The organism is Microbacterium sp. ET2, from assembly GCF_030347395.1.
Lineage (GTDB): Bacteria > Actinomycetota > Actinomycetes > Actinomycetales > Microbacteriaceae > Microbacterium > Microbacterium albipurpureum.
The window spans coordinates 1,074,186-1,187,519 of the sequence record NZ_CP128170.1; the positions used below are offsets into that span (position 1 = coordinate 1,074,186).

The 113,334-nt window shown below is 69.5% G+C and carries 105 protein-coding genes, 2 tRNA genes and 2 pseudogenes (2 of these 109 running past the window's edge); 48 read left to right on the forward strand and 61 right to left on the reverse strand.

Features of this window, described 5'->3' with window-relative positions:
* From QSU92_RS05280 to QSU92_RS05290, 3 genes are all read right to left on the reverse strand, one after another.
* Window positions 1-1,688, reverse strand: the 5' portion of a protein-coding gene (locus tag QSU92_RS05280) for an alpha-keto acid decarboxylase family protein (protein ID WP_289265130.1). 13 nt of this gene lie to the left of the window's left edge; the window shows 1,688 of its 1,701 coding nt (coding positions 1-1,688); its start codon is at window positions 1,686-1,688; its stop codon lies beyond the left edge, outside the window.
* A 166-nt stretch (window positions 1,689-1,854) separates the two neighbouring features.
* Window positions 1,855-2,148: a hypothetical protein gene (locus QSU92_RS05285; RefSeq protein WP_289265131.1), complete on the reverse strand. Its 294-nt coding sequence runs from the start codon at window positions 2,146-2,148 to the stop codon at window positions 1,855-1,857.
* A gap of 24 nt (window positions 2,149-2,172) precedes the next feature.
* On the reverse strand, window positions 2,173-2,331 hold the full coding sequence (locus QSU92_RS05290; RefSeq protein ID WP_289265132.1) for a hypothetical protein: 159 nt from the start codon (window positions 2,329-2,331) through the stop codon (window positions 2,173-2,175).
* A 62-nt stretch (window positions 2,332-2,393) separates the two neighbouring features.
* Between QSU92_RS05290 and QSU92_RS05295 the strand changes: the two genes are divergently transcribed.
* Window positions 2,394-2,663 carry a hypothetical protein gene (locus tag QSU92_RS05295; RefSeq protein WP_289265133.1) on the forward strand — a complete coding sequence of 90 codons (270 nt, stop codon included), beginning with the start codon at window positions 2,394-2,396 and terminating at the stop codon, window positions 2,661-2,663.
* An 18-nt stretch (window positions 2,664-2,681) separates the two neighbouring features.
* Here the strand turns inward: QSU92_RS05295 and QSU92_RS05300 are convergent, their stop codons facing one another.
* The 4 genes from QSU92_RS05300 to QSU92_RS05315 are packed head-to-tail and all read right to left on the reverse strand — an operon-like array spanning window position 2,682 to window position 6,704.
* Window positions 2,682-3,506: a glycosyltransferase family 2 protein gene (locus QSU92_RS05300; protein ID WP_289265134.1), complete on the reverse strand. Its 825-nt coding sequence runs from the start codon at window positions 3,504-3,506 to the stop codon at window positions 2,682-2,684.
* Window positions 3,503-4,507 carry a glycosyltransferase gene (locus QSU92_RS05305; protein ID WP_289265135.1) on the reverse strand — a complete coding sequence of 335 codons (1,005 nt, stop codon included), beginning with the start codon at window positions 4,505-4,507 and terminating at the stop codon, window positions 3,503-3,505. Before QSU92_RS05305 ends, QSU92_RS05300 begins: the two co-directional genes overlap by 4 nt.
* The gene (locus QSU92_RS05310) at window positions 4,504-5,658 is read right to left on the reverse strand and encodes a glycosyltransferase (RefSeq protein WP_289265136.1); all 1,155 of its coding nucleotides are present in this window, start codon (window positions 5,656-5,658) and stop codon (window positions 4,504-4,506) included. Before QSU92_RS05310 ends, QSU92_RS05305 begins: the two co-directional genes overlap by 4 nt.
* Window positions 5,655-6,704, reverse strand: a complete 1,050-nt coding sequence (locus QSU92_RS05315) for a glycosyltransferase (protein WP_289265137.1) — start codon at window positions 6,702-6,704, stop codon at window positions 5,655-5,657. The genes QSU92_RS05310 and QSU92_RS05315 overlap by 4 nt, the downstream gene beginning before the upstream one ends.
* A 167-nt stretch (window positions 6,705-6,871) precedes the next feature.
* On the opposite strand from QSU92_RS05315, the gene QSU92_RS05320 reads away from it, so the two are divergent.
* The 6 genes from QSU92_RS05320 to QSU92_RS05345 all read left to right on the forward strand — a co-directional run bounded on the left by QSU92_RS05320 (window position 6,872) and on the right by QSU92_RS05345 (window position 14,041).
* A complete protein-coding gene (locus QSU92_RS05320; RefSeq protein ID WP_289265138.1) occupies window positions 6,872-7,801 on the forward strand; it encodes a WcbI family polysaccharide biosynthesis putative acetyltransferase in 930 nt (309 codons plus the stop codon).
* 209 nt (window positions 7,802-8,010) lie between these two features.
* A complete protein-coding gene (locus QSU92_RS05325) occupies window positions 8,011-8,862 on the forward strand; it encodes a hypothetical protein (RefSeq protein WP_289265139.1) in 852 nt (283 codons plus the stop codon).
* The gene (locus QSU92_RS05330; RefSeq protein ID WP_289265140.1) at window positions 8,859-10,160 is read left to right on the forward strand and encodes a glycosyltransferase family 2 protein; all 1,302 of its coding nucleotides are present in this window, start codon (window positions 8,859-8,861) and stop codon (window positions 10,158-10,160) included. Before QSU92_RS05325 ends, QSU92_RS05330 begins: the two co-directional genes overlap by 4 nt.
* A gap of 61 nt (window positions 10,161-10,221) precedes the next feature.
* Window positions 10,222-11,121 carry an SDR family oxidoreductase gene (locus tag QSU92_RS05335; protein ID WP_289265141.1) on the forward strand — a complete coding sequence of 300 codons (900 nt, stop codon included), beginning with the start codon at window positions 10,222-10,224 and terminating at the stop codon, window positions 11,119-11,121.
* Window positions 11,118-12,491, forward strand: a complete 1,374-nt coding sequence (locus QSU92_RS05340) for an alpha/beta fold hydrolase (RefSeq protein WP_289265142.1) — start codon at window positions 11,118-11,120, stop codon at window positions 12,489-12,491. Before QSU92_RS05335 ends, QSU92_RS05340 begins: the two co-directional genes overlap by 4 nt.
* A complete protein-coding gene (locus tag QSU92_RS05345; RefSeq protein WP_289265143.1) occupies window positions 12,488-14,041 on the forward strand; it encodes a GMC oxidoreductase in 1,554 nt (517 codons plus the stop codon). Before QSU92_RS05340 ends, QSU92_RS05345 begins: the two co-directional genes overlap by 4 nt.
* A gap of 16 nt (window positions 14,042-14,057) precedes the next feature.
* Here QSU92_RS05345 and QSU92_RS05350 read toward each other — a convergent pair whose 3' ends face one another.
* Window positions 14,058-15,869 (reverse strand): glycoside hydrolase family 15 protein, encoded by a 1,812-nt coding sequence (locus QSU92_RS05350; protein ID WP_289265144.1) that lies wholly within the window; start codon window positions 15,867-15,869, stop codon window positions 14,058-14,060.
* A 137-nt stretch (window positions 15,870-16,006) separates the two neighbouring features.
* Between QSU92_RS05350 and QSU92_RS05355 the strand changes: the two genes are divergently transcribed.
* Window positions 16,007-16,897, forward strand: a complete 891-nt coding sequence (locus tag QSU92_RS05355; RefSeq protein WP_289265145.1) for an SDR family oxidoreductase — start codon at window positions 16,007-16,009, stop codon at window positions 16,895-16,897.
* Here the strand turns inward: QSU92_RS05355 and QSU92_RS05360 are convergent.
* From QSU92_RS05360 to QSU92_RS05375, 4 genes are read right to left on the reverse strand one after another with little or no spacing between them, the layout of a single operon-like run.
* A complete protein-coding gene (locus tag QSU92_RS05360; protein ID WP_289265146.1) occupies window positions 16,872-18,047 on the reverse strand; it encodes a sensor histidine kinase in 1,176 nt (391 codons plus the stop codon). The genes QSU92_RS05355 and QSU92_RS05360 overlap by 26 nt on opposite strands.
* Window positions 18,044-18,844: a response regulator transcription factor gene (locus QSU92_RS05365; RefSeq protein ID WP_289265147.1), complete on the reverse strand. Its 801-nt coding sequence runs from the start codon at window positions 18,842-18,844 to the stop codon at window positions 18,044-18,046. The genes QSU92_RS05360 and QSU92_RS05365 overlap by 4 nt, the downstream gene beginning before the upstream one ends.
* Complete coding sequence (locus QSU92_RS05370) at window positions 18,834-19,574, reverse strand: cytochrome c biogenesis CcdA family protein (RefSeq protein ID WP_289265148.1); 741 nt, start codon at window positions 19,572-19,574, stop codon at window positions 18,834-18,836. The genes QSU92_RS05365 and QSU92_RS05370 overlap by 11 nt, the downstream gene beginning before the upstream one ends.
* A gap of 10 nt (window positions 19,575-19,584) precedes the next feature.
* Entirely contained in the window at window positions 19,585-20,100 is a 516-nt protein-coding gene (locus QSU92_RS05375) for a thioredoxin family protein (protein WP_289265149.1), read from the reverse strand.
* Window positions 20,101-20,219: 119 nt separating this feature from the next.
* On the opposite strand from QSU92_RS05375, the gene QSU92_RS05380 reads away from it, so the two are divergent.
* Window positions 20,220-20,969 (forward strand): maleylpyruvate isomerase N-terminal domain-containing protein, encoded by a 750-nt coding sequence (locus tag QSU92_RS05380; RefSeq protein WP_289265150.1) that lies wholly within the window; start codon window positions 20,220-20,222, stop codon window positions 20,967-20,969.
* 21 nt (window positions 20,970-20,990) lie between these two features.
* On the opposite strand, the gene QSU92_RS05385 is transcribed toward QSU92_RS05380, so the two are convergent.
* Window positions 20,991-21,773 (reverse strand): aldo/keto reductase, encoded by a 783-nt coding sequence (locus QSU92_RS05385; protein WP_289265827.1) that lies wholly within the window; start codon window positions 21,771-21,773, stop codon window positions 20,991-20,993.
* A gap of 244 nt (window positions 21,774-22,017) precedes the next feature.
* The gene (locus QSU92_RS05390) at window positions 22,018-22,578 is read right to left on the reverse strand and encodes a helix-turn-helix domain-containing protein (RefSeq protein ID WP_289265151.1); all 561 of its coding nucleotides are present in this window, start codon (window positions 22,576-22,578) and stop codon (window positions 22,018-22,020) included.
* Between the two features lie 66 nt (window positions 22,579-22,644).
* Here QSU92_RS05390 and QSU92_RS05395 point away from each other — a divergent pair, with 66 nt between their 5' ends.
* A complete protein-coding gene (locus QSU92_RS05395) occupies window positions 22,645-24,183 on the forward strand; it encodes an FAD-dependent oxidoreductase (protein ID WP_289265152.1) in 1,539 nt (512 codons plus the stop codon).
* A gap of 18 nt (window positions 24,184-24,201) precedes the next feature.
* Here QSU92_RS05395 and QSU92_RS05400 read toward each other — a convergent pair whose 3' ends face one another.
* From QSU92_RS05400 to QSU92_RS05415, 4 genes are all read right to left on the reverse strand, one after another.
* The gene (locus tag QSU92_RS05400; protein WP_289265153.1) at window positions 24,202-24,897 is read right to left on the reverse strand and encodes a DUF1345 domain-containing protein; all 696 of its coding nucleotides are present in this window, start codon (window positions 24,895-24,897) and stop codon (window positions 24,202-24,204) included.
* Window positions 24,898-24,930: 33 nt separating this feature from the next.
* A complete protein-coding gene (locus tag QSU92_RS05405; RefSeq protein ID WP_289265154.1) occupies window positions 24,931-25,380 on the reverse strand; it encodes a DUF4260 family protein in 450 nt (149 codons plus the stop codon).
* A gap of 4 nt (window positions 25,381-25,384) precedes the next feature.
* Window positions 25,385-25,945 (reverse strand): small multidrug efflux protein, encoded by a 561-nt coding sequence (locus QSU92_RS05410; RefSeq protein ID WP_289265155.1) that lies wholly within the window; start codon window positions 25,943-25,945, stop codon window positions 25,385-25,387.
* A gap of 96 nt (window positions 25,946-26,041) precedes the next feature.
* A complete protein-coding gene (locus QSU92_RS05415; RefSeq protein ID WP_289265156.1) occupies window positions 26,042-26,752 on the reverse strand; it encodes an alpha/beta fold hydrolase in 711 nt (236 codons plus the stop codon).
* A gap of 305 nt (window positions 26,753-27,057) precedes the next feature.
* On the opposite strand from QSU92_RS05415, the gene QSU92_RS05420 reads away from it, so the two are divergent.
* The 3 genes from QSU92_RS05420 (at window position 27,058) to QSU92_RS05430 (ending at window position 29,544) form a co-directional block, all read left to right on the forward strand.
* Window positions 27,058-27,807, forward strand: coding sequence for a helix-turn-helix domain-containing protein (locus QSU92_RS05420; protein ID WP_289265157.1), 750 nt, complete (start codon window positions 27,058-27,060; stop codon window positions 27,805-27,807).
* 142 nt (window positions 27,808-27,949) lie between these two features.
* Window positions 27,950-28,672, forward strand: coding sequence for a GOLPH3/VPS74 family protein (locus QSU92_RS05425; protein ID WP_289265158.1), 723 nt, complete (start codon window positions 27,950-27,952; stop codon window positions 28,670-28,672).
* Window positions 28,673-28,707: 35 nt separating this feature from the next.
* Window positions 28,708-29,544, forward strand: a complete 837-nt coding sequence (locus tag QSU92_RS05430; RefSeq protein WP_333783449.1) for an alpha/beta fold hydrolase — start codon at window positions 28,708-28,710, stop codon at window positions 29,542-29,544.
* Window positions 29,545-29,635: 91 nt separating this feature from the next.
* Here the strand turns inward: QSU92_RS05430 and QSU92_RS05435 are convergent, their stop codons facing one another.
* On the reverse strand, window positions 29,636-30,478 hold the full coding sequence (locus QSU92_RS05435; RefSeq protein ID WP_289265828.1) for an alpha/beta fold hydrolase: 843 nt from the start codon (window positions 30,476-30,478) through the stop codon (window positions 29,636-29,638).
* A gap of 218 nt (window positions 30,479-30,696) precedes the next feature.
* On the opposite strand from QSU92_RS05435, the gene QSU92_RS05440 reads away from it, so the two are divergent.
* Window positions 30,697-31,470 (forward strand): MerR family transcriptional regulator, encoded by a 774-nt coding sequence (locus tag QSU92_RS05440; RefSeq protein WP_289265160.1) that lies wholly within the window; start codon window positions 30,697-30,699, stop codon window positions 31,468-31,470.
* Between the two features lie 47 nt (window positions 31,471-31,517).
* On the opposite strand, the gene QSU92_RS05445 is transcribed toward QSU92_RS05440, so the two are convergent.
* The 7 genes and pseudogenes from QSU92_RS05445 to QSU92_RS05470 all read right to left on the reverse strand — a co-directional run bounded on the left by QSU92_RS05445 (window position 31,518) and on the right by QSU92_RS05470 (window position 37,494).
* Window positions 31,518-32,438, reverse strand: coding sequence for an AraC family transcriptional regulator (locus QSU92_RS05445; protein WP_289265161.1), 921 nt, complete (start codon window positions 32,436-32,438; stop codon window positions 31,518-31,520).
* Between the two features lie 94 nt (window positions 32,439-32,532).
* A complete protein-coding gene (locus QSU92_RS05450) occupies window positions 32,533-33,078 on the reverse strand; it encodes a VOC family protein (protein WP_289265162.1) in 546 nt (181 codons plus the stop codon).
* A gap of 119 nt (window positions 33,079-33,197) precedes the next feature.
* The gene (locus QSU92_RS17555) at window positions 33,198-33,605 is read right to left on the reverse strand and encodes an STAS domain-containing protein (protein ID WP_422880433.1); all 408 of its coding nucleotides are present in this window, start codon (window positions 33,603-33,605) and stop codon (window positions 33,198-33,200) included.
* Between the two features lie 21 nt (window positions 33,606-33,626).
* Window positions 33,627-34,482 (reverse strand): annotated as a pseudogene (gene glsA, locus QSU92_RS17560) (glutaminase A); the annotation flags it as partial.
* An 82-nt stretch (window positions 34,483-34,564) separates the two neighbouring features.
* Entirely contained in the window at window positions 34,565-35,434 is an 870-nt protein-coding gene (locus QSU92_RS05460; RefSeq protein ID WP_289265163.1) for an ABC transporter permease subunit, read from the reverse strand.
* Window positions 35,431-36,360, reverse strand: coding sequence for an ATP-binding cassette domain-containing protein (locus QSU92_RS05465; RefSeq protein ID WP_289265164.1), 930 nt, complete (start codon window positions 36,358-36,360; stop codon window positions 35,431-35,433). Before QSU92_RS05465 ends, QSU92_RS05460 begins: the two co-directional genes overlap by 4 nt.
* A 75-nt stretch (window positions 36,361-36,435) precedes the next feature.
* Window positions 36,436-37,494 (reverse strand): extracellular catalytic domain type 1 short-chain-length polyhydroxyalkanoate depolymerase, encoded by a 1,059-nt coding sequence (locus QSU92_RS05470; protein ID WP_289265165.1) that lies wholly within the window; start codon window positions 37,492-37,494, stop codon window positions 36,436-36,438.
* A gap of 158 nt (window positions 37,495-37,652) precedes the next feature.
* Here QSU92_RS05470 and QSU92_RS05475 point away from each other — a divergent pair, with 158 nt between their 5' ends.
* Window positions 37,653-37,895 (forward strand): hypothetical protein, encoded by a 243-nt coding sequence (locus QSU92_RS05475; protein WP_289265166.1) that lies wholly within the window; start codon window positions 37,653-37,655, stop codon window positions 37,893-37,895.
* Here QSU92_RS05475 and QSU92_RS05480 read toward each other — a convergent pair.
* The 4 genes from QSU92_RS05480 to QSU92_RS05495 form a co-directional block, all read right to left on the reverse strand.
* Window positions 37,882-39,012: an NAD(P)-binding domain-containing protein gene (locus QSU92_RS05480; RefSeq protein WP_289265167.1), complete on the reverse strand. Its 1,131-nt coding sequence runs from the start codon at window positions 39,010-39,012 to the stop codon at window positions 37,882-37,884. The two genes, QSU92_RS05475 and QSU92_RS05480, sit on opposite strands and share 14 nt — an antisense overlap.
* Window positions 39,013-39,060: 48 nt before the next feature.
* Window positions 39,061-39,306, reverse strand: a complete 246-nt coding sequence (locus QSU92_RS05485; protein ID WP_289265168.1) for a hypothetical protein — start codon at window positions 39,304-39,306, stop codon at window positions 39,061-39,063.
* A 66-nt stretch (window positions 39,307-39,372) separates the two neighbouring features.
* On the reverse strand, window positions 39,373-39,846 hold the full coding sequence (locus tag QSU92_RS05490; RefSeq protein ID WP_289265169.1) for a carboxymuconolactone decarboxylase family protein: 474 nt from the start codon (window positions 39,844-39,846) through the stop codon (window positions 39,373-39,375).
* On the reverse strand, window positions 39,846-40,073 hold the full coding sequence (locus QSU92_RS05495; RefSeq protein WP_289265170.1) for an N-acetyltransferase: 228 nt from the start codon (window positions 40,071-40,073) through the stop codon (window positions 39,846-39,848). The genes QSU92_RS05490 and QSU92_RS05495 overlap by 1 nt, the downstream gene beginning before the upstream one ends.
* Window positions 40,074-40,213: 140 nt before the next feature.
* Here QSU92_RS05495 and QSU92_RS05500 point away from each other — a divergent pair, with 140 nt between their 5' ends.
* The gene (locus QSU92_RS05500; RefSeq protein ID WP_289265171.1) at window positions 40,214-40,975 is read left to right on the forward strand and encodes an SDR family NAD(P)-dependent oxidoreductase; all 762 of its coding nucleotides are present in this window, start codon (window positions 40,214-40,216) and stop codon (window positions 40,973-40,975) included.
* A gap of 61 nt (window positions 40,976-41,036) precedes the next feature.
* On the opposite strand, the gene QSU92_RS05505 is transcribed toward QSU92_RS05500, so the two are convergent.
* Entirely contained in the window at window positions 41,037-43,799 is a 2,763-nt protein-coding gene (locus tag QSU92_RS05505) for a helix-turn-helix transcriptional regulator (protein WP_289265172.1), read from the reverse strand.
* 93 nt (window positions 43,800-43,892) lie between these two features.
* Here QSU92_RS05505 and QSU92_RS05510 point away from each other — a divergent pair, with 93 nt between their 5' ends.
* From QSU92_RS05510 to QSU92_RS05525, 4 genes are all read left to right on the forward strand, one after another.
* A complete protein-coding gene (locus QSU92_RS05510; protein WP_289265174.1) occupies window positions 43,893-44,444 on the forward strand; it encodes a hypothetical protein in 552 nt (183 codons plus the stop codon).
* A gap of 94 nt (window positions 44,445-44,538) precedes the next feature.
* Window positions 44,539-47,295, forward strand: a complete 2,757-nt coding sequence (locus tag QSU92_RS05515) for an ATP-binding protein (RefSeq protein ID WP_289265175.1) — start codon at window positions 44,539-44,541, stop codon at window positions 47,293-47,295.
* Window positions 47,296-47,393: 98 nt separating this feature from the next.
* Window positions 47,394-48,131, forward strand: a complete 738-nt coding sequence (locus QSU92_RS05520) for a flavodoxin family protein (RefSeq protein ID WP_289265176.1) — start codon at window positions 47,394-47,396, stop codon at window positions 48,129-48,131.
* A gap of 273 nt (window positions 48,132-48,404) precedes the next feature.
* Window positions 48,405-49,733, forward strand: coding sequence for an alpha/beta fold hydrolase (locus QSU92_RS05525; RefSeq protein ID WP_289265177.1), 1,329 nt, complete (start codon window positions 48,405-48,407; stop codon window positions 49,731-49,733).
* A gap of 75 nt (window positions 49,734-49,808) precedes the next feature.
* Here the strand turns inward: QSU92_RS05525 and QSU92_RS05530 are convergent, their stop codons facing one another.
* Both QSU92_RS05530 and QSU92_RS05535 read right to left on the reverse strand, forming a co-directional pair.
* Window positions 49,809-50,645 (reverse strand): alpha/beta fold hydrolase, encoded by an 837-nt coding sequence (locus tag QSU92_RS05530; protein ID WP_289265178.1) that lies wholly within the window; start codon window positions 50,643-50,645, stop codon window positions 49,809-49,811.
* 14 nt (window positions 50,646-50,659) lie between these two features.
* Entirely contained in the window at window positions 50,660-51,370 is a 711-nt protein-coding gene (locus tag QSU92_RS05535) for an alpha/beta hydrolase (RefSeq protein WP_289265179.1), read from the reverse strand.
* Between the two features lie 120 nt (window positions 51,371-51,490).
* Between QSU92_RS05535 and QSU92_RS05540 the strand changes: the two genes are divergently transcribed.
* Entirely contained in the window at window positions 51,491-53,713 is a 2,223-nt protein-coding gene (locus QSU92_RS05540; protein WP_289265180.1) for a helix-turn-helix domain-containing protein, read from the forward strand.
* On the opposite strand, the gene QSU92_RS05545 is transcribed toward QSU92_RS05540, so the two are convergent.
* From QSU92_RS05545 to QSU92_RS05555, 3 genes are read right to left on the reverse strand one after another with little or no spacing between them, the layout of a single operon-like run.
* Entirely contained in the window at window positions 53,704-54,423 is a 720-nt protein-coding gene (locus QSU92_RS05545; protein WP_289265181.1) for an NADPH-dependent F420 reductase, read from the reverse strand. The genes QSU92_RS05540 and QSU92_RS05545 overlap by 10 nt on opposite strands.
* Window positions 54,424-54,449: 26 nt before the next feature.
* Complete coding sequence (locus QSU92_RS05550; protein WP_289265182.1) at window positions 54,450-55,535, reverse strand: LLM class flavin-dependent oxidoreductase; 1,086 nt, start codon at window positions 55,533-55,535, stop codon at window positions 54,450-54,452.
* A gap of 21 nt (window positions 55,536-55,556) precedes the next feature.
* Window positions 55,557-56,675 (reverse strand): LLM class flavin-dependent oxidoreductase, encoded by a 1,119-nt coding sequence (locus tag QSU92_RS05555; protein ID WP_289265183.1) that lies wholly within the window; start codon window positions 56,673-56,675, stop codon window positions 55,557-55,559.
* Between the two features lie 85 nt (window positions 56,676-56,760).
* Here QSU92_RS05555 and QSU92_RS05560 point away from each other — a divergent pair, with 85 nt between their 5' ends.
* Entirely contained in the window at window positions 56,761-57,243 is a 483-nt protein-coding gene (locus tag QSU92_RS05560; protein ID WP_289265184.1) for a MarR family winged helix-turn-helix transcriptional regulator, read from the forward strand.
* A 68-nt stretch (window positions 57,244-57,311) separates the two neighbouring features.
* Here QSU92_RS05560 and QSU92_RS05565 read toward each other — a convergent pair whose 3' ends face one another.
* From QSU92_RS05565 to QSU92_RS05575, 3 genes are all read right to left on the reverse strand, one after another.
* Window positions 57,312-57,749: a Rid family hydrolase gene (locus tag QSU92_RS05565; protein WP_289265185.1), complete on the reverse strand. Its 438-nt coding sequence runs from the start codon at window positions 57,747-57,749 to the stop codon at window positions 57,312-57,314.
* Window positions 57,750-57,932: 183 nt separating this feature from the next.
* On the reverse strand, window positions 57,933-58,160 hold the full coding sequence (locus tag QSU92_RS05570) for an RNA-binding S4 domain-containing protein (protein WP_289265186.1): 228 nt from the start codon (window positions 58,158-58,160) through the stop codon (window positions 57,933-57,935).
* A 44-nt stretch (window positions 58,161-58,204) separates the two neighbouring features.
* Window positions 58,205-59,587, reverse strand: coding sequence for an MFS transporter (locus QSU92_RS05575; protein ID WP_289265187.1), 1,383 nt, complete (start codon window positions 59,585-59,587; stop codon window positions 58,205-58,207).
* A 118-nt stretch (window positions 59,588-59,705) separates the two neighbouring features.
* On the opposite strand from QSU92_RS05575, the gene QSU92_RS05580 reads away from it, so the two are divergent.
* The 7 genes from QSU92_RS05580 to QSU92_RS05610 all read left to right on the forward strand — a co-directional run bounded on the left by QSU92_RS05580 (window position 59,706) and on the right by QSU92_RS05610 (window position 68,034).
* Window positions 59,706-61,205: a fumarylacetoacetate hydrolase family protein gene (locus tag QSU92_RS05580; protein WP_289265188.1), complete on the forward strand. Its 1,500-nt coding sequence runs from the start codon at window positions 59,706-59,708 to the stop codon at window positions 61,203-61,205.
* On the forward strand, window positions 61,187-61,888 hold the full coding sequence (locus QSU92_RS05585; protein ID WP_289265189.1) for a GntR family transcriptional regulator: 702 nt from the start codon (window positions 61,187-61,189) through the stop codon (window positions 61,886-61,888). Before QSU92_RS05580 ends, QSU92_RS05585 begins: the two co-directional genes overlap by 19 nt.
* An 18-nt stretch (window positions 61,889-61,906) precedes the next feature.
* Window positions 61,907-63,427 (forward strand): 5-carboxymethyl-2-hydroxymuconate semialdehyde dehydrogenase, encoded by a 1,521-nt coding sequence (hpaE, locus tag QSU92_RS05590; protein ID WP_289265190.1) that lies wholly within the window; start codon window positions 61,907-61,909, stop codon window positions 63,425-63,427.
* A gap of 1 nt (window position 63,428) precedes the next feature.
* A complete protein-coding gene (gene hpaD / locus QSU92_RS05595) occupies window positions 63,429-64,574 on the forward strand; it encodes a 3,4-dihydroxyphenylacetate 2,3-dioxygenase (protein WP_289265191.1) in 1,146 nt (381 codons plus the stop codon).
* An 18-nt stretch (window positions 64,575-64,592) separates the two neighbouring features.
* Window positions 64,593-65,378 carry a 2-keto-4-pentenoate hydratase gene (locus QSU92_RS05600; RefSeq protein ID WP_289265192.1) on the forward strand — a complete coding sequence of 262 codons (786 nt, stop codon included), beginning with the start codon at window positions 64,593-64,595 and terminating at the stop codon, window positions 65,376-65,378.
* Complete coding sequence (locus QSU92_RS05605) at window positions 65,363-66,169, forward strand: HpcH/HpaI aldolase family protein (RefSeq protein ID WP_289265193.1); 807 nt, start codon at window positions 65,363-65,365, stop codon at window positions 66,167-66,169. The genes QSU92_RS05600 and QSU92_RS05605 overlap by 16 nt, the downstream gene beginning before the upstream one ends.
* Before the next feature lie 185 nt (window positions 66,170-66,354).
* Window positions 66,355-68,034: a thiamine pyrophosphate-binding protein gene (locus QSU92_RS05610; RefSeq protein ID WP_289265194.1), complete on the forward strand. Its 1,680-nt coding sequence runs from the start codon at window positions 66,355-66,357 to the stop codon at window positions 68,032-68,034.
* Here the strand turns inward: QSU92_RS05610 and QSU92_RS05615 are convergent, their stop codons facing one another.
* Window positions 68,035-69,423, reverse strand: a complete 1,389-nt coding sequence (locus QSU92_RS05615) for a hypothetical protein (protein WP_289265195.1) — start codon at window positions 69,421-69,423, stop codon at window positions 68,035-68,037. It abuts the gene before it with no gap.
* 208 nt (window positions 69,424-69,631) lie between these two features.
* Between QSU92_RS05615 and QSU92_RS05620 the strand changes: the two genes are divergently transcribed.
* The 3 genes from QSU92_RS05620 (at window position 69,632) to QSU92_RS05630 (ending at window position 73,421) form a co-directional block, all read left to right on the forward strand.
* A complete protein-coding gene (locus QSU92_RS05620) occupies window positions 69,632-71,326 on the forward strand; it encodes a DEAD/DEAH box helicase (protein ID WP_289265829.1) in 1,695 nt (564 codons plus the stop codon).
* Window positions 71,327-71,525: 199 nt separating this feature from the next.
* Window positions 71,526-72,821, forward strand: coding sequence for a DUF4369 domain-containing protein (locus QSU92_RS05625; RefSeq protein WP_289265196.1), 1,296 nt, complete (start codon window positions 71,526-71,528; stop codon window positions 72,819-72,821).
* A 282-nt stretch (window positions 72,822-73,103) separates the two neighbouring features.
* Window positions 73,104-73,421 carry a DUF222 domain-containing protein gene (locus QSU92_RS05630; protein ID WP_289265197.1) on the forward strand — a complete coding sequence of 106 codons (318 nt, stop codon included), beginning with the start codon at window positions 73,104-73,106 and terminating at the stop codon, window positions 73,419-73,421.
* Between the two features lie 9 nt (window positions 73,422-73,430).
* Here the strand turns inward: QSU92_RS05630 and QSU92_RS05635 are convergent.
* The 5 genes from QSU92_RS05635 to serS all read right to left on the reverse strand — a co-directional run bounded on the left by QSU92_RS05635 (window position 73,431) and on the right by serS (window position 77,335).
* Window positions 73,431-73,522 (reverse strand) — tRNA-Ser (locus tag QSU92_RS05635).
* A 71-nt stretch (window positions 73,523-73,593) separates the two neighbouring features.
* A complete protein-coding gene (locus QSU92_RS05640; RefSeq protein ID WP_289265198.1) occupies window positions 73,594-74,898 on the reverse strand; it encodes an LCP family protein in 1,305 nt (434 codons plus the stop codon).
* A 22-nt stretch (window positions 74,899-74,920) separates the two neighbouring features.
* Window positions 74,921-75,005 (reverse strand) — tRNA-Ser (locus QSU92_RS05645).
* Window positions 75,006-75,143: 138 nt separating this feature from the next.
* The gene (locus tag QSU92_RS05650) at window positions 75,144-76,064 is read right to left on the reverse strand and encodes an HAD family hydrolase (RefSeq protein WP_289265199.1); all 921 of its coding nucleotides are present in this window, start codon (window positions 76,062-76,064) and stop codon (window positions 75,144-75,146) included.
* Window positions 76,061-77,335, reverse strand: coding sequence for a serine--tRNA ligase (gene serS / locus QSU92_RS05655; RefSeq protein ID WP_289265200.1), 1,275 nt, complete (start codon window positions 77,333-77,335; stop codon window positions 76,061-76,063). The genes QSU92_RS05650 and serS overlap by 4 nt, the downstream gene beginning before the upstream one ends.
* Window positions 77,336-77,379: 44 nt before the next feature.
* Here serS and QSU92_RS05660 point away from each other — a divergent pair, with 44 nt between their 5' ends.
* The 4 genes and pseudogenes from QSU92_RS05660 (at window position 77,380) to QSU92_RS05675 (ending at window position 82,051) form a co-directional block, all read left to right on the forward strand.
* Window positions 77,380-78,768 carry a diacylglycerol/lipid kinase family protein gene (locus QSU92_RS05660; protein ID WP_289265201.1) on the forward strand — a complete coding sequence of 463 codons (1,389 nt, stop codon included), beginning with the start codon at window positions 77,380-77,382 and terminating at the stop codon, window positions 78,766-78,768.
* Window positions 78,769-78,804: 36 nt separating this feature from the next.
* Window positions 78,805-80,158, forward strand: a pseudogene (locus QSU92_RS05665) (cryptochrome/photolyase family protein).
* A 142-nt stretch (window positions 80,159-80,300) separates the two neighbouring features.
* Window positions 80,301-80,942 carry an NADPH-dependent F420 reductase gene (locus tag QSU92_RS05670; protein WP_289265202.1) on the forward strand — a complete coding sequence of 214 codons (642 nt, stop codon included), beginning with the start codon at window positions 80,301-80,303 and terminating at the stop codon, window positions 80,940-80,942.
* A gap of 17 nt (window positions 80,943-80,959) precedes the next feature.
* The gene (locus QSU92_RS05675) at window positions 80,960-82,051 is read left to right on the forward strand and encodes an LLM class flavin-dependent oxidoreductase (protein ID WP_289265203.1); all 1,092 of its coding nucleotides are present in this window, start codon (window positions 80,960-80,962) and stop codon (window positions 82,049-82,051) included.
* A 116-nt stretch (window positions 82,052-82,167) separates the two neighbouring features.
* Here the strand turns inward: QSU92_RS05675 and QSU92_RS05680 are convergent, their stop codons facing one another.
* Window positions 82,168-84,357, reverse strand: coding sequence for an MMPL family transporter (locus QSU92_RS05680; protein WP_289265204.1), 2,190 nt, complete (start codon window positions 84,355-84,357; stop codon window positions 82,168-82,170).
* 77 nt (window positions 84,358-84,434) lie between these two features.
* Between QSU92_RS05680 and QSU92_RS05685 the strand changes: the two genes are divergently transcribed.
* Complete coding sequence (locus QSU92_RS05685) at window positions 84,435-85,007, forward strand: MarR family winged helix-turn-helix transcriptional regulator (protein WP_289265205.1); 573 nt, start codon at window positions 84,435-84,437, stop codon at window positions 85,005-85,007.
* On the opposite strand, the gene pheA is transcribed toward QSU92_RS05685, so the two are convergent.
* On the reverse strand, window positions 84,935-85,909 hold the full coding sequence (pheA, locus tag QSU92_RS05690; RefSeq protein ID WP_289265206.1) for a prephenate dehydratase: 975 nt from the start codon (window positions 85,907-85,909) through the stop codon (window positions 84,935-84,937). The genes QSU92_RS05685 and pheA overlap by 73 nt on opposite strands.
* Window positions 85,910-85,965: 56 nt before the next feature.
* Complete coding sequence (locus QSU92_RS05695; RefSeq protein ID WP_289265207.1) at window positions 85,966-86,271, reverse strand: Dabb family protein; 306 nt, start codon at window positions 86,269-86,271, stop codon at window positions 85,966-85,968.
* 119 nt (window positions 86,272-86,390) lie between these two features.
* On the opposite strand from QSU92_RS05695, the gene QSU92_RS05700 reads away from it, so the two are divergent.
* The 3 genes from QSU92_RS05700 (at window position 86,391) to QSU92_RS05710 (ending at window position 89,365) form a co-directional block, all read left to right on the forward strand.
* Window positions 86,391-87,029 (forward strand): FMN-binding negative transcriptional regulator, encoded by a 639-nt coding sequence (locus QSU92_RS05700; RefSeq protein WP_289265208.1) that lies wholly within the window; start codon window positions 86,391-86,393, stop codon window positions 87,027-87,029.
* Window positions 87,030-87,075: 46 nt separating this feature from the next.
* The gene (pgm, locus tag QSU92_RS05705) at window positions 87,076-88,716 is read left to right on the forward strand and encodes a phosphoglucomutase (alpha-D-glucose-1,6-bisphosphate-dependent) (protein ID WP_289265209.1); all 1,641 of its coding nucleotides are present in this window, start codon (window positions 87,076-87,078) and stop codon (window positions 88,714-88,716) included.
* Between the two features lie 94 nt (window positions 88,717-88,810).
* Complete coding sequence (locus QSU92_RS05710; protein WP_289265210.1) at window positions 88,811-89,365, forward strand: LacI family DNA-binding transcriptional regulator; 555 nt, start codon at window positions 88,811-88,813, stop codon at window positions 89,363-89,365.
* A 49-nt stretch (window positions 89,366-89,414) separates the two neighbouring features.
* Here the strand turns inward: QSU92_RS05710 and QSU92_RS05715 are convergent, their stop codons facing one another.
* Window positions 89,415-91,481: an alpha/beta hydrolase-fold protein gene (locus QSU92_RS05715; protein ID WP_289265211.1), complete on the reverse strand. Its 2,067-nt coding sequence runs from the start codon at window positions 91,479-91,481 to the stop codon at window positions 89,415-89,417.
* 63 nt (window positions 91,482-91,544) lie between these two features.
* Window positions 91,545-92,162, reverse strand: coding sequence for a hypothetical protein (locus tag QSU92_RS05720; RefSeq protein WP_289265212.1), 618 nt, complete (start codon window positions 92,160-92,162; stop codon window positions 91,545-91,547).
* 270 nt (window positions 92,163-92,432) lie between these two features.
* On the opposite strand from QSU92_RS05720, the gene galE reads away from it, so the two are divergent.
* On the forward strand, window positions 92,433-93,413 hold the full coding sequence (gene galE, locus QSU92_RS05725; protein ID WP_289265213.1) for a UDP-glucose 4-epimerase GalE: 981 nt from the start codon (window positions 92,433-92,435) through the stop codon (window positions 93,411-93,413).
* 5 nt (window positions 93,414-93,418) lie between these two features.
* Here galE and QSU92_RS05730 read toward each other — a convergent pair whose 3' ends face one another.
* Window positions 93,419-94,426, reverse strand: a complete 1,008-nt coding sequence (locus QSU92_RS05730; RefSeq protein WP_289265214.1) for a LacI family DNA-binding transcriptional regulator — start codon at window positions 94,424-94,426, stop codon at window positions 93,419-93,421.
* A gap of 81 nt (window positions 94,427-94,507) precedes the next feature.
* Between QSU92_RS05730 and galT the strand changes: the two genes are divergently transcribed.
* The 3 genes from galT (at window position 94,508) to QSU92_RS05745 (ending at window position 97,856) form a co-directional block, all read left to right on the forward strand.
* Window positions 94,508-95,707: a galactose-1-phosphate uridylyltransferase gene (gene galT, locus QSU92_RS05735; protein WP_289265830.1), complete on the forward strand. Its 1,200-nt coding sequence runs from the start codon at window positions 94,508-94,510 to the stop codon at window positions 95,705-95,707.
* Window positions 95,704-96,909, forward strand: coding sequence for a galactokinase (gene galK / locus QSU92_RS05740; protein WP_422880415.1), 1,206 nt, complete (start codon window positions 95,704-95,706; stop codon window positions 96,907-96,909). Before galT ends, galK begins: the two co-directional genes overlap by 4 nt.
* Window positions 96,910-97,019: 110 nt before the next feature.
* On the forward strand, window positions 97,020-97,856 hold the full coding sequence (locus QSU92_RS05745; RefSeq protein ID WP_289265215.1) for an alpha/beta fold hydrolase: 837 nt from the start codon (window positions 97,020-97,022) through the stop codon (window positions 97,854-97,856).
* Window positions 97,857-97,874: 18 nt separating this feature from the next.
* On the opposite strand, the gene QSU92_RS05750 is transcribed toward QSU92_RS05745, so the two are convergent.
* From QSU92_RS05750 to QSU92_RS05760, 3 genes are read right to left on the reverse strand one after another with little or no spacing between them, the layout of a single operon-like run.
* The gene (locus QSU92_RS05750; RefSeq protein ID WP_289265216.1) at window positions 97,875-98,468 is read right to left on the reverse strand and encodes a TetR/AcrR family transcriptional regulator; all 594 of its coding nucleotides are present in this window, start codon (window positions 98,466-98,468) and stop codon (window positions 97,875-97,877) included.
* 4 nt (window positions 98,469-98,472) lie between these two features.
* Window positions 98,473-99,600 (reverse strand): Gfo/Idh/MocA family protein, encoded by a 1,128-nt coding sequence (locus tag QSU92_RS05755; RefSeq protein ID WP_289265217.1) that lies wholly within the window; start codon window positions 99,598-99,600, stop codon window positions 98,473-98,475.
* Window positions 99,597-100,448, reverse strand: a complete 852-nt coding sequence (locus QSU92_RS05760; RefSeq protein ID WP_289265218.1) for a sugar phosphate isomerase/epimerase family protein — start codon at window positions 100,446-100,448, stop codon at window positions 99,597-99,599. Before QSU92_RS05760 ends, QSU92_RS05755 begins: the two co-directional genes overlap by 4 nt.
* Window positions 100,449-100,564: 116 nt before the next feature.
* On the opposite strand from QSU92_RS05760, the gene QSU92_RS05765 reads away from it, so the two are divergent.
* On the forward strand, window positions 100,565-102,055 hold the full coding sequence (locus QSU92_RS05765; protein ID WP_289265219.1) for a carboxylesterase/lipase family protein: 1,491 nt from the start codon (window positions 100,565-100,567) through the stop codon (window positions 102,053-102,055).
* A gap of 89 nt (window positions 102,056-102,144) precedes the next feature.
* Here the strand turns inward: QSU92_RS05765 and QSU92_RS05770 are convergent, their stop codons facing one another.
* From QSU92_RS05770 to lplAB, 3 genes are read right to left on the reverse strand one after another with little or no spacing between them, the layout of a single operon-like run.
* A complete protein-coding gene (locus QSU92_RS05770) occupies window positions 102,145-103,131 on the reverse strand; it encodes an LLM class F420-dependent oxidoreductase (protein WP_289265220.1) in 987 nt (328 codons plus the stop codon).
* Window positions 103,132-103,141: 10 nt separating this feature from the next.
* Window positions 103,142-104,143 carry a DNA-methyltransferase gene (locus QSU92_RS05775; RefSeq protein ID WP_289265221.1) on the reverse strand — a complete coding sequence of 334 codons (1,002 nt, stop codon included), beginning with the start codon at window positions 104,141-104,143 and terminating at the stop codon, window positions 103,142-103,144.
* Entirely contained in the window at window positions 104,140-105,189 is a 1,050-nt protein-coding gene (lplAB, locus tag QSU92_RS05780) for a lipoate-protein ligase LplAB (protein ID WP_289265222.1), read from the reverse strand. Before lplAB ends, QSU92_RS05775 begins: the two co-directional genes overlap by 4 nt.
* 269 nt (window positions 105,190-105,458) lie before the next feature.
* Between lplAB and QSU92_RS05785 the strand changes: the two genes are divergently transcribed.
* Window positions 105,459-106,964, forward strand: a complete 1,506-nt coding sequence (locus tag QSU92_RS05785; RefSeq protein ID WP_289265223.1) for a DEAD/DEAH box helicase — start codon at window positions 105,459-105,461, stop codon at window positions 106,962-106,964.
* A gap of 202 nt (window positions 106,965-107,166) precedes the next feature.
* Here the strand turns inward: QSU92_RS05785 and QSU92_RS05790 are convergent, their stop codons facing one another.
* Entirely contained in the window at window positions 107,167-108,033 is an 867-nt protein-coding gene (locus tag QSU92_RS05790) for an alpha/beta fold hydrolase (protein ID WP_289265224.1), read from the reverse strand.
* A gap of 246 nt (window positions 108,034-108,279) precedes the next feature.
* On the opposite strand from QSU92_RS05790, the gene QSU92_RS05795 reads away from it, so the two are divergent.
* Together QSU92_RS05795 and QSU92_RS05800 are read left to right on the forward strand one after the other, a co-directional pair.
* Window positions 108,280-108,711, forward strand: coding sequence for a MarR family winged helix-turn-helix transcriptional regulator (locus QSU92_RS05795; protein ID WP_289265225.1), 432 nt, complete (start codon window positions 108,280-108,282; stop codon window positions 108,709-108,711).
* The gene (locus tag QSU92_RS05800; protein ID WP_289265226.1) at window positions 108,708-110,072 is read left to right on the forward strand and encodes an MFS transporter; all 1,365 of its coding nucleotides are present in this window, start codon (window positions 108,708-108,710) and stop codon (window positions 110,070-110,072) included. Before QSU92_RS05795 ends, QSU92_RS05800 begins: the two co-directional genes overlap by 4 nt.
* An 18-nt stretch (window positions 110,073-110,090) precedes the next feature.
* On the opposite strand, the gene QSU92_RS05805 is transcribed toward QSU92_RS05800, so the two are convergent.
* The 3 genes from QSU92_RS05805 to QSU92_RS05815 form a co-directional block, all read right to left on the reverse strand.
* A complete protein-coding gene (locus tag QSU92_RS05805; protein WP_289265227.1) occupies window positions 110,091-111,539 on the reverse strand; it encodes an MFS transporter in 1,449 nt (482 codons plus the stop codon).
* A 272-nt stretch (window positions 111,540-111,811) separates the two neighbouring features.
* The gene (locus tag QSU92_RS05810; RefSeq protein WP_289265228.1) at window positions 111,812-112,126 is read right to left on the reverse strand and encodes a hypothetical protein; all 315 of its coding nucleotides are present in this window, start codon (window positions 112,124-112,126) and stop codon (window positions 111,812-111,814) included.
* 3 nt (window positions 112,127-112,129) lie between these two features.
* Window positions 112,130-113,334, reverse strand: the 3' portion of a protein-coding gene (locus tag QSU92_RS05815; protein WP_289265229.1) for an amidohydrolase. Its footprint extends 34 nt past the window's final position; 1,205 of the gene's 1,239 nt are visible here — the last part of the coding sequence; its start codon lies off the right edge, out of view — the gene reads right to left on this strand; its stop codon occupies window positions 112,130-112,132.

Genomic DNA, 113,334 nt, shown 5'->3' on the forward strand with positions numbered 1-113,334 from the left:
CGGTTGGCCGCAGCGGCCGCGGTGGCGATGGTCCGAAGGACCGGAGGCACGTCCTGTGGCGGCACGACCGCCTGGATCAGCGTGAGTGTCGCGCCGTCTCGCGCCTCGGCGAGCGCCGCGCGCAACGCGTCGGGGGTGTCGACACGGATGCCGCGGGCCGACCCCGCTGCATCCATCGCCTTCATCAGCTGCACCCAGTCCCACGTGCCGATGTCGTTGTACGCCTCGTTCGCCCCGTGGATGACGCGTTCGACGGTGTACCCGGCGTTGTCGACGACGATCACCACGGCCGGGATGCCCCGGCGCAGGAGCGTGCCGAGCTCGGCGACGGTCATCTGGGCGGCACCGTCGCCGATGAGCAGCACGGGGCGTCGGTCGGGCGCGGCGAGCGCCGCGCCGAGCACCGCCGGCAGGGTGTAGCCGATCGAGGCCCAGAGCGGCTGTCCGACGAAGGTGACACCGCCGGGCAGTCGGTGATCGGCCATGCCGTAGAACGAGGTGCCCTGATCGGCGAAGACGATGTCTCCGGGACTGAGGAAGTCGGCGACTTCGCGCCACAGGGCCTCCTGCCCGAGCAGACTGTCGATGTCGTTCGAAGCGGTCTCGGTCGATTGCCCCGGAGCCGCTGAGGCCATCGGACTCCCGCCCACGCCCGCCTTGGTGAGAACCTCGGCGACGATGTCCAACGCGTCGGTCATCGCCAGCGGCGAGAAGATGCGCCCGTCCCACGAGACCGCTTCGCCACCGATCTCGACCGCGCGGGCGGAGTCGATGCGCTGCGAGAAGAAGCCACTGGTCAGGTCGGTGAACTGCACGCCGGCCATGACGAGCAGATCCGCGTCTTCGACGGCGATGCGCACGTGCTCGTCACTGGAGGCGCCCAGGTAGGAGCCGAGGTATCCCGGCGCCGACTCGTCGACGACGCGACGCCCCCAGAGCAGCGTCGCGTGCGGGACGCCGAGGGCGGTCACCCGATGCAGGTGCTGCTCGGCCCCGAGGCGGGAGACGAGGATGTCCGCGAGGAGCGCCACGGTCGACGCCTGCGTCATCCGCTCGGTCAGCCGGGCACGGAAGTCGGCCGCGACGCCCGCGTCGGTGACCCCGGGATGCTCCGCGAGCGGAGCCACGGGCGGGGTGGCGGGTGCCGCCGCGACATCCGCCGGCAGCACGAGGTAGCCGGGAAGGCGGCGGTCACGGGCCTCCATCAGGACGCCGTCGATCTCATCGGCGTACCCCCCGGCGGTGACCGTCGCGTGGGCCGCGGCGATCTCGGCGGTCATCCGCGCGAAGTGCCCGAAGTCGCCGTCACCGAGCGTGTGATGCGTCGCCCGGCCCGCCGCCTGGGTGGCCGTCGTCGGCGCTCCCACCACGTGCACAACGGGGACGTGCTCGGCGCGGCTGCCCGCGAGGGCCGCGATCGCGGACAGCTCGCCGACCCCGAAAGTGGTGCAGAGCGCGCCCAGTCCGTGCAGTCGCGCGTAGCCGTCGGCGGCGTAGCCGGCGCCCAGCTCGTTCGCGCATCCGACCCACTCGATGGCGGGGTGGGCCTGGACGTGGTCGAGGAACGACAGGGTGAAATCACCCGGCACGCCGAACAGGTGCCGAACACCTGCGTCGGCCAGCCGGTCGAGGAGGTAGTCGCCCACGGTGTACACGCCTCCCGGCGTCGTCCCTGCGTGAAGTGCCACGCCCGCCCCCCATCCGCGACCCCGTGCGAGGAGTCGTCGGTGACACGCTAGCGGCGTTCGCCTTCCGGCGCCTGACGGGGCCTGCCGCTGTCCCTAACTCCTGCAGAACGGGCGCGCGGTCGGTCTTACACCCCCGAATCCTCGGGTCTGGCCCGAAACGCAGGAGTCAGGGGCGCGGCAGCTGGAACGGCGTGTTCACGTGCGCGAACGGCCACGCTTCCTCGATCCACCGGGGGACGAAGGCGTCGAGGGCGTCGCGCCACTGGTCAGGTGCATCCTCGGCGATCCACCACGACACCTCCGCGGCAGCGCCGTCGGGGCCGGCCGGCAACGGGTCGATGTAGACGCACCCGAGCAGCCGGGACTCGTCCTGCGTGAGCACGGCGTAGTTGAAGGACACGTGCGCTTCCATGTCGGCGGCGTGGTGGGCGAGGTCGTCCTCGTCCTCCTCGTGCGTCATGGATGCCGGCGGCCATCCCCACGCCTAGCCGTACATCTGCCACAGCATGTCGCGGTTGGCCATGACGGTGACCATGTCGATGTCCACGTCGCTCGCTCGGATCGGGCGGAGGTGCACCCCATCGACGAGCGGCACCGACCTCGGATGCACGAAATCCTGCGGCAGCCACGGCTCTTCGCTCACTGTTCCCCCTCGTGATCGCGGGCCCCAGCGCATCGGCGGCCCGGCTCTGACAGTATCGAGGCATGTCGAACGCCGCCGCACGCACCCGCAACCCCACCGCCTGGGCCGCCTTCTGGGTCGGGCTCGCCGGCCTCGTCCTCATGCCGATCCCGCTCTTCATCGGGCTGATCCTCGGTGGAGGCCTGTCGCTCATCGCCGCGGTCCTCGTCGTCATCGCCCTGCTGAAGGGCCTCGCACGCAGCGGCAGGGGCATCGCGCCCGTGGTGTTCGCGGCGATCTTCGTGCTGCTCACGTGGGGCGGCATCTCGATCGGCGGCGGCACCATCTGGTGACCTGCTGCCCCTGACCCCTCAGACCACCGCGCGTCGAAACCCGCCCGCGTGCTCCTCGACGGCTCCCGCCACGACGAAGGCCTCGATCCAGCCCCGCATCGGCCATTCGCCCCAGGTGCGCGCGAACAGCTCGCCGTTGCGCAGGATGTCGTCCAGGTGTCGCCAGGGGGGTGAACCGGCGGGATGCCACTGGTGGTACGCGTGTGCCCCACCGACCCATCGCAGGCCGACGCCCGAAGCCCGCGCGCGACGCGCGAAATGGGTGTCCTCCGCGCCGTAGCCCTCGTACACCTCGTCGAAGCCGCCGAGACGCCGCCAGGTCATGGCGGTGACGGCGAAGGACAGCGACCAGAAGAGGTCGTACTCATCGGCCGACGCCGGCCGGGTCTCCCCCGGCTCGGGGTTCGGCCGCGCCGGGTGGGGCCGGGTCATCGCGTCGAGCTCGTCCAACCAGCCCGGGCGTTGGGGGCTCGCGAGATAGGTGACCGGTCCGCAGACGATGTCGGACGGTTGTGCGCGGAGGACCTCGACGTACCGGGAAAGCATCTCGGGGCCGGGAAGGCAGTCGACGTCGAGGAAGACCAGCACCTCGGCTCCGTGATCGAGTGCGATGCGGGCGCCCTCGTTCCGCGCGGCCCCCACCCGCACGCCGTGGGATCCGGGCGGCACATGCCCGGCGACGACGCCCGGCGTGATCGAGGCGGGGTCGGCGTCCAGCCCGACGTCGATGCGGAGCACCTCGATCCCCGAGGCCGAGACACCCGACAGGAAGGCCCGTTGGCGGCGCAGATGGTCCTCGCGGTCGCGCGACCACGCGGTGACGACCGCCACGCGCCCGGTCACACCCGCACCTCGTCGATGACCGCGGCCGCACGCGCGGCCGCCCCCGACACCTGCCAGCCGCTCCAGTCCGGCCTGCGACCGGCGGCGCGTTGCACGAGCGCCACGAGCTGTTCGGAACCGGCGGTGCAGGGCGCGACCTCCGCCCATCCCCCGGCGGCGAGGACGCGCCCGGTCTCGCCCTGCTCGTCGAAGGGCCGCTCCTGCGGCACGACGACCGCGCGCGCATTCGCCGCGGCGAGATCGGCGACGCTGTTCTGTCCTGCGGCGCTCACGACCACCTGTGCGCGGGTGATCATCGGCCAGACGTCGTCGGCGCGATCACCGTCCCCGGTTCCGGCGGTCTCGACGCTCCACCCGTCGGCACGGAGGAGGGCGATCGCCTGCCGCAGGGCGGAATCCGCTAGCGTCCGGCCCAGGAACAGCACCCGACGCCCCACCGCCCGGTCCGCTCCTCGCCCGTCGTACCGCGACACCCCGCCGACACGTCGGACTCGATCGTCGAAGCCGGTGAGTCCCTCGGCCGGCATGGTGCCGGCCGCCCACGGTGCGAGGATGCGGTCGGCCATCTCATACGCCATCCGGTGCGGACGGTCCGTCCGGCGGCCCGGCTGCGCGACGACCACCGTCGGAATCCCGAGTAAACGCACGAACGCCGCCACTTCGGCGCTCACGTCGACGACGAAAACCGAAACCTCGATCGCGGCGGCCCAGTCGGCGATGACGGCGAGTCGTGCGCGATGCCCCGGATGCGCGATCGGCGCCCAGTGCAGAGATCCGCGCGCGGTCTCGTCGCCGAAGTGACGCGCGGAGCGACGCGCGCCGTCCGCGGTGACGATGTCATCCGCATCGGAGGGGAGCGTCACCCAGCGCGCGCCGGCCGAGAGTCCCGGCGGCTCGGGCAGCGAGGAGAAGACGGTGACCTCGTCGACGAGGTGCGGAAGAATCGCCTGGAGGCGAGTGGCGTGCCCCCACCCGTGATGATGGACGTACCAGCCGATCACGCCCCGACCGCCGAGCGCACGACGTCCGCCGAGACGTGGGCAGGAACGCCCGAACCGGACGCGGCGACCGACAGGACCCGCTCGATCTCACGGTGACGCTGCTCCAGCGAGTAGCGCGCCGTCGCGGCATCCCGGATCCGACCGCGAGGAAGACCCCACCGCGAGAGCCCGGCGAGCCCCGCGGCGGCGCGCGCGAGCGCGCTGACGTCTCCGGGCGGCACGACGGCCGTGGCGGGCATGCCGGCGAGCACTTCGCCGATGCCGCCGGAGTCGAAGGCGGCGACGGGGGTGCCGGTCATCAGCGCCTCGGCGGCGACGAGCCCGAACGGCTCGTCCCACACCGGAGTCACGAGAGCCACGGCCGACGCACCGATCACCGAGCTCAGTTCCGGGAGGCTCAACGGGCCGAGGTAGTCGATCCCGCCGCCGAGAAGGGGCTCGATCTCCCTGGTGAAGTAGGTGACGTCGCCGATCCGGCCCGCGATCCGCAGGCGCGCCCGAGCCCGAACCGCCGCCCGGATCGCCAGGTGCGGCGCCTTCTCGGGGACGATCCGCCCGAACCACACCCAGTCCCTTCCGCCCGGGCCGAGGCGCCATTGGTCGGCATCGACGCCGTTGGGGAAGACGAACGAGTCGACCCCGGCCTGCGACCAGGCCTGGGCCGTGAACTGACTCACGGCGAGGAAGCGATGGGGCTCCCCGCCGGACAGGCGGCGAGATGATTCGACCATCCCGGGCAGCGGAGGCGTATGCAGCGTCGTCACCACCGGCAGCCCGAGGTCGCGCGACCAGAGGATCGGCTCGCCGTGCAGGCTGTGGTTGTCGACGACGTCGACCGGCAGCATTCCGGTGGCGAGCAGGTGCCGCACCCGGTCGAACGCCTCCACCATCCGGCCCTCATGCCCGCGGGGACTCAGTGAGTCGGAGGCATCCTGCGGCCGGCTCCAGCGCGGACTGGGAAGCCGCAGCTCGGGGTGCGCCCCGAGGAAGTCGGAACCCTCGGCCGCGCAGAGGAACACCGTGTGTCCCTGACGCCGCAGCCACCGCACGCGGTTCCAGACCACCGCCTCCAGGCCCCCCGCGTGCGGCTGGCGAAGCGCGTGCCGTTCCGGCGCGACCACCAGGACCCGCAGGCGCTCGACCCCGCTCATCGCCGCCCCTCCTCGACCAGACGGCCCTGCGCCACCTCTGCGATGGCGCGTCGGTACAGCGCGAGATGCGCGGCGCGGACCTCGTCGCGCTCGTGTCGGCGTGCCCGGTGCCGGGTGTCGCGCGCGGCCGGCTGGTCGGCCGCCTGTCGGGCGACCCGAGAGCGGCGGATCGCGGCGGCGAGCGTCGCAGGGTCGTCGAGGTCGATGACCCGGAAGGACGAGGGATGCTGCGACGCGACGTGACCCACCGCGGTACCCGCGACGGGCACCCCGAGGTCGAAGCAGAGTTCCACCCACCCCGAATGCGTGCCGTGGCGATAGGGCAGGACGAACAGGTCGAGCCCGGTGAGCCACGCTTCGATGTCGGCATCGCTCAGGCGCGCCGTCCGTCGCATGTGCACGGAGGGATGCTGCGCGGCGACCGTTTCCAGACGCGCGGCGAGGTCGACGTCGCGCACGCGCTCGTTCAGGAGGATCTCGATGACCACCGGCGCGTCGCCGCCCTCGAGCGATTTCGCTGCCTCCGCCGCGGCGCGCACCGCGGCGGCGGCGTCGATGTTCGGCCGGAGGTCGCGCAGGTGCATCCCGACGCGCACCGTCTCCCCGCGCGGTGCGCGCGCAGGGCCTTCGCCTGCGTGGCCGGCCAGCAGCGGGTGGGGAATGATCTCGCACTCGCGGCCCCACCGGTGCGCGACCTCGGCGCCGGCACCGGCCGTGAGGGTGATGAGGTGGTCCGCGCCGGGGACGATGATGTCGAGGAGTTCGCCGTATGCGGTCTGATCGCGCAGCTGCGGATTCTCCAGGTCGTGCACGGTGTAGACGACGGGGAGCTCGAGGTCACGAGCAGCCGCGAGCGCCGATCCGAGTTCTGCGGGTGAGAACGACTCCAGACCGAAGTGCACGTGCAGCGCGTCGACGTTCTCGCTGTTGGCTCGCAGCCATGCCGTCGTCAACGCGACGGGCGGCCACCACTGGCCGTCGGGAGCACCGGGCACCGGCGGATCGGGCAGGACGTGGACGAAGCGGCGGTCGGTGATCGCGCCCACGTAGGGATGCGCGGCGGGGATCGAGGCGATGCGGACGAGGCCGGTGTCGGTGCGTATTTCTTCTCTCCCTCCGCCCGTCGAACGCTCCGCGCTACCAGATCCGCGCAGACGTCGCAATGGATACGGGCGAGGGAGGGACGACGTCATCGACAAGCTACGTTCACATCATGAACGGTGCCCCGAATGTGCCCGCCGCCGTTGCGCCGGGAGACCCTTCGGTGATATCGCGCCACCAGCACTACGGCGAGTTCTTCGGACTCTCCGCGCTGCCCGACCGTTTCGGGGTCGTCGTCGGCAACTGCCAGGCCGAATCGCTCCGGATCGTGCTGGATGCCCCGGATCGGCGCTTCGTCCGCGTGCCTCCGGTGCACGAGATGACCGCCGAGGAGGCGACGAAACTCCACGAGATCATCTCCGACGCGGCGTACGTGGTGACCCAGCCCATCCGCACCGACTACCGGGGACTTCCGCTCGGCACCGGTCAGCTCGCGCAGGCGACGTCGGCCGTCACGCTGACCGTGCCGTCGGTCCGCTTCGCAGGGCTTCAGCCCTTTCAGGCCGCGATACGGGTGCCGGGCGTGGACGAGGACCCGCCGATCGTGGCCTACCACGACATCCGCACCCTCGCCGAGGCGGGCGGTATCGCCACGCGCGCTGCGCTCGCACCGGACGACGTCCGCGGCGTCGCGCGGGACTCGCTCGTCGAGCTCCGCGCCCGCGAGGAGCGCATCGACGTGCCGGTCTCCGACCTGTACTACACGCTCACCGCCGAGCACGCCCGGACTGTGAATCATCCCGGCAACGCGATCTGGCTGCCGCTCGGGGCGCGCGTGCTCGAGGCGCTCGGCCTGCAGGGGCCGGTGCACGACCCGGGGCGCCCGCTCCTCGCGTCGGTCCGCAGCCCCCTCCTCCCCGACGTCGTGGAAGCGTGGTCGCTGCCGGAGGAGCCGCGCACCCACTGGCTTGTCGAGGGTCGCCCGGTCGACGACGCCGAGGTGCGCGAGGCCCACCGTCGCTGGTACGCCGGCCACCCGGCCTTCGTCGACGCGGCGCTCACGCGCCTCGCGCCCCTCCTCGCCCGGTGGCGGCGCGCATGAACCGCGAGAATGCATCTGGGCGCCGAGGGTGCGGGGTCTCGCCGCATTCTCGGCGCGCCGTTGCACTCTCGCGGGTGGGGGGGCGGGGGTGAGCGCCGCGCCGGTCCTCGTCGTGCACCCGGGGAACCACGGTGTGGCCGCGTACGGACGCCTGCTCGCCGCGGCCGTCACCGCGCGGCGTACCGGCCCGCGGGCGATCGACGCGGCCGATGAGCCCGAGCCTCCCCGCGGGACGCCCGGTGCACGTGCAGTTCACCGACCGTCTGTGGGCCGACGCGCCCGAGGCGGCCGCCGAGCGCTTCGTCGCGATCGCCGCGCGGCGACCCGTCACGGTCACACTTCACGACGTTCCCCAGCCCTCCGACGGTCCGCGGAACCTCCCTCGGCGCCGGGCCGCGTATGCCGCCGTCGCGGCCACGGCGCGAGCGGTCGCCGTCAACAGCGACCACGAACTCGCCCTGTTGCGCGAGTCGGACATCCGCCCGAGGTCGGTCGTCAGCATCCCCCTCCCCGTCGACATCGAGGGGAGCACCGCGCCCGGGCCGCTCGATGACACCGTCGGTGTGCTTGGCTTCTTCTACCCGGGCAAAGGCCACGATGAGGCGGCCCGGGCGGCGGCGCAGGCGGGCTTGACACGAATGACGGTGCTCGGCCGCGCTTCCGACGGTCACGCCGCCGACCTCGAAGGCTTCGTCCGTCGCGCCGGTACGCTCGGCCTCGACGTCGAGGTGACGGGGTGGCTCGACGACGCCGATCTCGCGGCGCGCGGCCGAAGGGTCGCGGTGCCGGTGGTCGCGCACCGCCACGTGTCGGCGTCGGGATCGCTCGCGACGTGGATCGGCTGGGGCCGGCGCCCCGTCACCGAACGCAACCGCTATGTCGACGAGATGGCACGGCTGCGCCCCGGCACGCTGAGCCCGGTCGATCCCGCCGGACTTGCGGATGCGATCCGCCGCGCGGCGGCGACGCCGGCCGGGACCTGGCACGGCCTCGACCGCGTGCCGTTCTCTTTCGGTGACGTGGCCGAGGCCTACCTGTCGTGGTGGGAGGAGATCGGATGACCGCTCGCGAGCCGTGGGTCGTCGGAAATGCCTGGGACACTCTGGACGGCGTCGTTCCCGATCCGCTCCCCCGGGTCTCGGTGATCGTCGCCCACTTCGATCAACCCGCCGAGCTCGCCCGCACCCTCCATGCCCTCGCCGCGCAGGACTACCCCGCCGGCCTCGTGGAGGTCATCGTGGCCGATGACGGCACCCCCGGCGAGGTCGTCGTTCCCTCCGGCGTCGCGCTGGTGCGGCAGGACGACCGCGGGTTCCGCCTCTCCGCGGCGCGAAACCTCGGCGTGCGGGCGAGCTCAGGTGAGGTGCTCTGCTTCCTCGACGCCGACACGGCGCCGGAATCCGGATACCTGCGGGCCCTCACCCGGCTTCCGGCGCTCCTTCCCGAGGCCGTCACGGTGGGCCGGCGGCGGCACGCCGACTTCAGCGGCATCCGCGCAGACGCCCCGCTGCCTGCGGCAGCCGCCGGGCGCGAGCTGCCCGAGCCCGCGTGGCTTCGCGGCGCGTATGCGCGGACCCACAATCTGCTCGACGCCGACGACCGGTCGTACCGGTTCGTCATCGGCGCGGTCATGGCCTGCTCGCGGCGACTGTACGACGAAATCGGCGGCTTCGATGAGGCGTTCACCGCCTACGGCGGCGAGGACTGGGAGTTCGCGCACCGCGCCTGGCAGGCGGGCGCCGTGCTCGCCCATGTCCCGAGCGCCGTGGCGTGGCACGACGGCCCGGAGTGGTCCGAGCGCGACGGCTCGGACATCCAGGGCGCCAACGCGCAGTCGATCCGCCTCGCCCGCGACATCCCCGTCCGCGGTTCCGCACCGCGCGGACTGCTGCCGGCCGCACCCGACCTCGTCGTGCACATGCCGGGCTCGCCTTCGCCGGCGGCGCTCTTCCTCACGGTGGATTCGGTGCTGGCCGCGTTCCCCCAGGCACGGGTGGTGCTGGACGACGGGGTCGACGCGCCGCTCCCCGACCCGCGGGTGTCGTCGGGGACCCTTCCCGATGCCCGGGTCACCCTCCGCCTCGACCGGCCGATCGTCATCACCGACCCCGTCCGGCTCGCCGATCTCATCGACGGGCTGGCCACCGAAGATCTCGGCACCGTTCACCTCGCCGACGCCGACGGCACGCCTCTCGGAGTGCTGCGCTCCCGCCGCGCGACGAGCCGCGCGGAGCGGTGGGGCACCGAAGGCGCCTTCCGGGTGGCATCCGTCATCGCATCCGGAGTGTCGGCCGTCCGCGCCGATCCTCGGGTCGAGGCGTGGCTCGGCGGATGGGGCGGACCGGACGCCTTCCGCTGACCCAAAACCGGCGTCCGCGCAACCCCGACTTTCCGACACGTCGGCCACCTATCGTGACCGCATGAGCACTCGGGACCAGTACACCTTCGACGACCCGGTCAAGCGCTACGCCCGCGTGGAGCCGCCGCTGCAGCATCAGCCCGAGCCGGGGGTGCAGGCGCGGATGCAGCCCGTGCCCGACCTCGGTGAGAAGACCTACCGAGGTACCGGACGCCTCGTCGGCCGGAAGGCGCTGGTCACCGGCGGCGACTCCGGGATCGGCGGCGCCGTCTCGATCGCATTCGCCCGCGAGGGCGCCGACGTCGCGATCGTGCACCTCCCCGAGGAGGCAGAGGATGCCGCGCACATCCTGCAGCAGATCTCGGATGCCGGAGCGCGGGGCCACGCGATCGTCGCCGACATCGCAGACGCCACCCGCTGCCGCGCGATCATCGACGAGGCGGTCTCCGCGCTCGGGGGCCTGGACATCCTGGTGAACAACGCCGGGCGGCAGATCGCGGTCGACCGGGTCGAAGACCTCAGCGACGAGCAGTTCGAGCTGACGTTCCGCACGAACGTGTTCGCGCCGTTCTGGCTGACGAAGGCGGCGCTCGCCCACCTTCCCGCGGGCTCCAGCATCATCAACACCGCCTCCCTCGAGGCGTACAAGCCGGCGCCCGACCGCCTCGACTACGCCGCGACGAAGGCGGCGATCAACAACCTCTCGAAGGGCCTCGCGCAACAGCTCGCCGAGCGCGGCATCCGCGTGAACGTCGTCGCGCCCGGCCCGGTCTGGACCGCCCTGCAGGTCTCGGACGGCGTCTCTGATGAGCAGATGACGGCGTTCGACGACGAGAACACCTATCAGCGCTCCGGCCAGCCGGCCGAGCTGGCGCCCGCGTACGTCTTCCTCGCCTCGCCCGAGTCGAGCTACGTCTCGGGCGCGACGCTGAACGTCAACGGCGGGATGATCACCCCGTGAGACCCGAAGGCACGGTCTACGTGCTGCCGGGACTCGGACTCTCGGCCGTGGCGGCCGCGCCGCTCGCGGCACATCTCTCTCCCACCCTCGCGGTGGTCGGCATCGACCTGCCGGGGCACGGCGGAAGTCCGGATGCCGCGAACGGCAGCGTCTCCGCCCTCGTCGACGGCGTGATCGCGGCGATCGCGCAGACGGCGAGCGGGGGACCGTGGATCCTGTGCGGCCACAGCATGGGAGGGAAGGTCGCCGCCGCCGTCGCCGAGCGGGTTCTCCGGGGTGACGCGCCCCTGTTCGGTCTGGCGGGGCTGGTTCTCCTCGCCCCGTCGCCGACCACCCCCGAGCCGATGGCCGCCGACAAGCGAGAGCAGATGCTGTCGTGGGTGGTGGACGGGCCGATCTCCGAGGAGCACGCCCGCGCGTTCGTCGCCGACAACGTCGCCGCGCGGTTGCCCGCCGCCGACGAGGCGGCGGCGATCGCGCAGGTGCAGGCGATGTCACCGCTCGCCTGGCGACGCTGGCTCGAAGAGGGCAGCCGGGAAGACATCAGCGCCGACCTGGACATCGCCGCCGTCCCCGCCGTCGTCCTCGCGGGCGAGGAGGACGGCGACCTCGGCGCCGACGCTCAGCCCGCCCTCGTCGCCGGTGTCCTTCCCGACGCGGCGATCACCTCCTTGCCCGACACCGGCCATCTGCTGCTCTTCGAGCGCCCGGCGGAGGTCGCCGCGGCGATCGAAGGACTGTGGGACGCCATCTCGGCGGGCTCGACCCGTGTGGCGGAGAGCTGGGGCCGGCTCATCGCCTCCGAGCGGACCGATGCCGAGACCCGCGGCATCCTCTCCCGGCGCCATCTGGCGGACGACCCCGACGCCGAATCGCAGGTCCTGTCGCGCGCGCAGCTCGTCCTCCTCCGGTCGATCGCGGAGCGCCTGATGCCCCGCGACCTCGACGACCGGTTCGACCTCGGTCGCGTCGTCGACCGCGAACTGGCCGCAGGGCGGGGCGACGGCTGGCGCCCACCCGGTCTTCCCCGCGACTCCGAGGCCTATCGGCGCGGACTCGACGCGCTCGCCGCTGTCTGGCCCGGTGACACCACGAGCCAGGATCACCTGGTCTCCGGCCTCATCGCCGGGCAGGGTTTCGCCGGCTCACCGTGGGACGACGAGACCACCCGGCGGTGGTTCGAAGACATCCGCGCCGACCTCGCGCAGGCGTGGGTGTCGCACCCCGCCACCTCCGCCCGCCTCGGCTTCGACGGCTTCATCACCGCCATCACCTCCCCCGACCCCGGATTCTCCGAGCTCCGCGCCGACCGCCGCGCAGCCTGGGAACCCGACACGCTCGGCACCCTCGCCCCGGAAGACGACGAATGAACCTCACCGACATGCGCACCTACCCCACCGACGAGACCGTCGACGTCGTGGTGGTGGGCACCGGAGCCGGGGGCGGCCCGCTCCTGGCCCGTCTCGCCGCCGCCGGCCTGAGAGTCGTGGCGCTGGAAGCCGGGCCGAACCTCGACCCCGACCAGCTGATCCCCGATGAGGTCGAGGGCCGGCGCGTGAACTGGATGTCGGAGCGGATCAGCGGGGGCGAGGCCCCGACCGCGTTCGGGCCGAACAACAGCGGCCGCGGGGTCGGTGGCGGCACCCTCCACTGGGGAGCGTTCGCCCCGCGCCCCGACGCGCGCGACCTGGCGCTGCGGACCGAATTCGGCGTGGGCGAGGACTGGCCGATCGACCACGACGAGCTCATCCGCTACATCGAGGAGGTGGAGCACACCATCGGGGTCTCGGGTCCCACGCCCTATCCGTGGGACGAGGGACGGACCTACCACTGGCCCGGCACGGAGCGGAATGCTCCCGCCGACCTCGTCGCCCTCGGCTGCGATGCCCTGGGCATCCGCACCGCCACCGCCCCCGCGGCGATCCTCACCCGCGACCACGATCAGCCGCACTACGGCCGGCGCTCGCGGAACCTCAACCTCGGCAGCATCCACCAGGGCGATCGCAGCGACGCCAAGGCGACGACCGCGAACACCTACCTGCCCGCCGCCGTGGCCGCCGGCGCCGAGATCCGCCCCGACAGCACGGTGCACGGCATCGAGCTCGACAGCGCAGGGCGGGTGGCTGCCGTCGTCTACACCCGCGACGGCCGGGAGATGCGGCAGCGGTGCGCGACGCTGGTGCTGGCCGCAGGCGGGATCGAGACGCCGCGCCTCCTCCTCCACACGGGCCTGGCGAATTCCAGTGGAATGGTGGGGCGGAACTTCCTCGCGCACGGCGCGCTGCAGGCGTGGGGCCGCGTCGATGCGCAGGTGCGCGGCTACCGAGGGTATCCGTCGTCTCTCATCAGCGAGGACTTCATCCGACCCGCCGACGCCGGTTTCGCCGGCGGGTATCTGATCCAGAGCCTCGGCGTCATGCCCGTGACGCACGCCACCATGCTCGTGCGGGGCGGCGACCTCTGGGGCCGTGAGCTTATGGACGCCCTCGACGCGTGGCGGTTCTCGATCGGCGTCGGGATCAACGCCGAGTGCCTCCCCGCCGACCGGAATCGGCTGGTCCTCGCGGACGAGCACGACCAGTTCGGTGTGCCCCGCGCCGAGGTCACCTTCACTCCGGGTCCGAACGAGAAAGCCATCGACGATCACGCGTCCGGCACGCTCACCGGCATCCTCGAGGCGGCCGGGGCCCGCGACATCCGTGTGCTCGCCCGTTCGGCGCACACCCTCGGCACGTGCCGGATGAGCACCGACCCGGCGAACGGCGTCGTCGACGCCGACGGCCGCAGCCACGACATCCCGAACCTCTGGGTGTGCGACAACTCGACCTTCCCGAGTGCGCTGTCGGCCAATCCGTGTCTGGCACAGATGGCCCTGTCACTGCGGACGGCTGATCGGATGCTGCGCTCCCGCGCCGCCTGACCGCGAGCCCGCGGGGTCAGAAGCCGTCGAGCTCCTCGTCCGACACGAGCTGACGGATGGTCAGGGCGGCGCTGACGAGTGCGAGGTGGCTGAGGGCCTGCGGGAGATTGCCCCAGAACGCACCGTCATCGGCGGAGATCATCTCGGCGTAGATGCCGACGTCGTTCGCGGCGCCCACGAGCGCATCCATCGCGGCGAGCGCTTCGTCGTGCCGGCCGACGCAGGCGAGCGCGCCGGCCCGCCAGAACGCCGAGGCGACGAATGTGTGCTCCTTGTCGGCCATCCCGGTGTACCGGTAGAGCAGTCCGTCGCCGGCGCCGAGCGCCGCGGTGAGCGCGTCGATCGTCGCCGACATCCTCTCGCCCCGGTCGAAACCGCTCTCGGCGTGAAGGAGCACGGAGGTGTCGAGATCGGTCGAGCCCGGGTACATCACGTAACTGCCGGCATCGTCGGACCAGCCGAACTCGGCCACCCACTGCCGGATGCGCTCGCGCTCGGCGAGCCATCGATCGGCGTTGCCGGGAATCGACCCGCGTTCGGCGAGCCAGGCGGCGTCGTTCAGCGCCTGCCAGCATCCCATCTTCGACGAGACGTAGTGCCGGATCTCGGGGAGCTCCCACATGCCGGAGTCGGGGTTCCGCCACAGGTCGCAGGTGCGATCAGCCATGTCGGCGAGCATGCGTCCGGTCGCGACATCCAGGATGTTGCCGGCATCGACGTACGTCCGGCAGATCGCGAACAGATCTCCGTAGACCCCGAGCTGCAGCTGATCGCGGGCAGGGTTGCCCGAGACGACCGGGCCGATTCCCTTCCACCCGTCGACGTCGAACTCGTCGACACCTGACGTGATCTCGCCGCGGAGGGAGTAGAGGACGTGCAGATCGGGGCCGTTCTCGCGGATGGTGCGCAACAGCCACGAGATCGCCGCGTGCGTCTCCTCCCGCAGGCCGAAGCGCACGAGGGCGTGCGCGGTGTACGCGAGGTCGCGCACCCACGCGAACCGGTAGTCCCAGTTCTTCCCGCCCCGCGGATTCTCCGGCAAAGACGTGGTCGCCGCGGCGGCGATCGCCCCCGTCGGCGAATACACGAGGAGCTTCAGCGCCAGGGCGCTGCGCTGCACGGCGTCCTGCCACGGACCCTCGTACGAGAACTCGCGCGACCACGCGCGCCAGCCGTCGATGGTGCGGTCGACGCTGCGGTCGACGTTCTGGGGCACGGGGAGGTGGAGGGGCTCGCCGTCGGTGGCGACGATGACGATGAGGTGGCGCGAATCGGCCGCCGTGGTGAAGCGGCCGCGCAGCACCGGCCCCGTCACCCCGTCGGGATCGGCGTTCTCGGGGCCGTGCTCACTGCCGACGACGGCGAGTGAGATGCCCCCGACGCGGAGCACTGCGGCGCCCTCGTGCTGCTCGATCCACGGCGCCGCCGTCTGCAGGCGCGAGCCGGGCTGCACCGCCCACTGGAACTCCACACTGCCCTCGACGCCCTCCACCCGGCGTGCCAGCTCGGCCCACGGCAGCCGCCCGGCGACGCCGGTCACCAGCGCATCGGTGACCCGAGCCCGCCCCGTCGGCGTCGTGAAGGTCGTCTGCAGCACGTTCGTCCGCGCGATGTAGCGGCGGCGAACGGCATACTCCCCGACCGGCTCGAGCTCGATGCAGCCGCCCGTGGCATCGTCGAGGATCCGGGCGAAGACCGGTGGTGAGTCGAGGTTCGGCAGCGGCAGCCAGTCGATCTGCCCCCGGAGCCCGACGAGCGCGATCGTGCGGCCGTCGCCGATGGGCGCGTAATCGCGCAGGTCGCTGTGCGAGGGGGATGCGAGGGTCACGCGTTCAGGCTACGAAGGGTCGAGTCACCCGGCGCAGGGTTGCGCCCGGGGGCGACGAGGGGTAGCGCTGTATCGCGGTCTCGGCCCGCGCGCAAGCCCGGGCCCCGGCATCCGTCCCCCCGCCTAGCGTGGCGGGCATGGCGAACATGTACACCCCTCAGGACCCCACGACCCAGTTCCCCCGCCCGCCCTTCCCGCCGCAGCAGCAGAGCGCGCCCGGCGACATCCACAAGATGGACCCCGCGCCCGACCACGGTGAGACGACCTACGTCGGCCTCGGGCGCCTGCCCGGCCGGAGGGCCCTCGTGACCGGAGCCGACTCGGGCATCGGGCGCGCCGTCGCGATCGCCTTCGCCCGCGAGGGCGCCGACGTCGCCCTCAGCTACCTCGCTGAGGAGCAGGCGCAGGCCGAGGAGGTCGCCGCCCTCGTCGAGAAGGAGGGCCGGGTCGCCGTACTCCTGCCGGGTGACCTCCAGGAGGAGAAGACCAACATCGAGGTCGTCGAGAAGGCCGTCGAGGGCCTCGGCGGACTCGACATCCTGGTGATCAACGCCGGCACCATGCCGACGGTCGACAGCATCGACGACTTCGAGACCAAGACGCTCGACCACGTCGTGAAGGCCAACATCTACCCCCTGTTCTGGCTCACCAAGGCCGCGTCGCCTCACCTCGAGCCCGGCGCGTCGATCATCACGACCTCGAGTGTTCAGGGCTTCCAGCCCTCACCCTCGCTCGCCGAGTACGCGGTGTCGAAGGCCGGCATCGCGAACTGGACCCGCGCCCTGTCCCAGCAGCTGATCGAGCGCGGCATCCGGGTGAACGGCGTCGCGCCCGGACCCATCTGGACGCCGCTGCAGCCGGCCTTCGTGCCGAACGAGAAGATCGAGGAGTTCGGGTCCCAGACCCCGATGGGTCGGGCCGGACAGCCGGTCGAGCTCGCCCCGGCGTTCGTCTTCCTCGCCTCGCAGGAGTCCAGCTACGTCGTCGGCGAGACCATCGCCGTCACGGGCGGGATGCCGGTGCACTGACCGCGCTGAGGGGGGCGGCGACCGGGAGAGCGATGACGAACTCGGCGCCGCCACCCCCGGTGTCTTCCAGATCCACGTGACCGCCGTGGGCCTGGACGACGCCCCGGGCGATGGCCAGACCCAGTCCGGCGCCGCCGCCGACATCGAGCGCGTGCGGCGACCGCGCCGCCGTTCCCCGCCAGCCGGCGTCGAAGAGGTGATCCCGGTCCGCATCGGGGATCCCCGGACCGTCGTCGACGACGATCACCCTCGCCCACTCGTCGTCGACGGTGACCCGTACGCGGACATGCCCTCCGTCAGGAGCGTGCTGGAGAGCGTTCGCGACGAGATTGGCGATCGCGCGCCCGAGCTGAAGCGGGTCGGCATCGATCGTCGCGTCGGCATCGACCTCGACGGAGAGGTCTATCTCCGCGGCGTCCGCCACGGCGCGAAGGTCAGCGGCCACGTCGCTGGCCAGGTCACCGAGGGATGTCGGCTGAAGACGGAGCGCAAGGGTGCCCGCGTCGATGCGGGAGATGGCGAAGAGATCGTCGACGAGTCTGTTCACGCGGTCGACCTGTGCGGCGATCTGGTCGAGGTAGCGGTCGGGATCCGGCGCGAGTCCATCCTGCAGCGCCTCCGCCTGGGCACGGATGCCGGCGAGGGGGACGCGGAGATCGTGGGCGATGCGCACCACCAGATCCGATCTCGCGGCCTCCTGACGCTCGACCTCCTCCCGAGCGTCGCGGAGACGGGCGTCCGAATCCGCCATCTCTCGCAGAACGGTGCGGAACTCTCCGACCGGAAGCGTGGATGCGGCGGAAGGCGACACCGCGACGCCCGCTCCGAGGTCGCGGGCTGCGTCGCCCAGCACCCGAGCCGCCCGGCTGATCCGCGCCCCCAGCAGCACCGCCACCGCGATCGCAACGATCCCGCTCGTGACGGCGATGGCGAGTGCGAGCTGCACATCGGTGTCGGAGAGATACATCGCCTGGGCCGCGACCAGCACCCCACCGACGACGGCGGCGACGGCGGCGACGACGACCGTCACCAGATGGATGATGATCCGCGCGCCCGCGATGAGCCGGAGAAGTGTCCAGGCCACCAGGCCGACCACGGCGGCGATTCCGGCCGAGTACGCCACGACGAACAGCAGGTCCAGCGTCGTCATCGCATCTCCGCTCCCCCGGCGCCGGGTGGTCCCTCGTCCGGTGCCGAGGAGTCGTGCAGGTCGAACCGGTACCCGAAACCCCAGACCGTCACGAGCATCGTCGGGTCCGCGGCATCCGATTCGATCTTCTCGCGCAATCGGCGCACGTGCACCGTCACCGTCGAGGGATCACCGTGCGACCAGCCCCAGACCGCCTCGAGCAGGTCTTCCCGCGAGAACACCCGCCCGGGGCGCCGGGCGAGGAAGAGCAGCAGGTCGTACTCCCGCGCTGTGAGAAGCACCTCCTCGCGCTCACGGACGACCGTGCGGGCGGCGGTGTCGATTCGGAGCGGGCCGCGGGTGAGGACCGCCTCGTCGGACGCGCGCGGCGAGCGTTCGACCGCGAGAGCTCGCCGGAGGACTGTGCGGACGCGGAGGGTGAGTTCGCGAGGCGAGAAGGGCTTCGCCAGGTAGTCGTCGACGCCGGCCTCCAGGCCCTCGATGCGATCGTCCTCGGCGTTGAGCGCGGTCAGCATGATGACGGGGACATCCGGGCGGTCGGCGCGCACCCGACGGCACAGTTCGAGCCCGTCGACGCCGGGGAGCATCCGGTCGAGCACGAGGAGGTCGGGGAGAAGCGCCGCCGCGCGATCCAGTGCCGAGAACGCGTCCGGTGCGGTGTGGACGACGAACCCGGCGCGCTCGAGGTAGGCGCGGCTCACCTCCAGCACCGTGGGGTCGTCGTCGACCAGCAGCACGCTGCGACCGACGAGCAGAGCGTCGGTCGCGTCGGGGAACGGCGACGGATCAGCCGGCACCGATCCACTCCTCGAACTGGGCGATGGGGTCGTAGAGGCCGGCATCGAGGATCCACGTCTGCAGCTGCTTGTCGAATCCGGTGATCACCGCGATGCCGACGAGGATGAAGACCGCGCCGATCGTGCGGCGGAACCAGCCGTCGGGCTTGGCCATCCATCCCAACCGCTGCACGACGCGGCGCCCGAGGAGCGCGATGAGCAGCAGCATGCCGGCGAGGCCGAGCGCGTACGCGACGACGTAGGTCACCCCCTCGGCGAACGAGACCGGCAGCACGGCAGCCACGATCAGTGCGTAGGTGGGGCTGCAACTGGAGAAGACAGGGCCGAGCGCGGCGCCGGTGAGGATGTCACCGGAGAAGCTCTGCCGCTGGACGGAATGGTCCAGCGCGGTGTTCGTACGGGCCTGCAGGTTGAGGCGCGTCGAGATCCGGTCCCAGATCGCGGGGAAGAGCAGGTCGAGGCCGAGAAGGATGACGATCGCACCCGAGATGACCTGCCACACCTGCGGCGGGATGCCCAGAAGCGCAGTCGTGGCCTTCAGAGCCAGCGTGAAGGCCACGACGCTGACGGCCAACGACCCCGCGATGACGTACGGCCGCCAGCGGGCACGCCGGGCGTCTCCGCCCCGCACGATCGACCCCCCGACGATGACCGGAAGGAGCGGCAGCACACAGGGTGCGGCCACCGTGAGGATTCCCGCGGCGAGGGCTCCGAGGAGCGAAGCGGTCATGTCATGCAGCTCAGGGAATGGCGGCGATGAGGGAGTCCACCGACGGATCGTCGTAGAGGACGCTCGAGGAGACGGCGTCGCCGGCGTCGTCGACGAACACCACCGTGGTCTGCAGTGTCACTCCGTACTTCTGGCGGAGATCGGTGCGGCCGTCGTAGTCGACCTTGAAAACGGTGAGGCCGTCGGGAGCACCCGCGGCGCGGAGGTCCTCGTCGAGGGCGCGGCACTGCGGGCACCACGACGCGTGGAAGAACAGCGCCTTCGGGCCGGGAGTGGACTCGATCACGCCGTCCGTGTAGTCGAGGTATGCCCCCTCCGGGGCAGCCGCCGGCTCCGAGGGCTCCGGCTCCGACGACTCATCCGCTGCGGTGGTCATCGGGTCGGGGCTCGGTGAGCTCTCCGCCGTCATGGCGGGCGTATCGGTCGGCGACGGCACTGCCGCCTCCTCCGTCCCCGCGCAGCCGGCCAGTGTCAGACCGCCCGCGATCAGGAGCGCCGCCGCTCCGGTGATGTGTGTTCTCCTCATGATCCACCCGTTCCAGCGGACCTTTCTCCGCCTGCGCTCTCACGGTAGCCAGCGCGGTCTCCTCGGCGGAGGGGAAAGTCCTTACGGTTTCGTGACGGACGACGCTGTACGGTCGGGACATGCTCGACGCCGACGTCCACCGCGCAGCCTTCGACCGGGTGAGCGCGGCGTTCTCGACCGAGATCGACCGGCACGACCCTCAGGATGCGATCGCCTGGGCGAGCTGGCCGACGGTCGCCGCGCTGACGGCGCATCTGGGTGGCATCCACCTCTGGGCCGGGGAGATCGTCCGACGCGGCGGACGGGTGGATCGGGCATCTCTGCCCCCGGCACCGGTGAACTCCGATCGCGAGTGGTACGACTCATGTCGCGAGAAGCTGCGTGAGACGTGGGCGGCATCGACCCCCGACACGGCGTGCTGGGTGATCGGCGATCGTCCGGACGGGACCGCCCGGTTCTGGATGCGCCGGATGGTGTACGAAACCACCAAGCACCTGATCGATCTGCGTGCCGCAGGCGGCGACCGCTGGACCGTCGCCCCGGAATTGTCCGCCGCGGAGTACGCCGACGGGATCGACGAGCTCTTCGAGGTCTTCCTGGCTCGAAGCCGTGCGACCCTCGATCCGCTGCCCGCGCCCCTTCACCTCGACGCCACCGACATCGATCGACGGTGGACGCTCACCCCCGACTGGCAGGTTCACGCAGACGAGACCGGCGACGAAGGGACGGTGATCAGCGCCTCCGCAGGCGAGCTGGCGCTGTTCGTCTGGGAACGCGGCGATCCGCTGGACCAGCGCGATCGATACGCGATCGCCGGCGAGTCCGCGGTGGTGCGGGCATACGCTGCGTCTCCTGTCCACCCGGGGTGAGTGAGCCGGTCCGGCGCGGAGTCAGTTGCGATCGTCCGGATCGACACCGGTGCGCTCACCGGTCTCGAGATCGGCGATCGCCCGATGGTCCGCAGAGGTCAGCGAGAATCCGAACAGGTCGAGGTTCTCCCGGATCCGCTCCGGGTGCACGGACTTCGGGATGACGGCGATGTCGTTCTCCAGATGCCAGCGAAGCACGACCTGCGCGGGCGTGACGCCGTGCGCCCGGGCGATCCTCGCCAGCGCCGGTTCGTCGAGCAGGCGGCCTCGGGCCAAGGGCGACCACGCCTGCGTGATGATGCCGAGGTTGGCGTCGTACGCACGCACGCGGTGCTGGGGGAAGCGCGGATGCAGCTCGACCTGGTGCACGGCAGGGATCACGCCGGTCTCGGCGACGATCCGGTCCAGGTGCTCGGGATGGAAGTTGCACACCCCGATCGAGCGGGCACGACCCTCCTCGCGGAGACGGATCAGCGCGCGCCACGCATCCACGTACCGGTCGCGCAGCGGCGCGGGCCAGTGAATGAGATAAAGGTCGACGTAGTCGGTGCCGAGCTTGCCGAGACTGTCCTCGAACGCACGGAGCGTGGAGTCGTAACCGTTGTCCTCGAAACGCACCTTCGTCGCGACGAACACGTCGGCCCGGGGTACGCCGCTCCTGGCGAGCGCCGTCCCGACACCCGCCTCGTTGCCGTACATCGCGGCGGTGTCGATGCCGCGGTACCCCGCTTCGAGGGCGACGTCGACGGCGGCGGCCGCCTCGTCATCGGTCATCTTGTAGACGCCCAGGCCGACCCGCGGCATCCGGTGTCCGTCGTTCAGCGGAACGCGGTGGCCCTCGCCACCTTCGTGGCTGACCGGCGGATCGACGGCGTGTGACGCGGACACAGGCTCATGCTAGCCACCCCGAGGCGCCCGGTCGCGGCGTCGCGGCGCCTCCGAGCTTTCGACTGGGCAAGAAATGTCGTCTACGGGTCCACACAACCGCAGAAATCGACGGGTCGCGGCGAGAGCCGTCGCCCCGGTCGCGCTCGGCAGATGAACGACCTCACGGCTGACGCGGCGCAAGGGTGTGCATCCGCTCGCCGGCGGCGCTGAAGATGCTGAGGACCTCTGCGGGGCCCTCGGCGGTCGCGCTGATGCTGTGCGGCAGTTGTGTGTCGAACTCGGCAGCCTCGCCCTGTTCGATGATGTGCTCGTGGCCGTCGAGGCTCAGTCGGATCCTGCCGCTGAGGACGAAGAGCCACTCATACCCGTCGTGAACGCGCCCCTCGGGCGCCGTCTCGACCGCGGGGTAGGTGATCTTGTAGGCCTGAACGGGCGATCGGTCGAGGGTGAGCGGGGCGATGATCAGGCCATCACGTCGCTCCACAGCCCGACGGACCCGCGGATCTCCCGCCGCGTCGGGAAGCAGATCGTCGATCCGGATGCCGAGCTGCTGCGTCAGCGGAAGGAGCAGCGCGAGGCTCGGCTGCCGCTTGCCGGATTCTAGGCGTGACAGCGTGCTCGTGGACATCCCGGACCGACCCGCGAGCTCGTCGAGCGTGAGTCCGCGATCGCGCCGAGCAGCGCGCAACCGCGGACCAACCTGCGTCAAAGCCGTGCTCATAGGGCAATTTTGCCATTACAGCAAAGAAGTTTGCGCGCCGGCATCCCGAAGCGTGTAGTTGACGACATGACGAATGATTGGGATGCGGTGATCATCGGTGGTGGTGTCGCGGGACTGAGCGCCGCGCAGATGCTGGGTCGTTCTCGTCGGCGTACGCTCGTGATCGACAGCGGCCGACCGCGGAACCGGTTCGCAGCGCATATGCACGGGGTCCTCGGCCAGGACGGGACGGATCCCGTCGCGCTTCTGACAACGGGCAGGGCGGAAGCCGAAGCGTATGGCGTGATGGTTGTGGAGGGCACCGTCTCTGCGGTGACGGATGCCGGCGACAGACTCCACGTTCGGCGCGAGGACGGCTCCGTCGACACTGCGCGAGTCGCGATCATCGCCACCGGAGTCCGCGATGACCTGCCAAAGATCACGGGCCTTGCGGGCGCGTGGGGCGAGACTGTCCTGCACTGCCCCTACTGCCACGGGTGGGAGGTGGCGGGGCGAAGACTCGGCGTGCTGATGACGTCGCCGATGTCGGCGCATCAGGCTCAGCTGGTGCGCCAGCTCTCTGCTGATGTCACCGCGTTCACTGCTCTCGCCGAGCCCCTCGACGACCACGTGCACGCGGCGTTCGTGGCCCGCGGCATCCGGGTCGTCGCCCAGCCTGTACGTCGGGTGGACCGCGTCGGCACCGGACTTGCTCTGACGACCGAGGACGGCATCGAGCACCGAGTCGACGCGCTCTTCACCGGCGGCGCGCCGATGCTGAATCTCGATTTCGCTCACTCGCTCGAGCTCTCCCGGTCGGAGGCACCGGGCTCTCCGCTCATCGCCGACGTGACGGGTGCGACGAGTCATCCCCGCGTGTTCGCTGCCGGCAACGCGGTCTCGCCCTTCGCGAACGTGCCCGTATCGATGGGATCCGGTGCGATGGCGGGAGCCGGCGCCAACGCCCGACTCACCGAAGAGGACGTCGACCTCGCCATCACCGCGCGGGCTGCGGAGCGCAACGCCGGGTGGGAGGAGCGATACGCCGCGCAGGACCGCTTCTGGTCGGGCCGGGTGAACTCCACGGTGGCCGCGATCGCCGGCGAGCTCGAACCCGGCTCTGTGCTCGACGTCGGTTCAGGTGAGGGAGGAGACGTGGTCTGGCTCGCCGAACGGGGATGGCGGGCGACCGGCGTGGATGTCTCCGCCACGGCCGTCCAGCGCGCCACCCGGTTTGCTGCAGACCGAGGAGTGAACGCGACGTTCGTCGTGGGCGACGGCGTCGAGGCGGTTGATGACCGCTTCGACCTCGTACTCGCGAGCTTCCTGCACTCATGGGAGCCGGACTTTCCACGCATCCGCATCCTTCGCGCCGCCGCCGAGCGCGTAGCCCCCGGGGGGCGTCTGCTGGTCGTCTCGCACGCCGGCCCGCCGCCCTGGGCGCCGGAATCCGCCGAGCACGTGCCGAACTTCCGCACACCCGAAGAGGAACTCGCACTCCTCGATCTGGATGACGGCGCGTGGCACACGGAGACCCTCGAGATCCGGCGCCGAGACGTCACGGCACCCGACGGCTCGCAGGCTCACCTGGAGGACGCTGTGCTCATGCTACGACGCGCGGTCTGAATCGGACCGGTTCGGGCATCAGCTCAGCAGGCCACCGAAGAGGAGCGAGACCATCATGGCGACGATCACCGAGTTGAACGTGAACGCGAAGAGGACGTTCACGCGGACGAGCTTCCATGCTCGTCCCGACCGGATGGTCGCCGACACGGTCGCGGCCATGGTCGAAACGAGGATCGCCAGCGTGAGGTAGTCGCTGAACTGCGGGTCGGCGTCGATGGCGAGTTCGATGTGCGGATCGGGCCCCTCGGTATCGGTGGCGAGCCGAAGGTACTCCAGGGCGAAGGAGTACACCATCAGCGCCCACGAGCTCGCGACGGTCAGAAGGCCGAGCAGAATGAAGGCCCAGTCGTCACGGAAGACCGGGTTCTGCGCAACCACGACCGTCAACGCCACCGCGATCACGGCGCCGATCAGTGCCCAATTCGTTGCACCGCCGTACCCGAAGAACCTCACCCACCACCGACGAAGGGACCGGCGCTCGCGTTGCGACGTGGCCTTGAGCGAGCGAGGGCCCAGCCGGACGTAGAGGATGTGGGTCCACAGGAGATAGGTCGCGACGAACACCGGCCACGCGATGAGATAGAAGACGATGAGGATGGTGACGGTGTCGGCACGCGCGCCGTGCTCGTTCTGGAACAGGAAGACGAACACTGCCGACATCCCCGCGACGGCCGAGACCACGGAACTCCAATTCGCCCGCGCAAGGTCGCTCACGTACCGAACGGTCATCGTCTCCGCCCCGCTGGTCTAGATGGACGCTGTCGTGCGACGCGTGTCCTGTGCGATATACGTCCGGCGACGAGCGGAGGCGTCGCGTGAGGCACGTGCAGCGCGTCCGATCGGACCGAGATGCGTATGGGTGAAGTCCTGTTCCTTCAGCCCGTAGCCGAGCGCACGGTCGACGGCGACGTGGAACGCCCAGCACGCGGCGAGGAGCGCGATCCACACCGCGTCGCTTCCGGTGGCGAGGAAGACGGCGAACCAGGCCGCCGCGCCCATCGCGGGACCGGAATAGTTGTGCACGGCGTTGTAGACGATGCCGCCGACCCGCAGGCCCGCCAGATAACCCAGCGCCGAGAGATCGAAGACGAGGAAGGCCGCGAACAGAAGCCACCACGGCTGCTCGAAGGCGAGCATTCCGAGCAGGATCGCCAGCGCGAGGAGCCCGTTCTCGACGCGCTGGATGACGCCGGTCACGTCGTCATCCCCACCCGAGGAGCGTGACGAAGCCGAGCGCCGCGGCCGCGACGAGCCCCGTCCACAGCACGATCGCCACGACCTGCCACAGGATGACCCAGCCTTTCTTGACGCCGGAGGCCACGAAGAAGGCGGCCGTGAGCTGGGTCGGAAGAGCGAACGGTGCAAGGATGCTCGCCCCGGGAACGCCGAACCGCACGAGCCAGGAGCTCAGGCGTTTCCTCCCTTTCGAGCGCCGCGTCGGCTTGCCCTCGTCCGTCGACGCGCCCGCCGAGTCGAGAACGTCGACGGCGACCGCGCCGTCCGCGGCACGTGCTCGCCGGGCCACGACGGAATCACGCACGCGTGAACTGAGGAGCACCACCAGGACGACGCTCAGGATGTTGCCGGCCGCGCCGGCGACGGCGGCGACGACGGGGTTGATGCCGACGATGATGCCGATCGCGGCCGATCCCTCCCCCTCGACATACGGAATCATCCCCAGTCCGGCGACGATGAGAGGCTGCACCAGGTCGGGCAGCCCCCCGACGAAGTCCTGGAGTCCTTCATACGGATTGGAAGCCACGGGATCCCGCTTTCTGCCGGCGACGATGAATGGCCAGCTCGATCCAGTGGAGACCGTGTTCTGGCCACAGTGTCAAGGGACGCGCGCTTCGTCCCGTCACTCGCGGACCGCCGCCACCGCGGCGATGATGACGTCGGCAACCGCGTCCGGCTCGGAAGCGGGGAGCGCATGGGATCCTCCGAACAGCACGCGCCGAATCACGGGGTCGGCCCGCTCCGCCATGAACCGCAACGCCATCTCCGGGATACTGCGATCCGCGTCGCCGTAGAGAAACCAGCTGGGGCGGATCCGCCAGGCCGGAGGGCCGCCCGCCAGGGGCTCCGTGAGCGCGCTCTCGACGATGGGCCGCTGGGTGACGCTCATGGCGGATGCGAGCGGTCCGGGGAGATCTGCCGCGAACTGTTCGGCGTATATCTCGCGAGGAATCATCAGCTCCGTACCCTCTGACATCGCCCGACGTGATAGCCGACGCGCGAGTGGGCTGGCGGGGAACCGCGACATGATGTCGGCCACGCTCTCTCCGTGGTCCGGAGCGAAGGCGGCGACGTACACCAACGCCGAGACACTGTGGTGCCCACCCGCCCGGGTGATGAGCATCCCCGCGTAGTCGTGGGCGACGAGCACGGCGCGCCCTGCCAGGGTGTCGAGGATGTCGCTGAGATAGGCGGCATCGCCCGTGGGTCCGCGCAGCGGATTGGCGACCGCAATGACAGGGACGCCGTCTTCATCGAGGCGCGCGATCACTTCATTCCAGCTGGACGAATCGGTGAATGCCCCGTGAACCAGGACGACAGTCGGCGCGCGCATGACGTTCCCTTCGATCCAGACGTGCTGACGAGCACGCCCTGGTCCGACAGTGGATGTCGTGTGCTCGGCACATGGTCAAGGTCACATAGGTGAGAATCGCCGACGCGAAGCCCTCGGTTCTCCGAGGAAGCTACGTGTATGAAACCAACGAGTCCTGGGCGACCGGGTGATGCACCGCTCGGATACAAGCGCGCCGAACCTGCCCAGCCGCGAATCACGGGTACCGGGACCCGCTCGGTCGGCCTGGCGGCGATCGCCAGCGGGATGCTGCTGCAGGCGCGAGTCGGACGCGCTGGACGGTTGCCGTGACGTGGAGCACTCGCGAGCTGGCTGACCTCGCGGGGACGACGGTGAACACCATCCGCCACTATCACCGGCTCGGCCTGATGAAGGAACCCGTCCGCCGGTACAACGGCTACAAGCAGTACGGCGTGCGCGATCTCGTCCGGTTGCTGAGGATCCGAAGGCTCGCCGAACTCGGTGTGCCGCTCGCACGCATCGCCGAGGTCAGTCGAGGCGGCGACGACGCTCCGCAGTTGTTGCGCGAGATCGACGCCGACCTCGCCGCGGACGTCGAGCGGATCCAGCAGGCCAGGGCAGACATCGCGGTGATCCTGCGCGAAGAGGCACCCGCCGACAGTCCGGCGGGATTCGCCTCGGTAGCCCGCCGCCTGTCAGAACCCGACAGTTCGATCATTCACATCTACAGCCGTCTCTACGACGAGGACGCCATGGCCGACCTTCGCCGCATGGTGGAGACCGACGGGGATGCCGCCGGGGTCGGCCGAGAGATCGACGCACTTCCGGCGGACGCCGATGAGCCCACGCGTCAGCGACTCGCTGAGGGGATCGCCCCCACCATCGCTCAGAACCTCGTCGACTACCCGTGGCTCGGTGACCCGGCCCAGAAGATGTCGAAGAATAGATGGCAGGCCCAGCAGACCTTCGTCGCTGCTGCTGCCGAACTCTACAATCCGGCGCAGCTCGACGTCTTCGCGCGCGCCGGGATCCTCGCGCGAGAGGCGCTGCTCACGCAGACGGCGGATTCGGCGTGACAAGCCCATGCTTCCGCCGGACAGCCCTTGACCCTGTGGCGGGGACACCCTGTGCCATGGGTGTGGCCGCTCACCGGTTCCGAGGTAGCCCTCGCTCCGCCACCCGAGCGTCGGGGAACATCACCGGCCAGAAGGAGACCCCGTGACAGACAGCACGCCGCATCCGCATGAGGAGACGCCGCTCTCGAGTCCGCCCGCCGACCGTTCGTTGGTCGAGGATGTCCTCCTTCTGCTCTTTCAACCGCAATCCCGGACGATCGCCGGAGAGAACATCCTCTTCTACGTCCTCGCCGGCGCCGCAGTGACCGATCTCGCGCTCAGCGGGAGGATCGAGACACGACAGCAACGACTCTTCTCGCGGCCGGTCCACGCCGTCGGTGCGGCAAGACCGACGGACGAGCTCCTCGCTCCGGTCTGGGACCTCGTGGAAGAGAAGCCGCGTGGTGTCCAGACCGTTCTCGCTTCCGTTGGACCGAATCTGCGCCGGCCCACGCTCGAGCGTCTCGTCGAACGCGGCGACTTGCGCGCCGAGCAGTACCGGGCCCTGGGGATTTTCCCCTCGACACGTTACGCGCTCGGGAGTGAGCGTCGGGCGGAGCTTCTGGAGAAGGTTCGCTCGACGCTGATCGATGGCGTTGACCCCGACGAGCGCACGGCGGCGTCGATCGCCCTGCTTTCGGCCAGTGACACGCTGCCGCAGTTCCATGCCGAGATCCCATGGAGTGGCACCGTCTACACCCGGGCGAAGGAATTGGAGCAGGGCGATTGGGGTGCGACGGCGGCTGCGTCCGCGGTGGCCCGCACTGTTGCATCGATCGTCACCAACGCCCTCGTCACGGCGGCCGTCACGGCCGCCCGGACCTGATCGGCCGCGCCGTGCCCGCGACTTTCCATCGCACAGTGCCCCTCGGCGAGCTGGACGTGTTCTACCGGGAGGCGGGTCCGCCTGATGCGCCCGTTCTCCTCCTGCTGCACGGCTACCCCACGAGTTCGCACATGTTCCGACACCTCATCCCCGCCTTGAGCGGTCGGTTCCGGGTCGTGGCACCCGATCACATCGGATTCGGGCGCTCGTCCGCACCCTCCGCGGAAGACTTCGACTACACCTTCGATGCGCTTGCCGACGTCACGCTCGGATTCGTGGACACCCTCGGCCTGACCCGATTCTCTGTGTATACGCAGGACTACGGAGCACCGATCGCCTGGCGCCTCGCGCTGGCGCGACCGGATTCCATCGAGGGTGTGATCTCGCAGAACGGGAACGCCTACGAGGAGGGCTTCGTACCGGAGTTCTGGGCGCCGATCTGGGCATACGGCGACGATCCCTCCCCCGAGAACGAGGCGGCTCTCCGTCCGGCCTTGGGACGGGCCGCTGTCGAATGGCAATACACGCACGGCGTTCCCGAGCCGGAGCGCGTGGATCCGGATGCGTGGGAGCACGACATCCGGCTGCTCGAGCGGCCGGGCGTCGACAGAGCACAGTTGGCTCTCTTCGGTGACTATCGCACCAACCGCGCTCTGTACCCTGCGCTCCAGGGGTGGCTGCGCTCCTCGCAGGTCCCCGTCCTCGCGGTCTGGGGCCGAAACGACGAGATCTTCGATGCCGCAGGCGCGGAGGCCTTCCGCAAAGACGCCGCGCGCGCGCGCATCGAGCTGATCGACGGCGGCCACTTCCTGCTCGAGTCGCACCTTGACGAGGTCGCGCGGCTGATCACAGAGTGGCGCGAGGGCTTCTGAGGGTACGAAGACGCGCGCAAGAACTCGTGTCCACGGCAAGCGAACTGCGGGCGGCGACCGTTGCCCGGTCACCGCCCGCAGTTCGTGCATGTCAGCGTGCGAGGAACTCCCGGAGCGCGGCGTTCACCTCGTCGGCGTGCGTCCAGAGCAGGCCGTGCGGAGCGTCCTCGATCTCGACGTAGTCGGCCTCGGGGAAGGCCGCATGGAAGCGACGGCCCGTGGCATCGATCGGGAGGATGTTGTCCTTCGTGCCGTGCAGGATCATCGACGGCTTGCCGCTGGCGCGCACGGCCTCGATGTCGGCGCGGAAGTCCTCGATCCACGACGGCACCACCGCGTAGGCGGCAACGGGAGCGCTGCCGATCGCGACGTTCCAGCTGGCCGTGACCGCTTCCTGACTGATGCGCGAACCAAGGGTCTCGTCGAGGTTGTAGAAGTCGCGGTAGAACTGGGTGAACCAGGCGTAGCGGTCACTCTCGGCGGCAGCCGCGATGCCGTCGAAGACGTCTTGCGGCACGCCGTCGGGGTTGTCGTCGCGCGCGACGAGGAACGGCTCGATAGACGCCAGGAACGCGAGTTTGGCGACGCGATCGTGCCCGAAGGTCGACACGTATCGCGCAAGCTCCCCGGTGCCCATCGAGAACCCGACGAGCACCACGTCTCGCAGGTCCAGTGTCTCGAGGACTGTGTTGAGGTCGGCCGCGAAGGTGTCGTAGTCGTACCCCGAGCCGACCTTGGACGACTGCCCGAAGCCGCGCCGGTCGTACGTGATGACGCGGTACCCGGCCGCGAGGAGTTCGCGTGTCTGGCGCTCCCAGCTGTGGCCGTTGAGCGGATAGCCGTGGATCAGCACGACCGGCTGTCCCGAACCCTGGTCCTCGTAATACACCTCGATCGGTGTGCTGTTCTCGGTTCCCACCGTGATGCGACCCATCGTCACGCCCTTCTGCCACTTCGTCCAGCCCGGTGCCGGCGAATCTTCACCCATCCGAAACCACGTTGTCGCCACATGGTCAACAGCGGATTCAGGCAGCAGATCAGTCGGCTCCGCCTGGTAGCCCATTCGGGCTGGAGCGTTTGACCTGGTGCTGGGAACATGGCCGTGAATTAGCGAATGGCTCAGAGCGAACGGACGAGTGAAGCGGGTGTCCCATGACGTGGAGCACGCGTGAGCTGGCCATCCTCGCCGGCACGACAGTCAACACGGTGCGCCACTACCACCGCGTCGGCCTCCTCGACCAGCCCGAGCGGATGTCCAACGGGTACAAGCAGTACGGCGTAGCTCATCTCGTCCGATTGCTGCAGATCAGACGCCTCCGCGACCTCGGCGTGCCTCTCGAGCAGATCGAGAAAGTCGGCGGTGCGCAGGAGAGCTCCGCCGACGCCCTCGCGGCGATCGACGCCGATCTCGCGCGGAGCATCGAGCGGCTGCAACGCGCGCGGGCCGAAATCAGAGCCATCCTCCAAGGCTCGTCCGCCACGGATGTCCCCAGCGGTTTCGAGGACGTCGCCCCCCTGCTCTCCCAGCCCGAGCGGGCGCTGATGCTCATCTACTCCCGGCTCTACGACGACGCGGCCATGGCCGACGTCAAGCGGATGCTGGAGACCGAGCGGGATGACGCGAGCGAGGCGTTCAACGATCTAGCCGAGGACGCGGGAGAAGCGGAGCGGCAGGAGCTCGCAGAGAGGTATGCCGTGACGATGGCGCGGACTCTGTCCGATTTCCCGTGGCTGCGAGATCCACGGGCGCACCTCTCCCGCAGCCCTGAGGTCACGAAGAACACGTTCTTGGAGTCGATCGTCGCGCTCTACAACCCCGCACAGCTGGACGTCATCGGTCGCGCCAGCGTCATTGCGCAGCAGATCATCGAGCAATCGGAGGCGGGCGCCGAGGCTACGCCTCCGACGCGCGAAAGCTCAGGGTAGACATCGCACAGCCCAGAGCCCACAGCCCAGAGCCCGACCGGGCGGGTTCACTGCGGCGCGCGGGCAGCCGTTCGGTACTCGCGGGGCGTCTGTCCGCGGCTTCGACGGAAAGCGCGGCTGAACGCGTGCGGTGAGGCATATCCGACGGATCGCCCGATGCTGCCGACCGACTCGTCGGTCTCCCGCAGACGTACCGACGCGATGTGCATCCGCCACGCCGTCACCTGGGCGAGCGGCGAGATCCCCAGCGACGCCTCGAAGTGTCGGTGCAGGGTCGCGCGAGATACGCGAACTGCGGCCGCGAGCGACTCGGTGGTCCAGGCTTGCTCGGGATGCCGACGGACGAGGGCCTGCGCATCGCGGATGACGGGACCGGCGTGCCGTTGAACGTGGCCGCCCTCAGCGCTCGCGACATATCGCTCGGCGGTACGGCTCACGTGGACGAGCAGGAGATCGGCGAGGGTCTCGGTGGCGGAGTCCCGGTGCATCTGCGGATGGGAGAGCTCGGCCTCGAGCGCGCTCAGCGCGGCATCGAGGGCCGGATGCGCCGACGGCTCCAACAACAGGGGCTGAGCTCGGGGGAGGAGGGTGAGGGCATCGTCGTCCGCATCGCCGTCGTAGCGCACCGTGAGCATCCGCGTGTCTGGCGAAGAGTGTCCCAGCCGCATCCGTCGTCCGCCCACCTGCGACCGTCGTCCCGCGACGACATCGCACGGCTGAGCGAAGGCGTCCGGATTGGACGCGAGAGCGTGCGGTGTCCCCGCCGGGAGCCACACGGCGTCGCCCGGCCCGAGTCGGCGCGCGCCTCCCTGCGCGAGCCGGATCCACACCGTGCCATCGAGAACGGCGTGCAGCGCCGGCCGCGCCGGATCCCCCACGACGACACCCCACTCGCCTCCAGCCTCGGCGCGCACACCGACGGCCCGCCGTGAGCGCGCGGGCGCCGGATGCCGGTCTGCGCGCGGCACCGGCCGTCGTGATCCTGATCCCACGTCCACTGTCACCCGGGATGCAACGGCGGCGCGCCTGCCGGGATTCCGCAGGGCGCGCCGCCGCGCGTCATCAGAGCTCGAGGCGGCGGAGCACCTGGGTCCCGTCCCAGCCCACGCTGGCGTCGCGGACCATGCCGAAGAACGCAACGAGGTCGGGGTTCTGCAGGTGGATCTCGATGTGATGACCGACCAGCGCTGACGCGTCGTGGTAGGAGGTGCGCATCGCGCCGAAGCGCGCCTGCATGTAGGAGGGAGCTCCCGCCGCGTCGAGCTGCGCGACGACCGCATCCCAGTCCTCGACAGCCCAGGCGACATGATGGAGAGCCGGCGAGGCGAACCCGGTGAGCGGCTCCTTCACCGACGACGGCAACACGTCGTGCACGACCATGAACTCCACGGCGATGTCGCCGAGCTGGCCGATCGCGCTGGAGTGGTCGTAGACCGCAGGCTCGCCGGTCCCCGTGGTGACCTCGTCGAGCCGCACGTGCTCCGAGAAGAAGAAGGGCCCGGCACCTGTCGCAGCGGCGAACCGAGCGACGGCGGCTTCGAGGTCGTCGACCACGTAGCCGAGGTGATGGACCTGGCCGGCCAGGGGCTTAAGGGGTATGCGGTTCATGCTGATCTCTCTTCCTGAAGCGAAACGGTGCGTGTCACGCTACGGATGCCACCGCGCGCCGGAGCGGCGAAATGGTGCCGCCCGTCTCAACCTCGGTTCCGGGTGTCTCACGACCGGGGTCACGCCGAAACGCGTCCCTCCGCGCCGTCGATCCGCCCGATGACCGTGAAGCGCCGATCAGCGGAGGACCCCGGATCGGCGACGATCCCGTCCGGGTCGACGACGAAGACGTCGTGCCCGTCGAGAGAGAGGCGGCGCGCGACTTCCACCAGCATCCGCCGAGCCACATCGTCGGCCGAGTGGACGGCCGTGAAGTCCAGTGCCACCCGAGGCTCGCCCGGCGCGGTCTCGACGACCTCGCGTACGACGCGCTCCGCGCCCGCGAACCGGATTCCGCCCTGCAACTCGAAGACACGCAGCGCCGCGTCACCGCTGCCCCGCACGTGATTCGAGCGGATGACCGAGCGAGCCGCCGCGGGCACTTCCATGACATGCAGACCCATGTCCTTCGAAAAGCGCTCGAACATGGACACACCGCGCACGCTGTTGCCGTGCGCGTCGAGCCGCGGCGAGAAGGTCGCGATACCGACCTGCCCAGGGAGCGCACCGATCAATCCACCCGCAACCCCGCTCTTGGCCGGTATCCCCACCTGGGTCGCCCAGTCTCCGGCAGCGTCGTACATGCCGCAGGTGGCCATGACGCTGAGCACTTGGCGCACCACGGGAGCCGAGATCACCTGGTCGCCCGTGAGCGGATTGACTCCGGCGTTCGAGAGCGTCGCCGCCATCACCGCCAGATCTCGTGTGGTGACCAGCACCGCGCACTGTCGGACGTACCCCTCGACGACCGCCGTTGGATCCTCTTCCAAGATGTCCTGACTGCGCAGCATGTGGGCGATGGCGAGGTTGCGGTGCGCATGCTCCATCTCGGACACACACGCCGTCGTCGACGTCCAGCCGACGACCAGCAAAGGCGGAGAGACCCCGCACAACGCGAGCAACCCGATCCTCGGCACTCTGGCGATCGCGGCCGGCCAAAGAGTGCACCGTGATCGCCCCGGCGTTGATCATGGGGTTGCGCGGCCGCCCCGATCCCGGTTCGAGGGAGATCTCGTTGAACGCCTCACCCGAGGGCTCGACACCGACCTTGGCGTGGACGGGATCGAACCCGCGATCTGCGAGTGCCAGACCGTACACGAAGGGCTTCGAGATCGACTGGATGGTGAACTCCACGTCCACGTCGCCGGAGCCGTACATCTCTCCGTCGACGGTGGCGAACGCGGCGCTCAACCGATCCGGGTCCGCGGTGGCGAGTTCGGGGATGTACCGCGCGGGTTCCCCGAATGCATCCGATCGCACGCTTCGCAGCACGTCGTCGAGATAGTCCGGCACCACCGACTTCATGCGTGACCCTCCTTTCGGCGCTGCGCCGCCTTCCCTCTTCCCGCTTCGATGCGCCACGGGATCCGGCCACGCGTGAGCGCGTTCACGCGTCGCGACGTTTCAGCAGAATCGCCGACACCGCGAAGAGGATGATGAACCATGCACCCAAGACGACGGCGCCCTGCCAGGGTTCGACGATCCAGCCCTGGGCCGCTTCGGGCCTGTCGAGGGTCACCCAACTCTGCGTCGTCGGATAGGTGAACAGCATGGTGCCGGCCTCCGACGGCAGCACGCCTGCCGCGTTCTGCAGCCAGGTCAGCTGCGACACCCCCGAGAGGAGCCCCACGAGCAGGGGCGCTGCGAGCACCAGTGCGATGGCCACGGCGATGCCGCCTGCACTGTTCCTCAAGATCGCGCCGATCGCGAGAGCGATGAGGCCGACCATCGCGAGATACGCCGCGGCGCCGAGAAGCGCCATCCAATACCGCGCGTCCAGGACGTCGATGTCGATGCCGTTGCTCGAGAAGAGGGCGACCGAGATCGGAACAGCGACGGCGAAGGCGACGGCACTGGCGACGAAGGTGACGATGCCGAACACCAGGGCCTTGGCCACGAGCGCAGGGATGCGTCGCGGCACCGCGGTCAGCGTGGTCCGTATCAGGCCGCTGCCGTATTCGCCGGCGATGACCAGCACACCGAGGACGCTGACCACGAGCGCCGTGAAGTCCGTGCTGACCGTCATGGCATAGACCGCCATGTCCTGAACCGCATCCTGCGACGGCGTTCCATCCATTCCGCTGAAGCTCAGCACGCTGGACAGCTGAGCGCCGAGGCCGGCCGTCAGCATGAGCAGAATCGCATAGCTCCACCAGGTCGAGCGGACGCTGCGGAGCTTGATCCACTCGGCGGCCACCACCCTGTCAAGACGGATGACGCGCTGCGCGGCGTCAGGGGCTGCTGATCTCGTCGTCATCGGCGGTCCTCCGCGGGCGAGAGTTCCGTGCGGTACTCCACATCGTCCTTCGTGAGCGACATGTAGGCGTCTTCGAGCGAACCGGACACCGGCGTGAGTTCGTAGATGACAACCCCCTCGGACGCTGCGACCTCGGCGATCCGCGGGGCTCGTAGCCCCGTGACGGAGAGGAGATCCGTCTCCGCAGTCAGGGCCGCAGTGGCACCCTCGGCCGAAAGCAGACGCTCCAGGCGGGCGGGATCCGAGGTGCGAACGTTCACGGACTCGCCAGCGGCCATGGCCACGATCTCGGCGGTTGGCGCGTCAGCCACGATCCGCCCCCGCCCGAGGATGATGAGGTGGTCGGCCGTCTGAGCCATCTCGCTCATCAGATGGGAGGACAGGAACACGGTACGCCCCTCGGCGGCCAACGCTCGCACATAGTGTCGAACCCACGCCACGCCGTCGGGATCCAGTCCATTGACCGGCTCATCCAGCACGAGTGCCGCCGGATCACCCAGCAGGGCGACGGCAAGACCGAGGCGCTGCCCCATTCCGAGCGAGAACCCCCGGACGGGCTTACGGGCAACCGTGTCCAGTCCCGTGATCCCGATGACCTCGTCCACGCGCCGCGCCGTGATCCCGTGCGTGGCCCCGACAGCGCGCAGGTGCTCGCGGGCGCTGCGGCCCGGATGCACCGCCTTGGCGTCCAGGAGAGCGCCCACTTCGTGCAGGGGTGCACGGTGGTCGGCGTACCGCTTGCCGTTCACCGTCACCGAGCCGGAACTGGGTCGATCCAGACCGACGATCATTCGCATCGTGGTCGACTTCCCGGCGCCGTTGGGACCGAGAAAACCGGTGACGAGTCCGGGACGCACCACGAAGTCGATGTTGTCGACCGCGGCGCGGCCTCCGAACCTCTTTGTCAGCGCATGCGCTGTGATCATGAAGAACCTCCAGCCGTCATCTGACTCCGTGTCCTCGCCACAGGGTCAAATCCAGACCCGAACGCGTCGATCCGATCACCCGTCCCCGACGTCGGCGGCGTCGTGCGATTGCGCGAAGTCCCAGGCGATACGGGTGACGTCGGGCCCTGCCGTATCGGTGAACAGTCCGCTGCCGTCGGGGTGAGACCAGGCGTGCGCGAGTCGGTCGGCGAAGACGTACTCAATGACGACGCGCCCCTCCGGGGTCGTCATGGTGGTGTGCTCGTACGCGTACCGGTCATCCGCCGGCGGATGGACGACGGTCTCGTCGACGAGTCCGAGACTGTCGTTCAGCAGTCCGTCGTCGATCAGGTCGTGCACCGCAAGCCAGTGATCGACGAGCCTCTCGCCGACGAGCGTCGGCACGACATCATCCTCTCCTCCCTGTACGACCAGCATCGGCAGCGGCCGAGCTCGATCGCCCATCTGCGCCCACGCCTGACGCGCCGTCGCTGTCGGCGGGGTGGAATCCGGATCGTCGGGGTCGACCTGATTGAGGCCGTATTCACCTCCGGCGACCGACGTGGCGGTGGCGAACACGTCGGGATAGGTGGCGGCGAGGATGACGGCAGCCCCGGCTCCCGACGACGCGCCGGAGACGTGCACCCTCTCCGGATCCGCGGCATATGTCGCGACGACTTCCCGCGCCACTCCGGCGAGCAGGGCCGGCTCACCCGACCCTCGCACCTGGTTGCGGGGGTCGGCGGAGTTCCAGCAGTTGATCGTGCTCTCGAACGGACGCTGCGTGGGGTAGACGACGATGAAGCCTTCCCGGTCGGCGAGGGTGTTGAACTGCGTGGTCTCCTTCATCGAATTCCAGCCGAAGCCGGTCATGCCGCAGCCGTGCAGCGCCATCATCACCGGTAAGTCGGTCGAGCCGTCGTGCTGCGGGGGCACGTGCACCTGATAGAGCTGGCTGACACCGTCGGGCGACACGTAGACGTGGTTGTGGTCGCGATCGCCGCTCCACCAGGGCAGGCCGAACTGGAACACCAGCGTTAGCGCGGCGACCGAGACCCCGAGAGCCGCGACGACCGCACCGACGATCCAGGGCCATCGACGCCGGCGGCCTGCAGTGCGAACTGAGCTCTTCATGATCGGGTTCCCTTCGGCCGTCGCCTCTTCCGCCATCGATTGAAGACCGTGGCCCGACAACACGGTCAAGCCCGCTGCGGGAGGGGGAGCCACGGGTTGACCCTGTTCCCACCACATGACGTCCACTGGTGCGACACCTCGCGTCATGAAGGAGACAGATGAAGACCTACTACGCGGGAGCCATCCTTCTCGGCCTCGGTTATGCGATGCTCGTCGGCGTAGTGCTGATCTGGGACCCGACAGCACCGGATGCCAACATCGGTGCCGGGATCCTGGCGACCGTCGGGGTCCCGTGCGGCGCGCTCGGCGGCGCGCTGATCCTCGCCAACGCCGCGTTGCGGATCTGGGAGCGCACTCAGAGACGGAAGGCGCCCGCCGAGTCGATCTCTAAGCAGGGGTGAGCCGGCTCGAGAACCCTTCGGCTGACGCCGACAAATACTGCTGGACGGCGACGACGGCGTCACGCCCGGCGCGATTGGCCCCCACCGTTGATTGCGACGGCCCGAATCCGATCAGGTGCACTCGGGGGTCTCGAGCAGCTTGCGTGCCGTGCACCTGAATGCCGCCCTGCGCATTTCGCAACCCGAGCGGGTCGAGGTGCGCGAGGTCGGCCTTGAAACCGGTGGCCCACACGATCGCGTCGAGCTCGGTGAAGGCACCATCTGCCTCCCATACCCCGGCGGGCGCGATCGAGGAGAACATCGGGCGCGCGTCCAGCACCCCGCGGTCTCGAGCAGCGCGCGCGTAGGACGTCCACCCCAGACCGGTGTAGGAGACGACACTGCCCGTCGGGCGACCCGCTTCGACGTCGGCGACGACCTTCGCGATCGTGGCGCGTCCGGTCGTCTCAGCCTCGAACTCGGTGTCCAGCCACTGCGGTGGCCGCCGGGTGTACCAGAAGGTCTCGGCCACGCGCGAGACCTCTTCGAGATGCTGAACGGCGGAAATTCCCGCGCCGACGACCGCCACCCGTTGCCCGGCGAAGTGCTCGTATCCCGTGTACTCACGGGTGTGCAGCTGACGTCCTCGGAAGCTCTCTGCGCCCGGGTACGCCGGCTTGACCGGGTTGTTCCACGTGCCGGTCGCGTTGATCACGGCACGCACGGCCCATGACCCCTGGTCGCTTTCGACGCTGAGCAGCCCGGCCGGATTCTCATCGATGCGACGTATCCTCCGCACATGCACAGGCCGCAGGACCCGGATCTGGTGAGCAGATTCATAGGCGGCGAAGTAGCGCGGAACAGCCGTCCGGCTCGGCTCGGAGTCTCGCATTCGGGGCTGGGGGAAGTCCGGGAGGGCGAAGATCCCGTTGACGGTGGCGATCGTGAGGGACTCCCACCGATGTGACCACGCCCCTCCCGGCTGGGAGTTCGCGTCGACCACGAGGTACGTGCGAGCCGCATCAGGATCATCGAGCGCGTTGACGAATCCGCGCCGCTGGAGGTGATGCGATGCCGACAGGCCGGCCTGCCCCGCGCCGACGACTACGACATCGATGATTCCGAGAGTCGTCTCCACGTCCGGCGTCAACGTCGCGACCTGGGATCGTGTTCCCAGGGCCGCTCGCTACCGAGCGCCGCCGGCCTCACCCGCTCTGCGCATCTCTGAGATGTACGCCCTGTCAGACGGCTGCAGGTAATACGCCTCCGTCCGCGAATCCTCCGATGCGCGGCGTCGGACGGGTTGGCCTCCCGCCCCTATCACCGCGTCGAGTGCGGCCAGCGGAAGAGGTGAGCTCGGGTTGTTGAGCAGCCACTCCTGCACCGACTTGCCGCACCGGCTGAACCAATGGTGCTGCTCGTTCTTCGTCATGTGGCCACCCCACACCATGTCGTCACCACACGGTCAAAGGTGGGCGCACGCAGACCGTCGTCCACGTCAGCGCAGCAGCTTGCCGTCGCCATCCCGGGGCCGCACGGGATGCTCGCTGAGAACGGAGACGCGGTTGAACGCGTTGATGGCGACGGCGACCCATTCGGCGGCGGCGAAGGCGTCATCGCCCAACGCCGCGCGTGCCGCTGACAGCTCGGCCACCGACCGGTCGGCGAGGGGAAGCGAAGTGCTCGCTTCGGCCACCGCGAGCACCGCCTTCTCGCGCTCGGTGAAGACCGACGTGTCGCGCCAGGCCGGGAGCAGGTCCAGTCGCTGTTGTGGCACGCCGGCCTGCCGCGCCTCCCGGGAATGCAGATCGAGGCAGAACGCACAGCCGTTGAGCTGCGACGCACGCACCTTGATAAGCTCCGACTCCGCCGCGGACAGCCCGCGATCCAGGGCGGCTGTGCGGATAGCGGCTGCGAAAGCGGTCGCGGCGTTCCAGGCCTCGGGTACCGCCCTGTCGAGGAACGGACGCATCAGCGGAGCTGCCGTAGGGCGCGACCGACCATCATCACGTCGGCACGCTCGGGCGAGCGGAATCGTCCACCTGCGGCGACGAACTCCGCACCGTGACGATTCAGTTGCTGAGCGAAGAGGGGGCAGACAGGCACGATATCGACGCTATCTCGAATGCTGTCGTCGAGCACTGCATTCACCAGCAGTGTGGCAAATCCGCGCCCGCCGATGTCGGCGGTGACAGACATGCCGGACTTGTCCGTGCGTATGCGCGCCATGGAGACGATCGAACACCGTGTGGCCGCAACACGGTCAAGGGCCCCACGCGGTCGTCGAAGCGGCCGATCGATGCGTATACGGTGCTGAAGACAACGGAAGGGGAGGAACCATGGCATCTGCCTTGGTGACGGGCGCCTCCCGCGGCATCGGACGCGCGGTCGCACAGGCTCTTGCCAAGCGCGGCGATCGCGTGGCCGTCCACTACGGCGCCGCCGCCGGCGCGGCGGAGCAGACACTCCGCACACTGCAGGGCCCCGGGCACATCATCGTCGGAGGCGACCTCAGCGACCCGGCGATCGCCGACACGATCGTGCGGACCGCCGACGCAGAGCTCGGCGGCGTGGACATCCTGATCAACAACGCCGCCGTCGCTCCCGCCGAGAGCATCCGCCACGGCGTGGCCGAGACGAGCTACCCGGACTGGCTCACGGCGTGGCGGACGATCGTGGACGTCGACCTGCTGGGCGCAGCACACATGACCTATCTCGTCGCCCGTCGCCTGATCGAACGCGCGGCACCTGGCTTCATCGTCAACATCGGCTCCCGCGGCGCCTTCCGCGGCGAGCCTGACTTCCCTGCGTACGGTGCCGCCAAAGCCGGCCTCCACGCATTCGGTCAGTCGATGGCGGTCGCGCTCGCGCCTCACCGGATCGTCGTCACCTCTATCGCGCCCGGGTTCGTGAGCTCGGAGCGACAGATCGACAAGCTCGCAGGCATCGAGGGCGCCGACCTGCGCGCTCAGAGCCCGTTCGGGCGCGTCGTCACCCCCGAGGAGGTCGCCGACGCCGTTCTCTTCCTGAGCTCGCCCGCGGCGACCTGGGCCTCCGGGGCCGTACTCGACTTCAACGGCGCGTCCTACCTGCGCCCGTGACGCGGTGCCGTACGGCCGTCCGACTCGAGGGTGGCGGCGACACGGATGCCCGCCACTGTTCTCACCACAGTTCCATCTCCCGCAGCTCGCGGCGCGAGGTGATCCCGAGCTTGCGGAAGATGTTGCGGAGGTGGGTGTCGATCGTCCGCGGACTCAAGAACAGGTGGGCGGCCACCTCGCGCGACGTGGCGCCGGTGGCCACCAGCCGCGCCACCTGCAGCTCCTGAGGCGACAGCGCATCGGACGGCCGCGCGTTGCGCACGCGAGGTTGCTCGCCCGTGGCTCGCAGCTCGCCTGCCGCCAGGGCGGCGAACGCGTCGACGCCCATGTCCGCCAGCATGTCGTGAGCAGTGCGCAGCTGGTCGCGGGCGTCCTGACGTCGACCCTCGTTGCGCAGCCACTCGCCGTAGACCAGATGAGCGCGCGCGAGATGGGTGGCCATCCGGCTCCGCCCGAGCCGGCGGATCGCTTCCCGATAGAGCGCTTCTGCGGTCGATCCAGGGTGGACCAGCGCTCTCGAACGTGCCTCGAGACCCAGTGCCCACTCGCTCCCGCTGGCGCGCGCCCGCACGCTGAGCACCTCGAGCGCGTCGGCAGCGTCCTCGGTGCGGCCCGCGCGCACGGCCGCCTCGATGAGCTCGGGCAGGGCGATGCTGGCGAATGTCAGCTCGTCGTACGCGACCGGACGCCGTGCCGCGGCCAAAGCTTCTTCATGATGGCCGAACCCGTTGTGCAGAACGGCCAATGCGACGTCGGACAAGCCGAGGGTCGCCCCTTCGCCCCGTTCCGACGCCTCCTTCACCATCTCCGCGTGCAGATCCAGCGTCTCTGCCCGTCGACCGCTCCACGCGGCGAAGATGAGTCGGGCATTGGGCAGGGGTGGGGCGCCCGTCGCCTGGGTGATCGCATGCTCCTCGGCGAGCATCTCGGACGCACGCGCGAGGTCGCCGGTGAGCACGAGCACCGAGGCCAACGCATTGAGCGCTGCGGGGAGGCGAGCCAGCGCGCCCTCTTCGCGAGCGAGCCGCACGTCGAGCGTGGCGAGCTCATACACCGCTTCGTCGTCCCACAGCGTCGCCGCGATGTGGCAGGCCAGCCACAGCCGACCTCGGCTGCCCTCGTCGAGTTCCGAGTCGGTGGAGCGCAACGCACCGAGTGACCGCTGCAGAGCGGGAACACTCGCCTCGTAGCCCCGGGTGAAGAGCGTGGTGAGACCCGCGAGCATCAGGTCCAGAGGCCTCGGAGGCGACGGAGGCGGAGGCGCGGCCTCTGCCGCGCGAGCGGCGCGGACCAGCTCCTCGCCCCGTCCGAGCCGGCCGACATGAAATGACGCCTCGAGCGCACGAAGGTAGCTGTCGCGCGCCAGATCGGCGTCTAGGGGCGCGAGCGCCTCTGCGGCATCGAGCAGCATCTGAGGTGCGGTGCTCCCGCGCGTGGTGTAGAAGGTGATCTGGGCGCGGAGCAGTTCGAGGCGAGCTCGTTGCAGGTCATCGAGTCTGCCGTTCTCCGCAACGAGGATGAGTTCGACAGCCGCATCCGATGCGCCCGCCTCGTGCGTTGCATGGGCTGCAACGAGCGCCCTCCGCGACCGTCGCTTCGGATCAGGCGTCAGTTCCGCGGACCGCCGCAGGAAGGCGGCGGCCGCTCCGGATCCGCCACGGCGACGAGCCCGCTCCGCCGAGCGCTCGAGTTCCGCGGCGACGCCTTCCTCCGTCCCGAGCGTCGCCTGCGCCCGATGCCACGCACGTCGGTCGGGGTCGGTTCGGGAGTCGGTGACGGCGGCGAGCGCGCCGTGAGCGCGGCGACGCTCGGACGGCGCCGCGGCCCGGTAGACAGCGGAACGCACGAGTGGGTGACGGAATCGCACCCGCTCGTCGATCTCCACCAGGCCCGCGGCCTCTGCATCGATCGCCGCGTCACGGGCGATCTCCAGCTGAGCGACGGCCTGCCACAGCAGCTCCGCATCTCCGGTCGACTCGGCCGCGGCAACCAGGAGGAACTGCTGCGCCTGCGCAGCCAGAGTGGCCGACCGCCGGCGGTACGAGTTCTCGATGCGGTGCGGGACGTCCACGTCCAATCCGCCGACGTAGTCCGAGGGATGCATGCCGCGCGGCGTCTCCAGCAGAGCGAGGGGGTTTCCGTGCGTCTCCGCCAGGATCCGGTCCTTCACGCGCTCGTCCACCGGCCCCCGGAGCGCCGTGGTGAGCAGTGCCCGCGCATCCGCGTCGGCGAGTCCCGTCAGACGCAGCTCCGCCAACCCTGCGAACGCGGGATTCCCCTGTGTGGTGTCGCGCGTCCCGAAGATGAGCGCCAGGCGCTCCGCCGCGAGCCGACGTGCAACGAAAGCAAGCACCTGCGCCGACACCTCGTCGAGCCACTGTCCGTCGTCGACGAGGCACAGGAGCGGGCGCACCTCTGCCGCCTCCGAGAGGAGATTCAGGGTGGCCAGCCCCACCAGGAAGCGGTCGGGTGGTCTGCCCAGGGCGAGGCCGAGCGCCACCTGGAGCGCGTTTCGCTGCGGCCCGGGGAGCGCGGCCGAGTGCGTGAGGAGAGGCGGCGACAGGAGATTCTGCAAGGCCGCGAAGGCGAACGGCATCTCCGCCTCCCTCCCGGCCGTCGACTGCACGTCGAATCCCGACTCGCGCGCTGCCTCGCCGGCATCCCGCAGCAGCGCGGTCTTGCCGATGCCCGCCTCACCACGGACGACGAGCGCGCCGCTCCTGCCGACGCGGGCGTCCGCGAGCAGCTTCCGAGTCGTTGCGCGCTCGGTGCGACGGCCGAGCAGTTCCGTCAGGATTCGCCTCCGTCCGTGTGGAACCGACACTCACACAGGCTCCCGTCGATTCTCGCCGAGTGACGCAAGCCCCGCCAGAAGCGCGCTTGAGTATGTGGCCGGAACCGGGTGTTGGTTAGGGACATGTCGGACCGGGAGGCCTTCTTCGCTCTCGCCGGCATCGCCGCGACCATGCTTGGAACCTTCATCGTCGCAGCCGTGTTCTACATCGGCTCCGACGCCCACCGGCGTCTCGGCGCCGCGGAGGCCGCCGATGGATACTGGCGCTCCGGCATGCGGTGGATCTTCGCGGCGTACGCGATTCCGATGCTCGCGGGACTGGCGTTGGGCGCCCTTCCTCGAGTCTGGGCGGTCCTCATCTTCATCGGTCTGACCGCCGTCCTCGTGACGCTGACGTTCGACACCGGACGGCGCATCCTTCGTCGAGAGGGCGGACCGTCGTCATCGACGCTGAAACTGAACGAGTGGCTCACGACGATAATCGTGCTGATGTCGGCGATTCTTCCGTGGGTTCTCGGCGGCTGGATGCCGCAGCCGACGTCTTTCATCCCCTCCCTCTTTCTGATCCTCGCCGCCGGTTTCACCAGTACCGCAGCGCTCCTCATGACGGAATTCGACGCGAGCCGAGGTGAAGTCGACCCCGGCGCGTCAGCGTCGCAAGACGACGAGATCTGAGGGCGCGGGCACGCCCCGCGGTTCCCGCCTCGTCTAACCTTGTTCTTGGAACCATCCCCGACGGCGCCTCCGAACAGGGAGGGAGGCAGGACGAGTGGGTCTCCTGGGTCGGCGTGCTGAGCAGAATGTCGTCGACGATCTGATCACCCGGGCGCGAGCCGGTCGCAGCGGTGTCCTTGTGGTGCGCGGCGAGGCGGGGATCGGCAAGACCGCCCTGCTCGACCACGCCCGCGCCTTCGCTCTGACGTCGGCCTTCCGCGTAGAAGCCGCAACGGGTGTCGAGTCGGAATCGCAGTTCGCCTTCGCCGGTCTGCATCAGCTGTGCGCTCCCCTGATCGACCGCATCCAGGCCCTTCCGGATCCGCAACGTTCGGCTCTCGGGGTCGCGTTCGGTCTGCGTCACGGCGCACCGCCGGATCGATTCCTGGTAGGCCTCGCGGTCTTGAGCCTGCTCGCCGATGCCGCAGAGGAGCAGCCATTGCTGTGCCTCATCGACGATGCGCAATGGCTGGACGAGGCATCGTCGCAGGTCATGGCTTTCGTCGCCCGGCGTCTTGCCGCCGAGCGGATCGCGCTTCTGTTCGCCCAGCGCGACCCCGTCGGCGGCGATGCCCAGAGCGACCCTGCCACGCTGGCGGGGCTGCCGGAACTCCATCTGGTGGGCATCGGCGAAGAGGACTCCCGGACCCTGCTCGCCTCTGCGCTGGGCGCGGCGCTGGACGAGCGAGTGCGCGAACGGATCATCGCGGAATCCCGCGGCAACCCGCTGGCCCTGCTCGAACTCCCGAGGAGCTCGAGGTCCGCGCAACTGGCCGGTGGATTCCAGGTGCCGGATCTGGCCGACGTGCCCCTGCGCGTCGAGAGGAGCTTCACGCGCCGATCGTCCGACCTGCCCGCAGAGACGCAGCTGCTGCTTCTCTTGGCCGCGGCCGAGCCGACCGGCGATTCGAGTCTCGTGTGGCGGGCCGCGGAACGGCTCGAGCTCGCCGGGCACAGCCTCGGGCCGGCGGAGGAGGCCGGATTGCTCGACATCGACCAGCACGTCCGCTTCCGTCACCCGCTCGTGCGCTCGGCCGTCTACCGAGCCGCCACCGCGGCGGATCGGCGACGGGTGCACGCCGCACTGGCCGACGCCACCGATGCGGGCGTCGATCCCGATCGTCGCGCCTGGCACCGCGCCCACGCCGTCAAGGGCCCCGACGAGGGGGTCGCGGCGGAGCTGGAGCGATCGGCTGATCGAGCCCGCAGCCGGGGCGGACTGTCAGCCGCCGCGGCTTTCTTGGAGCAGGCTACGCGGTTGACTCCGGACGACGCCGACCGTGCACGAAGGGCGCTCGAAGCCGCACATGCCAAGCACGTCGCAGGCGCGTCGGCGGCGGCACTCGGCCTCCTCGACATCGCGGAGGCCGGGCGGTTGGACGATCTCGGCCGCGCGCGGCTCGAACTCCTGCGTGTGCGCATCGCATTTCATCTGACCCGCGGCGACGACGTGCCCGAGATGGCGTTGGCCGCGGCACGCCGGCTCGCCCCGCTGAACGCTCGCATCTCTCGGGAAACCTATCTCGACGCCATCGAGGCGGCGACGCTCATAGGCGGCCGGGATCACGCCCGCCGCCTTGCGACGGTCGCCGATTCCGCCCGTGCAGCTCCCCCACCTCCCGCGTCGCCTGAACCGGCGGATCTGCTCCTCGACGGCCTGGTGGTGATGTTCACGCGAGGATATGAGGCGAGTGTCGCCGATCTGAGGGTCGCTCTCGAAGCGTTCTGCCACGACCGGCCGCGCCCGGATCGTGCGGGTCGTGGCGGCAGCGACCGCTGGCTCTGGCTCGCCAGCCGCACCGCGGCCGCGCTCTTCGAAGACGACCTCATCCATCTCCTCGATGAGCGCAACGTGCGCCTCGCACGAGAGGCGGGCGCCTTTGCCGCCCTCCCCGCGGCACTCGTCAGCCTCTCATCGACGCTGGTGCTCACCGGCGAGTTCGCGCGTGCGACCGAGCTGGCCGCCGAAGCCGCGGCGATCACCGTGGCCACCGGTGCGGCGCCCCTGCGCTACGCCGAGTTGTTCCTCGCCGCGTGGCACGGCGACCAGGCGCGGGCGACAGAGCTCCACACCGCGATCACCGGCACTGGTCGGCGAAGCGTCGAAGTCGCGCTGGCCGACTACGCGCTCGCGGTGTTGAGCAACGGAATGGGCAACTATTCGGAGGCGAGCGAGGTCGCTGCACGCGCGTGCGAGTCGGATTCGCTGACGAGCGTCAGCCTGACCCTCCCCGAGCTCGTCGAAGCGGCGTCCCGCAACGGTGATACAGAGCAGGCCGCTGGCGCGATGGCAGCCCTCAGCGCACGAGCGCAGGGAAGCGGCACCGCTTGGGCGCTCGGGCTCGAAGCGCGGTCGCGAGCGCTTCTGACGACCGCAGATGCCGCCGATCGGCTCTACCGCGAGGCGATCGAGATGCTCAGCACCTGTCGCGTCGTGACCGACCTCGCGCGCGCTCACCTCGTCTACGGTGAGTGGCTTCGTCGCGAGGGTCACCGCCAAGACGCGCGCCGCGAACTCCGCGCCGCGCACGACCTGTTCGTGAGCATCGGGGCTGTCGCTTTCGCGGGGCGCGCAGCCCGTGAACTACGCGCGACCGGAGAGCATCCGCGCAAGCGCAGCGCGGAACGGACAGACGCACTGACCGCGAGCGAGGTGCAGATCGCGCGCCTGGTCGCCACGGGGGCGACATCGCGCGAAGTGGCCGCGCAGCTCTTCTTGAGCTCACGAACGGTCGACGCCCATCTGCGCAACATCTTCCGAAAGCTCGGCATCACTTCGCGTCGACAGCTGAGGGAGATGACGCTTCCTTGATCCGCATCCGGCAGGGGCCCGCACCTTGAGCCTGTTCCCTGCACAGGGTGTGCCATAGGGGCATCACCGCAGTCTCGGTGCGGAAGGGACGACATGAGATGGTCACGACGAGCGGGGACGACGGCTCGACACCGTTGCGATTCGAAGGGATCACGGCCCTCTTCATCAACGCGACACTGAAGCGCTCGCCCGAACCGAGCCACACCGACGGACTCGTCCGAATGAGTGCGCGAATCATGCGCGACCTCGGAGCGCGTGTCGAGGAGATCCGAGCGATCGATCATGACATCGCCACGGGGGTGTGGCCTGATATGACCGAGCACGGCTGCGATCGTGACGCGTGGCCGGACATCTATGAGAAGGTCCTCGCCGCCGACATCCTCGTCCTCGCCGGCCCGATCTGGCTCGGTGACAACAGCTCGGTGATGAAGCGGGTGATCGAGCGACTCTACTCGAGCTCTGCTCTGCTCAACTCCTCAGGGCAGTACGCCTACTACGGGCATGTCGGCGGCTGCCTCATCACCGGAAACGAGGACGGCGTGAAGCATTGCGCGATGAATGTGCTCTACAGCATGCAACACCTCGGGTTCGCCATTCCGCCACAGGCCGATGCGGGTTGGATCGGCGAGGCCGGGCCGGGACCCGGCTATCTCGACCCCGGCTCCGGCGGACCGGAGAACGACTTCACCAACCGCAACACCACCTTCATGACCTACAACCTGCTGCACCTCGCGGCCATGCTGAGATCCGCCGGGGGCTTTCCCGCGCTCGGAAACCGCCGGAGCGAGTGGGATGCGGGCTGCGCACCGCACCAGCCGAACCCCGAGTACCGATGATCAGGGCAGCGGATCGCGCGGGGAAGGCGACCCCGTCGTCACGTGCGATCGTTCCTGGACTTGACCACGTGGCGACCACATGCTTTTGAGTGGCGGCATGCCCACGGGGAATACGATAAAACGACGAGAGTCGACCCTCGACGGGCCGGCACTCGGACGCAGGCCGAAGACCATTCTCACCTTTGCGGCGCTGGCGGTTCTCGCCCTGGCCGTCACAGCGTGCACACCTTCCCCCTCCTACCGCAGGCCGAATGCGCGCGAATGGAGGTGCCGATGGACTATGCCTCCCCGGAGGGCGACACCGCATCGGTGGCCCTTGTGCGCATCCCGGCGCGAGGGGAGTCGCAGGGGCCGCTGCTGTTCAACCCCGGAGGGCCGGGAGGCGCCGGCCTCCTCGGCACGATGGCGGCCTACTTCGGTCTCTCGGAGAGCCCCATCACCGAGAGGTTCGACCTCGTCGGGTTCGATCCACGCGGTGTCGGCGCGACGCAGCCGGCCGTGGACTGCTGGGACCCCGAGACCGAGACCCTCGGCGATGAGGTCTTCGAGAGTCTGGGCACCATCGTCCCCCCTCTGACCGAAGAGGAGACCCGAGCGCTCGCCGACCGCTGCATCGACGGGTCCGGTGGCGCGCAAGCCCTCGAGAACGTCGGCACACGCACCACCGCTAATGACATGGATGTGCTGCGCGAGGTGCTCGGCGAGGAACAGATCGCCTTCCTCGGCCAGAGCTACGGCACCCGGCTGGGAACGATCTATGCAGAGCAATTCCCCGACCGAGTCCGCGCGATGGTGCTCGACGGCGCATTCGATCCGACCCTCAGCTACCAAGAACGCCTGCTGACGTCCTACCGCGACTTCCAGGCAGCGTTCGAGGCCATGGCGGCTTCCTGCACGATGCAGCCCGACTGCCCGCTCGGGTCCGATCCGGCGGGCACGACGGCGGCTTTCCAGGATCTTCTCCAGCCCCTCGCCGAGGAACCCATCCCTGCGGGCGAGGCCGAGGTGGACTTCGCGCTCGCCTGGGGCGGCGTCGTCACCGGGCTGTACAGCCCAGCATCCTGGCCCACCGTCATCGACGGTCTTCGCGGCGTGCAGCGCGGTGACGGCACCCTCCTGCTGGAGCTCGCGACGGCTCTCGACGGCTCATCCCCCGACGGTGTCGGGTCGAATCAGTCGGAAGCGCTGATGGCGATCAACTGCGCGGACGAGCCCCGATTGACGTCGGACGAACTCGTGCAGCTCCGCGATGCCGCTTTCGAGGTGGCGCCCTTCGCAGACCCCGGAACGGACAGGGCGGAGGGCGCGCGGGATCACTGCGCCGACTTCCCGGGGGAAGGCGGAGAACTCGGCACACCGCACGGCGTGGACATCGAAGGTCTGGTCCCGACGGTCGTCGTGTCGATCACGGGGGATCCGACGACTCCGCACGCGAACGGCATCGCCCTCGCTGAAACGCTCGGCAGCACGCTCGTGACGGTCGAGGGTGAGGGGCACACGGTCGTGGCGCTGGGCACCAATCCATGCGTCGACGAGATCGCGTCGCGTTACCTCATCGAAGGGGTACTCCCCGAAGGCGACCCGACCTGCCCCTCCTCCTGACAGCACGGCGCGACGGCGCGGACGGTTCACCCGCGGCTCCTGCTGGGTGAACCGTCCTCGCGGGCCGAGCTGTCGTCACTCCTGGATGAAGGCCAGGATGTCCGGATTGAGCACCTCTGCGTGGGTTGTCAGCATGCCGTGCGGCAGACCTTCATAGATCTTCAGCGTGGAGTTCCGAAGCAGCTCATGCTGTTTGACGGCGGCATCCTGGTAGGGCACAACCTGGTCGTCGTCACCCTGCAGCACGAGCACCGGCACCGAGATCGCTCGGAGGTCATCGGTCTGGTCGGTCTCGGAGAACGCTCTGATGCCTTCGTAGTGGGCGAGGGCGCCTCCCATCATCCCCTGCCGCCACCAGTTCTCCACGACAGGCTCTGAAAGCGTCGCACCCTCACGGTTGAATCCGTAGAACGGTCCCGCGGCGACCGCACGGAAGAACTCCGAGCGATTCGCGGCCAGCGCGCTGCGGAAGCCATCGAAGACCTCGCGCGGAGTGCCTTCGGGGTTGGACTCGCTCTGGACCATGATCGGCGGAACGGCGGCGACCAGCACCGCTTTCGCCACCCGTCCCTGCGGCTCGCCGTGCCGGGCGACGTAGCGGGCGACCTGGCCGCCGCCGGTCGAGTGCCCGATGTGGACGGCGTTTCGCAGGTCGAGGTGCTCCGCCACGGCGGAGGCGTCGCTGGCGTAATGGTCCATGTCGTGACCGGTGCCGATCTGCGACGACCGGCCGTGCCCCCGTCGGTCGCTCGCGATGACCCGGTAGCCCTTGGCGAGGAAGTAGAGCATCTGGGCGTCCCAGTCGTCCGACGACAGCGGCCACCCGTGGTGGAACACGATGGGCTGAGCGCCGGGGTCGCCCCAGTCCTTGTAGTAGATCTCAGCGCCGTCGGCGGTGGTTACGTAGGGCATATCGGTTCTCCTTGTCAGTCCAACTCGGCGATCACATCTGTGATCGTTTTGACGACCTCGTCGGGGTGCGATCGCATCACGAGGTGGGGGGCATCGATCTCGACGATGCCACGCAGCCCCGCGCGCTGGTACCCGAAACGTTCGACATCCGGATTGATGGTGTGGTCCGCGGAGGAGACGACGCCCCATGCCGGCTTCGTCTTCCAGGCCGCAACCGGCGCGGCTTCACTGAACGCCGACGCGGCCAGAGGCCGCTGAGACACGGCGAGCACCTGGGCGTCGGCGGAATCGATGCCCGCTGCGAAGATGGCCGGGAATGCGTCGACCTCGACCGAGACGTCGGTGCCCGGCTCGGCTCCATCCATGGGGAACGGTGTGTAGACAAGGTGCGCGGCGAGGTCGGAGTCAGGGAAGCCACCCTGCAGCTCACCGAGGCTCTCGCCTTCGTCGAGGGCGTACCCGGAGAGATACACCAGGCCGACGACGTTCTCGGCCGCCCCGGCCACCGTGATCACAGCCCCGCCGTAAGAATGGCCGACGAGCAGGACCGGGCCGTCGATCTGCTCGACCACCGAGCGGATGTAAGCCGAGTCGCCCAGCAGGCTGCGGTTGGGGACGGCGGGCACCCGGACGGTGAACCCCTGGTCGAGCAGGCGTTGCGTCACCGGCGCGAAACTGGCCGCGTCGGCGAACGCGCCGTGGACGAGGACGATGGTTGGTGGCATGTCGATCTCCCTGTTTGCAGACGCGCTCTGCGTCCGTCACCTATTCGACTTCTCGGCGACCCCGCCGACCAGGAAGATGGGACGAAGAAGACCGGCAGAAGCTGCGACCGAGGTGTGCTCATGAGTCACTCCACCGCGCTGAGTGCACTCCTGCGCCAGCACCGACTCGACCGTGACCTGACGATGGAGACACTGTCCGAGCGCTCCGGGATCAGCGATCGCGCCATCGGCGACATCGAACGAGGCGTCAGCACGACGCCGCAGCGCCACACGGTGGTGGCCCTCGCCGATGCACTGTCACTCGACGGTGAGGAGCGGAACGCGTTCTTCGCGGCGGCGCGGGAACGGCGGCGGGCGTCGATCTCCGACGGAGACGAGGATGTCGCACGCCTCCGCCCCCACTGGATCGACGACTTCACCGGCCGGGAGACCGATGTCGCGCTCATCGTGGAGATGCTCGGCACATCGGACGGGCCGCGGAGTGTGGCGTCACCCGTCATCGTCAGCGGTACGCCGGGTGTCGGGAAGACGTCAGTGGCGGTCGAAGCGCTGCGGCGAGCTCGCCCGGAGGGCTACCGGGAGCTTTTCCTCGATCTGCAGGGGGTGGGGGGACGGCCGCTGACGCCGTTGCAGGTGCTGCGCGGGCTTCTGCGCCAGCTCACGAACGGGAAGGACATGTCCCGTTCGTTCGCGGAGGCGGCGGAGGCGTGGGCGGATGCCACAGCCAGAACACCCGTCATGGCGATTCTGGACGACGCGGCTCTCGAGTCGCAGGTACGCCCCGTGCTCGCCGCCGACAGCCGGTCACGGCTGATCGTCACCTCCCGTCGTACGCTGCCCGGCGTTGAGGGCGCGCAGCATGTCAGCCTTCCGCCCTTCACGCGCACGGACAGCCTGTCATTCCTCAGGACTGCTATCCCGGCGGCGCAACGCACCGACCGGAGCCTCGACGAACTCGCGGAGCTCTGCAGCGACCTGCCCCTCGCGCTTCGCGTGGCGGCAGGACGGATAAGCGCCCAGGCGACCCGCACCGCCGAGGACTTCGTCCGTCGGCTGAGAGCGGAGAACAAGCGCCTGGGTCTGCTCGTCGCCGGCGATCTCGCCGTAGAACGGGTCTTCGCGGCATCGTACGACGCGCTCCCCACCCCCATCCGCTCGCTCTTCCAGGACCTCGCTCTGTTGACTGCATCGTCGACTTTCAGCGCCGACGCGGCCTCCGCGGTTCACGGCACGCAGGCCGATGTCACCCAGGATCTCCTGGACGGGCTCGTGGATTTCGGCATGGTGGAGCCGCTGTACGGCGGCAGATACCGTCTGCACGAGCTCCTGCGGCTCTACGCGACGCAGCGGCTCGAAGCCGAGCATCCGACCGACGAGATCGACAGACGCACGACCCGTCTCAACGGCTGGATGATCGACACCGCCGCCCGTTACGGAAGCGCCTTCGCCCCGTCGGGGGAAGGCGGCGACCTCGAGGAGGCGAGGCGGTGGCTGACGACCGAGGTCGACTACTGGTGGGCCGGACTGCGGCGCACGGCTGCGGACGGAGATCACGAACACGTGCGAGACGCCGCCGCAGACATTCGATGGTTCGGAGATCGCTGGCTCGAATGGGGACATTGGCACGAGTTCTTCACCGTGTTCGCCGAGTCGGCGGAGGCGCTCGGCGATGAGCGGACACAGGCCGACGCGCTCGGCGACGTCGCGTACATGCACCTCTTCGAGACGTTCGACTACCGGAGGGCGGAGATCGCCGCGCGACAGTCGCTCGACCGAGCCACCGCGATCGGTGATGAGGTGCTCCGGGGATGGGCGCTCACGCACCTCTCGGGGAGCGCGACCTTCGCCGGGAACCCCGCTCTCGGTGCAGACCACGCTCGGGAGGCCGTGGCGGCCTTCCAGGCGGCGGGCACGATGGAGGGCGAGCTGCAGGCCCGGCAAGCGCTCGCAGACGTGCTCCGCCATACGGATCCCGGCGAGTCTCTCGCGGAACTGGAGCACGTCCTCGCTCTCACGGCCTCGCCGACCACGCAGATCGACGAGTACTACCGCGCCAGCACTCGCGACAGCGCGCTCTCGGGAGCGGCGCGGACACTCCTCGCGCTGGAGAGATACGACGACGTGCTCCGCGTGACGACCGAACTGGCCCAGGTGACGGGCGACGACTCCTTCCAGGCACGGGCGCTGAGGCACCGTGGCTTCGCCTTGATGGGCTTGGGACGGCTGGACGATGCCCGCGCCGACCTCACCCTCGCCCTCGCCCTGGCGGGAACGCATCGACCCGACGAGTGGGCGGTTGAGATCGAGGAGGCGCTGACGCAGATCGACCCATCTCAGGCATGAGATCGCATGTTCCTCCGCATCGCGGGTCTTGATCCCGGTGAGACCGGCACCGGCCGAGGCGAGCCCTCGGCGACCGTGGCATCGATGAGCGCCTGCAGGTCCTCTCTCGGGAGGTCGGCGCCGAAGGTCGGATTGCCTGGCTGCAGAACGACGCCCGCGGCGAGGGGACCCGCGACGATCGGGTCGAAACCCAAAGCGTCGACGAATGCGCTGACCTGCGCGAGGTCGTCGGGGTGGTCGCCGGCGATCGCGATGGCCTTGCGTCCGGGGACGCCGGGGGGTCGGGATTCCTCCTCGAGGTCGTGATAACCCATATGGTTCAGCGCCTTCACGACGTGCGAGCCGGCAAGGAAATCCTGGACCATCTCGCTCGTGGAGGTGCGCGGGTCGTTCAGGTCGTCCCGGATGCCGTCGGTCTCCCACCAGTAGTTCATGGCGTCGATGACGAGCGTGCCGTCGAGCTCTGCTGCGGGGAGGTGGCGGTACTTCCCGAGGGGCAGCGCGAGGACGGCGATGTCCGCCTCGCGCGCGGCATCCTCCGCCCGAACGGCGATCGCGCCCGGCGCCAGCACGTCGACAGTGAGAGCGATCCGCTCGGGTTCCCTGGAACCGGCGATGAGTACGCGGTACCCGGCGGCCAGCGCGAGGCGGGCGAGCACGGTGCCGACCTTCCCCGCCCCGAGGATTCCGACCGTCGTGCTGCGGCGCATCGTGTGATCCGTGTCACTACGCTCGTTCATCGGCGGAAGGACGCCCCGGTCATGGCTGCGCGTGCGGGCGTCTCGGCGAGGATTTCGCGGACCATCGGGATCACTTTCGTGCCGTACAGTTCGACAGCACGAAGACGGGCGCTCGCCGAAAGGGCACCGCCGGCTGTGTAGATGAGGTCGAATCGTCCGACATCAAGGGTTCGAATGGCCGCCCCCATCTTGCGCGCTACTGTCTCCGGCGAACCGACATAGAGCGATCCGTGCGCGACATCGGCCTCGAAGTCCGACCGCTGCAGGGGCGGCCAGCCCCGCAGCGCTCCGATCCGATCGCGGATGATCTTGTAACCGGGGTAGAAGGTCTCCATTGCCTCCTCGTCAGTGTCAGCGATGAATCCCGGCGAATGCATACCGACCGGGTAGGCGGTTGTGCCCAGTTGCTCCGTCGCGCGCCGGTACAGATCGACGTACGGCGCGAAGCGAGCGGGGGCGCCGCCGATGATGGCGAGCATGAGGCGGAATCCGTACTGAGCCGTGCGCAGCACCGACTGCGGAGTGCCGCCGACGCCGACCCACGTGCGCAACCGGCCGGAGTCGGTCTTGGGAAACACGTCTGCGCCGTGGAGTGCGGCGCGGGTCGTCCCCTCCCACGTGACCGGCTTCTCATCGAGCAGGGCATGGAACAGATCGATCTTCTCGTCGAAGAGCACCTCGTAGTCGGAGAGGTCATATCCGAAAAGGGGGAACGACTCGGTGAACGATCCGCGGCCGAGGATCACCTCCGCGCGCCCTCTGGAAAGAGCGTCGACGGTGGCGAAACGCTGGAACACCCGCACCGGGTCGTCGGAGGACAGCACGGTGACGCCGGAGCCGAGACGGATGCGCTCGGTCACCGTGGCGATCCCGGCGAGAACGGTTTCCGGAGAGGAGATCGCGAACTCCGGACGGTGGTGCTCTCCAATGGCGATCGCATCGATGCCGAGGTCGTCCGCGAGAACCGCCTCGGCAAGGGTGGCGCGGATCGCCTCGCCGTACGAGACGACGGCACCCCGATCGTCGCGCGGCAGGTCGCCGAACGTATCGACACCGAACTCCAACTCACTCACGTTGCTCATGACCGCTTCCTTTCGTGGATCTCACGCATGGACGGCTCGACCGCCCTTGACGATCTCTGCCGGAGTGCGCCCTGTGAGGCGCCAATCACCGGGGTTCTCATGGAGAAGCTCCCGCACCCGAGGGACCACCCGTTCACCGAACAAGCGGATGCTGTGTGCGCGCGCCTCCCGCGGCAGATGCCGAACGTCGTACTTCAGGTCGAAGCGGGACAAATGGTTGGCGCGGACGATGCTCGCGATTTTCTGGGAGACCGTTTCCGGGGACCCGACGTAGAGCGCACCGGTGCTGACCTCCGTCTCGTACCGCTCGGCCGTCGGAGGATAGAACCCGCGCTCTTCGTTGAGCGCGGCGACGACAGGCCGCCAGTACTTCCAGTACGTGTTCTTGGCTTCCTCGTCGCTGTCGGCGATGAAGCCGATGGAGTGCTGGCCGATCGGAAGCTCTTGCCGTTCAAATCGGGCGAGGGCCCTCAGGTACAACTCGGCGTGGCCGGCGAAGCGTTCCGGGCGTCCGGCGATGACCGCCATCATCAAGGGCAACCCGTGCCGGGCCGCACGGACGACGGAATCGGGGCTTCCGCCGACGCCGATCCAGGTGGGGATCCCTCCCTCGGGCATCCGTGGGTGGAGGCGCACGTCATCGAGGGGGGGCCGGTACCGCCCCGACCATGTCACGCGATCCTCACGCATCAGCCGCAGGAATAGGTCCAGCTTCTCTTCGAAGATCTGCTCGTACTCCTCGATGTCGTATCCGAACAGCGAGAAAGACTCGATAGCCGAAGCGCGCCCGAGAACCAGCTGTGTGCGCCCGCGTGACAGCCCATCAACGGTGGCGAACTGTTGGTACAGCCGCACCGGGTCCTGTGTCGACAAGACGGTGACCGACGTGCCGAGCCGGACCGTCGACGTCGCCTGAGCGATGCCGGCCAGTATCACCGGAGTGGCCGAATCAACCATGCCCTCGCGGTAGTGCTCACCGACGCTGAAGGAATCGAGCCCCACCGACTCCGCCAGTTGCGCCTCATCGACGAGCAGGAGCAGCGCTTCCTCATCCGACTGCGGGCGTCCCCCATCAGTGGCGACATCACCGAACGAGTTCACACCGAACTCGAGATCCCTGATCTGCGTTGCCGTGATCACCGCGCTTCTCCTCGCTCGTATGCGGATTGACATGTCCATGCCTGAACATGGTGATTGACATGTCTATTCCCGTGGAGGAGAAATGATGGCCGAAAGCCACAGGAAGGTGCCCACGCACGAGCAGCTGCGGATCTGGCGGGAGTACATCGAAACCTCCGAAGCGATCCGCACGCGTCTCGGGAGTCGCATGCAATCCGAGTCGTCGCTGTCGGCGGGCGACTACAGAGTGCTGCTCGCCCTGAGCGAGGCGCCGCAGCACACTTTGCGTTCCTCGGAGCTGGCGGCGATCCTGGGGTGGGAACGAAGTCGTCTCTCCCACCATCTGGGCCGGATGGAGAAGCGCAACCTCATCCGTCGGACCCCCTGCGCGGATGACGTGCACGGCGTGGACGTGACCGCGACGGAGCACGGCCGGGAAAGGTTCCGCAGCGGGTCCGTTCCGCATCTGCGTGCCGTGCGCGAGATCTTCGCCGACGCGCTCTCCCCCGAGCAGTTCGCCCATCTCGACGAAATCACAGCGTCGCTGCGCCGGCACCTCGGCCTCGACAACACGACCACGGCGGAGTGACGCGGCCACCCGCGTCATCCCACTGCGGCGACGCCCCGTGTGGACGGGACGACGGGGCCTGATTCATCTCACCCGGCATCGTCGCGGATCAAGGCAGTGACACGTATCTCCACGCGCATCCCGGGGAGCCCGAATGCCGCCACACCCGTCTGCGTCCAGATCGGAAAACGATCACCCATGCGGTCGCGAAACTGCTGCACCATCAGCCGGTTGTCCTCTTCGCCGATGACATCGCCGTCCGGGAGATGGTAAGAGTTCACATGGACCACATCGCGCCAGCTCGCGCCAGCAGCCGCAAGCGTGCGCTCGACGTTGTCGAACGCACGGATGATCTCGTCCTCGAGCGTGCCGACAAGCGTCAGATCGTCGCCCCACCCTCCCTGACCTGAGGTCTCGACGCGTTGCCCGATCCTCAAGGCCTGCGAATAGTGCAGACCTTTTCTCAGCGTGTCACCATATCCCGGAGTCGCGAAGAACCGCGGACTTTCCTCACTCGCGTCAACCATGAAGGCTGCTCCTTCCTCACATTCGACGCCACCCGTCGCTTCGGTCCCCGGCGCTCACGGTGCGACGTGCTCCCAGGAAATGCCGTGTGGTTGGCACAGGGTCAAGGAGATGGTTCGCGATCGAAGGCGTCGTCGTGCGGCGAGCGGAGCGCGGTGGTGACGTGAACACCGGAGTTCAGCCGCTCACGCGCAGACGCGGACGCTTCGCCCCTCGAATGTCACGACATCGCCGAGCTGCAATTGCCGCCCCCGTCGGCGTTCCACCTCGTCGTTGACCGTCACGAAGCCGTCGATGATCGCTTCTTTGACGTCGCCGCCGGAGTCGAGGACGCCGGCGAACTTCAGGAACTGCCCGAGGCGGATGCCCTCGCCGCCGATCGAGACATCGGTGATCGGGGTCGCATCCGGCATCTTCGAATGCTAACCCGCCGGCGGGCCCACTTCACGGCCGCGCCTCACGCCTTCGCGAGCCCGTAGATCGGGCTCTTCGCCTGCTCCGCCTCGTGGTCGGGTCCGAGCGGGATGCCGGTGCGGTCGCGCAGCACGAGCGTCGCCGCGAGGCCGAGCACCGTCATCCCCGCGAGGTAGAGGGCGACCGACCAGGTCGAACCGGTGGCCTGCACGAGCGCCGTCGCGATCGTCGGAGCGAAAGCGCCGCCGAGGATGGCCCCGATCGCGTACGAGATCGACACTCCGGAGAACCGGATGGAGGCCGGGAACAGCTCGGCGTAGTACGCAGCCTGCTGGCCGTAGGTGAAGCCCAGGCCGATGGCGAGGATCGCCAATCCCGTGAAGAGGAGACCGATGTCACCGGTGTTCACGAGGGGGAACAGGGTGAGTACGCCCACCAACTGCAGCAGCCAGCCGCCGATGTAGGTGGTGCGACGACCGATCTTGTCGCTGAGCCACCCGGCGACCCACGTGGAGGCCAGCCAGAACACCGCCGAGCCGGTGACGGCGAGGAGCACGCTGCTGCGCTCGAGCGCGAGCGGGCCCTCGGGGTTGGTGGCGTAGTTCTGGATGTAGCCGCCGGTGGTCATGTAGCCGACGGCGTTGTTGCCGGCGAAGACGAGGGCGGCGATGAACACCAGCAGAGCGTGCTTGCGGAACAGCTGCGCGATGGGGGTGCGGGTTCGTTCCTTGCGCTCGGCGAGCTCGACGAAGACCGGGCTCTCCTCGACGCGACGACGGATGTAGTACCCGACGAGGATCAGCACGATCGAGAAGAGGAACGGCACGCGCCAGCCCCACTCGAGGAAAGCGTCGCCGGGGGCGAGCACCGACATCAGCGCCATCATCCCCGACGCGAGCAGCAGGCCGATGGGCACGCCGATCTGGGGCGATGCGCCGAAGAGTCCGCGCTTGCGCTTCGGCGCGTGCTCGACGGCCATCAGCACGGCGCCGCCCCACTCGCCACCGGCCGAGATGCCCTGCAGGATGCGCAGGACGATGAGCAGGATGGGCGCGGCGACACCGATGGCCGCGTATGTGGGCAGGAGCCCGACGAGGGTCGTTGCAACCCCCATGAGAACCAGGGTGATCACCAGCACGATCCGGCGGCCGTACTTGTCGCCGAAGTGACCGGCGAGGAAGGCTCCGAGGGGCCGGAAGAGGAAGCTGATGCCGACCGTGAGGAACGACAGGATGATGCCCATCGTCTCGCCGAGGGGCGCGAAGAAGAGCTGGGCGAAGACCAGCCCCGCCGCCTGGGCGTAGATGAAGAAGTCGTACCACTCGACCGTGGTTCCCACGACGGTCGCGAACACGACACGGCGGCGATCTTTCGGTGTACTGATGGTGCCGGTGGGCGTGAACCCCTGTTGCGATGTCTCGCTCATCTTCAATGACTCCTCGTGACGACGTTGTCTCCGGCGGTGCACGATGCCATCGCTTGCCGGGGCGGTGTCGATAATATACGATTTGGAATATGCCGCAAGTGCGGAGGCAAGGGAGCTCATGACTGAACACACCGCTGTGACGGATGCCGCTGATCGGCGGTTCACCGCGCTCCCCCAGCGCCCGGGGAAGATCGTGGCGATTCACCTCAGCTACGCCTCGCGTGCCGACCAGCGCGGACGCCGTCCCGCCGCGCCGTCGTACTTCTTCAAGCCGTCGAGCTCCGTCGCCGCCTCCGGCGACACCGTCGAGCGCCCGGTCGGCACCGAACTGCTCGCTTTCGAGGGCGAAGTCGCGCTCATCATCGGCACCGATGCCCGCCGCCTCGGCGTCGACGAGGCGTGGTCGCACGTCGGCTGGGTCACCGCGTCCAACGACTTCGGCCTCTACGACCTGCGCGCGAACGACAAGGGGTCCAACGTCCGCTCCAAGGGCCGCGACGGATACACACCGCTCGGCCCCCGACTCATCGATGCGCGGGCGGTCGACCCCGGCGGCCTGCGCGTCCGCGCATGGGTGAACGGCGAGCTCGCTCAGGATGACACCACGGACGGGATGATCTTCCCCTTCACCCAGCTCATCGCCGACCTGTCGCAGCACATGACCCTCGAGCGCGGCGACGTCATCCTCACCGGCACGCCGGCGGGGTCGTCGGTGGTCGTTCCCGGCGACGTCGTCGAGGTCGAGGTGGATGCCCCTCACGCGCCCGGCGCGCCCTCGTCAGGCCGGCTGCGGTCGACGGTCGTGCAGGGCGAGGAGCCGTTCGCCGCGACCGTCGGCTCCCTTCCCGCCGTCGACGACCTGCAGCGCGCCGAAGCGTGGGGCTCGCGCGAGGCGGCAGGGCTTCCCACCGACTCTGCTCCGAAGCTCGCGCCCGATCTTCGCGACAAGCTCGAGCGCGCACCGGTCGCGGGTCTCTCGCAGCAACTGCGCAAGCGCGGCCTGAACAACGTCACGATCGACGGCGTCCGGCCGCTGCATCCCGCGAAGAAGCTCATCGGCCTCGCCCGCACCCTACGCTTCGTGCCGAACCGGGAAGACCTCTTCACAAGCCACGGCGGCGGCTACAACGCGCAGAAGCGCGCGTTCGACGCGGTCGGTGACGGCGAAGTGCTGGTCATCGAAGCGCGAGGCGAGGCCGGGTCGGGCACGCTCGGCGACATCTTGGCAATCAGGGCGCACGCGCGCGGCGCGGCCGGAATCGTCACCGACGGCGGCGTCCGGGATGTCGACGCCGTGGCGGCGGTCGGCATCCCCGTCTACACCGCGGGCCCACACCCCGCGGTGCTCGGCCGACGACACGTGCCGTGGGACGCCGACCTCACGATCGCGTGCGGCGGAACCACCGTCCAGCCCGGCGACATCGTCGTCGGCGACGCGGACGGTGTCATCGTGATCCCTCCTGCCCTCGTCGAGGAGGTCGTCGACGCGGCACTGGAGCAGGAGATCGAAGACGGCTGGATCGCCGAGCAAGTCACCCAGGGGCATCCGGTCGACGGACTCTTCCCCCTCGCCGGCAAGTGGAAGGAACGGTACCGGGCATGGCGAGCGGAGAAGTGACCGCGCAGGCGGCGAGCCTGAGCAAATCGCAGCGCGCTTATCACTGGGTGAAGGAGCGCATCGCCTCGCAGGAGTTCACCCCCGGTTATCGGCTGGTGCTCGGTACCATCGCCGCCGAGCTCGATATGAGCGTCGTCCCCGTCCGCGAGGCGATCCGCCAGCTCGAAGCCGAAGGCCTCGTGACCTTCGAGCGCAACGTCGGCGCCCGGGTCTCGATGGTCGACGACACGCAGTACCGCTTCAGCATGCAGGCCCTGTCGATCCTCGAGGGCACCGCGACGGCGTTGGCCGCTCGCCGGCTGACCGTGGACGACATCCGTCATGCCCGCGGTGTCAATGAGCGGATGATCGAATCGCTCGCGGACTTCGACCCCCGCTCCTTCACCCGGCTGAACCAGGAGTTCCACGCCACGCTCTACGGCAAGTGCGCGAACCCCCGGATGCTCGAGCTCGTCGAGTCGGAGTGGGCCCGTCTCGGGCACCTGCGCGACTCGACCTTCAGCTTCGTCCCGGGGCGCGCGCAGGAGTCGGTGCAGGAGCACGAGAACATCCTTCGCCTCATCGAGGCCGGCGCGCCGCTCGGCGAGATCGAGAAGGCCGCACGGCGCCACCGCTCGGCCACCCTCGACGCCTACATGATCCACGAACACCCCGACGAGACCCTCGGCCTGCCGGCCTTCTGACCCTCGCGAAGGAGCACCATGACAGACACCGCCGCGCGCACCACCGAGCGCCATGTGCCCGCTGACCTCCCCGATCACATCCAGCACTACATCGGCGGCGAATTCGTCGACTCCGTCGACGGCGCGACCTTCGACGTCCTCGACCCGGTCTCGAACGAGACCTACCTGACCGCGGCGGCAGGGAAGAAGGCCGACATCGATCGCGCCGTCGCCGCGGCGCGCGTCGCGTTCACCGAGGGGCCGTGGCCGAGGATGCTGCCGCGGGAGCGTTCGCGGATCCTCCACCGCATCGCCGACATCGTCGAGTCGCGCGACGCCCGCCTCGCCGAGCTCGAATCCTTCGATTCGGGCCTGCCGATCACGCAGGCTCTCGGTCAGGCTCGCCGGGCTGCGGAGAACTTTCGCTTCTTCGCCGACCTGATCGTCGCGCAAGCCGATGACACGTACAAGGTGCCGGGGCGCCAGATCAACTACGTCAACCGCAAGCCCATCGGCGTCGCTGGCCTGATCACGCCCTGGAACACGCCGTTCATGCTCGAGTCATGGAAGCTGGGACCTGCCCTCGCGACCGGCAATACCGTTGTGCTCAAGCCCGCCGAGTTCACGCCGCTCTCGGCGTCGCTGTGGGCGGGCATCTTCAAGGAGGCGGGGCTGCCGACCGGGGTGTTCAACCTGGTCAACGGTCTCGGCGAGGAGGCCGGAGACGCACTGGTGAAGCACCCCGACGTGCCGCTCATCTCGTTCACCGGAGAGAGCCGCACGGGCCAGATCATCTTCGGCAACGCCGCCCCCTACCTCAAGGGTCTCTCGATGGAACTCGGCGGCAAGTCGCCGGCTGTCATCTTCGCCGATGCCGACCTCGACGCGGCCATCGATGCGACGATCTTCGGAGTGTTCTCGCTCAACGGCGAGCGCTGCACGGCGGGAAGCCGGATCCTCGTTCAGCGCGAGGTGTACGACGAGTTCGTCGAGCGCTACGCCGCACAGGCGAAGCGGGTGCGCGTCGGCTATCCGCACAATCCCGCCACCGAGGTCGCCGCGCTTGTGCACCCCGAGCACTTCGAGAAGGTGATGAGCTACGTCGAGATCGGCAAGTCCGAGGGGCGCCTGGTCGCCGGCGGTGGCCGCCCCGAGGGGTTCGAGACCGGCAATTTCGTCGAGCCGACCGTGTTCGCCGACGTCGCGCCGGACGCGCGGATCTTCCAAGAGGAGATCTTCGGCCCGGTCGTCGCCATCACTCCGTTCGACACCGACGAAGAGGCGCTCGAGCTCGCCAACAGCGTGAAGTACGGACTGGCGGCCTACATCTGGACGAACGACCTGAAGCGCGCCCACAACTTCTCGCAGGCGGTCGAGGCGGGCATGGTGTGGCTGAACTCCAACAACGTCCGCGACCTCCGCACCCCCTTCGGCGGCGTGAAGGCCTCCGGCCTCGGCCACGAGGGCGGCTACCGGTCGATCGACTTCTACACCGATCAGCAGGCCGTGCACATCACGCTCGGCGCCGTCCACAACCCCACCTTCGGCAAGGGAGACTGAGATGAGTCACCGCGACACCATGACCCTCACCTCCTCCGGCTTCTGGGTGAGCCAGGAGGCGCCGATTCAGTCGGCGAACCCGATCCCCACCCCGACGTCGCCGGCGCCCGACATCCTGCGATGTGCGTACATGGAGCTCGTCGTCACCGACCTCGCCGCCTCGAGGGTGTTCTATGTCGACGTGCTCGGTCTGCACGTGACGGAGGAGGATGACACCGCGATCTACCTCCGCTCGACCGAGGAGTTCATCCATCACAACCTCGTCCTCCGCCAGGGCCCGATCGCGGCCGTCGCCGCGTTCTCGTACCGCGTGCGCTCGGCCGAAGACCTCGACAAAGCGGTGGCGTTCTATACCGAGCTCGGATGCGAGGTGCGGCGTGAGCCGAACGGGTTCACCAAGGGCATCGGAGACTCGGTACGGGTGATCGATCCGCTCGGCTTCCCCTACGAGTTCTTCTTCGCCACCGAGCACGTCGAGCGCCTGTCGTGGCGGTACGACCTGTACACCCCGGGCGAGCTCGTGCGTCTGGACCACTTCAACCAGGTCACCCCCGACGTGCCCCGGGCGGTGAACTTCATGCAGTCCCTCGGGTTCCGCGTCACCGAAGACATCCAGGACGAGGAGGGCACGGTCTACGCCGCCTGGATGCGGCGGAAACCCACCGTGCACGACACCGCGATGACGGGCGGCGACGGCCCGCGAATGCACCATGTCTGCTTCGCGACGCACGAGAAGCACAACATCCTCGCCATCTGCGACAAGCTCGGTGCGCTCCGTCGCTCCGACGCGATCGAGCGAGGACCCGGTCGTCACGGCGTCTCGAACGCCTTCTACCTGTACCTGCGCGACCCCGACGGGCACCGCGTCGAGGTCTACACGCAGGACTACTACACGGGCGACCCCGATAACCCGGTGGTCACCTGGGATGTGCACGACAACCAGCGTCGCGATTGGTGGGGCAACCCCGTCGTCCCTTCCTGGTACACCGAGGCCTCACTCGTCCTCGACCTCGACGGTAACCCGCAGCCCGTCGTCGCCCGCACCGATTCCTCGGAGATGGCGGTGACGATCGGTGCCGACGGATTCTCGTACACCCGCGCGCCGGAGCAGAACGACGGCGAGTTCAAGCTCGGCAATCAGCTCTGACGACGAGGAGGACACCGGATGCTGCCTGCTGACACGATCGCGGAGATCGCCGAAGAGCTCGCCGAGGCCGATCGCACCAACGGTGTGATCCCCCGGATCACCGCCCGCTACCCCGATGCCACGGTCGAGGACTCGTACGCGATCCAGGGAGTGTGGCGAGACCGCAACATCGCCGCGGGGCGTCGCCTCGTAGGCCGGAAAATCGGCCTGACCTCCAAGGCGATGCAGGAGGCGACCGGCATCACCGAGCCGGATTACGGAGTGATGTTCGACGACACCGTCTACCGCTCCGGCGACGAGATCGACGCCTCCCGCTACTCCAACGTGCGCATCGAAGTCGAGCTCGCCTTCGTGCTGGGCCGACCGCTGGAAGGCCCGGACTGCACCCTGGAGGACGCCCTCGCCGCGATCGACTACGCCGTCCCCGCCCTCGAGGTGCTCAATTCGCACATCGCGCTGGAGGGCCGGACGATCGTCGACACCATCTCCGACAACGCCGCCTACGGAGCCATGGTGCTCGGCGAGGTGCACAAACGGCCCGATGAGATCGACCTGCGCTGGGTGCCCGGGGTGCTCTCGCGAAACGGCGAGATCGTCGAGACCGGCGTCGCCGCCGGCGTGCTCGGTCATCCCGCCACCGGCGTCGCGTGGCTGGCGAACAAGTTCCACCAGCACGGCGCTCGCCTCGAAGCGGGAGAGATCATCCTCGCCGGGTCGTTCACCCGCCCGATGTGGGTGGCCGCCGGCGACGAGGTGCTGTGCGACTACGGACCGATGGGACAGATCACATGCCGCTTCGTCTGAGCCAGACCTTCCGCGCCGCCCTCTCCGCCTCCGACAGACCGCTCGCGGGCATCTGGGTGTGCTCCGGCTCGCCGCTCGTGGCCGAGATCTGCGCGGGCTCGGGGCTCGACTGGACGCTCATCGACATGGAGCACGCGCCCAACGGACTGGAATCGGTGCTCGCTCAGCTGCAGGCCGTGGCGGCATACCCCATCACCCCGGTCGTGCGGGTGCCGAGCAACGACCCGGTCGTCATCAAGCAGGTGCTCGACCTCGGCGCGCAGAACCTCCTCGTCCCGATGGTGTCGTCGAAGGCGGATGCGGAGGCCGCCGTGTCGGCGGTGCGCTATCCCCCTCGCGGGCAACGCGGCGTCGGGTCGGCCCTGGGCCGCTCGGCCCGATGGAACCGCGTCGACGGGTACCTCGCCGACGCGGATCAGCACGTCTCGCTGTTCGTCCAGATCGAGACGGCGGCGGGAGTGGACGCGGCAGCGGAGATCGCCTGCGTCGACGGCGTCGACGGCGTCTTCGTCGGACCGAGCGACCTCGCCGCCTCCCTCGGTTTGCTCGGGCAGCAGACGCATCCCGATGTGATCGCCGCCGTGCACCGCACGTTCGAGGCGGTGCGAGCGGCGGGCAAGCCGGTCGGCGTGAATGCGTTCGACCCCGAGGCGGCGCAGTCCTACCTCGACGCCGGGGCGAGCTTCCTCCTCGTCGCCGCGGACGTGTCGATCCTGGCGCGCAGCTCTGAGGCACTCGCCGCGCGATGGTCGCCCGCCGTGACTGCGGAGACGGAGCGCGCGAGCTACTGAGGTCTGTCGATGCGGTGCGCCTGGTCGGCGGCATCCAGGTCGTATATGATTTCACCGTCCGACCCGGACGACCCGGTCGGTGCTCGAAAAAGGGGCACGCAGCCGTGCACAGCACGCGTGAGACACATACGGTTCCCGCATCCGTACGTCGTCCTCACCTCCCGTGAGGGCCGAAAGGCTCCGCCATGCCCACCGTCTCCGCGCACGTCGCCCACACCCTCGCCCGCCACATCGAGCACGTGTTCGGCGTGATGGGCAACGGCAACGCCTACGTCCTCGACGCACTCGAGCGCGAGACGGAGGCGACCTTCACCGCGGTGCGGCACGAAGCGGGGGCTGTGGTCGCCGCGGACGCCTACCACCGCGCATCCGGCCGCTTGGCAGCCGCCACCGCCACCTACGGTGCCGGATTCACCAACACCCTCACTCCCCTGGCCGAGGCAGCCCAGGGGCGCGTGCCGCTCGTGCTCGTCGTGGGCGATGCCCCGACGTCGGGGCCCCGCGCGTGGGACGTCGACCAGATCGCGCTGGCGGCGGCCGTGGGCGTCCGCACCTACACGGTCGGCCGCGCCGATGCCGCGGCAACCACCGTCATCGCCATCGAGCACGCCCTGACGTACCGGGTCCCCGTCGTGCTCGCGATTCCCTACGACGTCGTCACCACCGAGGCGGGGCCCGTGCCCGACGCACCCGCACCGCGCCTTCCCGGGCCGCAGGCCCCCGCGACCGCCTTCGCCCGCGCTGCCGTGCGCGAGATCGCGGCAGCTCTCCGCGAGGCGAGACGCCCCTTCCTGCTCGCCGGTCGCGGGGCGTGGATCTCCGGCGCAGGCGGCGCGCTCGGGGCCCTCGCCGACGCGACCGGCGCGATCACCGCGAGCTCAGCGCTGGCCCGCGGCATCTTCCCCCGCGGCGCGTACGACCTCGGCGTGACCGGGGGCTTCGGCGCCGAAGGGGCGATGGATCTCGTGCGCGAGGCAGACGTGGCGGTGGTCTTCGGCGCCTCCCTCAACCAGTTCACGATGAGATTCGGCGAGCTGTTCGCTCCGACCACGCGGGTATTCCAGGTCGACCTCGCACCGACCGCCACCCACCCGCACGTCGGCGGATACGTCCGCGCGGACGCAGCGCTCGTGGCGCAGGAAATAGTTGCAGAACTCGCCCGCCTCGGGGCCTCTCCGAGCGGATGGCGGGAGTCGGTCGATCTCGCCCCGCTCCGCCGCTACGACGAGGGAGACGGGGTCGCCCCCGACGGCCGCCTCGACCCGCGTTCCGTCGCCGCACGCATCGGACGGCTCCTCCCGGAGGACCGGGTCGTCGTCTCCGACGGCGGTCACTTCATCGGGTGGGCCAACATGTACTGGCCGGTCGCCTCCCCCGACCGGATGATGATGGTCGGCACGGCGTACCAGTCGATCGGTCTCGGGTGGCCGTCGGTGCCGGGCGCCGCACTCGCGCACCTGGACGCGACCGTCGTCCTCACCACGGGCGATGGGGGCGGGCTGATGGCCCTCGCCGATCTCGAGTCGGCGGTGCGCGTCGCCGGCGGGCGGGGGCTTGCGGTCGTCTGGAACGACGCCGCCTACGGGGCGGAGATCAACCTGTACGGACTGAAGGGTCTCGCCCGCGGGCCGATGCTGATCCCCCAGGTCGATTTCGCCGCGCTTGCCTCCGGAGTGGGGGCGGAAGGTGTCGTCGTCGAGCGGATGGACGACCTCGGCCGCATCGCCTCATGGGCCGCGACGCCCGCGGAGGACCGTCGGTTCCTCGTTCTGGACTGCCGGATCTCGGGCAATGTCATCGCGCCCTATCAGGAGGAGATTCTGCGGGTGAACGGCGTGACCGTGCCGGCGACAGCACGGGCCTGATCAGCGGGACGACGAGGCACCGGGCGCATCGGCGGCGCCTCCGAGCGCGGCCTCCGGTGGTGCGCCGGCGGTCTGCGGCTCCTCCTCCGGCCGGCGCTGAAGGAGCTCGAGGATCCACGCGACGACGACCGCGGTCGCCACGACGAGGAAGACATCGCTGAATCCGATCGGCCGGAGCAGGAACAGCCACACGACGGCGGCGACGGCGACGAAGCCCCGGACGAGTCTTCTCCGCTCGGCGAGCCACGACCCGAAGCGCCCGGTGTCGAGTCCTCGTTCCTGAAGGCCGCGTCTCGCGGCGGAATCGAGGCTGTGGATGCTGCCCCGCACCCGGGCCGCAGAGGTCGAGCGTCCGGCGAGCCAGCCCGCGACGATGAGGAGCACACCGATCAGAGTGAAGACGACCGCGGTCTCGCGCATCGCGTCGACGAAGCGGCCGTATATCACCTCCAGTGCCGACGGGGAGAGGTCGAGGCGTGCGGCGACGATTCCGACGGCTGCTCCTCCGACGAGGAACGACACTGCCAGGCTCCCGGCTCCGAGCGCGAAGCCGATCCCGACGCCGATGACCGCTCTGCTGCGCCGCCGGGCGAGCAGGATGCCGCCCGCCGCCAGGGTGAGGGTCACGATCGGCAGCCACGTCCCCAGCGTCACAGCCAGGGCGTAGCCGAACCGAACGGCTTCCAGCCCCTGCCCCTCGCCGACGATGATCACCCGGTCGACCTCGGGGATCAACTGAGCGATCGCGACATCCCGGTCGAGGAGCACCTGCTGCACGCGCTCGACGACCGCTCCGAGCTGGATTCCCACGCCGTCGTCGGTGCGGACGACCAAGCCCCCGCCGTCGGAGGTGGCCGAGACCGTCAGCGCCCGGTGTGCGGCCCGCGTCGCGGTCGCCCACACGTCCGAGAAGGCATCAGACTCGACGACCGTTGTCACCGCTCCCGCGACCAGACTCTCCAGCCCGTTCGCCGCCGGAGCCTGGAGCAGCCCGAGCGCCACCTCGGCCCGCGGCGGCAGGCCGAGGTCTGCGATGCCGTCGAAGACGTCCGCGGTCAACTCCTCGAAGTCGACCTGCTCGCCGATGGCGTCGAGCGTCTCATCGATGATGAGCTGCTGGACCGCGGGGTCGTCGACCAGCGGCGCGAGGGTCTGCACAAAAGCATCCTCGTCCACCAGCTGGATCCGGGCCCACGCCGCGACGATCGTCACCGGGAGGAGGAGAGAGGCGACAACGATCAGGAACGCGGACGCGACGGCCCGCCACCGCGACCCCTCGACTGCGCGGACCGGCTTCGCCGCGGCGGCGAGTGCGGAGTTGTCGTTCTCCAGCGCGCGCACGCGTTCTCTGAGCGCCGCCAGTTCGGAGGAGTCGGCGGGGTCTGTCATACGGCTCATCATGGCGGTTGAGACCCCGCGCGTGGGTCACGGACTGATCACGCCGCGCGGATCGCGGGTCCGGCAGCGTGAGGTGGCCGTAGGGGAACGGCATCCTGCGAGTGCGACCCTGCCGGGGCGGGGGAAGTCCGCAATACTCTGAAGGGTGACCACACCCGACGCCCCGATCGAGGAAGCGGCTCCTAAGGAGTCCGCCACGATGACCTTCGCCGACCTCGGGTTGGGTGACTCCATGCTCGCGGCGCTGCGCGATGTCGGCTACGAGACGCCGTCGGCGATCCAGGCGGCGACGATCCCCACCCTTCTGGCCGGCCGCGACGTCGTCGGCCTCGCGCAGACCGGTACAGGCAAGACAGCGGCATTCGCGCTGCCGATCCTCGACCGGCTCGACCTCTCGCAGAAGACACCACAGGCGCTGGTGCTGGCCCCGACACGCGAGCTGGCGCTCCAGGTGTGCGAGGCGTTCGAGAAGTACGCCTCCCACCGGCGCGGCCTGCACGTGCTGCCCGTCTACGGCGGCCAAGGCTACGGCGTCCAGCTCTCAGCCCTCCGCCGGGGAGTGCACGTCATCGTCGGAACCCCCGGGCGCATCATGGACCACCTCGACAAGGGGACGCTCGACCTCACCGAGCTGAAGTACTTGGTGCTCGACGAGGCCGACGAGATGCTGAAGATGGGCTTCGCCGAGGATGTCGAGACGATCCTCGCCGATACGCCCGCCACCAAGCAGGTCGCACTCTTCTCGGCGACGATGCCCGCGGCCATCCGACGCATCTCGCAGCAGTACCTGCACGACCCCCAAGAGATCACGATCAAGACCAAGACGACGACCTCGTCGACGATCACCCAGCGCTACCTCATCGTGTCGTTCTCTCAGAAGATGGATGCGCTCACCCGCATCCTCGAGACGGAGAACTTCGACGGCATGATCGTCTTCGGTCGCACCAAGAGTGTGACGGAGGAGATCGCCGAAAAGCTGCGCGCACGCGGCTACTCGGCCGCCGCGATCAACGGCGACGTCGCCCAGCCCGTACGCGAGAAGACCATCAACCAACTCAAGGCGGGCAAGCTCGACATCCTCGTCGCGACAGACGTCGCCGCCCGCGGTCTCGACGTCGAGCGCATCTCGCACGTGGTGAACTTCGACATCCCTACCGACACCGAGTCGTACGTGCACCGCATCGGCCGCACCGGGCGGGCCGGACGGTCGGGCGACGCCATCAGCTTCGTCACCCCGCGCGAGCGCGGGCTCGTACGCGCGATCGAGCGCGCCACGCGTCAATCGCTGACGGAGATCCCGCTGCCGAGCGTCGACGAGGTCAACGTCACGCGCCTCGCGCGCTTCGACGACAGCATCACCGCAGCCCTCGCCGAGACGGAGCGGATCGACCGCTTCCGCGACATCGTCGCCCACTACGTCCGTCATCACGACGTTCCCGAAGTCGATGTCGCGGCCGCCCTCGCCGTGGTCGCTCAGGGCGAATCGCCGCTCCTGCTCGAGCCCGATCCTGAGCCGCAGCGCCGCGAGCGCGCTGAACGGCCGGGGCGCGCGGACCGCGAGCGCGACGGCGCAGAACGGCAGCCACGCACTCCTCGGAGTGGGATGGCGACCTATCGCATCGCCGTCGGCAAACGCCACCGTGTGGAGCCCCGTCAGATCGTCGGGGCGCTCGCCAACGAGGGCGGTCTCAAACGTGACGATTTCGGGGCGATTCAGATCCGGCCGGACTTCTCCCTCGTCGAACTCCCCGCCGATCTCTCGCGCGACACCATGAGCCGCCTCGAAAGCACCCGCATCTCAGGCAGGCTCATCGAGCTTCGGCTCGACACCGGGGGCCCGGGACGCCGCACACGCCGCGACGAGGACAGGCCGCCTCGCCGGCACCGCGCCTGAGGGCATCGACGGCGGAGAGGACGTTGAGAATCCAGGGCCGGCTTAGGGGGAATCCCCTATACCGATCACTGTCCCTCGGGCACACTGAGCTCGGTTCACTTGCCGCGGGATTCGCGTAGAACCGCCCGCGAGATGCGTACCTCATCGACGACCTTGCGGCACAACGCCCTCTCTGATCGATCGATGACCTGGAGCATCCATGATGAAGAAGTCACTGTTGTCCCTTCTCCTAGGCGGCGCCCTGGCGCTGTCGACAGCCGCGTCGGCCGCGGCTGTCACCGACCCGGGGCAGCCGGGGCTGAACGCTGACCCGACGACCATCACGACCCAGGGGTACTCGACCATCACCGCGAGCAATCTCGAGGACGGCACTGTCGCCTACTTCTCCACCGATGAGGGCGGACAGGTGACGGATGACTCGGTGATAGTGGAGAACGGAGTCGCGCAGACGACGTTCTTCGCCCGCAGTGCAGGGACGTACACGGTCTATCTCGGCGACGGTGAGACGAACTTCCTCGATGTCGGGATCACGGTGACGGGGATCACTGATCCAGGTGGAGCCGAATTGTCCGCAGATCCGACCGTCATCACCGTCGGCGGCTCGTCTCGCCTGACAGCGAGCAACCTCGTCGCTGGTTCGACCGCCTTCTTCTCAACGAGTGAGGGCGGCTCGGTGCCGGCATCGCAGGTGGTCGCAGCCGACGGCAGCGCGCAGACGACCTTCACGGCAACGGCCCCAGGCATCTACACTGTTTACCTCGGTGACGGTGAAACCACGATCGCCGAGGTCGACATCACCGTGAACGGCCTCACCGATCCGGGTCCGCCCCTCCTGGCCGCCGACCCCTCGGCGATCACGACGGGTGCCTCGTCCACCGTCACCGCGAGCAACCTCGAAGACGGCTCCACCGCCTACTTCTCCGTCAGTGCAGGCGGCTCGCTGACAGCGACCCAGGTGACGGCGACCGGGGGCACAGCACAGACCACATTCACCGCTACTGCCGCAGGCTCCTATACCGTCTCTCTCGGCGACGGTGAAATCACGATCGCCGAGGTGCAGATCTCCGTCACCGACCTCACGGCCCCCACCGACGTCGTCGACCCCGGCGGTGCGCAATTGACGGCCCATCCTCTGTCGATCCGAGCAGGGGCCTCATCCACCGTCACCGCAAGCAACCTCGAAGACGGCTCCACCGCCTACTTCTCCGTCAGCGAAGGCGGTTCGCTGTCGGCATCCGAAGTGACGGCGTCGAACGGCACTGCGCAGACCGCCTTCAGCGCCGCCAGGGCGGGAACCTACACGGTGTACCTCGGTGACGGCGAGACCACGATCGCCGAAGTGAGGATCACGGTCACCGCTGCGCCCATCGTCCCTGTGCTTCCCGCTACCGGTGGTGACAGCTCTCCGGTGGTGGTGTGGTTCGGCGTCATTGCCCTGACCGGTGGCGCGGCTGCGGTCATGTTCGCAGCGACGAGACGCACCCGGCGCATCTGATCGACGGGGTGGTCTGATCGACGGGGTGGTGCGGCATCGACCAGAGCCGCACCACCCCGTCTTCGCGCCAAGGCTCCGAGCCGCCCGAAACCCCGACCGCAGACCGTGTCTTCTGCGCCGCCTCCGGGCGCCCGGACAGCCAGCCGATGGGCACGAAAGGCGGGCCGATGACGGTGAAGACAACGGCACCCCGCCTTGCACACCCCGCTTCGATCCGAGCGAGCGAAGGCGGCGTCGCAGCCGGCCCGAGTGGATGTCGGAGGCGGGGCGTAGCGTGCGGCAATGACGATCAATGAAGTCCTCGTAGAAGACGAATCCGCCGTATTGATCCTTGAAGCGCTGCTTGGATTGCAGGTGAAAGACGAAGGCGACGGGATGTCGAGTCTTTCGGGGAAGATCGGAGGCGACAGCGGCGCCGCACTTCTCCACGCACTCGGACGCATCACGGCCAAGTTGCGCGCCGACGACATGCGGAGCTTTCTCCCCGGGGCAACACCGAACCGACGAACGGAAGAACAGCGGGAAGCGGATGCGTTCTTCATCCTCGCGGAGCGAGTGGACGAGGCGCTGAGCGAATGGCGTGCGCGCAACCGGAGTTGAGAGAAGGTTTGGCGGAGACGGAGGGATTTGAACCCTCGGTCCCCGTGAGGGGACTCCACCTTAGCAGGGTGGTGCACTAGGCCTGACTATGCGACGTCTCCAGGCATCCGAGCAGAACCCGGACGCGCTCAGCCATCATAACGGGTGCTGCGGGCGACACCGAAACCGAGACTCAGCCCGACAGATTCCCGGCCGAGCAGGTCTCCTGCGCGGCCGTCTGCCCCTGGATCGAGTCCGGCAGCACAGCCGCGGTCTCAGTCGGCGCAGGCTCGACGGGCGCGGCGCCCTCAGTGGGCTCCACGGGTTCGGTCGGCTCGGTGGGCTCGCCCTCCACAGGCGCATCGGTCGGAGCGGGGTCGGCCGTGATGACACCACCGCTGAGGTTCGGGTCGCTTGTCAGCTGCAGCGGCTGGTTGGCCTCGAGGGCCGCCCACAGCTGCTCCGCGGCCGCCTCATCCGGCACGACGCGGTTCGCGTTGGAGGGGTCGTCGAAGACGGGATAGCGAACGAACACCATCTCCTCGAACGGCACCCCCTGCACGGCGCGCGCGATCTGCACCAGCGTCACCGGGTTTGTGAGGCTCTGCGAGGGCGTGACGTTGTCCACGACGGTGGTCGCCAGTCGCAGCAGAGTGGAGGGGTTCGTCAGCACCTCATCGCTGACGAGCTTTCGCGCGAGCGACGACATGTACTGCTGCTGGTTGCTGATGCGCGCGAGGTCGCTGCCGTTCTCGAGCCCGTAGCGTGTGCGCAGGAACTGGAGTGCCTCGACGCCCTGCACGTTCCGAGGTCCTGCGGCCCAGTCGATGCCGGTGTAACGGTCGCGCATGCCACCGTTGCCGATGCAAACATCCACGCCGCCGATCGCGTCGGTGATGCTGATGACGTTTCCGAAGCTGACCTTGGCCGCGAAGGGGATGTTCATGCCGCTGAGCTGCGAGACGGTCTTCACCACGCAGTTGAGGCTGCCGTAGTTCCATGCGGAGTTGATCTGCTCGTAGCTCGAGCCGCCCGTTTCACTGCCGTCCTCGCGCGTGCACGAGGGGATCGGCACCATGAGGTCTCGCGGGAACGAGATGACCGTCACCCGACGCGGGTTGTCGGAGATGTGCAGCAGCATGTTGACGTCGTTGAGCTGGCCTTCGGCGTCCGGTCCGGTGCAGCGGTCACCGAAGAGGTAGGCGTACTCCGGCTCGCACTCGTCGGTGCCCACGAGCAGCAGGTTGACCCCGCCCTCGATCGCCCCGATATCGGGCGGAACCGACCCCTGACCTTCGAGCTCCACAGCCTCGGAGGCGAAGCTCGTGGTCAGGTCGTAGTAGGCGTACGCGCTGACTCCCAGCCCCGAGACCAGGACGACGGCCGCGACGATGCCGAGCATCTTCATCAGCGACGCGAACGGATGCGGGGACCGCAACCGGCCGTGCCGGGCGACCGTCTTGCGCCCACGCGCGCCGGTTCTGCTCGTCTGACTCACTCGGGTCCTCACGGTTAGGAAGCGGAGGGTGTGGGATTCGAACCCACGGGACATCTCTGCCCACTGGTTTTCAAGACCAGCTCCATCGGCCGCTCGGACAACCCTCCCGAAACGCATGCCCTGCGGCATCCGCTCGAATCGGCGTCGAGTCTAGTCGACAGCGCCAACCCCTCATTTTTCCCATAGCGCCTGGCAGAGCCCTGGGAGGCGCGCCTGTCTGAGACATCGCGGGAAAAGGGGCCCGGCTACAGCGCCCGGAGGATGGCAGCCACGCCGCCGGCCTGCACGGTGCTCGTGACCTCGCCGGCTGCGGCGCGCACCTCGTCGGGCCCCTGCTCCATCGCCACGGCGCGGCCGCCGTGCCGGAGCGCCCACTCGAACATGCCGACGTCGTTGCGCCCGTCTCCCATGACGAGCACGCGCGACGGGTCGATGCCGAGCTCTTTGCGCACGAGCTCGAGCGCGGTGCCCTTGTCGACACCCTGGGGGGCGACATCCAGCCATGCGGTCCAGCCGACCGCGTACGAGACCTCGTTCAGCCCGACGCGTTCGACGAGCTCGATGAAGTCGGACTCACTGTCGCCGGGCGAGACCACGACGACGCGGCAGACCGGCTGTGCGACGAGCTCGTCGAACGACACGCGGCGGGCGCCCGCGAGGTTCCAGTCCTCGAGGTACTCGGTGTAGAGACGGCTGCCGTCGGGCAGCTCGACCATGTACCGCGCGTCGGGCAGGTGCTCGCGCAGCAGGCGCAGCACCTCGGTGGCGTCGAAGGTCTCGGTGTGCCACCGCTCGTAGCGCACCTCGTCGGCCTCGACCCGCTTCATCACCATCGCGCCGTTGGAGCAGACCACGTATTCGGGGGCGATGTCGAGGACACGGAGGATGCCGCGGGTGGACTCCCAGCTGCGTCCGGTGGCGAGCATCACCTCGTGGCCGGCGGAGCCGGCGTGCGCGACGGCGTCGACGACGCCGGGGCTGAGCGTCTCGTCCTCGAGCAGGACGGTGCCGTCGATGTCGAGCACGATGAGAAGACGTTCGCCCGCGGCATCCGGTCGCTCGGATCCCGTCGCGAGGTCTTCGATGAGCTCGGCGGCGTCCTCCTGCTCGGTCCGCTCGATCTCGCCTGTGTCAGGCAGGCCGGTCTCCGCAGAATCTTCCGTCATGACACCGGCTCGATGACCTCGAGGCCGCCGAGGTACGGGCGGAGCACCTCGGGCACGACCACCGAGCCGTCGGCACGCTGGTGGGTCTCGAGCATCGCCACGATCCACCGGGTGGTCGCGAGCGTGCCGTTGAGCGTCGCGACGAACTGCGTCTTGCCGCCCTCGTCGGCCGAGAGGCGGTGCCGGATGTTCAGGCGCCGCGCCTGATAGGTCGTGCAGTTGGAGGTCGACGTCAGCTCGCGGTAGGCGTTCTGGGTGGGCACCCACGCTTCGATGTCGTACTTGCGGGCCGCGCTCGAGCCGAGGTCGCCCGCGGCGACGTCGATCACGCGGTACGACAGACCGAGGTCCTGGAGCATCCCCTCCTGCATGTCGGCGAGGCGCTGGTGCTCGGCCTCGGCCTCGTCGACGGTGGTGTAGACGAACATCTCCAGCTTGTTGAACTGGTGGACGCGGATGATGCCCCGGGTGTCCTTGCCGTACGACCCCGCCTCACGGCGGTAGCAGGTCGACCAGCCGGCGTACCGCTTGGCGCCGCGGGAGAGGTCGAGGATCTCGTCCATGTGATACCCGGCGAGGGGGACCTCGCTGGTGCCGACGAGATAGAGGTCGTCCTCTTCGAGGTGGTACACCTCGTCGGCGTGCTGACCGAGGAAGCCGGTGCCGCGCATCACCTCGGGCCGCACCAGGGTCGGCGGCACGAGGGGCGTGAACCCGGCCTGCAGCGCGCGGTCGAGCGCGAGGGTCATGAGCGCGAGCTCCAGACGCGCGCCGATGCCGGTGAGGAAGTAGAACCGGCTCCCCGAGACCTTCGTGCCGCGCTCCATGTCGATCGCGCCGAGGAGTTCGCCGAGCTCGAGGTGGTCGCGCGGTTCGAAGTCGAACGTCGGGGTCTCGCCGTGGGTGCGGAGGGTCACGAAGTCGTCCTCGCCACCGGCGGGCACCCCGTCGATGACGATGTTCTCGATGCGCGCGAAGGCAGCGTCGGCGGCCTCCTCGGCGGCGGTCACGGCGTGCTGGGCCGCTTTGACCCGCTCACTGAGCTCCTTCGCCTCGGCCACGAGTGCGGCCTTCTCCTCCTTCGGAGCCTGCGCCACCCGCTTGCCGTGCGCGTTCTGCGCCGCACGCAGTTCCTCGAAGGCGGTGATGGCCGCTCGGCGGGCGCGGTCGGCGTCGAGGGCGGCATCGACGGTGTCCGCCGACTCCCCCCGTGCCTCCTGCGAGCGCTTGACCAGCTCGGGATTGTCACGGAGAAGCACGGGATCGATCACGGGACGAGTCTAATCACCGGCCCTCCGGGTCCTAGTCTGAGTGCATGCCAGGGGGACAGAACGACAACGACGAGGCGCCCGACCGCGCCGATCCGCCGCATCCGTCCGATGCGGTGTACTCCGACGGACCCGACGAGCCTGAACTCGAGGCCGCCGACGAGGAGCTCGGCGAGCAGGCCGAGGAGATCGCTGATGGCGACCTCTCGCCCGGCGACGTCCTGCAGGGCGACCTCCTGGACGACGAGGTGATGGACAGCGGCGAGTCGGCCGACGCCCCCGACGCGACCGGCGCCGCCGAGGACGCCCCCGACCCGGCCGAGGCCGCAGCGCCAGACGACGTCATCCGCGAGCCCGACGACGTCGAGCCCGACACCACCGACGGCGAGGAGGGTGAGGCCCGCCGCGTGTCGGCTGAGGGTGAACCCGAGCCGATGGCCGACACCGAGGGACGCCCGAGCCCGAAGGCGGCCCTCGTCTACAACCCGACCAAGGTCGATGCCGACGACCTGCGTGCGCGCGTCGAGCGCGCCGCGAAGGACGCCGGCTGGTCGGAGCCGCTGTTCTACGAGACCACGGTCGACGACCTCGGCGACGACGTCACCCGCCAGGCTCTGAAGGAGGGGGTCAACGCGGTGCTCGTCGCTGGCGGCGACGGCACGGTCCGCGCCGTGGCCGAGGCGATGACCGGCACCGGGGTTCCTCTGACGATCGTTCCGAGCGGCACCGGCAACCTCCTCGCCCGCAACCTGCTCCTCCCCCTCGACGACCCCGACGCGATGATCCGAGCGACTTTCGACGGTGATTCGCTGGCGATGGATGTCGGCTTCGCCAGCCTCCGACGCCAGGACGGCACGGTCGACGAGCACGCGTTCGTCGTCATGGGCGGCATGGGCCTCGACGCGGCGATGATCGCCAACACCAACCCGAAGCTGAAGAAGCAGGTCGGCTGGGTGGCCTACGTCGACGGCGTGGCACGGTCGCTTCCCGCCGCGAAGCCCTTCCGCCTGATGTATCAGCTGCCGCAGCGCCGCATCCATGCGGCACGGGTGCAGAGCGTGCTGTTCGCCAACTGCGGGTCGCTTCCGGCGGGACTGGAGCTGATCCCCGAGGCGTCGGTCGCCGACGGCAACCTCGATATCGTCTTCCTCCAGCCCAAGGGCCTTCTCGGCTGGATCTTCGTCTGGCGCCGGGTGGCGTGGGACAACAGCTTCCTCCGCCGCTTCCGGAGCGGCCGTCGCGTGATGGCGCTGCGGACGAAGGACAACGCGGTGCGCTACTCGCGCGGCCTCGGCGTGGACCTCGCGACCTCCGAGCCCCACCCCGTCCAGCTCGACGGCGACGAATTCGGTGAGGCCGCCCAGGTGCGGGTGCGGCTGGAGCCCGCCTCGCTCCTGCTCGCCCTCCCCCGCGGGCACGAGGTCGAGGGGCTCTGACGGCCCGGGGCGCCGGGCGAACGCCAGGATGGGTGCATGGCTGCGCCCTCGATCGTCTGGTTCCGCGACGACCTCCGCCTCGCCGACAATCCCGCGCTGCGCGCGGCGCTCGACCGCGACGCGCCGGTCATCGGGCTGTTCGTCCTCGACGAGGACTCCCCCGGTATGCGCCCGCTCGGCGGGGCGGCGAAGTGGTGGCTCCACCACTCCCTGCGCTCCCTCGGCGAAGACCTCGCCGCCAAGGGGGCGAGTCTGGTGCTGCGGCGGGGCGCGGCATCCGATGTCCTTCCGGCTCTCGTCGCCGACACCGGTGCCGGCGCGGTGTTCTGGAACCGGCGCTACAGCCTGCCCGAACGCGACATCGACGCCGACCTGAAAGCGAACCTGCGTGTAGACGGTGTGACGGTGCAGTCGTTCGCCGCCTCGCTGCTGTTCGAGCCGTGGACGGTGAAGACGGGCGGCGGCACGCCGTTCTCGGTCTACAGCCCGTTCTGGCGGGCCTGTCTGTCGCTCCCTGCGCCGCGGGCACCGCTTCCCGAACCGCGCGAGGTGCCGGGTTTCTCGGGGCAGGTCGACTCCGACGATCTCGACGCCTGGGGGCTGCTTCCCACCGATCCCGACTGGGCGGGCGGGCTGCGCGAGCGATGGACACCGGGTGAGGCGGCGGCGAAGCGTCGACTGAAAGAGTTCATCGCGGGCGACCTCGGGGGTTACGACCGCAGCCGCGACGAGCCGGCGTCGGGATCGACGTCGATGCTGTCGCCGCGCCTGCGCTGGGGCGAGCTGAGTCCGTACCAGATTTGGGACGCCGCGGTCGATGAGGGGAACCCCCGCCGGTTCCTCTCCGAGCTCGGGTGGCGCGAATTCGCCTGGCACACCCTCTTCCACCACCCGGACCTCGCGACGGTGAACCTCCGTCGCGAATTCGACGCCTTCCCCTGGCCACGGCTTAAGCCATCGCACCTGCGGGCTTGGCAGAAGGGTGAGACCGGGGTCGCGCTCGTCGACGCCGGCATGAAGGAGCCTGTGGGTCTCGGGCTGGATGCACAACCGGGTGCGGATGGTGACGGCGTCTTTCCTCATCAAGAACCTCCTCATCGACTGGCGACGGGGCGAGGAGTGGTTCTGGGACTGCCTGGTCGACGCCGATGCCGCCAACAACCCGTTCAGCTGGCAGTGGGTCGCTGGGTCGGGCGCTGACGCCGCACCGTACTTCCGGGTGTTCAACCCCGAGCTGCAGGCTGAGAAGTTCGACCCGAAGCGGGCGTACATCCGCGAGTGGGCACCCGAGCACGTCTCGGGCGACGCCCCCGCGCCGATCGTCGACCTCAAGGAGTCGCGCAAGGCGGCGCTCGAGGCCTACGAGGCGGTCAAGCGCGCGCCGCGCTGACCGGGCGTGTCCCGAACTCCTGCAAAATCGGTCGAAGCGATGATGATCCGGGCGGCGATCGCGCGTTCGGTCCCGATGTGCAGGAGTTCGGGACGATCGAGCGGCGGGAATGCCCGCACCGGCGTCTCGGTTGCCCCCACACATGACCACCATCGGAATCATCGGCGCCGGACACATCGGCAGCCAGCTCGCACGCGCCTTCACCGGAGTCGGCTATGACGTCGTCATCGCCAATTCCCGCGGACCCGAGACCCTGACCGATCTCGTCGACGAGGTGGGTCCGAAGCTCCGCGCCGCCACCGCGCAGGAAGCCGCCGAGGCCGCCGACATCGCCGTCGTGACGGTGCCGCTCAAGGCGATCGGCGAGATCCCCGTCGAACCCCTCGCCGGCAAGATCGTGCTCGACACGAACAACTACTACTTCGAGCGCGACGGCCACATCGAGTCGCTCGACCGCGGCGAGACCACGACCTCGCAGCTGCTCCAGGACCACCTCCCGACCTCGAAGGTCGTCAAGGCGTTCAACAACATCCTCTCCGCGCAGATCACCACCGACGGCTCGCCCGCGGGTACGCCGAACCGGCGGGCACTCGGCACCGCCAGCGACTTCCCCGACGCCATCCAGACGATCACGCACCTGTACGACGAGCTCGGCTTCGACACCGTCAGCGCCGGGCCGCTCAGCGAGTCGTGGCGTCTGGAGCGCGACCGTCCCGGTTACGGGCAGCGTCAGACCGCTGATGAGATGCGCGAGAACCTCGCCCGCGCGAACCGTCTTCCCTGAACGGAGCACCCTTCGGTATGAGCATCACCCTGTCGGTCCTCGACCTTGTGCCGGTGCGCGCCGGACAGACCAGCGCCGAGGCGGTCGCGGCATCCCTCGCCCTCGTCGAGACCGCCGAACGGCTCGGCTACGAGCGGTACTGGTTCGCCGAGCACCACAACATGCCCGCCGTCGCCTCGACCACACCCCCGGTGCTGATCGCGGCGGCCTCGGCGCGCACCTCCCGGATCCGGGTCGGCTCGGGCGGGGTGATGCTCCCCAACCACTCGCCGCTCGTCGTCGCCGAGCAGTTCGCCGCGCTCGAGGCGATCGCCCCAGGCCGGATCGATCTGGGGATCGGGCGGGCGCCCGGCAGCGATCCGGTCATCACCCAGTTGCTGCGGATGTCGGGGACCACCAGCGATGTCGAGCGCTTCCCCGACCACATCGGCGACATCCTCGCGCTCACCTCGCCCGACGGCGCGGCGATCCGCCTGACCTCGGGCACCACGTACGAGGTGCGCGCAACCCCTGCGGCGCAGAATGCGCCCGAGGTGTGGCTGCTCGGTTCGAGCGACTACTCGGCCCAGCTGGCCGCCTCGCTGGGTCTTCCCTACGTCTTCGCGAACCACTTCTCCGGCGCGGGCCTCGACCGGGCGCTGCAGCTGTACCGCGACCAGTACCGGCCGTCCGAGGCGCACCCTCGGCCGCGCACCTTCGTCACCGCGAACATCGTCGCTGCCCCGACTGCCGAGGAGGCGGAGGCGAGAGCCCTGCCGCAGCTGCGGATGATGGTGCGCCTGCGAACCAACCAGCCTCTCACCCCGCTCGAGACCGTCGAAGACGCGCAGAGCGCGGCGCCGCTCGCCCCCATGGCCGATGAGATCATGGCCGCCGCGCGCGCGACCTGGTTCGTGGGCACCGGCGACGACGTGGCCGCGGGCCTCATCGACCTCGCCGCGCGCGCGGGGGTCGACGAGGTGATGGTGTCACCGATCGCGGGTGCGTTCGCTTCGGAGCAGACGGATGCCGCGGCGGGACGCACCCAGTCGCTCGCCCTCCTCGCCGAGGCGATGGCCGCTCGCGGCGGCGAGGTGTCGGCGGAAGCTCACCCCGCGCTCGCGGGCTGAGCGCAGCCACGTCGCGCACGCAATCTCGGAGATCGGCGCAACCTCGGCCCATCCGGGGGATGTGGGCCGGGGCTGCGCGGATCTCCGAGGTTGCGCGGAGCCAGAGGCGTCCGCCGTCAGCGCCCCACCACGGCAGGAGCCTCCTTCGACGGGCCGCCCGCCTCAGCGTCGCCCGCCTCCACAGCGGCCGCCGCGCGCCGGCGCTCGACCTCCAGCGGGTCGGCGAACGCGTCCGCGCCCTGCGCGGACGCGTCGGCATCGCTGAGCTTCGGGCGACGCGGCCACCACACCCGATCGCGCAGCAGGAAGGTCAGCGCCGGCACGATGACCGTCCGCACGAGCAGGGTGTCGATGAGCACGCCGATGCAGACGATGATGCCGATCTGCGTGAGGGTGATGAGCGGCAGCACCCCGAGGACGGCGAAGACGGCGGCCAGCAGGATGCCGGCGCTGGTGATGACGGCGCCGGTGGCGGCGAGCGCCCGGATCATCCCCTGGGTGATGCCGAGCCGGTCGGCCTCCTCCTTCGCCCGGGTGATGAGGAAGATGCTGTAGTCCACGCCGAGGGCGACGAGGAACAGGAAGCTGAACAGCAGCACGTTGTTGTCGATCGCCGGGAAGCCGAACAGCGGCGTCTGGAACAGCCACCAGCTCGCCCCGACCGCCGAGAAGAAGCTCACAACCACCGCCACCAGCAGCAGCAGCGGAGCGACGAGAGCCCGCAGCAGCACGACCAGCACGATGAAGACGAGCACCAGGATGAGCGGGATCACGAGCGCCTGATCGCGGGCCTGCGCGTCGGCGACGTCGAGCGAGCGCGCGTCGAGTCCGCCTACCAGGCCGTCTCCGGCGCCGACGTCGTCCAGCGCGGCCCGCATCGCGGTGACGGCCGCATACGCCTCCGGCGTCTCGGCGCCGGCGTCGAGCGTGACATCGATGCGCGCGAGGTCGTCGGTCTCCTCGGCGATCACTGCGGCGTCGACCCCGTCGAGGGTCTCGAGCTCTGCGACGGCCGCCTCGGCGTCATCCCGACCCACGACGACCGTGGCGGGCGAGGTGGCTCCCGCCGAGAACGCGTCGGCGATGATCTCCTGACCGACCACCGCCTCGGGCTTGTCGAGGAACCGGTCGTTCTGCGACAGACCGGTCTGCACGAAGAACACGCCCGAGGCGAGCGCGCCCAGCACGACGAATCCGCTGATCGCCACGATCGCGGGCCGGCGCGAGACGGCGCGCCCGAGCTTGCCCCAGGGGCTCCGCGAGATGGCGTCGCGCGAACCGAACCGCGGGACATAAGGCCAGAACAGTCCTCGCCCGAACAGCACGAGGGCTGCCGGAAGCACGGCGAGCGCGAAGATCATCGCGACGACGATCCCCACGGCGCACGCGAGCCCGAGGGCGCGGTTGCCCGCGAGCTCGGCGAAGAGGAGCGTCGCAAGGGCCAGCGCGACGGTCGACCCGCTCGCGATGATCGCGGGGCGCGCTCCTCGCACCGCCCGTCTCATCGCCTCACGGCGATCTTCGTGAAGCCGCAGCTCGTCGCGGTAGCGGGCGATGAGAAGGAGGGCGTAGTTCGTGCCGGCACCGAAGACGAGCACCGAAAGGATGCCGGTGATCGACGGGTCGAGTTCGACGCCGACTGCGGCCGCGACGTTGCGTGCCACGATGCCCGCCAGCGCGTCGGCGACACCGATCACCGTCAGCGGCACCAGCCACAGCCAGGGGCTGCGGTAGGTGATGAGGAGGAGGATCGCGACGACGATCACAGTCGTCAGAAGCAGCGTGATGTCGGCCCCGGCGAACACCGCCGCGAGGTCGACCTCGAAGCCCTCGGGCCCGGTGAAGTACACGCGCACGTCGTCGCCGAGGTCGGCGGAGGCGACATCCCGGATCTCCTGCGCACGCTCTGACTGCGCCTCGATGCCGGTCTCGGGATCAAGCGGCACGATGACCAGTGCGACGCGTCCGTCATCCGACACCTGCGCCGGCGGCACGAACCCGTCAGGGGTGAAATCGACGAGGTCGCCGAACACATTGCCGGTGATGGTCTCCAGCTCCTCGGCGGTGAGCTCATCGCCCTCGGCCTCGAACACGAGGAACGCCGAGGTGGTGTCGGCGCTCGGGAACTCGTCGAGCAGCTCATCGACCTGCACCGACTCCGCGGAGTCGGGAAGCCCCACGGCGGGAGCGTTGTCGGACTCGCCGCCGCTTCCCCATGCGAAGAGCGCCGCCGCCGCAGCGGCAGCCAGGACAAGCACGATCCATGAGGTCTTGGCTGCGGTGATGAAGCGCACGTACCCGGTCATCCGTCGTCTCCTGTGTCGATCAAAGAGATGTAATTAGACAGTCTAGATATGAGGAAGACTAGCGCAGTTATACTGACATGGTGCACGCAGCGGATGGCTCGTCAGCGCCGGCCCCCGCCGGCCCGCCTGTGTTCCGCGCACCCACGACGCTGCTGCGGGAAGTGCTCGATGTCAGCGAACTCTTCGAAGAGCGGATGCGTCGAGAGCTCACGGTCAATCCGACCGACCTCGAGGCGATGGTCCATCTGCTGACAGCCGGCCCCCTGACCCCGAGCGAGCTGGCGAAACGGCTCGGCATCTCGACGGCGTCCACGACCACCGCCGTCGACCGGCTCGTCGCCCTCGGTCACGTCACGCGCGAACCGCACCCCACCGATCGCCGCGGGGTGATGGTCGTTCCCACCGCGGGTTCCCGCACCCGCGCGCTGGGCATGCTGATGCCGATGATCCAGGACGTCGACCGCGAACTCGACGACTTCACGGCCGAGGAGCAGGAGGTCATCGCCCGCTATCTGTCACGGGTGATCGCGACCTATCGGGCTCACGCCGCCATCCCAGACGGAGAGGACGCTGCAGATCAGGTCTCGGGCTCGCCGCTGAGGAGTCCTCGCAGCCAGTCCCGCGCCTCGACGAAGACGTCGTCGGAGTAGCGATCGGGGTAGCGCACCACCGCTCGGTCGGCCCGCGGGTAGGAGCCGAGGAAGATCACCTTCGGGCTGAAGCGGCGAAGGCCCAGCAGTGCATCGGCCATGCGCTCGTCGTGCACGTGCCCGTCGGCGTCGATGACGAAGCGGTAGCGGCCGAGCTCGTCGCCGATGGGACGTGAGGCGAGAAGCGAGAGATTGATCCCGCGGGTGGCGAACTGCTCGAGCATCTCCAGCAGGGCTCCTGGATGGTCATCGGGCAGTTCGACGATGAGCGACGTCTTGTCGGCGCCCGTCGGCTCGGCCGGCGCGACGGTCTTGCCGACGAGGACGAAGCGGGTGACCGCGTTGAGGTTGTCGCCGATCTTCTCCGCGAGCAGCTCGAGGTCGTGGTGCTCGAGGATCCCCGGCGGCGCGATCGCGGCATCCGCATCGCTGGTGCCGTCCAAGAGGCCGAGGGCGCTGGCGACGTTGCTGGATGCCGGGATGTGCGCGTGGGCGGGAAGGGTTCGCGTGAGCCACTGCAGGCACTGGGCGTACGCCACCGGGTGCGCCGCCACAAGAGAGACGTCGTCGAGCCGCACTCCTCGACGCCCGACGAGCACGAAGTCGACCGGCACCAGGTACTCGCCGATGATGCGCAGGCCTGGAACAGTGGCGAGTGCGTCCTGCGCGGTCGACACGCCCCCGTCGACGGAGTTCTCGATCGCGATCATCGCCGCGTGCGCGCGTCCTTCGATGACATCGGAGAGCGCCTCGCCGACGTTGTGCACGGGCCGCCAGATCTGTCCGCGCGCCTCGGGGACCTGGGCGAGCGCCGCCTCGGTGAAGGTGCCGGCGGGGCCGAGAAAACTGTAGGTCCGGCGGGTGGGAACGGATGCCTCGGGCCCGGCGGCGTCGGAAGTCACGGCGTTCAGCCTAGCCATCCGGCAGGTCAACCGTGCGGCGGGTGGCCCGCTCGGGGTTACTCCCTGACGTAGAAGTCAACGGCGAGCCGAGTGCGGTACAGTGCCGCGATACTGGGCGACACCGCGAGATGCGACGGATGGTGACGGTACACCGCGAAAGCGTCGGCGTCGTCGAATTCCAGAGTGAGCACGAGATCGGCATTCTCGTCTGGGAGAAGGTCATTGAGATCAAGACGCATACTGCGAATTTCGGGAATCTGACCCGGAAGCGGCGACATCGCTTCTACGATTCGCGCGCAGATCCTGGCCCGTTCGCGGGTGTCGTCGGCATTGACGCGCCACATCACGACATGTCGGAACATCTGCTCACTCTCCCGAAATCGCGCCTATCGGACGATCCACCTCAAATCATAGCGCAATTGTCAGAATATTGCGCAGATTTGCGCTATTGTTGCGTGAGCTAGTCGGGATAGGAGGAGCCGTGAAGCGAACACCGGCGTTCATGCTGGAGGAGGCTGCGGAAGTCAAGCGTGTGATCCGTGAAAATCCGTGGGTCACGATCGCCTCGCCCGTCGAAGGATCCGTCGTGGCCTCTCACTACCCGGCGCTTCTGGAGGAGACTGGCGACGAGTCCATCTCCCTAATCACGCATGTAGGAAGGCCCGACGAAGAGCTACATCGGCTGGGAAGTCGTGAAGTACTCGTAATTGTTCAAGGCCCGCACGGCTACGTCTCGCCGAGCTGGTACCCCTCGGGTTCCTTCATCCCTACGTGGAACCACGTGACGGCGCATCTTTATGGCACGCCTGTCGTGCTGTCAGCTGAGGAAAACCTCCGCGCCCTCGGTGACCTCGTTGACCACTTCGAGAGCCGAGTGGATGCACCCCGTAGTCTTTCGATCGACATCGAATTTGCCGCGCGGATGGCCCGCGGGACCGCCGGCTTTCGCATTCCCATCGATCGAGTCGATGCTCGGCTCAAACTGAGCCAGAACAAATCGACTGCGGACATTCGGGGGGTAATTGCTGGTCTCGAAAGTGACGGCGCATACTCGAATGCTCGGTTAGCCAGCGAGATGCGCCGTATTGAGGCGACACGCGCGGGTGAGCAGGCTGACTGAAAGGACCGCACGTGCTTCGAAAGAACGCGTCGGGCAGACTGGGGGCATGACGCGCGCAGGACAGCCCGCCGAGGCCTCCGACCTCATCGACATCGACGCCCTCATCTCCGCCTACTACGACCGCACACCCGATGCCTCGGTCGCCGCGCAGCGCGTGGCGTTCGGAACGAGCGGCCACCGCGGATCGTCGCTGAACACCAGCTTCAACGAGGACCACATCCTCGCCACCACTCAGGCGATCGTCGACTACCGGCGGATGGCGGGCATCGAGGGCCCGCTGTTCCTCGGACGCGACACCCACGGCCTCTCCCTCCCCGCTGAGCGGAGCGCGATCGAGGTGCTGGTCGCCTCAGGGATCGACGTCCGCGTCGACTCCCGCGACTCCTGGGTCCCGACGCCGGCACTCAGTCACGCGATCCTCACCTACAACCGCGGAAAGGGCGCGGATGACCCGGGCCGGGCCGACGGCATCGTGGTGACCCCGAGCCACAACCCTCCCGCCGACGGCGGGTTCAAATACAACCCGCCGCACGGCGGGCCTGCCGACACCGATGCGACCGGCTGGATCGCGAACCGCGCGAACGAGCTCATCGCCGCCGGCCTCGAGGGCGTCGCCCGCACGAAGTACAGCGACATCGACGCCGACACCCTCGGGAGCTACGACTTCCGCGAGGCGTACGTGCGAGACCTCGCCACCATCATCGACGTCGACGTCATCCGCTCTGCCGGTGTGCGCATCGGCGCCGACCCTCTCGGCGGCGCCTCGGTGGAGTACTGGGCGCGCATCGCCGAGATGTACGAGCTCGACCTGACGGTCGTGAACCCCGATGTGGATCCGACGTGGCGCTTCATGACGCTGGACTGGGACGAGAAGATCCGCATGGATCCCTCGTCGCCATCGGCGATGGCCTCGCTCGTGGCCAAGCGGCACGACTACGACATCCTCACCGGAAACGACGCCGATGCCGACCGGCACGGCATCGTCACCCCCGACGCGGGGCTGATGAACCCGAACCACTACCTCGCCGTCGCGATCGACTACCTCTTCTCGCACCGCGAGAACTGGCCCGCCGGAGCGGCGGTCGGAAAGACCCTGGTGTCGTCGATGATCATCGACAAGGTCGTCGCCGGGCTCGGCCGGACCCTCTACGAGGTGCCGGTGGGATTCAAGTGGTTCGTCCCGGGCCTCCTCGACGGCTCCGTCGCGTTCGGTGGGGAGGAGTCGGCGGGCGCGTCGTTCCTCCGGAAGGACGGCACGGTGTGGACGACCGACAAGGACGGCATCCTGCTGTGCCTGCTCGCCGCCGAGATCCTCGCGGTCACGGGGAAGACCCCGTCGGAGCGCTACGCGGAGCTGGAGGCCGAGTTCGGGTCATCCGCCTACCAGCGCGTCGATGCTCCGGCGACCCCCGAGCAGAAGGCGAAGCTGTCGAAGCTGTCGCCCGATGCGGTTGCGGCGACCGAACTCGCCGGCGACCCGATCACCGCGAAGCTCTCGCACGCCCCGGGGAACGACGCGGCCATCGGCGGGCTGAAGGTGCAGACGGCGGATGCGTGGTTCGCCGCCCGCCCCTCGGGCACCGAGGACGTCTACAAGCTGTACGCCGAGTCGCTGCGCGGCGAAGAGCACCTGCGACAGGTGCAGGAAGAGGCTCGGGCGGTCGTCTCGGCGGCTCTCGAAGGCTGAGCCGACCCGTTCACTCACCGGCCTGTCATCGACCGGGGCGGAGCGTACCGAATTCATCCGCCCACGTCGACCCCGTGGGGCATACACTGAGCCTGTGACCGAGAGCGTCGCACTTACCCGAGGTGCACCCACTCTCCACGATGTCGCCCGCGAAGCGGGGGTGTCGTTGGCGACTGCATCGCGCGTTCTGAACGGGTCGAGCCGCAAGGTCGCCGACAGCTACCGAGTCCGCGTGGAGGCAGCAGCGACGAAGCTGGGGTACACCGCCAACGTCGCCGCGCAGGCTATCGCGCGCGGCGCCTCGGCGATCACCGCCTTCGTGGTGAGAGATATGACCGATGCCTCATTCGGTCCGCTCACCCGGGCGCTGTCGCACGAGACCGAGGCGGCGGGACTGATCCTCACCGTGGCCGAGACCGGCGGCGACCCCGAGCGGGAGCGCAAGATCCTTCAGACGCTCCGCGGCCAGCGCCCGCAGGGGCTGATCCTCGGAGCCGGGCTTTCGGAAGACCGCGACCCGGCTGCCGATGAGATCGCCGCACTCCAGGGCATGGGGACACGCGTGGTTCGGATCGGCGATGACGGCGACGCATCCGCGGCCGACATCGCAACGCGAGCCGTGAGCACTGTTCTGAATCGGACCGCCTAGACGACGACTGCGGCCTCCCGTGGGGGCGGGAGGCCGCAGTCGCATCCGATCAGTTGAGGACGAAGGTGTACGTCGTGCTGTTGCCCAGCACGTCGTAGACGACCATCGTGTTCTCACCCTGCACGGCCCCGAACACGCCGGGAGCGAGTCCGTTGACGTCCGACCACGGGTTGTTCGTCAGATCCTTGACGACCCCGTTGATCTCGACCCGGTCGATGCCCACGGCGTCGTACAGCTTGTAGCTGACGGTGTCGTAGGTGTCACCGGTCGCGACCGACTCGGGCTTGACCGTCGCCTCGGGAGCGGTGACATCGACCGAGAAGGCGAACGAACCGGTCTGCGAGGTGTTCCCCGCGAGATCCTGAGCGTTGTACTTCACGGTGTAGTCGCCCGAGGGCAATTGGAGTGTCGCCTCGTGCGTGCCGCTCTCGGCGCCGTCCAGCGCCGACTGCGTGCTCTGCACGAGGGTGTTCCCCTGGTAGATGTTTGAGACGATCCGCTGCAGACCGCCCACGTCCGTGGCGTCGACGCGGAGCGCGACGTCGCGGAACGGGCCAGCCGAGTCCGGCGTCACGAGGGAGGCCTCGGGACGCGTGGTGTCGGCGGGGAGGGACTGGAACAGGCGCGGCGCGAAGTCGATCAGGTTCTTCTGCCACACGTCCCAACCGTGCGGGCCGACCGTGACGCCGTCGAACTCGTACTCGATCCCGAGCTCGTCCAGGACGGGCAGAGAGTTGATCACCGAGCCGTAGGTGAAGTCGGTGATGTCTCCGGTGTAGAGGCGGTAGAGCTCGGTGCCCGCGTTGATCGCCTCGGCATCGACGCCGTTCGCGCTGCCGAACCCGGCGGCGAACGTGCCGATCCAGGCGAACTCGCCGGGATAGCCCTTCAGCACCGACACGGTTCGCGCACCACCGGCGGACAGGCCCGCCAGCGCCCGCTTCGCAGGATCGGAGCTGATGTTGTACCGCTCCTCCGCTGCCGGGACGACGTTCTCGCGCAGCTCTGCCGGATAGTTGGAGACGTTGCCGTTGGGCATCACCACCACCATGTCCTTCAGCGCACCGTCGCGCGAGAGGTTGTCGAGGATCTGACGGGCACGTCCGACCTCGACCCAGTCCGTCCAGCTCTGTCCGCCGCCGTGGTTCAGCACGAACAGCGGATACGGGGCGGCGCGCTCGGCGTCATAGCCCGGAGGCGTCCAGACGTAGGCGCTTCGTTCCTGACCCGCCACGGCGCTCTGATAGGTCATGACCTCCAGGTTGCCGCCCTCGCCCTCCGGCACGTCGGAGAGAAGACGCGAGCCCTCACCCTCGACGAGGAAGGTGCTCCAGGCCGGCTCCGACGCGACGCTGGTGGGGTTCGAGGCGTCCTTCACCGACTGACGATCGACGATGAGCCGGTAGTGGTAGAACTTCTCCTCCAGCGGCCCGACGGTGGCGCGCCACCGGTCGCCGACCTTCTGCATCTCCACGCGCAGCCAGCTGCCGCCGGGTGCCCAGTTCGCCCACACCGACACGTACTCGGCATCGGCGAACTCGGTCGTGGTCTCGAAGGTGACGAAGCCCTCGTCGTCGATGAACGGGGTCGGCGTGGTTCCCGGTGCGGGCGGCTCGAAACGCTCCGTCAGCGCGGTGTGTCCCTCACTCATCCCCGGATCGGAGGCCTCGCCCGTGAAAAGCCGCGGCGCGAAGTCGATCAGGTTTTCCTGCCAGGCGTTCCAGTTGTGACCGGCGTCGGGATTGACACCGTCGAACTGGTACTCCAGTCCCGCTGCATCGAACGCCTGGAGCGAGTCGTAGACGTCGTTGTAGGCGATGTCGGTCTTGTTTCCGACGTACACCCGGAACAGATCGGTGCGGTTGTTCATCTGACGAACCGGGATGTCGCTGAGATCGCCGAATCGTCCGGCACCGAATGTCGCGATGCTCGCGAACTGGCCCGGGTGATCACGGAAGACCTCGAACGCCTGTCCGCCACCCATCGAGAGCCCCGCCAGAGCGCGGTTCTTCCTGTTGGGCGAGACGTTGTACGCGTCCTCGACGGCGGGAACGATGTTCTCCAGCAGCTCCGCGGGGAAGTCGGGCACGTTGCCGTTGCCCATCACGACGAGCATGTCGGCGAGTTCGCCACGCAGCCACAGGTTGTCGAGGATCTGCTCGGCTCGACCGACCTCGACCTAGTCGCCGAAGGTCTGGCCTCCGCCGTGCTGCAGGTAGAGGACGGGGAACTTCTTGCCCGTCGCCTTGTAGGTCGGCGGCACCCAGACGCGCGCCTCGCGCTCTTCGCCGGCGACCGAGGAGTCGTACGTCAGCGTCTCGATCGTTCCGGCCGGCTCCGGTGCGTCCGCGAGCAGCGCCGCCGATTCACCGGGGATGAAGAAGGTGCTCCACTCCGGCTCAGAGCCGACGCTTGTGGGGTTGGTGGGGTCCTTGAAGACTTTGCTGTCGTCGCCGGTGATCTGGTAGTAGTACAGCCCGGGGTCGAACGGCCCGTAGGTCGCCGTCCAGTTCGCGCCGCTTCGTGTGAGCCCGATCTGCGCCCAGTTGTGCGACGGGCCGAAGTTGCCTTCGACAACCACCTGCGACACGGGGCCGATCGCCTCTTCCACGGCTGCGTTGGGAACTGAGATGCGCAGGTAGCCGTCATCCTGCGACACCACCCACTCGCTGGCGGCTGTGGCCGGTTGTGCCACACCGATCCCTGCAACGGCGACGGCTGTCGCCACCGCCAGGGTGAGAACCCGCCTCACCCAGGAAGAGCGGCGTCCCTGCCGCTCTCGCATTGTCGTCTTCATCGATCTCTCTCTCATTCGGTGAGTCCGACCACCCTGTCCACGGCCTGCAGTGCCCACATTCAGCCGTGTCGAGGGGACGGAGGGAGTGGCGGAAGTCACGCCGATGAGACGCCGAAGCTCCATTTACAACGTCGTAAATCCCGTCCGCGCCCCATGCTCGTCGGGTCGCCGGACGATGTCAAGGAATTTGTGCAACGTTGTAAGGATCGACGTGGAATCGACGCGGCCGCGCAGCCCGAGCTGCGTGCGCCGGTGCGGCAGGATGGAGCCATGTCTTGGCTTGTCACCGGCGGAGCCGGCTACATCGGCGCGCACATCGTCAGAGCACTGGATGCCGCGGGCCTTCCCCCCGTCGTCATCGACGACCTCTCCAGCGGTCACCGGGGGTTCGTCCCCGACGGCGTCCCGTTCGTCACCGGCAGCATCCTCGACCGTGATCTCGTCGAGCACACCCTCCGCGAGTACGCCGTCGCCGGCGTCATCCATGTGGCGGGCTTCAAGTACGCGGGCGTCTCGGTGAAGCGGCCCCTGCACACCTACGCACAGAACGTCGAGGGCACGCGCATCGTGCTCGAGGCGATGGAGTCCGCGGGGGTGACGAACCTCGTGTTCTCCTCCAGCGCCGCGGTCTACGGCACCCCCGACGTGCCGCTCGTCACCGAAGACCTGCCGAAGCGTCCCGCGAGCCCGTACGGCGAGTCGAAGCTGATCGGCGAGTGGCTGATCAGCGACCAAGCGGTCGCGACCGCCGAGACGTCCACGCCGCTGCGCCACACCTCGCTGCGCTACTTCAACGTGGTGGGCTCGGGCGACCGGTCGGTCTACGACACCTCACCTCACAACCTCTTCCCGCTGGTCTTCGAGGCGCTGCTCGAGGGCCGGACCCCCCGCATCAACGGCGACGACTACGACACCCCCGACGGCACCAACGTGCGCGACTACGTCCACGTCGCCGACATCGCCGCCGCGCACGCAGTCGCCGCGCAGCGTCTGGCCGCCGGCGATCCGGTCGAGGCCGCCTACAACCTGGGCTCGGGCGACGGCCTGTCGGTGCGCCAGATCATGGACGCCATGGCACGGGTCACCGGAATCGACTTCACCCCCGAGATCGGCCCGCGTCGCGCCGGCGATCCCGACCGGATCGTCGCCACCGGAGAGCTCGCCGCCCGCGACCTCGACTGGAAGATGCGCTACAGCGTCGACGAGATGGTCCGCACGGGGTGGGAAGCCCGGCGCACCGCTGACGACTGACCAAGTCAGCGCCGGGCAGCGGTGCTGTCTCGGACGATGAGCGTCGGAGTGAGCGTCTCGACGACCGGCGCAGTGACGGCCGTGGATTCCACATCGTCGATGAGGACGGCGACGGCACGCGCGCCGAGGGCATCGAAGTCCTGCCGAACGGTCGTCAGCGGAGGACGGTACTGCGCAGCATCGGCGATGTCGTCGAAGCCGACCACGCTGACATCACGCGGCACCTCCCGGCCGGCCTCGGCCAGCGCCCGCAGGGCGCCGAGCGCCATCTGGTCGTTCGCGACGAACACGGCGGTGGCATCCCCCAGGCTCCGGGCGGCGGCATGACCGGATGCCGCGCTCCAGTCGCCGCGCACCGGGGCGGGTGCCTCGAGCGCGGCCTCGGCGAGCGCTGTCCGCCATCCCCGCTCCCGCTCTCGTGCGGCGAACGAGTCGGACGGACCGGCGATGTGCGCGATGCGGCGATGACCCAGGGTCAGCAGGTGAGCGGTGGCCGCGGCGGCCCCCGCCGCATGGTCGGTTTGGACGACATGCACTCCCGAGGACTCTCCCGCGCGTGACCGGGGAACGGCGGGCGCGTCGACGAGCACCAGGCGGAAGCCCGCCGCCGCAGGAACGGCCGCCGCGAACGGCGTCGCCTCGTTCAGCACGACGGCGCCGTCTACTCCCTGGTCGGCGAGCCGCGCGAAGGCGTCATCGGCAGACTCCGGGCCGGCCACCGTCGCGACGGCGAGACCGTAACCACGCCCGGCGGCGGCTGCCGCCACGGCCTGGAGCATGCGGGAGTTCCCTACGGTGGCGAGGGTGGCTACGACCAGGCCGATCGTGTGGGTGCGACCGGTGCGCAGCGCACGCGCGGCGCGGTGCGGGCGATAGCCGAGCCGGGCCATGGCCTCCTCGACCCGTGAGCGCGTCGCCGGATCCACCCGCGGGCTGGCATTGACCACCCGCGAGACGGTCTGGCCCGACACCCCGGCCGCCGCGGCGACATCGGCCATCGACACTCGACGCATGCCTCACTCCCCCGACGCAACTCCGGCATCCCGTACATGTTGACGTTACCACGGGGGCTCCGGTACCGTGTTGACGTGAACATGCAGGAGTTCGGCGCCCCCGATGTCGCGTCGACGACCCCCGACGCCGAAATCCTGACCGGCGGCGTCACCAAGCGATCGACCCGCCTCGCCGACGGTCGGGAGCTGATCTACTTCGACGATCCCGATACGACGCTCGGGCCCGACCGCTCGATCGACGCCCGCACGCTGGATCCGCGGCCCGAGACCGCCACGATGCGCCTGGACGTTCTGACCGGCGACTGGATCTCGGTCGCCGCAGCACGCCAGAACCGCGCCTTCCTCCCGCCGGCCGAGCTCGACCCCCTCGCGCCGCAGACGCCCGCAAACCCGTCGGAGATCCCCTCGCGGTACGACGTCGCGGTCTTCGAGAACCGGTCGCCCTCGTTCGGTCCGGCCCTGCGCACCGCGCACGGCGACGCTCCCGCCGCCGTCGACCCGCCACGCGACCTGGAGGATCTGGCCGAGCTCTCGCTCGGCCGCACCCGCAGCTCCGTCGGCCGCTGCGAAGTGGTGTGCTTCAGCCCCGCCCACGAGGGTTCGTTCGGCACGCAGACACCGACCCGCGCCCGCACAGTCATCGAGGCCTGGGCCGACCGCACCGCCGCCCTGTCGGCCCTTCCCGGGATCGAGCAGGTCTTCCCCTTCGAGAACCGCGGCGAGGCCATCGGCGTCACCCTCGCCCACCCGCACGGGCAGATCTACGCCTACCCCTACGTCACCCCGCGCACCCAGCAGCTCCTCCGCTCGCTGGAATCGGCCGGCCCCGACCTGTTCTCACGCATCCTCGACAGCGAGCGGGAATCGGACCGCGTGATCCTCAGCGGTGAGCACTGGACGGCCTTCGTGCCCTTCGCCGCGCGCTGGCCGATCGAGGTGCACCTGCTGCCCCATCGCCACGTGGCCGACTTCGCCGAGACCAGCTCCGACGAGCGCGATGAGCTCGCGCCGCTGTATCTGCGGCTGCTCCGCGGCATCGACGCCCTCTACGACTCCCCCACTCCCTACATCGCCGCCTGGCACCAGGCGCCCGTCCACATCGCCCGCGACAGCGCGCGCCTGCACCTGCAGCTGACCTCGCCTCGCCGCGCGGCCGACAAGCTGAAGTTCCTCGCCGGATCCGAGGCGGCGATGGGCGCCTGGATCGGGGACATCCCCCCCGAGTCCGCCGCCGCGCGCCTGCGCGACGCCGTCGCGTCCGTCCCCGAGGAAGAGCTGTGACCACTGCACCCCCCGACGCCCTCGATCCGCGGCAGGCGGCGCTCGATGCCCTCGCCCGTCTGACCGACGTCGCGCCCTCGGGCGTCTGGTCGTCACCGGGTCGTGTGAACCTGATCGGCGAGCACACCGATTACAACGACGGATTCGTGCTGCCGCTGGCGATCCCCCACCGCACCGTCGCAGCCGTCGCGCCGAACGATGGAGGCGTGCTGCGGGTCGCGTCGACGTTCGCCGACGAGCCGGTCTCCATCGCCCTCGCCGACCTCGGCGACCTGTTCCCGCAGTCCCGCGAGCGGATCTCCGAGTGGGCGCGCTACCCGCTCGGCGTCGCCTGGGCGCTGCAGGAGGCCGCCCCCTGTGCGGCTGCCGCCCATGCGACCGGGCTCGACATCGCCATCGCGTCGAACGTGCCCGTCGGCGCCGGCCTGTCGTCGTCGGCGGCCATCGAAGGCGCCGTCGCCGTCGCGCTGAACGATCTGTGGCAGCTCGGGCTCGACCGCCCCGCTTTGGCCCGCGTGGGGCGGCGCGCCGAGAACGAGGCCGTCGGCGCCCCCACGGGGATCATGGACCAGATGGCCTCGATCCTCGGCGCCGCCGACGCGGCGATCCTGCTCGACTGCCGCAGCCTCGAGGTCGAGATCGTCGACCTCGGCTTCGATGCCGCCGGGCTGACGCTGCTCGTGATGGACACCCGCGTGCAGCACTCGCACGCCTCGGGCGGGTACGGGGAGCGCCGCGCCTCCTGCGAGGCGGGCGCGGCGGCGCTCGGTGTCGCCTCCCTTCGCGATCTCGACGTCGCCGACCTCGAGGGCGCGGAGCGCGCGCTCGACGACGTCACTTTCCGGCGCGTCCGTCACGTCGTCACCGAGAACCGGCGGGTGCTCGATACGGTGCGGATGCTGCGCAGCAACGGTCCGCGATCGATCGGTGACCTCCTCCTCGCCTCGCACGCGTCGATGCGCGACGACTTCGAGATCTCCGTCCCCGAGCTCGACGCGGCCGTCGACGCGGCCGTCGACGCCGGGGCGATCGGTGCGCGGATGACCGGCGGCGGATTCGGCGGAGCGGCGATCGCACTCGTCGACCGCGACCGCGTCGCGGAGGTGACGGATGCGGTGAGGAGGGCGTTCGCGGAGCGCGGCTTCGCCGCACCGACGATCTTCCCGGTCCCCGCTGCCGACGGCGCGCGTCGCGAGAGCTGACGGGCCTACTCCCCCGCCCCACCGCGCGCAAGACCTGCCGCCGCAGCATCCCGCGTCCTACGCTTGCGGACGGTGCCATCGGGTGCCGCCACAGGAAAGAGGGAACTCGCATGGCCTTCGTCACCGTCGGAACCGACAACTCTGCCGATATCCAGCTCTTCTACACCGACCAGGGCTCGGGTCAGGCGGTCGTGCTCATCCACGGCTTCCCCCTCGACGGAGAGTCGTGGAACAAGCAGCAGGCTGCCCTGCTGGACGCCGGTTACCGCGTCATCGCCTACGACCGGCGAGGGTTCGGCGGGTCGAGCAAGGTCGGCACCGGGTACGACTACGACACCTTCGCCTCCGACCTCGACGCCCTGATGAAGCGCCTCGATCTCGCAGACGCCGTGCTCGTGGGATTCTCGATGGGCACCGGTGAGATCGCCCGGTATCTGTCCCGCTACGGCAGCGGCCAGGTGTCCAAGGCCGCGTTCCTCGGCTCGCTCGAGCCCTTCCTCTTGAAGACCGACGAGAACCCCGACGGAGCAGCGCCGCAGGAGTTCTTCGACGAGACCGCGGCCGCGGTCCGCACGGACCGGTACGCGTTCCTGACCGGCTTCTTCCAGGATTTCTACAACCTCGACGAGAACCTCGGCTCCCGCATCTCGCAGGAGGCGGTGGATGCCAGCATCCAGACCGCGAACCGGGCGGGAAACACCGCGATCGCGGCGGCCCCGCTCTCCTGGCCGACCGACTTCCGCGCCGACATCGAGAAGATCGACGTCCCGACCCTCATCGTGCACGGCACAGCCGACAACATCCTGCCGATCGATGCCACGGGGCGTCGCTTCCGCGACATGCTGCCGGATGCGACCTACGTCGAGATCGAGGGGGCGCCGCACGGCATGCTCTGGACCCACGGCGACGAGATCAACGAGGCGCTGCTGCGGTTCCTCGCGTCCTGACCGCTCGGCGTCGGCCGATCACGGCGCCAGAAGGCGGTCGAGGAGCGTCAGCACCCGCGCGTGATCGAGACCGGGCTCGAGAAGCCACTGGGATTGCAACCCGTCGGAGGCTGCGATGACGAGAGCGGCGACCTCCCTCGGATCGACATCCTCTCGGAGCCTGCCGGCCGCTTGATCCCGCGAGACCTGTGCAGCGAGCGCCTCCCGCAACCCTTCGAAGCGTGAGGCCACGAAGTCTCGGGCGACGGGCCGGTCGTCTTCCATCGCGGCTGCCACGAGGGTCGAGTACAGCTGAACCAGACCCGGAATCTCACGGTTGCGTTCGGCGGAGACCCGCATGAGCTCGGTCGGCGTCATGTCCTTTGACATCGGCACGCCGTGCTCCCGCTGCGACGCGCGGTAGACCTCGACGAGCAGCTCCTCGAGAGACCCGAAGTAGTGGCGGAGGGCGGCGTGGGTCACTCCCACTTCGCTCGCGATCGCGCGGAGGCTCGTTCGGTCCGACCCTCGGCGCGCGAAGACCTCGATCGCGCGATCGAGGATCTCCCGCCGCCGCGCGATGCCCTTCGGGGAGGCGCCCCGGCTCCCCGGCGCCGCCGGCTCCGCGGTCATCCGCTCAGAGGGTCCGGGCGAAGGGGTCGAAGTCCGCGGCGAGGGCGGGAACCGGGTCGACGGTGCTCGCCACGCCGACCGACGCACCCGTCTGGATCGACTGCTCCGCCGACAGCATGACGTCGAGCACGTGCAGCGCCAGGTCGCCGCTCGCGACGTGGGGACGGGCGTCGGCGATCGCGCGCACCATGTCGAGAAGCCCGAGGCCGCGCCCGACCACGACACCCTCCTGCGCGATGTCGATCCACTCCTGCTCGACGCTCATGCCGTCGCGGAGGACCCCCAGCGGCTTCACGTACGCGATCCGCCCCGCGAACTGGTTGGGGTCCGGCAGCACGATCGACCCCTCGGTGCCGTGCACTTCGAACACCCCGGCGCGCTCGAGCGCCGAGTCGAAGCTCAGCAGGCTCTGCGCCTGTCCGCCGCCCTCGAAGGCGGTGACCACCTGCACGGTCGTCGGCACCTCCACCGGGAACGTGGCACCCGCGTTCGGTCCGGTGTGGATGACGCGCTCGTCGCGCGCCTTCCGGCCGACAGCCGACACCCGGTCGACGGGCCCGAAGAGGCTGACGAGCCCGGTGAAGTAGTACGGGCCCATGTCGAGGAGCGGCCCGGCGCCCGTGGCGAAGAGGAACTGCGGTGCGGGATGCCAGAGGTCGGGCCCCTGGGTCTGGAACACCGTCTGCGCGAAGAGCGGCTCGCCGATCACGCCGGCGGCGATCGCGCGCTTGGCCGTCTGGAAACCGGGGCCGAGGACGGTGTCGGGAGCGGAACCGACCCGGAGTCCCGCCGCCGCCGCGGCGGCGAGGAGCTCGGCGGCACCGTCGCGATCGAGACCGATCGGCTTCTCGGTCCACACGTGCTTGCCGGCCGCGACCGCGCGCATCGACACCTCGATATGCGCGGCGGGGATCGTGAGGTTCACGACGACCTGCACGTCGGGGTCTGCCAGCACATCGTCGACGCTCCCCGCGCGGGGGACGCCGTGCTTCTGGGCCTGGGCCGCGGCGCGATCGGTGAGGAGATCGCCGACGATGACGACGTCCACATCGGGGAAGGACTGCAGGTTCTCGAGGTAGGTGTCGCTGATGACTCCTGCGCCGATGACGCCGACTCCGACCGCGCCGCTCATCGGACGAACCCCCCGTCGCGGAGGAAGGCGAGGCTCGCGGCGATGTCATCGAAGACGTCGCCCGGTGGGTTGTCGTACTCGACGACGGCGAAGCGGATCGCGCCCTCGCCGGCGCGAAGGGCCGCGGCCAGGGGCACCTCACCGGTGCCGGCGTGGCGCTGCTCGAGAGCGCCCGACCCGAAGGCGGGAGCGTCGGGGGCGAAGGGATTGGATGCCGGAACGGGGCCGTCCTTCACGTGCACGGCCTGCAGCCGCTCACCCAGGCGCGACACGAGGGCGGGGACGTCCTGCCCGCCCGCAGCCGCCCAGTACAGGTCGAGTTCGAGGGCGACGCGTGAATCGGTGAGCGAGATGAAGCGCTCGTAGGCGGTCACGCCGTCGAAGCTCGCGACGAACTCCTGCGAGTGGTTGTGATACCCCACGGTCAGCCCGAAGGTCGCGGCGAGATCGGCGGCACGATTCAGGCGCTCCGCGAGCTCTGCCACCGAGTCCTCGGTCAGCCAGCGCTCCACCGGCACGAACGGGTCGAAGACGGTCTGCAGCCCGACGCGCGCGGCGGCCTCGAGCACGATCTCCGGAGCGGGCGTCGGGATGGCGCCGTCCGGCGTCCACAGCTGGTCGCTGAGAAGCGGCGCATGCCCGGTGGGCGCGTCGAGCCCGCTGGTGTCGAGCGCCCCGCGGATCTCGTCGGGTCGATCGACGAACGCGAAGGCCTCGACGTGGCGGAGACCGATCTCTGCGAGGCGATCGAGCGACCGGCGGGGATCGGCGGTGAACTGCTCGGCCAGGGTGTACAGCTGGACCGAAGCTTCGGGCAGGGCTTCGGGAAGGGCTTCCGGATGCGCCATCGCGACCTCTCTTCTCACGTCGATCTGTCGATCGATCGGGACGACGGAGCGAGGTTAGCAGAAAACCTCCATGTGGAGGTTTTCCGGTCCGTAACCAGGAGGACGGACACCGTACGATGACCAGCGTGAGCGATGTGGTCATCTCCCTCTCCTGCGGCGCGGTCCGGGGCCTGTGGCGGGGAGAGCCGGGCGACCCCGGAGCATCCGCCGCTTTCCTCGGCATCCCGTTCGCCGAACCGCCGGTCGGAGAGAGGCGCTTCGCCGCCCCTTCCCCTGTCCCACCCTGGGACGGTGTGCGCGACGCCACGGAGTACGGCGCGACAGCGCAGCGCGGAGACACCGGGATCACCCTCATCCCCGAGCCCTCGGTCGAGGGCGAATCGACCCTCAACGTCAACGTCTTCACACCGCGCCCCGGCGACACCGACGCCGCACTCCCGGTGCTCGTCTACATCCATGGCGGCGGCTTCACATCGGGGTCGCCGGCAAGTCCCTGGTACGACGGACGCGCATTCAACCGCGACGGAGTCGTCACCGTCTCGCTCTCCTACCGCCTCGGCTTCGACGGGTTCGGCGAGATACCGGGCGCGCCGAGCAACCGCGGGGTCCGCGACTGGCTCGCGGCATTGGAGTGGGTGCAGCACCACATCCGCGACTTCGGCGGGGATCCGTCCCGCGTGACCATCGCGGGGCAGTCAGCCGGCGGCGGGGCGGTGCTGACCCTCCTCGGCATGCCGGCCGCCCAGCACCTCTTCCACGCCGCGTGGGCGCTCTCACCCGCTCTCGGCGACATCCCGGCGCCGCTCGCCCGCGAGCGCTCGGAGCGCCTCGCTGATCTGGCAGGCGTCCCCGGCACCCTCGAGGGGTTCCGCTCCGTCCCCGAGGAGCGGCTGCTGGCGCTGCAACAGGATGCCGCGAAGGTGGCGTCGAAAGATCCGCTGGCGCCGCTGACCGGCATCCTCCGCGACGGTCTGCCCTGGGGGCCCGTCGTCGACGGCGACCTCCTCCCGCGTCCGACCATGGAGTCGCTTCGCGCCGGGGTGGGGGCCGAGAAGGCGCTCGTCGTCGGGGCCACCGACGACGAGTTCACGATGATGACCGACGCGCTCCGGGTGCCGCTGCGGGTGGTTCCCCCGGCGCTGCTGCTGCGACGGATCGGCGTCGATCGCGGTGTCGTCGGACCCTACCTCGCCGCGAACGGGCCGCAACGCCGCAAAGGCGGCGCGGCCGTGATCGGACGCTTCATCAGCGACAGCATCTTCCGCTCGACCGTGGTGCGCGCCGCCGACGCGCGCGGTGCGGCCGACACCTGGGTGTACGCCTTCTCATGGCCGTCCCCGACGCGCCGGTGGTCGCTGCACTGCCTCGACGTGCCGTTCTGGTTCGACTGTCTCGACCTCGACGGCGTGGTCGCGATCGCGGGCGACAGCCCGCCCCGCTCGCTCGCCGATGCGGTGCACGGGTCGGCGGTGGCGCTCGTCCGCGATCGCGACCCGGGGTGGCCGACGTGGGCGAGTGCGCCGGGCACGGCGCGCGTCTTCGGCGGCCCGTCCTCCGCGCCTGACGTGGTGCGGGACGCCTTCGCAAGCGTCGCCGCGCTGGTCTGACGCTCCCTCACGCGGCGATCCGCCTTCACGCGGCGATCCGCGCTCCGTCAGATCCGCGGAATGGTCGAAAGCCGCCGAATGGCGAGGCGTCAGCGCAGCGCGGGGATGACCTGACGCTCGAACTCGCTCACGCCCGAGCGGTCGTACGCGTGCTCGGGGAAGTAATGGATGGCATATCCGAGGCCCCGGTCGCGAAGCGCGGCGAGGCGCTCGGCGACCTGTTCGGGGGTGCCCACGAGTCCGCGGTCGGAGTGGTATTCGGCCATGAAGGCCGCCGTCCGGTCGCCGAGGTACGGGGCGACGCGCTGCTCGATGCGGTCCAGACGCGCCGCGACATCCTTCTCGTTCTCGCCGATGACGGTGTTGAAGTTCGCCGACCGCACGATCTCCGCCTGGTCGCGACCGAGGTCGTCGGCGTGTGCCCGCAGGATCTCGTCCTTGCGGGTGAACTCCTCCGGATCACTCGACCAGTTCGTGTACTGCGCATACTTGGCCGCGATCTTGAGCGTCACCTTCTCGCCGCCGCCGGCGATCCACAGGGGAATCCCGCCCTCCTGCAGGGGCAGCGGGCGCACGAGTGCGCCGTCGACGTCGTAGTGGCGGCCGTGGAGCGTGGCGGTCCCGGTCGTCCAGGCCTGGCGCATGATCTCCACGCCCTCCTCGAGCATGCCGAGCCGATCGCCGATCTTCGGGAAGCCGTAGCCGTAGGCCCGCCACTCGTGCTCGTACCACCCGCCGCCGATCCCCATCTCGGTGCGGCCGCCCGAGACGATGTCGACGGTGGCGGCGACCTTGGCGAGGTACGCGGGGTTGCGGTAGCCCATGCACGTGCACATCTGGCCGAGGCGGATGCGGTCGGTGACCGCGGCGAACGAGGCCATCAGCGTCCACGCCTCGTGCGTCGCCTCTTCGCTCGGCACGGGCACGGTGTGGAAGTGGTCGTAGACCCACAGCGATTCCCACGGACCGCGGTCGGCGTGCTGCGCGAGCTCGCGCATCACCCGCCACTGGTCGGCGGGATCGATGTCGACGAGGTCGTGGCGCCAGCCCTGGGGGATGAAGAGTCCGTATCGCACGGGCCTCAGCCTACGGGAGCGGCTCCAGTGCGGCATCCGACCGGGTGTCGTGACCGAGAGGAGCGGATGCCGCGAGCTCCGCGTCGGGGATGCGGCGACGGATCACCTCGATCGCGGTGGGGTTGTCGTCGACGAGCACCGCATCGCGTCCGAGGGATGCCGCGACCGCACCGGTCGTGCCGCTCCCGGCGAAGAAGTCGAGCACCCGATCGCCCGGCCGGCTCGAGGCCTGCACGATGCGGCGGAGGATCCCCTCGGGCTTCTGCGTCGGGTAGCCCGTCTTCTCCCGGCCGGTCGTGGGGACGATGGTGTGCCACCAGACATCCGTGGGGAGCTTGCCGCGCGCGGCCTTCTCGGGGGTGACGAGGCCGGGTGCCATGTACGGCTCACGGTCGACGCCGTCGGAGTCGAACCAGTAGCGATCGGGGTCCTTGACGTAGACGAGGATCGTGTCGTGCTTGGTGGGCCACCGGCGCCGCGTCTTCGCACCGTAGTCGTAGGCCCAGACGAGCTCGTTGAGGAAGTTCTCGCGGCCGAACAGGGCATCCATCAGCACCTTGGCGTAGTGCGCCTCGCGGAAGTCCAGGTGCAGGTACAGCGTGCCGTCGGGCGCGAGGAGGCGCCAGGCCTCCTCCAGCCGCGGTTCGAGGAACCCCCAGTAGTCGTCGAACCGGTCGTCGTAGGTGCGGAGGTCGCCGCGCAGCCGCTCATACTCGCGCCCGTGGAACCCCCGCCGCACGGCCCCGGCCCCGCCTCCCCCGCGAGAGTTGATCTGCGCGCCGAGAGCACGGGGCGACCCCGCATCCTCGGCACCCGGTTGCACTCTCGCCGGCAGGGTCGTGGCGCGGGCGCGCTCGACGCTGCGCTCGCGCATCCGTCCGGTGTTGAACGGCGGGTCGAGGTAGATGAGCGTGAAAGACCCGTCGGCGAAGGTGCGGGTCACCTCGAGGTTGTCACCGTGGTGGACGGTGACCGAGCCCCGCGGCGCTGCGGGCGGAGACGCGCTCGTCACGGCACGCGGTGCAGCCAGGCCGAGGTGGCGAACTTGGCGTCGACGAGCGCCTGAGCTGCGGCGTACTCCTCGTCGGTGACCGAGCCCGGCTCCGCGCCGTAGAGCGTCGAGAAGGTCTCGATGAAGCGCTCGATGATCGCCTCGCGCGGCAGGCCCGTCTGCCGCCGCAGCGGATCGACCCGCTTGGCGGCTGACGCCGTGCCCTTGTCGCTGAGCTTCTCACGGCCGATGCGGAGCACCTCGGTCATGACCTGGCCGTCCATGTCGTAGCTGAGGGTGGCGTGGTGGAGCACCCCGCCGTTGGCGAGCCGCTTCTGAGCGGCACCGCCGATCTTGCCCTCCGGGGAGGCGATGTCGTTCAGCGGCTGGTAGACCGCCTCGACCCCCAGCGACCGCAGCGCCTGCAGCACCCAGTCGTCGAGGAAGGCGTAGGAGTCGGCGAAGGTCATCCCCGCCACGAGGGATGCCGGCACGTACAGGGAGTACGTGACGATCGAGTTCGCACCCATGAGCATCGCTCCGCCGCCCGAGATGCGTCGCACCACGTCGTACCCGTGACGGTTCGCGCCCTCGGGGTCGACCTCGTTGCGATAGGACTGGAACGAGCCGATGACCACGGCCGATTCGTTCCACTCCCACAGTCGCAGGGTCGGGCGGCGCAGACCGGCGCCGACGCGCTCGGTGAGGACCTCGTCGAGCGCCAGATTCATGCGGGGCGAGACCGGTGCGTCGTGGATGACCTCCCAGTCGAAGTCGCGCCATCCGGGTGCGGTCACGAGGGCGCGGCGCACGGCGGTGCCGACCGCCTCGGGCGTGAAGCCCAGCAGCTGCGCCCCGTCGGGGAGCGCCGAGCGCACCGCAGCGGCGATCCCCGCGACATCCGTCTCCACCGCAAGCCCGGTCACGGCGGCGTCGATGAGGGGCAGCGCGTCGTCGGGCTCGAGGAAGAAGTCGCCCGCGAGGCGGAAGTCGGAGATGCGGCCGCCCTGCACCTCGAGGTCGACGACCACCAGTTTTCCACCGGGGACCTTGTACTCGCCGTGCATGGCCTCAGCCTAGCCGCGGGCCCACGGGCGGGGCGTGGCGCGGCGCGGCGTGGGACGCGTGTTCAGCTCCGCCGGTCCACGGCCTGCTACGGTTGATCCGCGGCAGTTCCTTGCCGCTGCGTCGTCGTCACGCTCCCGCCTCTTGCGAGGCCACCGGCTGGTTCCCCGATCCGCCACACGACGAACGGCGAACCGATGCGCGATCCCGCGCCGTCGCCTCCCTCTGCTCTTCGCTCGCTCCGCAGCGCCGAGCCTCATCGAAAGCATCCATGTCTTCTTTCACCTCTCTCGGCGTGCCCGAGAACCTCGCTGCCGTCCTCCTCGCGGACGGCAAGACCGAGCCGTTCGCGATCCAGCGCGACACGCTCCCCGACTCCCTCGGCGGCCGTGACGTGCTCGGCCGTGGCCGCACCGGCAGCGGCAAGACCATCGCCTTCGCGCTGCCCCTCGTCGCCCGTCTCGCCGGCGGCCGCCGCGAGCCGCGCCGACCGCGCGGCCTGGTGCTAGCCCCGACCCGTGAACTCGCGACCCAGATCGCCGCGACGATCGCCCCGCTCGCCGCCGCGGCGAACCTCACCGTCACCACGGTCTTCGGCGGCGTGAGCCAGAAGCCGCAGGAGCAGGCGCTGAATCGCGGCGTCGACATCGTCGTGGCCTGCCCCGGGCGCCTGGAAGACCTCATGAAGCAGGGCGTCATCCGACTGGATGCCGTGCAGATCGCCGTGCTCGACGAGGCCGACCACATGGCCGACCTCGGATTCCTCCCCGGAGTGACGCGCATCCTCGCCGCCACCCCGCAGGGCGGACAGCGACTCCTCTTCAGCGCCACCCTCGACCGCGGTGTCGACGCGCTCGTCCGCCGGTTCCTTCAGAACGAGGTGCGCCACGAGGTCGACGAGGAGAGCGTCCCCGCCGGCGTCATGACCCACCGCGTCTTCGTCGTGCCCTCCGACGGCAAGGCCGCGCTCGTGCGTCACCTCGCGTCGGGCCGCGGGCGTCGAATCCTCTTCACCCGCACCAAGCACCAGGCCAAGAAGCTCGCCAAGCAGCTCACCGCTGCGGGCATCCCCGCGGTCGACCTGCACGGAAACCTCGGCCAGAACGCCCGCGAGCGCAACCTCGCCGCCTTCGGTGCCGCCGCCGACCAGGGCGGCGTGCGTGTGCTCGTCGCGACGGATGTCGCCGCGCGCGGCGTGCACGTCGACGAGGTCGAGCTCGTGGTGCACGTCGACCCGCCGGTCGAGCACAAGGCCTACCTGCACCGTTCGGGCCGCACCGCCCGCGCGGGCGCGGAGGGCGTCGTCGTGACGGTCGCCACACCCGATCAGCGCCGCGAGGTCGGCGACCTGCTGCGCAAGGCACAGGTCACGGCACCCCTCGAGCAGGTCGCCGCGGATGACGCCACGGTCGCCGCTCTCGTCGGCGCCGTCGCAGAGCACGTCACCCCCGCCCCGCTCGTCGCGACCACCGGACGTGGCGGGGGCAACGGCGGCGGAGGCGGCCGGGGCCGCTCCGGCGCGGCACGGAACTCCGACGGGGCAGGTGGCGGCCGAGGTCGCTCTCGCGGACGCCGGCCCGCCGGCGAACGGCCGGCGCAGTCCGGAGACCGCACCGCGGCGTCGACCGGCGGTGCGCGGTCAGGTCAGGCGGGCGCCCGATCCGGTCAGGCCGGCGGCAGCGCCGCCCGCACCCAGACGGCTCCCCGCTTCACGACCGGCAGCACCGTCGCCGACATCCAGCGCGGCACCCGCCGGCCGCGCCGCGCGCGCGGCTGATCGCAGCGGAGCGGCTGGCCCGCAGCATCCGCTCGTTCCCACATCCGGCGCGACGGTCGCAGGATCCGACGAATGTCGCAGAATCCCGGCCGGATCCTGCGACGTCGCCGCGATTCTGCGACGGTCGCGATTCGCCAGCGGCGTTCAGCCGGAGCGGACCGGCCGGCCCGCAGCATCCGCCTCACGCACGCCGGGCGGCCCCTCAGGCCCGCGCGGGGAACCGCGGGTCGAGCCACGCGAGCAGATCAGCACGCACCTCGGCCTGCATCACCTCGTTGAAGATCTCGTGCCGCGCGTCAGGGTAGACGAGCGTGGTCACGTCGGCGAGCCCCGATCGTTCGCGGTAGGCGGCGGCAAGGCGGTGGACACTGCGCGGACCGCCGACGGTGTCATCGCGTCCGACCATGAGCAGCACGGGGATGTCGTGCCCCGCCGCCTGCGCGAGACCCCGAACGGGCCGCTCGAACAACCGCGCGGAGTCGATGAGCCCGAACAGCTTCCGCAGCGGCGTCGTGGTCGTCAGCGGATCGTCGAGGAATGCGCGACCGACCTCGGGATCGGATGACAGCCACTCGACCCCCGTCGCCCCCTCCCCGGCCCAGGGTGCGTTGAGATCGCCCGGGTTCAGCGACCCGGGCCACATCAGCGCCGAGCCGCTGAGGACGAGTGCGTCGTAGGCATCGGGATGGCGGTTGAGGAGCATCTGCGCGAGGAACGATCCCCAGGAGTGCCCGAGGAGGATCAGCGGCAGGTCGGGGTGGGCCTCACGGATGAGCTCGGTGAACTGCCAGACCGCGTCGCGCGTGGCCGGCATCCCGCCGGGGCCGAGGCGGCCGAGCCGGGAGTGGTCGCCGCCGTGCTGTTTCAGACCGGTCCGTCCGTGCCCGCGGTGGTCGTCGGCGTACACGGTGTACCCCGCCGCCGTGAGCGCCTGCGTCAGCCGTGCGTAGCGGCCGGCGTGCTCGCCGACGCCGTGCAGCAGCTGCACCACGGCCCGAGGCTCGGCCGTCTCGGCCGGGTGGACGTCGTAGACGATCGCGATGCCGTGTGCATCGATGAACTCGGGCATGCCCCGAGCCTAACGGCGGGCGTTCGCCCCCGCCCCGCCCCCGCCGGCTCCCTTACCCCGCCCCTGCCCGCCCAGCCCCGTCCTTCGTTCGTCGCAGATGTACGGCTGGCCGTCCCAACGACGTACATATGCGACGAACGAGCGGCGTCGAGGAAGAAGGGCCGACGAGCCGGCGTCGAGGAAGAAGGGCGGCGATCCGGTACAGCCAACCGTTAGCACAACTAATGAGCTATGCTAAGTATTCGTATGAGCGCATCCGAGAACCTGTCCGGCGAGGCATCCGACTTCCGCATGGCGACCTTCCGCCTCGCCCGCAGGCTCCGCGCCGAGCGCGCGATCGACAGCATGAGCGACGGGCAGTTCGCCGTCCTCGCCGTTCTGAAGATGCACGGATCCCACACGCTGGGCGAACTCGCCGAGCGCGAGCGGGTCACCGCCCCCTCGATGAACCGGACGGTGAACTGCCTCGAGGAGGCCGGGTACCTCATCAGGACTCCCGATGACGCCGACCGACGCAAGGTCAACATCACCCTGACTCCCGCCGGCCGCGAGGTCGTCGAAGAGACCGTGCGGCGCCGCGACGCGTGGCTCGAACAGGCGCTCTCGGAATTGACACCGGCCGAGCGCCGCCTCCTTGCAGACGCCGCCGACCTCATGCGAAAGGTGGCCGACCGATGAGCGCGATGTTCCGCTCGTTCTCGATCTTCAACTACCGCGTGTGGTTCATCGGCGCGCTGGTGTCGAACATCGGTCAGTGGATGCAGGCCACCGCCCTCAGCTGGGTAGTGCTCACGCAGCTGACCGACAACGACGCCGCGGCGATGGGCGTGACGATGGCCCTGCAGTTCGCGCCCCCGCTCCTCCTCGTCGGCGTCACCGGCTGGGTCGCCGACCGGTTCGACCGACGGAGGCTGCTCGTGGTGACCCAGAGCCTCCTCATGGTGCTCGGCATCATCATCGGCATCCTGCTCCTGGTCGGCGTGATGACGCTGTGGCTCATGTACGCCTTCGCCCTCGCGCTCGGCGTCATCGCCGCCTTCGACAACCCCGCCAGGCAGGCCTTCGTCTCCGATCTGGTGGCGCGCGAGAACGCCTCGAACGCCGTGGCGCTGAACGCCGCCTCGTTCAACGGCGCTCGGATGATCGGTCCCGCCGTCGCCGGTATCGTCATCGTCGCAGTGGGCACCGGGTGGGTGTTCCTGCTCAACGGCGCCACGTTCCTCGCGATGATCGTCGCGCTGGCCCTCATCCGCCCGCACGAGCTCATTCCGCGCGTCAAGGCGCCCGGAGCGGCGCGGCTGGCGGACGGCTTCCGCTACGTTGCCCGCCGCCCCGACCTCATCGTGACGTTCTCGATGGTGTTCCTGCTCGGTGCGTTCGGCATGAACTTCCCCATCTTCGCGTCGACCATGGCCCTGGAGTTCGGTCGTGACGCCGACGGCTACGGCCTGCTCAGCTCGATCCTCGCGATCGGATCGCTGTTCGGAGCTCTCCTCGCCGCCCGGCGCGATCAGGCCCGGATCCGCGTCGTCATCGGCGGGTCGCTCCTGTTCGTGATCGCCGCTCTCGTCTCGGCCTTCATGCCCGTCTACGGGCTGTATGCCGTGACGCTCATGTTCACCGGGTTCGCCGTCGTGACGATGCTGACCACGGCGAACGGGTACGTGCAGACCACGACCGATCCGGCCCTGCGCGGCCGCGTACTGGCGCTGTACATGGCGATCCTCATGGGCGGCACACCGGTCGGCGCGCCGATCGTGGGGTGGGTGGCCGCGGAGTTCGGCCCCCGCGCCGCGATCCTCCTGGGCGCAGCTGCGGGTTTCGTCGCCTTCGCGATCGGGGCCACCTGGCTCATCGTCTCGGGTCGCCTTCACCGCCGCGAGAACGCCCGCTTCCGCCTGACGATCGACGAGACCCGGCCGCTGTCGGTGGTGCAGGCCTCACCGGAGGAGTTCAGCGACGAGGTCGCCGAAACCACGCCGATCACGCTGCCGATCGGCGACAAGCGCGGTCCGGCCCCCGCGCGGCGCGCCGGCTGATCCGCCCTCGCGGCTCTGCTACCCCGTCGTGCCCACGAGATCGGCATCGCCCGCTGCACCCCGGATCACCCTCTCGCGACGCACCTGGTGTCGGAAGACGATCGTGACCGTGGCGGCGACCAGACACCCGCCGGCGATGATCGACAGCGTGGCGAAGAGCCCGAGCTCTGCCTGCAGGATCGGGAAGAAGAAGGTGCCGACCGCCGCGCCCGCTTTGCCCGCGGCGGCGGCGAACCCCGCACCTGCGCCGCGGACCTCGGCGGGGAAAGCCGCCGTCGGCATCGCGAAGGTGGTGGCGTTCGGTCCGCCGTTCATGAACAGGTTGAACGCGGCGAAGGCGAGGAAGATGACCGCCATCTGCAGCGGAGACTGGACCATCAGCTGCGTCGACCCCAGCGCGACGAGAGCCACTGCCATCACGACGAATCCCACCGACTGCATGAGGATGAGTCCCAGACGCCTGACGAGCAGGATGGCCGCAGCGAAGCCGACCACCAGGAAGACATCGAGCACCGCCGCGCCCTCGGTCGAGGTGATGTCGTCGGCGATGAAATGGCTGCTCGCCGAAGAGCTGAGCGCGAGTGCGGCGATGATCGTCGGGGTGAAGACACCGACCCCGTAGGTGGCGATGTCCATGAGGAACCACGGCACGGTCGTCAGCGCGGTCGCCTTCCGGTACTCGCCCGTGAAGAGGGCGCGCTTCCGAACGGTCGGCACGACCCCCGTCGCGCGCACGAGAACCGGATGATCCGCCGAAGGCGAGACATCGTGGATCTCCCCCTCGTCGACATCGCGGCCGGCGAACCGGCTCATCACGGCCGCAGCCTCGAGATATCGCGCCTGGGAAGCGAGCCAGATCGGGCTTTCCGGCACACCTCGGCGGAGGATCACGATGATGACCGCGGGTACGACGCCGACCGCCAGCATCCATCTCCAGGCCTCCGGATGCGGATCGAAGGTGAGCACGACGAGTCCGACGACCGCACCGAGGAGCTGGCCGACGGCTTGGAAGCTGAAGGCTCCGATCAGCAGCCTCGGGCGGAGGCGCCCCGGGGAGATCTCGGCGACGTAGCTCGCCGCGATCGGATAGTCGGCGCCGATACCCACCCCGAGGAGGAACCGGAAGGCGATCAGCCACCAGATGTCGGGCGCGAAGGCCGACGCGAGGGCGAAGACGACGAACATGCCGAGATCGATGCGGAACGCCAGCTTCCGGCCGATGCGGTCGGACAGCGGCCCCATGATCGCGGCACCGAAGATGGCGCCCACCACCGCGGCGCTGGTGAGCAGTCCCGTCTCGAGCGGGGTGATCCCCCAGTCGGCGACGATGAGCGGCACCGCCACGCCGACGATGAAGAAGTCGAAGCCGTCGAGCATGATGCCCATGGCCGACAGCCACCACACCCGACGGTGAAGGGGGCCGAACCTCAGCCGGTCGAGGAATCGGAGGGCCGCACGCTCTCGCATTCCCGCATCCTCCCGAGGCGGCGTGGCCGCGAAGGGCTACGACACGTGAATGGGGGGTGAACGTTGCGGCGCCGCAGCGCCGCCTTCCTCGCGCGCCCGTTGCCGTCCGGTTCATCCGTCACACATGTACGCGGATGAGGTGCACGGCCGTACATCTCCGACGAACGAACGGAGTGTGGGGCGGCGGGGGGTCCGGGGGCGGGAGGGGATGCCGCGGGCGCCTGGTCGGTCGCGGCGGAGGGAGTGGCAGGACGGATGCCGCGGCGACGCGCTCAGAGTGAGGTGAATCGGCCCCGGCCGAAGGGGAGCACCGGGGCGCGGTACTCCAGCGTCGGCGGGTCGGTCGGCTGCAGAACCACCTGCGCGTCACCGAACCGCCAGCCCCGCACGAAGAGGTACACGCCGAGCTCGACGGGCTCGTCGGCGGCCACCTGCCAGGTGCCTGCACCCCACTGCACGGGCTGCCCGCGGCCACCGATCACCAGAGTGGGTCGGATGCCCGCCCACAGCGTCAGGGCCGGTCTGCCGAGCGTCAGCTGAATCCGCCGGGTGGCCGGCGGCGAGGCCGGCGAGGACCCCTCATCCACCCGTCAGGCCATCCACGAGCGCCGGGCGAAGCGCTCCCAACGCTCCACGACCCGCGGTGCGGAATCGTCGCCTGCGGGCTCGAGCACAGGCGCACCGCCGATGAAGACCTGCTCGACGGCCGAGTCCACGTCGAGCGGATCGCCCGACCAGACGACGACGTCGCCGTCGAGTCCCTCGGCGAGCGCCCCCACCCGATCATCCAGACGCAGGATCGACGCGGGATTCACGGTGAGCGCCTCGAGCGCGGTCCGGGCGGGGAGACCCTCGCGGACGGCGAGGATCGCCTGCAGCCGGATCTGCTCGATCGGCACGACGGGGTGATCGGTGGTGATCGCGACCCGCACGCCGGCCGCGGCGATGAGCGCGAGGTTGCCGATCGCGCGATCGCGCAGCTCGACCTTCGAGCGCGACGTCAGCATCGGTCCGAAGATCACCGGGATGTCCTTCTCCGCCAGCACGTCGGCGACCTTGTGCCCCTCGGTGCCGTGATTGACGACCAGGCGGTAGCCGAACTCCTCGGAGAGGCGAATCGCGGTGGCGATGTCGTCGTGGCGGTGGCAGTGCTGATCCCACAGGAGGTCGCCGTCGAGCACCGCCGCGAGGGTCTCCTTGCCGAGGTCGCGCTCGAACGGCTCGCCCTTCGTCGCGGCGGCGGCCCGCTTCTCGGCGTACGTGCGCGCCTCGACGAACGCCTGACGCAGCACGGCCGCGACCCCGAGCCGGGTGGAGGGCGTCTGCTTCTTGTCGCCGTAGACCCGCTTGGGGTTCTCGCCGAGGGCGGACTTGACCGACACGTCGTGCGCGAGAACCTGCTCGTCGACCGTTCGCCCGCCCCACGTCTTCATGGCCACCGTGCGTCCGCCGATGGGGTTCCCCGACCCGGGCTTGATGACCGCGGTCGTCACCCCGCCCCGCAGCGCGTCGCGGAACCCGACCTCTTCGATGTCGATGCCGTCGAGCGCCCGGAAGCGCGCGCCGTTGGGGTCGGTCATCTCGTTGGTGTCGTTGCCCGACCACCCCTCGCCGTCCTCGTGCACACCGAGGTGGCCGTGAGCCTCGACGAAACCGGGGAGCACCCACTTCCCCGTCGCATCGATGACTCGGGCACCCTCGGGGATCTCGGTCGAGTGACCTCCGACGGCGGTGATGACGCCGTCGACGATGACGACCGTCCCCCCGTCGATCGGGTCCCCGGCGACGGGGACGA

Excerpts from the sequence above, each read along its gene's own strand:
- QSU92_RS05285 (WP_289265131.1), bottom strand. The coding sequence starts at position 2,148 with ATGACGCACGAGGAGGACGAGGACGACCTCGCCCACCACGCCGCCGAC.
- QSU92_RS05295 (WP_289265133.1), top strand. The coding sequence starts at position 2,394 with ATGTCGAACGCCGCCGCACGCACCCGCAACCCCACCGCCTGGGCCGCC.
- QSU92_RS05310 (WP_289265136.1), bottom strand. The coding sequence starts at position 5,658 with ATGAGCGGGGTCGAGCGCCTGCGGGTCCTGGTGGTCGCGCCGGAACGG.
- QSU92_RS05320 (WP_289265138.1), top strand. The coding sequence starts at position 6,872 with ATGAACGGTGCCCCGAATGTGCCCGCCGCCGTTGCGCCGGGAGACCCT.
- QSU92_RS05325 (WP_289265139.1), top strand. The coding sequence starts at position 8,011 with ATGAGCCCGAGCCTCCCCGCGGGACGCCCGGTGCACGTGCAGTTCACC.
- QSU92_RS05330 (WP_289265140.1), top strand. The coding sequence starts at position 8,859 with ATGACCGCTCGCGAGCCGTGGGTCGTCGGAAATGCCTGGGACACTCTG.
- QSU92_RS05335 (WP_289265141.1), top strand. The coding sequence starts at position 10,222 with ATGAGCACTCGGGACCAGTACACCTTCGACGACCCGGTCAAGCGCTAC.
- QSU92_RS05345 (WP_289265143.1), top strand. The coding sequence starts at position 12,488 with ATGAACCTCACCGACATGCGCACCTACCCCACCGACGAGACCGTCGAC.
- QSU92_RS05355 (WP_289265145.1), top strand. The coding sequence starts at position 16,007 with ATGGCGAACATGTACACCCCTCAGGACCCCACGACCCAGTTCCCCCGC.
- QSU92_RS05360 (WP_289265146.1), bottom strand. The coding sequence starts at position 18,047 with ATGACGACGCTGGACCTGCTGTTCGTCGTGGCGTACTCGGCCGGAATC.
- QSU92_RS05370 (WP_289265148.1), bottom strand. The coding sequence starts at position 19,574 with ATGACCGCTTCGCTCCTCGGAGCCCTCGCCGCGGGAATCCTCACGGTG.
- QSU92_RS05375 (WP_289265149.1), bottom strand. The coding sequence starts at position 20,100 with ATGAGGAGAACACACATCACCGGAGCGGCGGCGCTCCTGATCGCGGGC.
- QSU92_RS05380 (WP_289265150.1), top strand. The coding sequence starts at position 20,220 with ATGCTCGACGCCGACGTCCACCGCGCAGCCTTCGACCGGGTGAGCGCG.
- QSU92_RS05385 (WP_289265827.1), bottom strand. The coding sequence starts at position 21,773 with ATGCCGCGGGTCGGCCTGGGCGTCTACAAGATGACCGATGACGAGGCG.
- QSU92_RS05390 (WP_289265151.1), bottom strand. The coding sequence starts at position 22,578 with ATGAGCACGGCTTTGACGCAGGTTGGTCCGCGGTTGCGCGCTGCTCGG.
- QSU92_RS05395 (WP_289265152.1), top strand. The coding sequence starts at position 22,645 with ATGACGAATGATTGGGATGCGGTGATCATCGGTGGTGGTGTCGCGGGA.
- QSU92_RS05415 (WP_289265156.1), bottom strand. The coding sequence starts at position 26,752 with ATGCGCGCGCCGACTGTCGTCCTGGTTCACGGGGCATTCACCGATTCG.
- QSU92_RS05435 (WP_289265828.1), bottom strand. The coding sequence starts at position 30,478 with ATGGGTCGCATCACGGTGGGAACCGAGAACAGCACACCGATCGAGGTG.
- QSU92_RS05440 (WP_289265160.1), top strand. The coding sequence starts at position 30,697 with ATGACGTGGAGCACGCGTGAGCTGGCCATCCTCGCCGGCACGACAGTC.
- QSU92_RS05450 (WP_289265162.1), bottom strand. The coding sequence starts at position 33,078 with ATGAACCGCATACCCCTTAAGCCCCTGGCCGGCCAGGTCCATCACCTC.
- QSU92_RS17555 (WP_422880433.1), bottom strand. The coding sequence starts at position 33,605 with ATGTTCGAGCGCTTTTCGAAGGACATGGGTCTGCATGTCATGGAAGTG.
- QSU92_RS05460 (WP_289265163.1), bottom strand. The coding sequence starts at position 35,434 with ATGACGACGAGATCAGCAGCCCCTGACGCCGCGCAGCGCGTCATCCGT.
- QSU92_RS05465 (WP_289265164.1), bottom strand. The coding sequence starts at position 36,360 with ATGATCACAGCGCATGCGCTGACAAAGAGGTTCGGAGGCCGCGCCGCG.
- QSU92_RS05470 (WP_289265165.1), bottom strand. The coding sequence starts at position 37,494 with ATGAAGAGCTCAGTTCGCACTGCAGGCCGCCGGCGTCGATGGCCCTGG.
- QSU92_RS05475 (WP_289265166.1), top strand. The coding sequence starts at position 37,653 with ATGAAGACCTACTACGCGGGAGCCATCCTTCTCGGCCTCGGTTATGCG.
- QSU92_RS05485 (WP_289265168.1), bottom strand. The coding sequence starts at position 39,306 with ATGACGAAGAACGAGCAGCACCATTGGTTCAGCCGGTGCGGCAAGTCG.
- QSU92_RS05490 (WP_289265169.1), bottom strand. The coding sequence starts at position 39,846 with ATGCGTCCGTTCCTCGACAGGGCGGTACCCGAGGCCTGGAACGCCGCG.
- QSU92_RS05495 (WP_289265170.1), bottom strand. The coding sequence starts at position 40,073 with ATGTCTGTCACCGCCGACATCGGCGGGCGCGGATTTGCCACACTGCTG.
- QSU92_RS05500 (WP_289265171.1), top strand. The coding sequence starts at position 40,214 with ATGGCATCTGCCTTGGTGACGGGCGCCTCCCGCGGCATCGGACGCGCG.
- QSU92_RS05510 (WP_289265174.1), top strand. The coding sequence starts at position 43,893 with ATGTCGGACCGGGAGGCCTTCTTCGCTCTCGCCGGCATCGCCGCGACC.
- QSU92_RS05520 (WP_289265176.1), top strand. The coding sequence starts at position 47,394 with ATGGTCACGACGAGCGGGGACGACGGCTCGACACCGTTGCGATTCGAA.
- QSU92_RS05525 (WP_289265177.1), top strand. The coding sequence starts at position 48,405 with ATGGACTATGCCTCCCCGGAGGGCGACACCGCATCGGTGGCCCTTGTG.
- QSU92_RS05530 (WP_289265178.1), bottom strand. The coding sequence starts at position 50,645 with ATGCCCTACGTAACCACCGCCGACGGCGCTGAGATCTACTACAAGGAC.
- QSU92_RS05535 (WP_289265179.1), bottom strand. The coding sequence starts at position 51,370 with ATGCCACCAACCATCGTCCTCGTCCACGGCGCGTTCGCCGACGCGGCC.
- QSU92_RS05540 (WP_289265180.1), top strand. The coding sequence starts at position 51,491 with ATGAGTCACTCCACCGCGCTGAGTGCACTCCTGCGCCAGCACCGACTC.
- QSU92_RS05545 (WP_289265181.1), bottom strand. The coding sequence starts at position 54,423 with ATGCGCCGCAGCACGACGGTCGGAATCCTCGGGGCGGGGAAGGTCGGC.
- QSU92_RS05550 (WP_289265182.1), bottom strand. The coding sequence starts at position 55,535 with ATGAGCAACGTGAGTGAGTTGGAGTTCGGTGTCGATACGTTCGGCGAC.
- QSU92_RS05560 (WP_289265184.1), top strand. The coding sequence starts at position 56,761 with ATGGCCGAAAGCCACAGGAAGGTGCCCACGCACGAGCAGCTGCGGATC.
- QSU92_RS05565 (WP_289265185.1), bottom strand. The coding sequence starts at position 57,749 with ATGGTTGACGCGAGTGAGGAAAGTCCGCGGTTCTTCGCGACTCCGGGA.
- QSU92_RS05570 (WP_289265186.1), bottom strand. The coding sequence starts at position 58,160 with ATGCCGGATGCGACCCCGATCACCGATGTCTCGATCGGCGGCGAGGGC.
- QSU92_RS05575 (WP_289265187.1), bottom strand. The coding sequence starts at position 59,587 with ATGAGCGAGACATCGCAACAGGGGTTCACGCCCACCGGCACCATCAGT.
- QSU92_RS05580 (WP_289265188.1), top strand. The coding sequence starts at position 59,706 with ATGACTGAACACACCGCTGTGACGGATGCCGCTGATCGGCGGTTCACC.
- QSU92_RS05585 (WP_289265189.1), top strand. The coding sequence starts at position 61,187 with ATGGCGAGCGGAGAAGTGACCGCGCAGGCGGCGAGCCTGAGCAAATCG.
- hpaE (WP_289265190.1), top strand. The coding sequence starts at position 61,907 with ATGACAGACACCGCCGCGCGCACCACCGAGCGCCATGTGCCCGCTGAC.
- hpaD (WP_289265191.1), top strand. The coding sequence starts at position 63,429 with ATGAGTCACCGCGACACCATGACCCTCACCTCCTCCGGCTTCTGGGTG.
- QSU92_RS05600 (WP_289265192.1), top strand. The coding sequence starts at position 64,593 with ATGCTGCCTGCTGACACGATCGCGGAGATCGCCGAAGAGCTCGCCGAG.
- QSU92_RS05605 (WP_289265193.1), top strand. The coding sequence starts at position 65,363 with ATGCCGCTTCGTCTGAGCCAGACCTTCCGCGCCGCCCTCTCCGCCTCC.
- QSU92_RS05610 (WP_289265194.1), top strand. The coding sequence starts at position 66,355 with ATGCCCACCGTCTCCGCGCACGTCGCCCACACCCTCGCCCGCCACATC.
- QSU92_RS05615 (WP_289265195.1), bottom strand. The coding sequence starts at position 69,423 with ATGACAGACCCCGCCGACTCCTCCGAACTGGCGGCGCTCAGAGAACGC.
- QSU92_RS05620 (WP_289265829.1), top strand. The coding sequence starts at position 69,632 with ATGACCTTCGCCGACCTCGGGTTGGGTGACTCCATGCTCGCGGCGCTG.
- QSU92_RS05625 (WP_289265196.1), top strand. The coding sequence starts at position 71,526 with ATGATGAAGAAGTCACTGTTGTCCCTTCTCCTAGGCGGCGCCCTGGCG.
- QSU92_RS05630 (WP_289265197.1), top strand. The coding sequence starts at position 73,104 with ATGACGATCAATGAAGTCCTCGTAGAAGACGAATCCGCCGTATTGATC.
- QSU92_RS05650 (WP_289265199.1), bottom strand. The coding sequence starts at position 76,064 with ATGACGGAAGATTCTGCGGAGACCGGCCTGCCTGACACAGGCGAGATC.
- QSU92_RS05660 (WP_289265201.1), top strand. The coding sequence starts at position 77,380 with ATGCCAGGGGGACAGAACGACAACGACGAGGCGCCCGACCGCGCCGAT.
- QSU92_RS05670 (WP_289265202.1), top strand. The coding sequence starts at position 80,301 with ATGACCACCATCGGAATCATCGGCGCCGGACACATCGGCAGCCAGCTC.
- QSU92_RS05675 (WP_289265203.1), top strand. The coding sequence starts at position 80,960 with ATGAGCATCACCCTGTCGGTCCTCGACCTTGTGCCGGTGCGCGCCGGA.
- QSU92_RS05680 (WP_289265204.1), bottom strand. The coding sequence starts at position 84,357 with ATGACCGGGTACGTGCGCTTCATCACCGCAGCCAAGACCTCATGGATC.
- QSU92_RS05685 (WP_289265205.1), top strand. The coding sequence starts at position 84,435 with ATGGTGCACGCAGCGGATGGCTCGTCAGCGCCGGCCCCCGCCGGCCCG.
- QSU92_RS05695 (WP_289265207.1), bottom strand. The coding sequence starts at position 86,271 with ATGTTCCGACATGTCGTGATGTGGCGCGTCAATGCCGACGACACCCGC.
- pgm (WP_289265209.1), top strand. The coding sequence starts at position 87,076 with ATGACGCGCGCAGGACAGCCCGCCGAGGCCTCCGACCTCATCGACATC.
- QSU92_RS05715 (WP_289265211.1), bottom strand. The coding sequence starts at position 91,481 with ATGCTCGTCGTGATGGGCAACGGCAACGTGCCCGACTTCCCCGCGGAG.
- QSU92_RS05720 (WP_289265212.1), bottom strand. The coding sequence starts at position 92,162 with ATGAAGACGACAATGCGAGAGCGGCAGGGACGCCGCTCTTCCTGGGTG.
- galE (WP_289265213.1), top strand. The coding sequence starts at position 92,433 with ATGTCTTGGCTTGTCACCGGCGGAGCCGGCTACATCGGCGCGCACATC.
- QSU92_RS05730 (WP_289265214.1), bottom strand. The coding sequence starts at position 94,426 with ATGCGTCGAGTGTCGATGGCCGATGTCGCCGCGGCGGCCGGGGTGTCG.
- galT (WP_289265830.1), top strand. The coding sequence starts at position 94,508 with ATGCAGGAGTTCGGCGCCCCCGATGTCGCGTCGACGACCCCCGACGCC.
- QSU92_RS05745 (WP_289265215.1), top strand. The coding sequence starts at position 97,020 with ATGGCCTTCGTCACCGTCGGAACCGACAACTCTGCCGATATCCAGCTC.
- QSU92_RS05750 (WP_289265216.1), bottom strand. The coding sequence starts at position 98,468 with ATGACCGCGGAGCCGGCGGCGCCGGGGAGCCGGGGCGCCTCCCCGAAG.
- QSU92_RS05755 (WP_289265217.1), bottom strand. The coding sequence starts at position 99,600 with ATGAGCGGCGCGGTCGGAGTCGGCGTCATCGGCGCAGGAGTCATCAGC.
- QSU92_RS05760 (WP_289265218.1), bottom strand. The coding sequence starts at position 100,448 with ATGGCGCATCCGGAAGCCCTTCCCGAAGCCCTGCCCGAAGCTTCGGTC.
- QSU92_RS05765 (WP_289265219.1), top strand. The coding sequence starts at position 100,565 with ATGACCAGCGTGAGCGATGTGGTCATCTCCCTCTCCTGCGGCGCGGTC.
- lplAB (WP_289265222.1), bottom strand. The coding sequence starts at position 105,189 with ATGCACGGCGAGTACAAGGTCCCCGGTGGAAAACTGGTGGTCGTCGAC.
- QSU92_RS05785 (WP_289265223.1), top strand. The coding sequence starts at position 105,459 with ATGTCTTCTTTCACCTCTCTCGGCGTGCCCGAGAACCTCGCTGCCGTC.
- QSU92_RS05790 (WP_289265224.1), bottom strand. The coding sequence starts at position 108,033 with ATGCCCGAGTTCATCGATGCACACGGCATCGCGATCGTCTACGACGTC.
- QSU92_RS05795 (WP_289265225.1), top strand. The coding sequence starts at position 108,280 with ATGAGCGCATCCGAGAACCTGTCCGGCGAGGCATCCGACTTCCGCATG.
- QSU92_RS05800 (WP_289265226.1), top strand. The coding sequence starts at position 108,708 with ATGAGCGCGATGTTCCGCTCGTTCTCGATCTTCAACTACCGCGTGTGG.
- QSU92_RS05805 (WP_289265227.1), bottom strand. The coding sequence starts at position 111,539 with ATGCGAGAGCGTGCGGCCCTCCGATTCCTCGACCGGCTGAGGTTCGGC.